We start from the raw sequence: 115,343 nt of genomic DNA on the forward strand, positions 1-115,343 counted from the left end.
CATAAACCCCACGCTCCAGCATAGCCTCGGCAAAATGACCGGCTATAGCGGCATCGTGCAGCATCACTGGCACAAAAGGTGGGACTCATTTTTTTAAAGACACTGGCTTACGCTTAACCCCTGTGTCTGCCAATTTCACCACTCTGACACAACATTCATTTTCTCGCCTGCCGGCTGTCCTTTTTCTATACACCCTTCAATTCCTTATGTAGGGCTACTGCAATTTAGCCTAATTTTAGCCTTGGATAAAAAATCGCTGGTAAATTTTGAATATGATGACTGGCAGTTGATTGAAGGAAGTTCCCCGGCACTATACAACTGGTTGAGCTTCTGGGTTGAAAGAGAATTTCTCAATTGTAGTGCAACCAAAGTGCTACCAGTATAAATTGGGTTCTTGTAAGCTATTGAAAATAATTCAAAAGTGAATGCCTTGATCCTATCCATCATGGGGGCAATACTAAAGCGGCGGTTTAAAGGAGTCATAAAATTAATCTAATGGATTGCCAATACAAAGGCCAAATATGGTTTAAGTGGTGTGTAATCGCAGGTTACAGCAGCAATATTGGCTTTCACCCATTGTTCGTGGTTAACAGGCTCCCAGAATATTTCGAAGCCCGCATTAATAATATGTTCAAAAAGAATTCGTTGGGTACGGCCATTGCCCTCGCGAAAAGGGTGGATCATATTTAAGTCGCCGTAAAATTCCGCAACTAGGGGGATAAGACTTTCACGTTTTAAACCTTCAAAATAGTGTTGCTCTGAAAACTTGACAAATAATTTTTCAGATTCACGATTTATAAAGTTAACGTTGCAAAAGTGTGTGGATCCCCTACTGATATCTAGCTGACGAAGCTGTCCGGCCCACGGATAGATATCCTGAAAAATTTGTTTATGTATTGTACATAAATAATCAAGGTTATAAGGCGGTGTTTGAAATTCTAATTCGGCGACACAAGCCTCAGTAATATCGCGCTCTGCACTTTCAAGCGTTTTGTTATCTGTAATATTAAGGAGATTGATTAAGGTTGAAGTGCCAGGATAGCAGTCAGGGTCTTCCTCTGTTCCATACTTATCTACCATTGGCGGTTTCGGCTTTATTAGCGGGTCTGATACTTAGCAATAACCTTTGCTTTTGCAAGAGGTTTGTTGGCAGTGTGTGAAGGGGGCTCGATACCTTCTAATTTAAGGCTGGCAAGATAGTTAGATAGCCGGTTTTTGGCTATAAAGGCTTGTTTAGTGGCTAATGAGGTTTGTTGGTTAGCTTTTATCAGATACAGTCTTTCGTTCATTCAATTAACCAAAATTATATCATAACCCGTCGAGTATTCAGAGTGCCTTATTGGTTGGTACTGATTTTTGGCGGCGTTGTGCGGGGCATCTTTACCCCGGCTTGTTCTTTTGTGATGGGGTATAGGCCTCAACGGTGGTTTAAAGTATCCATAAATCAATAACCTATAAGAAAGGGGAGCAATTCTACAGATAAAAGGCCGTGATTTGCCGGGGACGGCTAAGCAGCTTTCGGCTAGCTAAATATTGAGTTAGAGGTGGGGATTTTGCTCTCTTAAGTGTCTTAATACATAAGAGACGACGTTTTATGGTTTTCAGGTCGAGAGGTTCTCCCCATGTTACAGCCGTGTTTTATTGGTCATATCCAACCCTCTTTTCTGAGGGCAATGGCTAATAAGAAATTCTATCAGGGATACACGACTATCGAGCTAATGGCGCAGGCTACATCTGAGCGCGAATGCTTGATGGTAGCTGCTGTGTCGTTGTTTGAGGTGAAGCATGGGGAGCTTTTTACCGGGATGAATGAGCAAGAGGCTGGCTTTGTTAAACGCTGCCATGCGGTGGTGCGGCAGTTTCTTGATGATTCGGATAGTTCACTAGTGTCTTAGCCCGATTTATCAAAACAACGCTCCTACTTCCATCGTCTTTTGGCTGGACGCATTTTAAGGGGGGGTGATAGGATGCGCGAGCAGTTAATGGCCGCGGCCAGTCAACAATAATAATAAGCGAGATCTTTTATGTTTAACCATCGTGTTGGTGATTATGGCTTAACGGCATTAATACTAACGCTGTTGCTTATTATGCTAACAGCCGGTTTTAGTTTGCTTTACTCGTTAGTATGGACTCTAGTGGTGGCTGCGCGTTTACCTTCATGGGTTGATAAAGCTGAGGCCTATGTGGTGCCCGGTAAACAGTTAATCAATGATTTGCCGGACCAGGAATTTATGCGGCGCCTGGAGAAGGTGAAACAGTTATGGCATCAATGCCCTGTTGCTATTTATGCCCTGGGTGGGCGTACTTATAATAATACTCGTACTGAAGCTGCCGTCGCTGGCGAGATTTTACTAGAGAGCGGTGTTGATAAAGAGGCTGTATTCCTGGAGCAGGTTTCCCGGCATACTCTGGAAAATCTACAGTGCATTCAACCGATGGTTGAGCATTGTAGTGAACTAACCCTGATATCCAATCGCTATCATCTGCCCAGATTAATCGCGATGGCCAATGCTATTCCATTGTCGGTTGTGGCAGTGGCAGCAGAAGAGCATTTAGCTCTTTCTCCAGATAGTTTAACCCGCTGGATTAAAGAAGCCTTCTATAACCACTGGTATGGGGTGGCGCGTGTTTTGGCTAAAGTTCTGGGCTAGCATCGCAACTATATTGTATTAATGGCGGGTTATTGTGCCGTTAATTAACATTTTTCTGTTAAAATGCGGCCAATTATTATCTGTTTGTATTTGAGGTTTATTTTCCATGGCAGAAGCCGTTATGTCTCACGATGCCGCTGACCAGCAGCTCGTGCGTGATCATCTGGAACATTTGCACCAACCAAAGCCCCTGAGCGGTGACCAGCAACAGCAGCTTAAGCAGCGCATTAAAGATTTACTGGTACGGGAAAACGCCGTACTGGTCGCTCATTATTATACTGATCCCGTGATTCAGGAGCTGGCTGAGGAGACCGGTGGCTGTGTTTCTGACTCTCTGGAAATGGCCCGTTTTGGCCGTGACAATCCAGCATCAACACTGGTGGTTGCCGGTGTTAAGTTTATGGGCGAAACAGCCAAAATTCTCTCACCTGAAAAACGCGTGTTAATGCCCACCTTAGAGGCAACTTGTTCTCTGGATATTGGCTGTCCTGCCGATGAGTTCTCCGCTTTTTGTGATCAACACCCTGACCGTACGGTGGTGGTTTATGCCAATACCTCCGCAGCTGTAAAAGCCAGGGCTGATTGGGTGGTGACGTCCAGCATTGCCTTAAAGGTGGTTGAGCATTTAGATGCCCAGGGCGAAAAAATCCTGTGGGCTCCCGATAAGCATTTAGGCAGTTATGTACAGCGTGAAACCGGTGCCGATGTCTTAATGTGGGATGGCGCCTGTATTGTGCATGAAGAATTTAAAGCCAAAGGCCTGCAAGACCTAAAAGCAATTTATCCGGATGCTGCCATTTTGGTGCATCCTGAATCCCCAGAGCCTGTGGTGAAGATGGCGGACTATGTGGGTTCAACCTCGCAGATTATCCATGCCGCTGAAACTATGCCCAATAAGCAGTTTATTGTGGCAACGGATCAAGGGATTTTTTATAAGTTACAGCAACAAATTCCCCATAAGGAATTTATTGTTGCCCCTACTGCAGGTAGCGGTGCTACTTGCCGTAGCTGTGCCAGTTGCCCGTGGATGGCGATGAATGCCCTGGATAATATGGCGGATGTGTTAGAGACCGGTGCTAGTGAAGTGTTTGTTGACCAGGGTTTGGGTGAGCAGGCGATGAGGCCGCTAACGCGGATGCTGAATTTTTCTGCGGGTAAATAAGGGGGTAGTTGTTCTGTCATTCCCGCGAAGGCGGGAATCTACAGTGCTGGGTTCCCGCCTGCGCGGGAATGACGTTTGGGGGAATGACATTGCTTAAAGATTACTCATCTGCACTTCCAGCTGTTTTATCTGCACAATCCTTTGTTTGATTTTAGCGCTGGTTAAATGGTCGTTTTTGACCAGTGGTAAAGCATAGCTGAGCTGCTTTGCGGCTCTATCCAAAACACCATTCAAGACAAAATATTCAGCCCTTGCCCGGTGTACGCCAATAATATTTCCCGCCAACCCATGAGTTTCTGCCAGCAAATACCAAACCGAAGGGTCGTTGGGTTTTACTGTGGTATGTTGTTCCAGCAGGGCTTCGGCGCGATGAGGTTGGTTGGCTAACAGATAAGTTCTGGCCAGCATCATACTGATAGGGTGGCTGTTGGGTGTAAAGGAGAGGGCGCCCTCTAATAGATTGATGGCTTCCAGTAATTGGCCGGAGGCCATTTGTAGCTCAGCCAGGGCTAGCATATAACTGATTTCATTAGGCTCGGCGGCCATCAAGGTGTTTAGGCGCTGCTGTGCTTCTTCAAACTCGCTGTTGGCTGTCAGGGCCAGTATCAGCCCGTATTGGTCGGCATCCGGGTAGCGGCTGGGTTTTTCCAGTTTGGCGCGAAAATGTTTTACGGCGTCTTTGCTGCTATCAATAAAGCTGATTTCCACCCGTGCTCGCATCAATTGGAAGTTGGGGTTATCGGTATACATTTTTCGAGGGTACTGCCGCGAGCGGTTGCGGGCATCGCTGATCCGGCTTTCGGTCACTGGGTGAGTCAATAAAAACTCTGGCGGGCGGTTGCCATAATAGCGCGAAGCCTGTTGCATCACTTCAAACATCCCCGCGGCAGCGCTGGGATCCATATCTGCCCTTACCATGGTTTCCATTCCGGTGCGGTCTGCTTCCTGTTCATGCAGGCGGCTATAGCGCAGTTGGTTTTGCAAACTGGCGGCCTGGGTAGCTGCTATCGCGACCATACCGGCATTGCCTCCTTCAGTTGCGGCAAGAATAATACCGGCCAGCAAACCGGCCATATTGGGAATAGCGTTGCGCTTTTGGGCTTCTACACTGCGGGCAAAGTGGCGCTGGCTAAGGTGGGCTAATTCGTGGGACATAACAGAGGCAAACTGTGCCTCGGTTTCTGCTTGCAATAGCAGGCCATTGTGGATGCCCAGTACGCCGCCGGGGACGGCAAAGGCATTGATCGCCTGATTGTTCACAATAATAATATCGAGCCGGCGGTCTTTGAGTTCACTGTGGGTGGCGAGTTTGTACGTTAACTCTTCAACATAGCCTTGCAGCAGGGGGTCAGAGACAATTTCAACTCTACTGCGAAACACTCGCAACCAGGCGCGGCCCAGTTGATATTCTTTGTCTAGCGAGAATAGGGCAGAGGAGGCATCACCGAGTTCGGGGAGTTCAATCTCTTGTTTTACCTGTGCGGTGGCTGGGTTTATCAGCAAAGCCGCTAGAAGTGTCCATAAAGTGAGTAGAAGGTTTTTCACTATTGTTGGTGATCCTTGTAAGTCTGGTTCTAATAGTCGCACTTTAGCGGTTTATGGGCAATGGCGCTAACACCACCGTCATTCCCAAAAAAACTCTCGTCATTCCCAAAAAACTCTCGTCATTCCCAAAAAAACTCTCGTCATTCCCGCGAAGGCGGGAATCCAGCCTGCATGGTTATGCTGTTATTCCCGCCTTCGCGGGAATGACGGTGGTTGGATGTGATTGTGGGCATAAAATTCCATTCTGTCTTTAAAGAGCTAATCACTTGGGTCTATACATTCATCCAGCTATACTAGTGCCTTTTTATAACTGTTAGTTGCGCTTTCCCGTATGAACGAATTGGATACCTGTGGTTTGCCATGCCCATTGCCGCTGTTGAAAGCCAAGCAGGCCTTAAACGCTATGGCTAGCGGCGAGCAGCTAAAGGTCACAGCAACCGACCAGGGTTCATGGCGTGACTTTCAAGTGTTTGCCGACCACAGTGGCCACCACTTGCTGCGGCGGCAGGAAATTGATGGCATCTATCATTACCTACTGGAAAAAAAATAAGCGTACAGCGCTTTCGGAAACTCTATGATAAAAATATTCAGACGTTGGCTTGATCAAATCTTTGTAGAAGAAGAATCGATTATCCTATTACTGCTGATTGCCTGCAGTATGGTGGTGTTGATCACCATGGGTAATATGTTAGCGCCTGCCATCACTAGCCTGATTCTTGCCTTTATGATGCAGGGTTTGATTGGCCAGCTTACTGCTCGCAATGTGCCCCAGTGGGCATCGGTAAGTATCGCCTTTATTATCTTTGTGGGTACCTTTTTAACCGCCTTGCTGGTTATTCTTCCGCTGGCCTGGAACCAGATGGCCAATCTGTTTAATGAATTACCGGGGATGATGTCGCAATGGCAGCAACTGATGTTGGTGTTGCCAGAAAAATACCCTTCGATTTTTACCGAGCAGCAAATTCAAGAGTGGATTGTGCTAGCTCGTTCTGAAACCGCCAAAATGGGGCAGTCAGTACTGTCATTTTCAATTTCAAAAATTCCCAATGTGGTTGGTATTCTGATCTTTGTCGTATTGGTACCTATCCTGGTGTTCTTTTTTCTAAAAGACCGCCAGGTGCTGCTGAATTGGATGGGCGGTTTTTTGCCAGAACAGCGTCCGATGCTCGAAAAAATTTGGCATGAAATGAATGACCAGGTGGCTAATTATGTGCGTGGCAAGGCCGTTGAAATAGTGATTGTTGGCCTGGTGAGTTATTTAGTGTTTACCCTGTTTGGCTTAAATTATGCCGCCTTACTGGGTGTGTTAGTTGGCCTGTCAGTGGTGATTCCCTTTATTGGCGCTGCGGTAGTAACCTTGCCTATTGCGATGATTGCTTTTTTCCAATGGGGTTGGAGCTCTGAATTTCTTACCCTGATTGCTATCTATGCCGTTATCCAGGCGTTAGATGGCAATGTACTAGTGCCTTTATTGTTTTCTGAAGCCGTTAATTTACATCCCGTAGCCATTATTTTGGCTGTGTTGGTCTTCGGAGGATTTTGGGGTTTATGGGGTGTGTTCTTTGCCATCCCGTTGGCGACTTTGATTAAGGCTGTTATTAATGCATGGCCGGTTGCCAAGTCTGGGAACGCCGCTGCAGAATAAGTGCGATTAACAGGAAACACTCATTAATGATCAGCTTTATTGCTCGACTTTTTAAGCCCTTTTGCTTTGCTATTCTAGCCGCTGCGTTAATAGTATTAACGTCTTGTAGTGGGGTACTGCCCGGCGACAATACCGAGGCGGTGATTAAAAGTGAAAATGATCATCGTGACTATCGCTATATTACGCTGCCAAACCAACTGAAAGTTCTATTGGTATCTGATCAAAAAACAGAGCGCGCTGCTGCTTCCCTGGATGTGAATGTGGGTAGTCGACAAGATCCACAAGACTATCAGGGCCTGGCTCACTTTTTAGAGCATATGCTGTTTTTGGGGACTGAAAAATACCCTGAGGCCGGCGAGTATCAAGCATTTATTAGTAGTCATGGCGGCAGCCATAATGCTTATACGTCTTTTGAGCATACTAATTATTTCTTTGATATTGATCCCAATAGTTTTGAGCCAGCCCTGGATCGGTTTTCGCAGTTTTTTGTTGCGCCTTTATTTACTGAAGATTATGTAGAGCGCGAAAAAAATGCCGTGCATTCGGAATACACGGCCAAGATTAAAGATGAGCGCCGCAAAGGTGCCGATATTTTTAAAGCAGTAATTAACCCCGAGCATCCCTTTGCCACATTAAGTGTGGGTAATCTTGAAACACTATCCACGGCCGGAGAAAAGGCCATCAATGGTAGCTTAAGGGACCAGTTACTTGAGTTTTATGATCAACACTATTCCGCCAGTATTATGACGTTGGTGTTGGTAGGGCGCGAGTCTTTGGATGATCTTGAAGCGATGGCCAGAAGTAAATTCTCGGTGGTGCGCAATAATCAGCGGCAGATTGAGGATATCCCAGAGTCTTTAATGGCAGAGGGAAGCTTGCCTATGACGCTGGAGATAAAACCTGGGCAATCTGTCCGTATGCTATCAATAGCCTTTCCTACCCCGGAAGTGGTGCAGCACTACCAGCAAAAACCGACCAGCTTTCTGGGCAATATTTTGGGCCACGAAGGTAAAGGCAGTTTGCTGTCTTATTTAAAAGCGCAGGGTTGGGCCGAAGGTTTAGGGGCTGGCCTGGGTTTAAGTTATAGCGGCGGCGCTACCTTTAATATTACCATCCAATTAACTGAAGCCGGTGTTGCTGCCTCTGATGATATTGTTGTGGCAGTTTTTCAGGCAATTAACCGAATAAAAGTGTCAGATGATAAAGCCTGGTTGTTCGCCGAGCAAAAAGCGATTGCCGAGCAGCAATTTCGCTTCCAGCAAAAATCACCCGCCATTCGCTATGCCAGTGGCTTGTCGTCAGAGATGCATTATTACCCCGCCCGGGATGTGTTGCGAGCGGGTTCATTAATGACTCACTATGATGCTGAGTTGGTCGAGGATTATCTGGCTTATTTAACCCCTCAAAATAGTATTGTGACATTAACGGCTCCTTCCGTTAAAACGGATAAGCAAAGCTATTTCTATCAGGCGGATTACACCGTTACTAAAACGTCTACCGAGCAATTAAATGCATTGGCGGCTGCAGGTGTTAATGAGCAAATCACCTTGCCAGAAAGGAATGTATTTGTTGCTGAAGATTTGTCGATTGTTGAGCCTGCATCCAGCACGGATGTGCCCGCTTTATTAAGTGATAAGGATGGACTGCGTTTATGGTTTAAGTCCGCGGACAGGTTTGCTTCACCCCGGGGCAGTTTGCAGTTTAGTGTGCGTTCGCCGGTGGCTAATGATTCTGCTGAACATCGAGTGCAATTGCAGTTGCTGACAGCGTTGCTGGCGGACGAGCTTAATGAGATGTCTTATTCAGCCACACTGGCTGGCTTAAATTATTCCTTAAATGCCCATGTGCGTGGCTTCTCGGTAAAAATTAAAGGCTTTAGCGATAAGCAAGCGCTGTTGTTAGAGAAGATTTTAGCGACCTTATCATCCCCGGTTTTTAACCCCAAGCGCTTTGAAGATATTAAGCTTGAGCATATCCGTCGTCTTGAAAACAGGGATAAGCAACAGCCTTACCATTTAATCACGGGTGAACTGCCCGACCTGTTGTATAAAAATAGCTGGCCCTATGAGCAGCAGTTAGCTATTTACAAAGCGGTTACCCTGCAACAAGTAAAAGCCTACCGGGAAAGGCTATTGTCTGCGGTACAAATCGATATGCTGGTTTATGGTAACTATTTGCAGCGAGACGCCGAGCGTTATGCTGCCAGTGTTAGTCGTACTTTGTTAGGGAAAGCCGCTTCACCGGTGGCGATAGAGGTTATTCAATTATCCGACAAGCCCTTCTCCCGCGAGGTAAAAAGCCAATATAGCGATGCGTCCCTGATGCTTTATATCCAGGCTATAGACACCGATAAAGTTAGACGAGCAGCAATGGGGGTGACAGCACAAATCCTGCGCTCTGATTTTTACACTAGCCTGCGAACTGAAAAACAGCTGGGCTATGTTGTGACCTCAGGTGCTTACCCATTGATGGATGTAGCGGGTTTATATTTTCTGGTGCAGTCACCGGTGGCCGGCCCGGAAACATTGGAGCAGGAAATTAACCAGTTTATTCAACAGCGTTTTTTATCGATAGCGGATATTAGTGAGCAGGATTTCGACCGGCAGCGCAAGGCTGTGTTATCAAAACTGTCTGAACAGCCGCAAAATCTTGCACAACAGGCGCAGCGTTATTGGGCGGATATTAGCCAGAATTATTATCAGTTTGATTTTCGTGAGCAGTTAATTGCGGCTATGGAGTCCCTGACTTATCAACAATGGCAACAATTCTTTGCCGAGGATGTGATTGAAAATAAGCGGCGTATTACTGTTTATACCGTGGGCCAGTTTGCCGACCAGGCAACCGTTCAGGGTGAGCCGATAAAAGTGCCTGCAGATTTTAAAGCACCGCTACCGGTTTATACTTTTCAGTAACTAGATATTTAAGCGATTCAGGCTATCTTTGTTAGTAGCTTTTTTACTATTGAGGATGCCCTGGACGTGCGTCTAGTTTTAATTGTTGATGACTCAAAAACCGCCAGACTATTGCTGCGGAAAATGCTCGCTAAATATGATGTTGACGTTGCGATGGCGGAGTCTGGTGAAGAGGCGCTGGAGTACCTGCAGGGTAATAAGCCCGATGTAATTTTTATGGATCATATGATGCCGGGTATGGATGGCTTTGCCGCAGTTAAGGCGATTAAAGCTGACCCGGATATTGCTTCTATCCCTATTGTTATGCACACCACCAAACAGGGTGATATCTATCTTGGTCAGGCCAGGGCTTTGGGGGCGGTTGATATCTTAACCAAGCCGGCGAGTGCCAGTGATTTGTCCCGTATTTTGGAGCAGGTCAATAACCGTGATACCAGGATAGAAACCGAGATTGAGCCGGTTGTTGTCCCCGATACTGTTGTCGTAACTCCACCCTTTTATGGCTCAGCTCGGCAATCGTTATTTGTATTAATTTGGGTGGTTTCCATCGTTTGGTTAATTAGCCTTTATGTCGATGAGCAGGTAGAGATTAAGCTGTTACAGCAACAACAAGCTAAAACCTTTGGTGTTATTGAGGCTTTGATGAATCGCCAGCAAACCTACGATTATGGCGAGGTGCCTATGGGGGGCAACCGCCTGGCTTTGCTGGAAACGATACTGCCTTTACTGGAACAGGCCGGTTTTCGTGGGGCGATTCGTATCGAGGGGCATGTCGGTGACTTTTGCTTGTCTCAAATATCCTTGGCGGATGGCTCTGAGGTAATGATGTTGCCGTCGCCAGAGCTGCCCTTAACCGCCTGTGATGTTATTGGAGTTTCCGGCGCTATGGCGATGCGTCAATCGATAGCGCAAAGCTCAGGATTCGCCGCTCTGCGCAAGCAATCCCAGAGGGCAGGGGCAGCTATACGTATTGAGCTGGCCGCCTATGGTGCGACAACCCCTCAATATAGCTATCCCGTTGACATTGAGAGCGTATCTACCGGGGATTGGAATGCGGTGGCGCTGGATAATAACCGGGTCAAATATCTGCTGATTGCGGATTGAATATTCAGTATGTAGTTTTTTTACATAAAGGGTAGGCATTCTTTAGGAGGGCACAAAAGCCTCCACGCCGTCATTCCCGCGCAGGCGGGAATCCAGTGCTGTCAATTTCCGCTTTGCGGAAATAACAGCATGAGCATGCAGGCTGGATTCCCGCCTGCGCGGGAATGACGGGTTATTTGGGAGCTGTTTCGCCAAAGCTATTGAAAATTATATTTAGTCCTGTAAAATTTTTACATATCTGGCGCTGTAGCTGTTACAGATGCCGTGTTTGCAGGTTTTCTGCAGGACTCACCCAAGCTTCTATACTCACCAATGAATGAAGATATATTTAACCAAGGTATTGCTATGCAGGATAATGACCCAACGGAAACGGCCGAATGGCTTGAAGCATTAAACGATGTTTTAGGGCAGGAGGGCGGCCCTGAGCGGGCAACTTACCTTTTAAAGACCCTGGCTGAAAAAGTGGCTCAGTCAGGCAGCCAGGTTCCCTCGGCTATTACCACACCCTTTAGAAATACCATCAAGCCCGTTGATGAACGCCGCATGCCGGGCGATTTATTTATGGAGCGCAGAATTCGCTCGCTGATTCGTTGGAATGCCCTGGCCATGGTTATGCGGGCCAATGATAATGATGAAGGTCTGGGGGGGCATATCTCTACCTTTTCTTCTGCGGCCACACTGTACGATATTGGTTTTAACTATTTCTTTAAAGGTAATGATAATGGCCCCGGTGACCTTATTTATTATCAGGGCCACAGTGCGCCAGGTATGTATGCTCGCTCATTTCTTGAGGAGCGTCTAACAGAAGAGCAGTTAGATAATTTCCGTCGTGAAGTGGGGGGCAATGGTTTGTCCTCTTACCCCCACCCCTGGTTAATGCCTGACTATTGGCAGTTCCCAACGGTATCTATGGGCCTCGGCCCGATTCAGGCTATCTATCAAGCCCATGTTATGAAATATCAGCAGAGCCGTGAATTGGTTCAGCACAGTGATCGCAAAGTCTGGGCCTTTTTGGGAGATGGCGAGTGTGATGAGCCTGAATCTTTAGGCGCTATTGCCAAAGCCGGTCGCGAGCATTTGGATAACCTGATTTTTGTGGTGAACTGTAATCTGCAGCGCCTTGATGGACCTGTTCGTGGTAACGGTAAAATTATCCAGGAGCTTGAAGGTGTATTTCGCGGTGCTGGCTGGAATGTGATTAAAGTGATCTGGGGGCGCCACTGGGATGCCCTGTTAGAAAAAGATAAAACCGGGCTGCTGAAAAAACGCATGAATGAAGTCTGTGATGGCGAGCTGCAAAACTATAAAGCCAACGGCGGTGCCTACACCCGTGAGCACTTCTTTGGTAAATACCCTGAGTTATTGGAGTTGGTTTCTGACTTGTCCGATGACGATATTATGTATTTAAACCGTGGCGGTCATGACCCTTACAAGGTTTACGCCGCCTACGATCAAGCCGTTAACCAAAATAACGGCCAACCCACCGTAGTGTTAGCCATGACCGTAAAAGGTTACGGTATGGGTGACTCCGGTGAAGCGCAGAATGAAACCCATTCACTGAAAAAACTTGATCTGGAAAGCCTGAAAAAATTCCGCGATCGCTTTGCGCTTCCAATCAGTGATGAAGAATTAAAAGATGTGCCTTATTACCGCCCGGCCCAGGATAGCCCGGAAATGGTTTATATGCGCAAGCGCCGTGCAGAGCTGGGTGGGTATATTCCTTCCCGTAATCCTGATTTTAATGCCCTGGAAGTACCGCAACTGGACGATTTAAAAAGCCAGTTAAAGAGCAGTGGCAAGCGTGAAATTTCTACCACTATGTCCTTTGTAAGAACACTGTCTACGCTGACCAAAGATAAGAAGATTGGTGAGCGTGTAGTGCCTATCGTCCCCGATGAGGCCCGCACCTTTGGTATGGAAGGTATGTTCCGTCAGCTGGGTATTTATTCATCACAGGGTCAGCGTTACATGCCCCATGATGCCGACCAGATTATGTATTACAAAGAAGATGAAAAAGGCCAGATTCTGGAAGAGGGTATTAATGAGGCCGGTGCATTTTCTGCCTGGCTGGCGGCGGCCACCTCATACAGCAACCATGGTTATCCCATGGTGCCTTTTTATGTGTTCTATTCCATGTTTGGCTTCCAGCGCATTATGGATTTGGCCTGGGCTGCTGGTGATACCCAGGCGCGGGGTTTCCTGATGGGTGCTACCGCAGGTCGCACTACCTTAAACGGTGAGGGTTTGCAGCACCAGGATGGTCATAGTCTACTGATGGCTAATATGATCCCGAATTGCGTTGCCTACGATCCTACTTACGCTTATGAGCTAACCGTGATTATTCAAAACGGTTTGAAACGTATGTATGAAGACAAAGAAAACTGCTTCTATTACATCACCATTGAAAATGAAAACTATCACCACCCTGAGATGCCTGTAGATTGTGAAGAGGGCATTATCAAAGGGATGTATTTGCTGCAAAAAGCCGAGAATAATAACATCCATACCGTTCAACTAATGGGTAGCGGTTCTATTCTTCGTGAGGTTGAAGAGGCGGCAACTATTTTGCGCAAAGATTTTGATGTGGATGCCGATATCTGGAGTATGACCAGCATCAATGAACTGCGTCGTGATGGTATGGAGTGTGACCGCTGGAATGTGATGAACCCTGACCAGGCACCGAAAAGGTCTTACGTTGCCGATCAGTTGGAAGGGCATGAAGGCCCGGTGATTTGTGCCACAGATTATATGAAGTCCTATGGCGAACAGATTGCGCCGTTTATTCGTCGTCAGTTCCGCGTGTTGGGTACTGATGGTTTTGGTCGCTCCGATACCCGCACAAAATTACGTTATCACTTTGAAGTAGACCGTTACTTTATTGTCCTGGCTGCCCTTAAGTCTTTGGTTGATGAAGGCAAGCTGGATGTTTCGGTGGTGGTTAAAGCGGCTCAAGACTTTGGGATCAGCGGTGATAAGCGCGACCCCATGAACTGTTAATCTTTTTTAAAACTTAATTCAGGTAGTCAGTGTGAGTAAAGAAATTATTAAAGTGCCGGATATCGGTGGAGCAGAAGGCGTAGAGGTTGTAGAGATCTGCGTGGCTGTTGGCGATACCGTTGAGAAGGAAGAATCTTTGGTGGTACTTGAGTCAGATAAGGCTTCAATGGAAGTGCCTTCGCCTATGGCGGGTAAAGTCATTGCTATCACTATTAGTGATGGTGATTCGTTGTCTGAAGGCGATGTGATTCTTGAATTGGAAACAGCGGCTGAAGCTGCTCCTGAGCCTGTTGCCGAAGAGCCCGTTGAGGAGACGGTTGAAGAGCCTGTTGCTGCGCCTGAGCCAGAACCTGTTACTGCTGCGGCTCCTGCTAAGGTAGAAACTCCTAAGGCTGTTGAAGCGCCTACCCCAGTTATCGCTGAACCTGCAAAAGTTACCCCCACAGAAAAACCGTCATCCGGCGGCCATATCTATGCCGGTCCTGCTGTTCGTCGTTTGGCCCGTGAAATGGGTGTTGAGCTAGATCAGGTGAAGGGCAGTGGCCCCAAAAACAGAATTTCCAAAGATGATTTAAAGGCTTATGTAAAAACGGCACTGACAGAGAAGCCCGCATCGGGCAGTGCAGGTATTCCTGCCATCCCTGAGGTTGATTTTAGTAAGTTTGGTGAAATCACGGTTGAGCCGTTAACGAAAATTCATAAGATGACTGCCCATAATATGCAGCGCAACTGGTTGAATATTCCCCATGTTACCCAGTTTGATGATGCAGATATTACTAACCTTGAAGATTTCCGTCAGTCGCTAAAAGCGGAAGCGGAAAAGCGTGGTGTGAAGATTACACCGCTGCCGTTTTTATTGAAGGCTTGTGCGGCAGCCTTGCGTGATAATCCCAAGTTTAATGCCTCCCTCTCTGCCGATGGTGAGAGCATGGTATATAAGCACTTTATTAATATCGGTGTGGCGGTGGATACGCCGGCCGGTTTGGTTGTGCCAGTTATTAAAGATGTGGATAGAAAATCCATTTGGGATTTGGCCGCTGAAACGGTTGAGCTGGCTACCAGGGCGAAAGACCGTCAGTTAAAACCTGTGGAGATGCAGGGTGGTTGTTTTACCATTTCCAGCCTGGGTGGTATTGGTGGCCAGGGCTTTACGCCTATTGTTAATGCCCCTGAAGTGGCGATACTGGGTGTTTCCAAATTGGCGACCAAGCCGGTTTGGGATGGTAATGAGTTTATGCCCAGAAAAATGCTGCCTTTATCTTTGTCTTATGATCATCGTGCTATCAATGGCGGTGATGCTGGTCGGTTCTTTACCTATCTAACCGCAGTACTTGGCGACATCCGTCGTTTGGCTCTTTAACGCTCTCACTCCTTTTCATCAAAGCAACGTCATTCCCGCGAAGGCGGGAACCCAGTACTGTAGATTTCCGCTTTAGCGGAAATAACAGCATAAGCATGCAGGCTGGATTCCCGCCTTCGCGGGAATGACAGAGAATGGGAAATGCTATTGGCAGATTGAATTCGCAATAGGCGGGCGGCTGGTATAAATTATCACTGTTCAATGATGGATGGCCTAAGGGTAAGGTGTAATGATAGAGACAATAATTGATGACGTAGATTTTGGCCCTTTGGCATTATTACCCGGTACTTGGAGGGGTGAGAAGGGTATGGATATAGCCCCTGAGGAAGACGGCTCCAAAAAGGAAAATCCCTTTAGCGAAGAGATTGTCTTTGAGATTGTAGGGGATGTTACCAATGCCGGTAAACAGACGCTGGGTGTTGTGCGCTACCACCAAAAGGTTTATCACAAGAAAGATGGCCAACAGTTTCATGACCAGCTGGGTTATTGGGTTTGGGATCCTGCGGCTGGCACGGTAATGTTTACCTTGACCATTCCCAGAGCTGTTAGTTTAGTTGCCGGTGGTGATTTCGATATAGGGTCTATGGATGATGACGCGGTATCTATTACTGTTGAATCGGAAGAGGGGGGTGACTGGGGTGTAGCCCAATCCCCTTTTATGCGGGATAACGCCAAAACCACCGGTTTTAAAATCAATCTGGAGGTGGATGGCGATAAGATGTCCTACTCTCAGACCACCTTTTTAGATATCTATGGCCGTAAATTCGACCATACCGATAACAGCACTCTAGTAAAAGTTTGACCCCAACGTCGTTCCCGCGCAGGCGGGAACCCAGCACTGTAGGTTCCCGCCTGCGCGGGAACGGCAGCTTACTGCGATTTACCTACCCCTGCACTTACTGTAAAATGCCGCGCTTTCCCAAACAAGCTAAGGCAGCCCCATAGCCATGATAGAAGTAGGCGCGATCAAGCAGAGTATCAAAGACCTGACCGAGAGGACTGAAGTCCTTAGGGGGTACCTTTGACTATGATGCCAAGAAAGAGCAATTGGCTGAGGTTGAGCTCGAGCTAGGCGAACCTGCGGTTTGGGAGCAGCCTGAACGGGCACAGGAATTGGGGCGTGAACGCTCATCCTTAGAAGCCGTGGTTAAAACCATCGATACCATGACCACTGGCTTAAGTGACTTAACTGAACTGTTAGAGATGGCAGTTGAAGAAGAGGACGAAGATACCTTTGCCGAAGTGGAGTCGGAAATTGACGGCCTGAGTGAGCATTTGGCCAAGCTGGAATTTCGTCGGATGTTCTCCGGTGAGATGGATGCCAATAATGCCTTCCTTGAAATTCAGTCCGGCTCCGGTGGTACCGAGGCCCAGGACTGGGCAGAAATGGTCTGCCGGATGTATTTGCGCTGGGGTGAGTCAAAAGGCTTTAAGACCGAATTAATGGAGGCTTCTGATGGCGATGTGGCAGGGATTAAATCAGCCACTATTCAGTTTTCTGGTGAATATGCCTTCGGCTGGTTGCGCACCGAAACCGGTGTTCATCGGCTGGTTAGAAAATCCCCTTTTGATTCCGGTAGTCGCCGCCATACCTCTTTTTGTTCGGTGTTTGTCTCCCCTGAAGTTGACGATAATATCGATATTGAAATTAACCCTGCAGATTTGCGCACCGATACCTATCGAGCCAGTGGTGCGGGTGGGCAGCACGTTAACAAAACCGATTCGGCGGTGCGAATTACCCACGAGCCCAGCGGTATTGTGGTGCAGTGCCAAAGCCAGCGTTCGCAGCATAAAAACCGTGATGCAGCCATGAAGCAGTTAAAAGCTAAACTGTATGAAATGGAAATGCTAAAGCGTAATGAAGCGTCCCAGGCACTGGAAGATACTAAGGCTGATATCGGCTGGGGTAGCCAGATTCGTTCTTATGTATTGGATGACCAGCGCATCAAAGATTTGCGCACCAATGTCCAGACCAGCAACTGCAACAATGTACTGGATGGCGACTTAGATCAATTTATGGAAGCCTCCCTAAAAATGGGCTTGTAAACACACACCGTCATTCCCGCGAAGGCGGGAATCCAGACTGCATGCTTATGCTGTTATTTCCGCTAAAGCGGAAATTGCCAGAGCTGGGTTCCCGCCTTCGCGGGAATGACGTAAACAATTAATTAATCGAGTTAACAACATGTCACAAGACAACGTTACAGACGAAAATAAACTGATTGCAGAGCGCCGCGCCAAATTAAGTGCTATTCGCGAGCAGCGTAATGCTTTTCCTAATAGCTTTCGTCGCGATGCTTATGCGCAGGACTTACAGGAAGAGTTAGGTGATAAGGATAAAGAAACTCTGGAGCAGTTAGATCGTCGTGCTTCTGTAGCGGGCCGGATTATGGCCAAGCGTGGCCCGTTTTTAGTGTTGCAGGATATGAGTGGTCGAATTCAGGCCTATGTCGATAAAAAGAAATTGCCCGAAGAGCAGCTACCAGAAATTAAAACCTGGGATATTGGCGATATTATTGGTTGTGAAGGGCCGGTGCATAAATCAGGCAAGGGCGACCTCTATGTCTACATGGAAAAGGTTGAGTTATTAACCAAGTCCCTGCGTCCATTGCCGGATAAATTTCACGGTTTGCAAGATCAGGAAATTCGTTATCGCCAGCGTTATATCGACTTAATGGTTAGCGAAGAATCGCGCAATATTTTCCAGATTCGCTCGAAGATGGTTAGCTTTATGCGTAACTATTTGGACAGCGCTAATTTTATGGAAGTTGAAACGCCGATGATGCAAGTGATTCCCGGCGGTGCAACGGCGCGTCCGTTTGTAACTCATCATAACTCCCTGGATATGGATATGTATTTGCGTATCGCACCGGAGCTTTATTTGAAGCGCCTGGTTGTGGGTGGTTTTGAACGGGTTTATGAAATTAACCGTAACTTCCGTAACGAAGGTTTATCCACACGTCATAATCCGGAATTTACCATGCTGGAATTCTATCAGTCCTATGCCGATTACAATGACCTGATGGATCTGACTGAGGATATGCTACGCAAAATGGCGCAAAGCGTTTTGGGTACCACCACCCTGACCAACACCACGAAAGACGAAAACGGTGAAGTCGTTGAAACCAAAGAATATGATTTATCCAAGCCGTTCCAGCGTATTTCAGTGTTTGATTCGATTCTGCACTTTAATCCTGAGCTAAAGCCGGAAGATATCAATACGCTGGAAAGCGCACGTAAAGTTGCCGAAGACTTGCATATCCCCATGAAGGATATTTATGGCTTGGGCAAAGTGCAGATTGAAATCTTTGAAAAGACCGTAGAAGACCGTTTGGATCAGCCGACCTTTATCACGGAATATCCTACGGAGGTGTCGCCTTTGGCCCGTCGCAGTGATAACAATCCTTTTGTCACCGATCGTTTTGAGTTCTTTGTGGGTGGTCGTGAAATTGCTAACGGTTTCTCTGAGCTTAATGATGCGGAAGACCAGGCCGAGCGTTTCCAGGCGCAGGTGGCGGAGAAAGATGCCGGTGATGATGAGGCGATGCACTATGATGCTGACTATGTGGCGGCGTTAGAGTATGGATTGCCACCAACAGCCGGTGAAGGTATTGGTATTGACCGTTTGGTGATGTTGTTTACGGATTCACCTTCGATACGCGACGTATTGTTATTCCCGCATATGCGTCCGCAAGTTTAACCACTTGCCACCTATCGTCATTCCCGCCTTCGCGGCAATGATGATAGGTTACGGTTGCTCATTCAGCGCAGGCTCGTTGCTGGCCGGGTTATCCACAAACTCGATGGTAAACTTAGTACCGGTCTTAATCGAGCTAATTACATTAATCGTTGCCCCCATTAAATCGCAGTACTGCTTGCATAAGGCCAGGCCCAGACCGGTGCCGCCAAACCTGCGGGTGGTGGATGAGTCGGCTTGGGTAAAGGCATCAAATACGATTTTGGCCTGGTCTTTAGTCATGCCGATGCCATTGTCGGAAACGCAAAAGCGCACAACAGCCGGTTGGCAGGTCGTGTCATATTCAGCGCTCAGGCTGATATGGCCATCCTGGGTAAATTTGCAGGAATTACTCAGCAGGTTAAAAAATATTTGGCGGAATTTGGTGACGTCATTATGGAGTAAGGGCAGCTTGCTATTACTATCAAAGGAGATGTTATTGTTGCCTTTTTGGGCCAGTGGTGAAATGGTCGAAATCACTTCATTTAAAACCGTCGCACTATCAAAGTCTTCGTTGTAGATCGTCATTTTTCCGGTTTCAATTTTTGAGAAATCCAGCACATCATTGATTTGATTTAACAAGTGTCGGCCAGCGGAAAGGACTTTTTTCAGATCCTCGCTTTGGTCTTCAATACTGATATCTTCCAACTCAATATCTTCCAGCATCATTTCACTATAACCAATAATAGCGTTGAGCGGTGTGCGCAGTTCGTGGCTCATATTAGCTAAAAAACTACTTTTTGCGCGGTTGGCCTGGTCTGCATTTTCTTTTGCCTGGTGAACTTCTGCTATGGCATTTTGCAGTTTTGCCGACATGGCGTTAAAGGCCTCTGCCACTTCGCCCACTTCGTCGCGGTTTTTTATTGGTATACGATAGTCGAGGTTGCCACCGCCAATAATAATGGTGCCCTTTTTAAGTTGCTTAAAGGCGTTGCCGGTATAGCGAATGAGGAAAAATCCCAGACCAATAGTGAGAATAATCGAGGCAAAGAAAACGGTGAAAGTGATATTGTTGGTTAGCGATTCTATCTTTTCAATTTCAACGGCTTGTCGATCGGCGACTTGAATCTGTTTTTTCTCGAGATATTCAAGGTCGTTTATAACTTGTTTAAAAACCAGTTCAAGGTAGTCGCTATCTTCATAGTGGTTGTAATTATCATCGTTATAGTTTTGGTAAAAGTTTTTCCATAGCGGGGCCAGTTCAAGAAAGCTGCCATTGAGTACTTTATAGGGGCTTGAGGTGCGGTCTTGGGTAGTAAGCCCAAGTTGTTGCATTTCAGTCTGTAGTGCAGCAATCTCGTTAAGGGCCTGGGCGGTTTCTTGCGGGGTTAGTTTTTCGTTGAGGGTGGTGCGCAATGAGCTTAATAATAAAATCGCTTTATGCAGGTCATCGAGGTTTTGCTTGACGGCGGAGGCCTGTAGTTGTCCGGTTACTGCTTGGCGCAATTGAATTAGGCTGGCGTTACGGGTGCTATTACTCCATGAGTCGGTGCCTACATTGATAGAGAATAAAATCAATATAATGATAATGGAGATTGTTAGTCGTTCGCGTAAGCTCATGGATATTTACTTTTTTAATTCGTTTCTTCCGCTAACGCGGAAGTCTGGATTCCCGCCTTCGCGGGAATGACGGTTAGTTAAGTAAGGTATTTTTCAATAATGGTGATTAGGCCCGGGAAGTCGATAGGTTTGGTGGCGTAATCATCGCAGCCTGCTGCCATGGCTTTTTCTTTATCGCCGGAGAGCGCATGGGCGGTGAGGGCGATAATGGGGGTGTTCTGCTGTTGTTTGATTTCCCGGCTGGCGGTCCAACCGTCTTTTACTGGTAGTTCCATATCCATCAGAATCAGGTCGGGCTGTTCTTTGATGGCTTTCTCAACCGCAGAGCCACCATTGTCGGCAGTCAGTACAGTGTAATCTCTGCGCTTGAGTCGGCGCGATAACATATCGCGGTTCATCTCATTGTCTTCAACTAATAAAATCGTGGCCATAGCTATTCCTTCACTACTTCTTTATTAGACTCTGTGGTGCCATTGGCTTGCGGTGCAATGCCTTTCAATTCAAAGACATTAATTTCTTTTAGAATGCCCTTGGCTTGTATGGAGCGGCTTTCGCCAATGGACAGCACTGCCTCGCAATCATCCACGGTGGCCTCAGACAGTAATATACAACCGGCTTCACAGCGCTCTTCAATGCGAGCTGTTTGATTAACGGTGTGGCCAACGACGCCATATTTTGCGCGTTTCTCTGAGCCGATATTACCGGCAACCACTGGGCCGGTATTGATGCTAATGCCCATGGAAATTTCCGGCAGATCTTCACGTTTGTTGCGTTCATTAATTTCGTCCATGGCGGCCTGCATTTCCAGGGCGCAGCGAATGGCCCGGTCGCTATCATCTTCGCGGGTAATTGGTGCACCGAAGATGGCGAGAATGGCATCACCAATAAATTCATCAACGGTGCCGTTGTACTTCATGATAATTTCACTCATGGTGCCCAGGTAATTATTTAACAGGCGCACAACGCGCTGTGGAGGCAGTTGTTCTGAGATGGTGGTAAAGCCTCGTATATCTGCCATCAGCACGCTAACTTTACGCTGCACGCCGCCGAGGTCAAGGCCATCCGGGTCTTCCAGCAGGGTAGAGACGATCTCTTCCGACAGGTAGCGACCAAACACGCTACGAATAAAACGTTGGTTGCGTTCCAGTTCATCCCGGTAGAGTTGTTCTTTATTGTGCAAGCGCTTGCGATCTACACCGGCGCTGATTCTGGCCTGCAATAGAACATGGTTAAACGGTTTAAACAGATAGTCTTCAGCGCCAGCTTCTATACATAAAATAACCCGCTCTCTGTCTTTGTTACCGGATACCACAATCACCGGAATGGCCCGTAGGTGCACATCCAGCTTGAGTTGTTGTAAAAGTTCGTCGCCATGCATTTCCGGGAGTATTAAATCCAGCAGGATCAGGTCAACATCATTGCTGGCTAAAATTTCAAACATTTGTTGGCCGCCATTGGCCTCCAGCACATTGTGTTGCCCCTGTTCCAGGTAGCGGCGCAAAATTTCACGGCTTTCGGCCTGGTCGTCAACAATCAGGATGGTACCGGTGACTTTGTTAGTTGGCAGGTATTCGGCGGTGCTGATATCGGCGATATCTTCATCTTTGTCTAGCAGTTGTTGGCAGAGTTCATGCAGTTGGGCCAGTGATTGGTGGAGGGGGAGGCGATTGGCTTCCAGCTCTTCTTCCATCAATTCGCAATACCCCATAATGGTGCCAACCAGATTTCTAAGGTCGTGCCAGATTGTACTATAACTCACTATTTCACCGGCCAGCACGGCCTGGGTGAACTCATCCAGTTTATGGCTAACGGCTTGTAATTTCCCAACATCGCTGGCCAGGTCTGGTCGTTGGTCGCTGCAGAGTTTTTCCAGGCCATGAATCTCTGTTACCAGCTGACGTGACAGCGGTATCCAACTATGAGCCTTGAGAATGGTGGTTATATTTTCCATTGCAGTACTTTGTTATTTGTGTGGCCTAAGTATATATCAGGCATAGGGAAATTGTTGGCTTGTCAACTGGAATATTACCATTCCTGTGCTATATTCCATGACTAATTGCTGAGGTAGACCCATCTTACCCGCAGTGAGTCTTTTACCGCCGACTGGATACCAGGCTGGCCGAAAGGGCGTTAATGATAATGATGGTGCTATAACTTTGATGTCTGACAATAATTACCTATAGATGGCAAAACTATGATACTCGATAAAGTAGAAATCTTTGATGGGCTTTCCCTGCAGGAATTGGAAGCACTTTCAGCAAGCAGTGTGGCGCGTAGCTACCCTAAAAACACGGTCATTATCAATGAAAATGATCATGCTGATTCGCTGTATATTATTGAGTCAGGGCGGGTAAAAGTTTACTGCAGCGATAAAAACGGCAAGGAATTTATTATGAATACCTTGACCGCTGAAGATTATTTTGGCGAACTGGCCTTGTTGGATGACGATAAACGTTCAGCCTCTGTGCGTACTATGGAGAAGTCCAGCTTTTGTATTATCTATAAAGAAGACTTTAACCAGGTGTTAGAGCAACAGCCGAATATTGCCAAGACGTTAATTCGTAACTTGACTCGCCGCGTTCGTAAGTTAACCAAAGATGTTAAAGCGTTGGCCCTGCAGGATGTTTACGGTCGCGTGACCAATGTGTTGACCACTTTATCCACTGAGCGTGAAGATGGTTCGGCGATTATCCCTGAGAAGCTAACCCAGCAGGATATTGCCGATAGGGTAGGTGCTTCCCGTGAGATGGTAGCTCGTATTCTTAAGGACTTGACCATAGGTGAGTATATTAGTTTTGAAGGTCGGAATATTATTCTGAATGGTAAGTTGCCTGAGAATTATTAATCCCTTTATTGGCTAAAGGTCTTTAAAGGGATAAAGCGGCACATCCATAATGTGGCGCTAATTAACGCGGCTTTTTATCGACCCTTTGGCAAATCGAGTATTGATAGTTTGCCCGCTTGATAGCTCTTCAGCGTCGGTAATGACCTGCCCCTCATCATCACTAACAATCGCATAACCTCTGTCCAGCGTGGCCAAAGGACTAACCGCATCCAATAACTGCATCGCATTTTTAAGGCGCAGTTGCTGCTGTTCCAATAAACGCTGTACTTGTTTTTCCAGGCGTTGATACAAACCAGCGGAAGACAACTTAAGTTGTTTGATTTTATGGTCAGGGGTTTGCTGTTGCAGTCGAGAAGCTAACACCTGCAAGCCTAATTGCTGTTTTTGCGATTGATTTTTCCAGCCATTCATTAGCCGCATTTCCAGCTCATCAAGTCTCTGGCTATGTTCCTGCAAACGACTGCCGGGGTGACGCAGACGAGATTGTAAGAAACTTAGCTGTTGCTTATTGGTTTCTAAAGTCAGCAGCATCTGGCGGGTAAGCAATTGTTCAAAACCCATAAAGCTGGCCATCATTTCCTGACCATCGGGGCTGATCAGTTCAGCGGCGGCTGATGGGGTAGGGGCACGAAGGTCAGCCACAAAATCTGCAATGGTGAAATCCACTTCATGTCCAACCGCGCTAATGACGGGTAAATCACTCTGGTAAATCGCTCGTGCAACTATCTCTTCATTAAAGGCCCAGAGGTCTTCCATCGAGCCGCCACCGCGACCGGCCAATATCACGTCGAACTCACGCTTGCCTGATTTGTGGAGGGCATTGGCGGTATTAATAGCGCGAGCAATCTCAGGAGCCGCATTTTGACCCTGCACGGCAGTGGGGAAGATAGAGACTTTAATGCTGGGGAAACGCCTGGCCAGAACGGTAAGAATATCCCTGATAGCAGCCCCGGTGGCGGATGTCACCACAGCGATACTCTTGGGGTGATCTGGGATAGCTTGCTTGATGTCGCTATCGAATAGACCTTCAGCCTGAAGCTTGTTTTTTAGCTCCTCAAAAGCTCTGGCCAAAGCACCATCACCGGCAGGCTCCATATGCTCAACAATCAGTTGATAATCGCCTCGAGCCTCATAAAGACTCAGCTTGGCTCTGGCCATTACCTGCTGTCCGGCTTCAGCCTGGAAGCGGAGCCTGGCATTGCTGCTACGGAACATCGCACAGCGAACCTGGGCGCTATTATCTTTCAGTGAGAAGTACCAATGGCCGGAGGAGGGGCGAGAGAGGTTGGAAATCTCACCTTCAACCCATACCGAGGGGAAATTACCCTCAAGCAGGCGCTTGGCCTGACGGTTGAGTTGGCTGACGGATAAAGTCTCGCGTTTTTTTGGGGTTGGGCTGCTCGGCATGAGCGCTAGTGTAGGGCAAAGTGGCTCTAGATAGAATAAATTCCTCCCCATCCCCCACTGTCATTCCCGCGAAGGCGGGAATCCAGCACTGTAGATTCCCGCCTTCGCGGGAATGACAGAATAAGTCAGTTAATTGCAGTTATTGATTTACGGAATAAAAACAATAGCTTAAAATGCGCGGTTTTAAGTCTTGCAGGGTTTTACCGTCACTTTTGTTTATGGTGAATGGTCTTGTAAGGCTTGGGTCCCACTGGCTACACAATCATCCCTTCTTCTGATGATTGTTTTACACAGGAAAAACTTATGCTGCGAATTGCCGAAGAAGCCCTTACATTTGACGATGTACTCCTATTGCCCGGTTATTCTGAAATAACCGCCAAGGATGCCGATCTCAAAACCCAACTCACCCGAGGTATTCAGCTCAATATCCCGCTGGTGTCTGCCGCTATGGATACCGTGACCGAGTCTCGCCTGGCAATAGCGATTGCCCAGGAAGGCGGTATCGGAATTATCCACAAAAGCATGACCATCGAGCAGCAAGCCTATCAGGTTCGCGCCGTTAAAAAGCATGAAAGCGGTGTGGTTAAAGACCCGATCACCATTCAGGCTTCGGAGCCTATCCTGCGTTTGTTTGAAATACGCGAAGAGTACAATATCTCTGGCCTGCCCGTGTTAGATGGCGACGACCTGGTCGGTATTGTTACCAGTCGTGATGTGCGCTTTGAAACCCATATGGATGACCCGGTTTCCAACATAATGACCCGTAAAGAAGACCTGGTCACTGTGAAAGAGGGCGCAGATCTTGTGTCCGTCAAAGAGCTATTGCATAAAAACCGCATCGAAAAAGTATTGGTGGTTAATGATGATTTCGATCTTTGCGGCATGATTACCGTAAAAGATATCAACAAAGCCCAGACCTACCCCAATGCCTGTAAAGATTCTTCCGGCCAGTTATTAGTCGGTGCCTCTGTTGGTACCAGTGCCGATACCGACGACCGCGTTGCTGCTTTGATTGATGCCGGGGTAGATGTGTTAGTGGTTGATACCGCCCACGGCCACTCAAAAAATGTGATTGAGCGTGTCCGTTTGATTAAGCAAGCTTATCCGGATATTCAGGTCATTGGTGGCAATATCGCCACTGCCGAAGCTGCTCTGGCTTTAGTTGAAGCCGGTGCGGATGCCGTTAAGGTGGGTATTGGCCCAGGTTCTATTTGTACTACCCGTATTGTTACCGGTATTGGTGTGCCGCAAATTTCTGCCATTGGCAACGTAGCAGCCGCTTTAAAAGGTACCGATGTCCCTGTGATTGCCGATGGCGGTATTCGCTTTTCGGGCGATATTTCCAAGGCTGTAGTGGCAGGTGCCAGTGCCATTATGATGGGCAGCATGTTTGCCGGTACTGAAGAAGCCCCCGGTGAAGTCGAGCTTTATCAAGGTCGTACCTATAAGTCTTATCGCGGTATGGGTTCTTTAGGGGCCATGGCCCAAACCCAGGGTTCCAGTGACCGATACTTCCAAAGTGCGGATGCCGGTGTTGAGAAACTGGTACCTGAAGGTATTGAAGGCCGCGTTCCTTACAAAGGGCCACTGGCTGCCATTATTCACCAAATGTTGGGCGGCTTGCGCTCTGCTATGGGGTATACCGGTAGTATCGATATGGCCACCATGCGTACCCAACCACAGTTTGTGAAGGTGACTTCAGCGGGGATGAATGAAAGCCATGTCCACGATGTCAGTATCACTAAAGAAGCGCCCAACTACCCACGTGCTTAATCGCTCTACAATTTGAGAACTCTTTATGTCGGTTGATATTCACGCTCAACGAATTCTAATTTTAGATTTCGGTTCCCAGTACACTCAGCTAATTGCTCGTAGAGTGCGTGAGGTTGGCGTCTTTTCAGAAATTCGTGCCTTTGATATGGATGCCGAAGAAATCAAAGCCTTTAACCCCCAAGGTATTATTCTTGCCGGTGGCCCTGAGTCTGTGACTGAGGGTGAGTCTCCCCGTGCGCCGCAGATTGTCTTTGAGCTGGGTATTCCAGTACTGGGTATTTGCTACGGTATGCAAACCATGGCGGAGCAGTTAGGAGGTAAAGTAGAAACCTCTAACTTGCGAGAGTTTGGCTATGCACAAATAACCGCCCACGGCGATTCGGCTTTGTTTCACGATATTAAAGATCATGTGGCCGACGACGGTTCCAGTCTATTAGATGTTTGGATGAGCCACGGCGATAAAGTCAGTGAAATGCCTGAAGGTTTTCAATTGATGGCCTCTACACCTTCATGTCCTATTGCCGGTATGTACCAACCAGAGAAAAACTTTTACGGTATCCAGTTTCACCCGGAAGTGACTCATACCTTGCAGGGGCAGAGAATATTTGAGCACTTTATATTAGAGCTTTGTGCTTGTGATGCCTTGTGGACGCCTGCGCATATTGTTGAAGATGCGATTGCCACTGTTAAGAAAACGGTAGGTACTGATAAAGTCCTGTTGGGGTTGTCGGGCGGTGTGGATTCTTCAGTAGTAGCGGCATTATTGCACCGCGCTATCGGTGACCAACTTACCTGTGTGTTTGTCGATAACGGTTTACTCCGTAAAAACGAAGGCGATCAGGTGATGGATATGTTCGCCAAAAATATGGGTGTAAAAGTCATCCGCGCCGATGCCGAGGCTGAATTTTTGGGCAAACTGGCTGGTGAATCTGACCCTGAGAAAAAACGCAAAATTATTGGTAATACCTTTATTGATATTTTTGATACAGAAGCTTCAAAAATCCAAAACGTAAAATGGTTGGCGCAGGGTACGATTTATCCTGATGTTATTGAGTCTGCCGCGTCAAAAACCGGTAAGGCCCATGTGATTACATCCCACCATAATGTAGGTGGTTTACCGGAAGATATGCAATTTGAATTAGTCGAGCCACTGCGCGAACTATTCAAAGATGAAGTGCGTAAAATCGGTCTGGAACTAGGTCTGCCATACGATATGGTTTACCGCCATCCTTTCCCCGGCCCAGGTTTGGGCGTCCGTATTCTTGGTGAAGTGAAAAAACAATACGCCGAAATCTTACGTGAAGCCGATGCCATCTTTTTAGAAGAACTACATAATGCCGATTGGTACCATAAAACCAGTCAATCCTTTGCTGTGTTCTTACCGGTTAAGTCAGTAGGTGTAGTAGGAGATGCTCGCCGCTATGAATATGTTATTGCTCTTCGCGCAGTAGAAACTATCGACTTTATGACCGCTCGCTGGGCGCACTTGCCCTATGAGTTATTAGAGAAAGTGTCTAATAGAATTATTAATGAAATCTCCGGTGTTTCACGGGTGACTTATGATGTTTCCAGCAAGCCGCCGGCCACTATAGAGTGGGAATAGTTAAAAAACACTAACTTATTGATTTTATTGATATTATTGGTTGTAAGCACAGGAGGCCAACAGTTGATGCTGTTGGCTTTTTTTTGATAGGTAGCTTGAATATGAATAAATTGTCCCATCCAAGATTATATTATTTTGAAAACTTTAGAGCCTTAGCAATTTTATTAATTGTTTTTGCGCATTGTTACTATGGCTGGGACAGAAACTTGTCTTATGAAAAATTAATAAGTAATGCTATAGATGGCGGAACTATATTGTTTGTATTTATATCCGGCTTTTTTTTACATCGAGTTTTTTATAGAAGAGGTATCGTCTATAAAGATTTTATTAGGAAGAAGTTTGTTGCTGTCGGCGTGCCCTTCATTGTTATGTCCTTTTTATATATGTTTCTGTTTTGGGTAGTTACTGGGAATGTGCCTACACATCATACATTTGAAGAATATTCGATGTCCGAAGTGGTTCTGCTTAATTTTCTCACTGGAAGACACCTCGCTGCTTATTGGTACATCCCTTTTATACTTATCATTTTTTTATTAACTCCGATTTTTTATTCATTTATAAAGCTTAAGCCGTCTTATCAAATATGGATAACAAGTATTTTGCTTGTGTGCGCATCATTTTTTTGGCGTCCTATATATGGCATTAATCCAATCCATTCAGTTTTATACTTCGCTCCGTTTTACTTTCTCGGAATAATTTACTCTCTTAATGAAACCAAATTTATTTATTTCTTAACTAAGTACAAAGTTGTTCTGTTTTTTTTATGGCTGCTTTCTCTTTTGCTAATGTTAAATTTTGGGCAGATTGGAAACGCTAATAAAATAAATCCATTTAGTTATGAGGGGGTTGATTTAATGGTTCTTCAAAAGTCTATTATGATATTCTTAATCATTGCTCTCATGTATAACTATGCAAATCAAAGAATTAGTTTTCTAAGCCTTATTGCAGATTATAGTTTTCCAGTTTTCTTTATACATGGCTGGGTTATATTGTTATCTAATTCTTTGTTTGATATTGAGTCTCATAACTTTATCGAGGTATCACTCAATTTTGGGTGTGTCTTCTTCGTATCACTGCTTTTAGGTGTAGTTGCCAGAAGGGTACTGGGCAGAAATTCGCGTTACTTTGTTGGTGCTTAGCTTGATAAGTGTAATAGGAAATAATCAACGTTGCTACTGAGTAGGAATAGGTGATAGCTTAGCAATATGCCCACAGACCAAGACCATATGCAAAAAGCCCTGGCGCTTGCCGCCGTTGCCGCTGAACACGGTGAGGTACCTGTGGGTGCGGTGGTCGTTGTTAATGACCAGGTTGTTGGCGAAGGTTGGAACCAGCCCATACTGAGCAACGACCCCACTGCCCATGCCGAAATCGTTGCCCTGCGTAATGCGGCCGCCAACCTTGCTAATTATCGCCTGACTGATGCCACTCTCTATGTCACTATCGAGCCTTGTACTATGTGTGCCGGGGCCTTAAACCACTCTCGTATTAGTCGCTTGGTCTATGGGGCTACAGAGCCTAAGTCCGGTGTGGTTGAGAGTAATGGCTGTTTGCTTAATACGACTTACCTCAATCATCGTCTAGAGACCGTAGGCGGCGTACTCGCTGAGGAGTGTTCGGCGCTTATGTCTGAGTTTTTCCAGCGACGCCGGCAGCAGCAAAAAGCAGAGAAAAAGAATAGTTAGTTTACGGGGAATCTATAACTGTTTTTACTAATTTAAGTCTGGCTTGGCAGATCAGGGGCGCCAGGTTAATGGGGTATAACAATAAATGAAGATTTGGGGAAGCCAACTTACCGTAGCCGCCAAGCTTAACCAGCTGATTTTACTGACCACGGGCATTGCCGTTATCGTTGTGACGGCAACGGAGATGGTGACTGATTTCCAGGAAAGCCGCAGCAAAGCGGTGTCTTTAATGGATAGCCATGCCAGCGTTATCGGCAGTAACAATACTGCAGCCATCGTCTTTGATGAACCATTGAGTGCTCGCCAATCCTTAAAATCACTGGAAGTCGTCTCGGGTATTATGGCTGCAGCCATTTACACTGGCACCGGTAGCTTGTTTGCCAGCTATGTGGGTTCCGAGGATCTGGCTATCCCTGCTGTAGCCGAAGAAGGCTATACTTTTAATGCTGGTTATGTGGATCTATACCAGGCCATCATTCTGGATGGCGACAATATTGGCACCATCTTTCTACGCTACGATATGTCTGAAGCCTATGAAGCGCTTTTGCAAGAGCTGTTTATGGATTTGGGGGTGGGGCTTTTAGCGATGCTATTGGCAGTATTCCTGGCTCACCGGGTGCAGCGCAGTATTACCGAGCCGATTCAGGCGCTATCAAGCACCGCCCAGCATGTTTCCGATTACGGTGATTATAGCGTCCGGGCACCAGTGATCAGCAATGATGATATTGGCCAGTTGACCACTGCAGTGAATACGATGCTGCAGCAGGTGCAAGACCGCGATAGAGAATTGGCAAACACCAGGGATCTGCTGGAGCAGCGCGTTATTGAGCGCACCGCTGAGCTCACCATTGCCAAAGACCAGGCGGAAGCCGCCGTCCGTTCCAAGTCCCAGTTTCTGGCAGCCATGAGCCATGAAATAAGAACGCCCTTAAATGGGGTGATTGGTATGGCATCCCTGGTGGCTGGCAGTGACCTTGATGAAGAACAGCAAGACAGTATCGATTCGATTCAAAGCTCAGCCGATGCGTTGCTGGGCATTATTAACGATATCCTCGACTTCTCAAAAATTGAGGCAGGTAAGATGGGCCTTGAGTACATTCCTTTTAACCTGAGAACCGCCTTTGAAGATCTGGCCGAGGTGATGAGGTTAAAAGCTGCGGAAAAGAATATTTACCTGCAACTGCGTCTCGCCAAAGATCTTCACGAAAACGTCAAGGGCGACCCCGGTAGAATTCGCCAGGTGATTATGAATTTTATCAGTAATGCCGTTAAGTTTACTGCGGTAGGTGGGGTGATGATTGATGTGTCTGCAACGCCTTTGGCCAATGGCAATCAGTTGTTTCGCTTTGCGGTTGAAGATACCGGCATTGGTATTTCCTCTACTAACCTGGAGCATCTGTTTGAGGAGTTTTCCCAGGCTGATAGTTCAACCACCCGTAAATATGGTGGCACCGGGCTTGGCTTAAGTATCAGTATGCTGTTGGCAAAATTGATGAATGGTAAGGTCGAGGTTGTTAGCCGGGAGGGAGAAGGGTCGGTATTTACCTTGCTGCTGGAATTGGAGACGGTGCCCGAGCCCGCTATCGAAACAGCGGCACTGGAGCATACCGCTGGCCAGAATATCCTGATTGTGGGTGATATCACCGGGCGCCATCAATTAACCGCCGAATGGTGCCAGCGCTGGGGTATGCACACCCAAGTGGTTGAAGGTGCCGAGCAGGCGATGGAGGCTCTGCAACAAGCTCATAGCAGTGGCAAGCCTTTTAATACCGTGATTGCCGATGAGGTAATGGAGTTGCTCAATAGCCTGAATATGGCCCGGAAAATTCGCGAACACGAATCATTCAAGCAGACGTCTCTGCTGTTAATTGCCATCGGCCCGCTTGGCGGCAAGGGGCGTATTGTAGAAGAGGCTGGTTTTAATGGCTATTTATCCAGGCCGGTAAAAGAAAGTCATTTACGCAGGGCGCTAATGCAGGTCAATCAGCAATCTACCTCAGGGGCTGAAGAATTTATTACCCCCTTTACCTTTACCTACGCCGGCCACAAAGAGAACAAAATTACCGTCACTGATGAACGGGTTCGCATCCTGTTGGCTGAAGATAATATTGTTAACCAGAAAGTAGCGGTGCGCATGTTGGAAAAGCTGGGTTGCGATGTTGATATCGCCGAAAATGGTAGCGAAGCTGTCCGCATGTGGGGTCAACAGCGCTATGATATGATTTTTATGGACTGCCATATGCCAGTGCTTGATGGTTATCAGGCAACAGAGGAAATTCGCCGTATTGAGAATGGTGAGAGACATACCCCCATTGTCGCCCTAACAGCCAATGCCCTTGAAGGCGAGGCCCGGGTCTGCGCCGATGTCGGCATGGATGGTTTTATTACCAAGCCGGTTAGAGTGGGGGACCTGGAACCAGTAATTATCCACTTCACCCAGAATGAGAAACAATGACTTTACAGCGTTTGTCACAAACCATCGGGTTCTCAAGATGGCGTTCAGTATTACTGGTGCTGGTGGCAACCTTTTTCTTATCCTCGTGTACCGCGAAAATATCTTACCACTTTCTCGACTGGGTGATTGCCTGGTCGGTGGACGACTATGTCGACTGGGATCGAAATCAGCAAGTTGAGTTTGACCAGCGCCTTGAAGCTATTTTGCTATGGCATCAACAAACTCAACTACCAGACTATAGCCGTTTAATCAGGCAAACCCAGGCTGATTTACAGCAACCTCTAAGCGAAGCCATACTGCGCCAACACCTTGAAGAGATGACGGCACTTTGGACTGATTTGCAGCGGCGGCTGGAGCCTGATGTTATTGCCTTGATGTCAACCTTAAGTGACAGGCAGGTTCGAGGTATAGAAAAGGAATTAAGCAAGGTTACTGAAAAAATAGAAAAGAAGTATTTGCCCATTAATCGGAAGACGATAAGCAAAGACCGCATCGAGGGTGTTGAGAAGTTTATGCGCGGTCTTATCGGCCGTTTAAATGAGCAGCAGGAGCAGGCTATTCAAAACTGGAATGATAATTTAGCGAATTCCACCGCTGCCTGGATTGAAAGCCGAAAACGCTGGGCCAATCAGTTTGTCGCGGCCCTGGATGCCAGGGATAAGCCAGATTTTCCTGACCGAATTAACCGTTTATTTGTCGACCCGCAGAAATTATGGGATGAGGAATATGTCCGTTTAACGGAAGCGAATATGACTAATGGCGTTAATCTGGTATTGGCTTTGCAGCCTACATTAACTGAAAAACAATGGGCCAGGCTCAATAAGGAAATGGATCAGTGGGCACAGGTTTTTGATGAATTGGCTGCCGAGGTTAATCAGCAGCCGGGCTATAACCCATACGAAGCGGAAAACAAGGACAATGACGAGTAATAATTCACCCAATATTAAGATGGGCTCCTCATGGCTAAAGGTGATGGGGGATGAGTTCGAGCGGCCCTATATGCAGGCCCTGAAAAGTTTTCTAAAGGCAGAAAAACAAGCGGGTAAGGTGATCTACCCGGCTTGTAAGGATTGGTTTAATGCGTTCAACACCACGCCCTTCGATAAGGTAAAGGTAGTGGTGTTGGGCCAGGACCCTTATCACGGCCCGGGGCAGGCCCATGGCTTGTGTTTTTCGGTATTGCCGGGTGTGCGTATCCCGCCTTCTTTGTTAAATATTTATAAAGAGATTAATAGCGATTTGGGACTGCCAATCCCCGCTCATGGTTGTTTACAGTGCTGGGCTGAGCAGGGAGTGCTGTTACTTAATGCGACGCTAACGGTAGAGCAGGCCAGCGCCGGTGCACACCAAAATAAGGGCTGGGAGCAGTTTACGGACCGTGCTATTGCCGAGCTCAATAATCAGCGGGAAGGTTTGGTATTTTTGTTGTGGGGCAGCTATGCCCAGAAAAAGGGGCAGTTAATTGATAGCAATAAGCATTTGGTGCTGAAAGCGCCGCACCCTTCGCCGTTGTCTGCGCACCGAGGCTTTTTGGGGTGTGGTCATTTTTCGCAGGTGAATGCTTATTTAGCTGATGCGGGGCAACAGGGCATTGATTGGTCAATAAACTAACTGTCTCCCGCCCCCGACAAAAGCACTCGAGGGCAGGCTTCGACGAAAATGACTAACGTCATTCCCGCGAAGGCGGGAATCCAGCGCTGTTGATTTCCGCTTTGGCGGAAATAACAGCATAAGCATGCAGTGTGGATTCCCGCCTTCGCGGGAATGACATTTTTTTAGTGGAATGACATTTTTTTAGTGGAATGACGTTTTTTTAGTGGAATGACGTTTTTTTAGCGGAATGACATTTTTTTAGCGGAATGACGGTTAGTTTATTGCAACAGCGCCATAGCCGCTTTCATTTCCTCAGATAAATCCTCAACCTCATGAGAATTCACCTCGTGGGATAAGCCCAACCGGTCAAAGGCGCTGATCGCACTCCAGTCCATATGAGTTAAAGGGTGGTCAGTGCCAATATAACTTTGCAAATTAGCAACCAGCACCACATCGGCATAGTCCACGGTATCTACTTCCCGGTCAAACTGTATATGTTCTTCAGGTACCCGCTTTAACAAATCCGGGAAGTCCCAGGTTTCAAGGATTTTACGGCCAATTTCCGGGTTAGCCATTTCAATTAGCTTATCCAGCATCGGGATATCTTTAAGGAGCTTACGGTTGTCTTCGGCGTAAGTCAGGATAGGCAGTGCGCCTATCTTGTGGACCAGTCCTGCCAGAGTAGCCTGATCGGGCTTCAGCTTGGTGAAGTGGCGGCAAAGTACATGGCTGATGCCTGCCACTTCTGTGCTGCGAGACCAGACATCACGCATTTTTTTATCAATAATATCCGAGGTGGCCTGAAACATTTGCTCCATTGCCAGTCCGGTGGCCAGGTTGGCGGTGTAATCAATACCCAGTCTGCTCACTGCCATTTTTAAATCTTCAATTTCCCGGCTGGCGCGCAACAATGGGCTATTGGCTACTTTGATAATGCGGGCCGACAAGGCGGGATCATTGGTAATAACCCGGGATAATTTTTGAATGTCGATATCCTCATTCACCGCTGCTTCCCTGACTTGCAGCGCCACTTCCGGCAGGGTGGGCAAAACCAATTGGTCGTTTTCAATGGCTTTGATAATGTCATCTTTGATCGGGAGAATAAGTTCGTCCATTCTGGGTCCTTGTAGATTGGGGCAGGGCGCTATCTAATCATTATTAGTTATAGCATAAGGTAGCGAGAGTACCTCAATAGTTGCGCGATCTGTGCCGACCACCACAGTTCCTTGCTCGACTTCTTTGCTGGTGATGACAGCCAGTGCTTCACTATGTGTGTTATCCAGATTGACGCTATTAACGATATTACCAACGCTCTGCTCACCGGTACTGTAAAGATCAGTACCCGGAGTTAAATCCTGTGCTGCTACCTTAATCCGGTACATCGGGCGTTTGAGTTTGCCCTTGTACTGCATACGAGCAACCACTTCCTGGCCGGTATAACAGCCCTTGGTAAAGTTAACCGCGCCGGTGATTTGGTAATTCAGCATTTGCGGGATAAAACGATCGACGGTATTGGCGCTGACTTCAGCAAGGCCCAGGTGGATAAGCTTTAATTCCCAGTGGCGTGAGCTTTGCAGTTCCAGCCCCTGGCTTAACCGCGGCCAAAATACTGCCAGTTCCGAGGTTTTAATCCAGCATTCAAAGAGTTTTCCGTCTTCATCGATTTGCAGTGCCAGGTTACCTTGATGATTAACGACCTGGTGAACGTCACAGGGGCAGGCGGCAAAGGCGTTGCTAACAGCTGCTTTAGCCTGATCGCCACAAAGGCCAATAGCGATATAGTCTTCGCTGGCGTTCTGTTGTTCGGCTTTAGAGAAGACGATATATTTGCCAAATACAGCCTTGGTAGATTCAACAATATCGGCGCGCATTCTTAGCAGGTAAGTTTCGGCATCGCTTTGAGTCAGTTGAAAGCTGCTAATCATTCGACCTTTGGGCGTGGTATAGGCACCGGCACAGCTAAGGGCTGCATCTACCTTGCTAACATCACAAGTGGTCTGGCCCTGCAGGAATTTAGCGGCGTCCGCCCCAGCTATCGCTAAAAAACCGTAGTGACTGAGCGGAGCGATAAAGTTGTTGGCTGCTGATGTCCCGTTGTCATTGATAGGGACACTAAGCGCTGCAAATGCAGGGTGGAGAGGGCTGTTGGGATGGTCGCTCATTGCTGCATTACCGAAGGATTAAAAGTGAGCCGCTATAGTATGTCTTTGTTTTGCAACTGTCAGCTATTGCTATGCAGTTTCGCGTATCGTGAGCGGATTAATCTCGCTATAATGCCTGCCAGCTAAAACCAATCAAGGAAAACCCGCGTTGATGATTTCTGATAGTGACTACAATCGCCTGCTATGGGCAAGCCGTCGAGGCATGTTAGAGCTCGACTTGATAATGGTACCCTTTGTGGAGAACTGCTTTAAATCACTGGATGATGTCAACCAGCAGCGTTTTATCGATTTATTGGAATGTGAAGACAATGACTTGTTTGCCTGGTTTCTGGGGCATGGTGAACCAGAAAATCCAGAGCAGGCTGCGATTGTTGAGCAAATCATTGAGTACTCTCGCTCAAAGTCCAGCAACTGAGAGTCATTCCCGCGAAGGCGGGGATCTAGTAGCCTGCAGTCTGGATCCCCGCCTTCGCGGGAATGACTGAATGGTAGTTGGCAAAGGAATGCCTTATGAAAACACCTGCTTTTACTTTATCTATTACCCCTTCTAAATGGATCGCAAGCTATCTGATAGTCTTGCATCTCCTGTTATTGCTATCGTTGCATTATCTGGCCTTATCAGGTGTATCAATGGTGTTGATCTCTGTCGCTATGGTGGCGCATGGTTTGTATAGTCTTTGGAGATATTGCTCTCAGCGACATCCGGCCTGGATTAATGGCCTTGAATATAGCCATCAGCTTTGGTTGTTACATCGAGTCCGGGGCCCAGAGCGAGCTCAATTAAAGTCGGCAACAGTATGGCGACGAATGGTCGTGTTAAATTTTCGTGGAGAAGGTCGCTGTTGTTCTTTGGTCTTACTAGCCGATAGCACCAGCCCGCAACAACTGCGCCGGTTGCGGGTGATGCTTAAACATCGGCCCGTTTATAATGGCCTTATTCCTTGATCGCCGGATCAAGAATCGTGTCCCTGGCTTCATTAAGGGCTTGTGGGTAATCCAGTGTGTAGTGTAGCCCACGGCTTTCTTTGCGGTCGATGGCACAGCGAATAATTAACTCGGCCACCATCGCCAAATTACGCAGCTCAATTAAATCGTTAGAAACTTTGTAATTACGGTAATACTCATTAATTTCTTTTTGCAGAAGTTTGGCTCTGCGCAGGGCCCGCTGCAGGCGTTTATCGGTACGAACAATACCGACATAGTCCCACATAAAACGGCGGACCTCATCCCAGTTGTGAGAGATCACTACATCTTCATCGGAGTCGGTCACTTGCGATTCATCCCAGGCTGCAGCCGTAGTTGGCTCTGGCGCGGTGGCATGTTGCTCGGCAATATCCGTGGCGGCTGATTGGCCGTAGACCATACACTCCAGTAACGAGTTACTGGCCATACGGTTGGCACCGTGCAAACCGGTAAAAGAGGTTTCACCAATCGCATATAAGTTGGCAACATCAGTACGACCTCGACTATCAACCACAACGCCGCCGCAGGTGTAGTGGGCAGCAGGGACGACAGGAATAGGATCGCGGGTAATGTCGATGCCCAATTCTAAACAGCGGGCCTTAACCGTTGGGAAATGATGCAATAAAAATTCAGGGGATTTATGGCTGATATCCAAATAGACGCAGTCACTGCCCAAGCGCTTCATCTCATGGTCAATCGCGCGGGCAACAATATCCCGCGGGGCTAATTCACCGCGCTTATCAAAGCGTTCCATAAACCGCTCGCCGTTAGGTAATAACAATTTACCACCTTCGCCGCGAATGGCTTCCGTGATTAAAAACGATTTGGCCTGCGAGTGATAAAGGCAAGTCGGGTGGAATTGATTAAATTCCATATTCGCCACACGACAACCTGCACGCCAAGCCATGGCAATACCGTCACCGCTAGCGCCGTCCGGGTTGCTGGTATAGAGATAGGCCTTGCTCGCGCCACCGGTCGCTAGCGCAACAAACTTAGCCTGAAACACATCCACATGATCGCTTTCACGGTTAAGCACATAAGCACCCTGGCAGCGATCCCTATTCATAATCAGATTGATCGCCACGCGCTGGTTATAGATATGAATATTAGGAGCTTCCATAGCGCGCTGGCCAAGGGTTTCTGACACAGCTCTGCCGGTAGCATCGGCGGCATGAATAATACGTCGCTGGCTGTGGCCGCCTTCTTTGGTAAGATGAAAGGATTGTTGCTGATCGGTATTACGGCTGAACTGTACGCCTTGGTCAACCAACCATTTAATCGTATCGCGGCTGTTTTCAACGGTAAATTTCACCGCATCGCTATGGCATAAATTGGCACCAGCGCTCAATGTATCACTGACATGGGAATCTACACTGTCGCGGTTATCCAATACTGCGGCAATACCACCCTGGGCATAGAAGGTAGAGCCTTCATTAAGCTCGCTTTTGCAGATAACAGCCACCTGTAAGTGCTTGGGCAGCTGAAGGGCCAGTGTTAGCCCGGCAGCACCGCTACCGATCACCAGGACATCGTGTTGGAAGTGTTTGTTCATAGTCGACTAAAAATTGGCTTAATATTAAGCGAAGACCCTAAAAAGCGGGTAGTATAAACCTCCAGCGCCAGTTTGTGGCAATCAGATACGTTTTTTTTGAAGGTAATCTGATACTTAGCTGAACTTATTCCTCAACACATACTCATAGATTCCAACAAGACAGAACCAATGAAAGAAAAACCAAAACAAGCGCTGCAGCTGCAATCAGTTCAACTAAAAGCGATGGTCTATCTTATATGGGATTACTTAACAGACAATATGTGCAAAAAACGCCGGTTGCTAACACCAACCCTAAGCCAGAACCCCGCAGGGCATCGGAGGGGGTAATGGCAACTTCACAGCAATCAGACCAACAGTTGGTCGAGCGCGTGCAAAAGGGTGACAACCGGGCCTTTGATTTATTGGTGCTGAAATATCAGCACAAAATCTTTGGTCTTATCTCGCGTTATATTCGCGACCACGATGAGATTAAAGATGTCGCCCAGGAGGCCTTTATCAAAGCCTTTAGAGCGCTGCCCAAGTTTCGTGGTGATAGTGCCTTTTACACTTGGCTCTACCGTATTGCTATCAATACGGCAAAAAATTATCTGGTGGCCAGAAATCGCCGTCCTCCTGCGACCGATGTCGCCGTGGAAGATGCGGAATATTACGAGACGGCTTCATCACTTCGGGATATAGAAAACCCTGAAAACTCACTCTACGGCGAAGAGCTAAAAGCCGTGGTAGAAAAAGCGATGAAAGCCCTGCCAGAAGACTTGCGAGCTGCGGTAACTTTACGCGAATTCGATGGTCTGAGCTATGAAGATATTGCCGATGTGATGGAGTGCCCTGTAGGCACGGTGCGGTCAAGAATATTTCGCGCCCGTGAAGCGATTGATAAACAGGTACAGAGCCAGCTTTTTGGTAATGATGAGGCCGGTGAGCATTTATCACTGGTCAAAAGTTAAATATTTAGCACTGATTAAAACCGTTAGAAAGATTGAGGAAAGACAATGAGTGAGCATCTACGAGAATCAGTTTCCGCATTAATGGATGGGGAAGCTGATGACCTGGAACTTCGCCGGCTACTAGCTGCTGAGAATACAGGCAAGGTGAGTGGCAGTTGGTCCCGCTATCATCTGGTTCGCGATACTTTGCAAAACCCTGGGCAAGACGCTGAATTTCGTCATCTGGATATCTCACAACAGATCTCAATAGCGATTGCTGAAGAAACTGAAACAACGACAGCCATGCCTGAACAATCAGAAAACTCAAACCCCTGGTGGAAACCCGCAGCGGGTTTTGCCGTAGCCGCTTCCGTCGCAATGGTTGTTGTATTCGGCGTACAAACCGTTGATCAATCTAACCCCACTCTTAATAGTAACTCTATTGCAGTAGGTTCCCAGCCCGTCACCTCAAGTCGTGTTTACCCAGTGCAGGCAGCTAGTATGCAGGCTTCCTCTAATGGTGCTGTTAGCTTATCCTCTAGTGAGCTTCCCGGTGATGCAGCAGCCAGCAAAGCAGCGGCGGATCTCGAAGCGCAAAAACGATTGGATAAATATATTCTGCGTCACACTGAGCGTGCAGCGTTGAATAATGGTCAGGGCGTGATTTCATTTGCCCGTGTTGCCAGTTTTGAAGAACAGTAGCTATATTAATTTTTTAATGTTTATTTTCAAATAGGATTAACCGCTTGTCATTCTTCTCTCGGCTTTCATTATTGCTGTTGCTACTAACACCGGCTTTAAGTCTGGCCGCCGAGTCTAACCCGCGTTTATTACTGGATAAAATGTCCCATAGTTTTAGGGAACTTAACTATCAAGGTACTTTTAGTTTCCAGCGTGCGAATTCCATTGAATCACTGCGAATTGCCCATACTGTTATCGATGGCGAAGAATATGAGCGCCTTGAATATATGGATGGTGACAAGCGCGAAATTATTCGTCGCGGCCATAACCTTGACTGCGTTCACCCGGGTCATCAGTTAGTTCGTTTTTATCAACACCAGCAAAACCTCAAAAGCACCGCAGATGACCCCAACAGTTTGGGTGACTACTACCGCTTTACCGTAGATGGTATGGATAGGGTGGCAGGGCGCTCAGCCATTAATCTCACCATTAGTCCCAAAGATACTCACCGTTTTGGCTACCGTTTATCTCTCGATAAAGCCTCCGGTTTATTACTGCGCTCAGAATTAATCGGCCCCAAAGGTAAAGTGTTAGAGCGGTTTCAGTTTGTAGAAATTAGCTTCAGCCCTGACCTTTCTAAAGAACATTTTGCTGGCGCAGAAGAAAGCTATCATCCCTCCCATGACGCTCCCGCTGTTGCTATGCGATCGGTTGCGGCGAAGGGCAAAAACTGGAAGGGCCAGAGTTGGAAGGTGCAATGGCTGCCAGGGGGCTTTACCTCTACCGTCGCCAATCAGGAGGCGGTTGCCGAAGATGATATGGCTACCTTTACTGATGGCATGGCCGTTTTTTCAGTCTTTCTTGAGCGGGATAGCGGTAAGGTCAAGTTGTCACAAGCCATTGAAGGCCGTGCCCAAAAGGGCGCTACCACGGCTTATTCCAGAATTTTGGCACTTTCCGGTCAGCCTCATCGAGTCACCGTTGTGGGTGAAATCCCCGCCAAAACCGCCCAGCAAATAGCCCGCTCCATTGTTTTAGTGAGTCGCTAGCTAATAATCCTGCCCTTAATCGGGTAAGATTAGACCTACACACATCGTATTTTCACATTGTTTATGATTAAAGAGACTGGCCGAGTCGTTGCCATTGAAGCTGACTGTTTATGGGTTGAAACCATAAGGCAGAGCACCTGCAATAGTTGCTCGGCGCAGAAAGGCTGTGGTCACGGTATGCTGAATAAGGTGGCTCCGGGGCGTCTTAATCATATGCGGGTATTATTGCGCGATCAGCCTGCCAGCAACTTCGCCATTGATGATGAGGTTGAAGTCAGCATCCCTGAACAGGTATTAGTGACCGGCGCGATGCTGGTTTACTTGCTACCGCTAATTACCCTGTTGCTGGGCACACTGCTAGCCTCACAGCTATGGCAGGGTGATCTTGCAGCGTTTTTGGGGGCCGTAGGCGGTTTTATAGTGGGTTTGGGGGTGGTGAAATACCATGCTGCCATCAACCATAACAATATGGATTTACAGCCTGTGGTATTGCCGAAAAGAGACAATGGAGGTATTGCCTCGGTAAACTGGGTAGAACCCGCCTAATTTCAACCTTTAGCTTGCTTATTGACACCCTATTTCCCTTACTCTACATAGCACCGAAAGATAGCACCGAAAGTGGCTTTGCTGTAAAATCGCGCGCTTGCCTATTCTTGTCCCAGCGGTGTATTAGTTAGTGAGTGATTTAGATTTAATTCGTAATTTTTCCATTATTGCCCATATTGACCATGGTAAATCGACCCTTGCCGATCGGTTTATTCAAATCTGTGGCGGTTTGAGCGCCCGTGAAATGGATGAGCAGGTACTCGATTCCATGGATATCGAGCGGGAGCGGGGCATAACCATCAAAGCCCAAAGCGTGACGCTGAACTATAACGCCCAGGATGGTAAAACCTATCAGTTCAACTTTATCGACACCCCGGGGCATGTGGATTTCTCCTATGAAGTTTCCCGCTCGCTAGCGGCCTGTGAAGGTGCTTTGCTAGTGGTTGATGCTGCCCAGGGTGTAGAGGCGCAATCAGTGGCTAATTGCTATACCGCGATAGAGCAGGGTTTGGAAGTATTACCGGTTCTGAACAAAATGGATTTGCCTCAGGCCGAGCCCGAGAATGTTAAAAAAGAGATTGAAGAAATTATCGGTCTGGATGCAACCGATGCAATCCCGGTCAGTGCCAAATCCGGTATGGGTCTGGAAGAATTACTGGAACAGTTGGTTGAACTCATTCCGCCGCCAGAGGGTAATGTGGATGGTGACCTTCAGGCACTGATTATCGATTCCTGGTTTGATAACTACTTAGGGGTTGTCTCTCTGGTAAGGGTCAAACACGGTGAGCTCAATAAGGGCGATAAAATCATTATGAAATCCCAGGGCAAACAACATATTGTTGATAGCGTGGGTATCTTTACGCCAAAACGTAAAGAGACCGGTTGCCTAAAAGCCGGTGAAGTAGGTTTTGTTGTTGCCGGTATTAAAGATATTCACGGTGCACCCGTGGGTGACACCATCACTCATGCTAAAACCCCCGAAGTTGAACAGTTGCCTGGTTTCCAAACCATTAAACCGCAGGTCTACGCGGGCATGTTTACGGTATCTTCTGACGACTATGAAGATTTTCGTGATGCGCTGGCAAAGCTAACCTTGAATGATGCCTCTTTATTTTACGAGCCAGAAAGCTCAGACGCATTGGGCTTTGGTTTCCGCATTGGCTTCCTTGGCATGCTGCATATGGAGATTATTCAGGAGCGTTTGGAGCGCGAATATAATCTCGACCTGATTACCACCGCGCCAACGGTGATTTACGAAGTAGAAAAAAATAACGGCGATATCGTGATGGTTGATAACCCTTCCGCGCTGCCCGATATTGGCGTGATCAACGAAATCCGCGAGCCAATCGCCGATGTAAACATTCTAGTACCACAGGATTATCTGGGTAATGTGATCTCACTCTGTGTTGAAAAGCGCGGTGTACAAAAAGATATGCAATTCCTCGGTCATCAGGTGTCACTGAGCTATGAAATTCCCATGAACGAAGTAGTGATGGATTTCTTTGATAGACTAAAATCAGTGAGTCGTGGTTATGCGTCGTTGGATTACAGTTTTGACCGTTTCCAGGTGGCCAATCTGGTGCGACTGGATGTATTGATCAATGGTGATAGAGTGGACGCCCTTGCCATGATCGTACACCGCGATCATGCCCAATCTAAAGGTCGTGGCCTGACTGAAAAAATGAAAGAATTAATCCACCGTCAAATGTTTGATGTGGCCATACAGGCTGCTATTGGTGGCCAGGTTGTAGCAAGGCAGACGGTAAAAGCTTTACGTAAAAATGTAACCGCTAAATGTTATGGTGGCGATGTTTCCCGTAAGCGTAAGCTGCTGGAAAAGCAAAAAGCGGGTAAAAAGCGCATGAAGCAGGTGGGTAGTGTTGAAATACCACAGAGTGCTTTTTTAGCCGTATTAAAAATGGATAGCTAAATTAAATATAATTTAACGGAACTCTTAAATGGTCGATACAATTTTAATTACTATTTCCCTTCTCTCACTGGTGATCTGGTTTGTGCAGGAAAAAATGGCCCGCCCCCAGCAACAGCAAAAACTGAATGAGTTAATCGTTTCAGGCCAGCAGATTCCTGCTGAGCAATTGCAGGCGGATACCAACCCCGGTTGGAATGAGACGCTATTTAAATTTACTGCGGCTATTTGGATTGCGTGGGCAGCCTCCGTGGTATTAATTAAAGATGGCGACTTTGCTTTTGTGTTAGTGATGCTGACCTTTTTGTCGGGTGTGATTGTCGGTTTGGATAAACTGATTTTTGCCGGCGCCAGAAAAGCCTATGTAGAATCCAAAGCGGTTGCTGACTATCTGGCAAAATATACTCAGGAGCAGCGCGAGTCATTGTCACTGTATTTTGGCGAAGATATGGTAGTGGGTGAATATGCTAAATCATTTTTCCCTGTATTAGCTTTTGTACTGGTGTTACGTTCCTTTGTGGTTGAGCCTTTTCAAATTCCATCGGGCTCAATGGTTCCTACCTTGCTGGTAGGTGATTATATTTTAGTGAACAAATATACCTACGGATTGCGTTTACCTGTTGTGGGTACCAAGGTTGTTGAAGTGGGCGAGCCTGAGCGTGGCGACTCCATGGTGTTTTTCCCGCCCCATAAAGATATTTATTTTATTAAGCGTGTAATCGGTCTACCGGGAGACCAAATTACCTATAAAAATAAAGTGCTGTCGATTAATGGCAAGGTTATGGAGCAAACCTTGTTGGCAGAATTGCCGCCTCTTAATCCCCAAGTACGTATGTTTAGCGAAAACCTGACTGGCGTGGAACATTTGGCCCATAGCTCGCTACGCAGCAATACCATTACCCCGATTACCAATCAGCAGGGCGATTTTTCAATTACGGTAAAGCCCGGCCACTATTGGATGATGGGCGATAATCGCGATAACAGTGCCGACAGTCGTTCCTGGGGACAGGTACCTGAAGAACGTATTGTGGGTAAAGCCTTTGCCATTTGGCTGCACTGGCCCACCTTTGGTGATATTCCTACGTTTAGCCGTATGGGGGCAATTCAGTAAATTGTCGACTTATACCGAGCAAAAATAGCAAAAAGCGCTAGACTAAAGTGACAATTGGACGAACGGGGAATACCAGACATGAACACTAGAAATCATCAGGGCGGCTGGACCGCGATGGGACTTCTTGGATTTGTGATCGTAGGCGCTTTTGTTTTTACCTGCGCGATAAAATTAATACCGGTTTATATGGAGCATCAATCCATTGCCAAGACGATAGAGCAAGCTATTGAAGAGGGCGATTTTGACGGCAAGTCTACCGGTGAAATCAGAAGAAAGCTTGGCAAGTCTTTTGACATGAATATGGTTGATGACACCAATGCCAAAGCCGTTTCGATTAAACGTAATAAGGGCAAAACCATTATCAATGCCAATTATGAGAAACGCTTGCCATTTATATCTAACATTGATGTTGTGGTGCGATTTGATGATTTGGTTTATGACTTTAAAACCGACTATGCTAACAACAACTAAGCTAACAACAACGACCTTGAGTACATTCCTTTAAGTGGCTGATAATTCCCCCAATATTGATATCCTGATTCGCCGTTTAGGCCACCCGTTTACCGACACGTCTTTGGTTGAGCTCGCCCTGAGTCACCGCAGTGTCGGCGCAAAAAATAATGAGCGTTTGGAGTTTTTAGGTGACTCTATTGTTAATTACCTCATGGCTGAAGCGCTGTATAAACAGTTCCCTGATTGCCGTGAAGGCGACCTTAGCCGTATGCGAGCACAACTGGTCAAGGGTAAAACCCTGGCTGAAATTGCCCTGGAATTTGAACTGGGGGATTTTCTACGTTTAGGTCCCGGGGAGATGAAGAGTGGCGGTCATCGCCGTGAGTCGATCCTGGCTGATACGGTGGAAGCCTTAATTGGCGCCATGTTCCTTGATGCAGGAATGGATGTCTGTCGTGAGCATGTGGTGCGCTGGTATCAATCACGGCTAGAGTCGATGACTATTCAAGGTACGGTTAAAGACGCCAAGACCAGCCTGCAGGAATTATTGCAGTCCAGAAAGCAATCACTGCCTCATTATAAACTGCTTACCATCACCGGTAGTGATCACCAGCAGCAATTTACAGTAGAATGCCAAATCGAACACCTGAAACAGGGCTTTCAAGGTGTGGCCAGTACTCGCCGTGAGGCGGAACAAATAGCGGCCCAGGCTGCACTCGAGCTATTGCAGCAACATAGCCGACAACATAGCCAATAGATAGCAAATAGCCGTACCCTTAACTTATACAGAATGCTTATGACAGAACAAACACGCTGTGGATATGTAGCCATTGTCGGCCGGCCTAATGTCGGTAAATCGACCTTGCTTAATCATATCCTTGGGCAAAAAATCAGTATTACTTCCCGTAAGCCGCAAACAACACGGCACCGTTTGTTAGGCATAAAAACGGAGGGTGATACCCAAGCTATTTATGTTGATACACCGGGTATCCATAAGGGCAGCGAGTCCGATAAAGCGATTAACCGTTATATGAACCGTGCAGCCAGTTCTACCATTAGCGATGTGGATGTCGTGGTCTTTGTGGTGGAGCGTGGTTTATGGACTGAAGAAGACGAGTGGGTCTTAGAGCAGGTTAAGCGCGCAGATTGCCCGGTGATTCTGGCCATCAATAAAGTCGACCAGATAAAAGATAAATCCAAACTATTACCCTTTCTTGACGAGTGTAATGAAAAAATGGACTTTGCCGAGATTGTCCCATTATCAGCATTAAATGGCACTAATCTCGATAGCCTTGAAACGGGCATCAACCAGCGCTTGCCCCAGGAAATTCATTTTTATCCTGAAGACCAGGTCACTGACCGCAGCTCTCGCTTTATGGCGGCAGAAATGGTCAGGGAAAAAATTATGCGTCAGCTGGGTGAAGAAATTCCTTATGCGATGACCGTTGAGATTGAAGACTTTAAAGACAGTGGTAAAAGCCTGCATATCCACGCTTTGATTTTGGTAGAGCGGGAAGGGCAAAAGCGTATTGTGATTGGCAATAAAGGTAGCCGCCTGAAATTAATCGGTCAGGAAGCCCGCATCGATATGGAAAAAATGTTTGACCGTAAAGTGATGCTGAAACTTTGGGTCAAAGTAAAATCCGGTTGGTCTGACGATGAGCGTGCATTACAGAGTCTTGGCTATAACGATTTTGATTAGCCTCCTCAATTAATAGACTTTATGCGTATTGAATCCCAGCCAGCGTATATCCTTCATACCCGCAACTATCGCGATAGCAGTTTAATTGTCGACTTCCTAACCCCTGATTACGGCAGGGTAAGTGGTGTTGTTAAAGGCGTGCGCTCTAATAGCAAAAGCGCCAAGCAACGCCGCAGCCTCCTCCAGCCTTTCGTCTCACTATTCATTAGCTGGAGTGGCAAAAGCGAATTAAAAACCATCACCCAATTTGAAAGCCGAGGCATGCCTATAGCCTTGCAAGGCAAACGATTATTTAGCGGCCTATATGTGAACGAATTACTAAGCCGCTTATTACAGGCCGACGAGCAACACAGCGAAATTTACACCCTGTATGAATGGGTCACCAACAGTTTATTAGATAGCGACGCTATCGATGTGGTACTCAGGCATTTTGAGTTAAACCTGCTATCTGAATTAGGTTACGGTTTTGATTTATCAGCAGATATAGAAAGCGGCGAAGCCTTAAAGCCCGAACAACACTATCGCTTTTACCCTGACCGCGGTTTTGTCCAGCTTGAGCAGGGTGCACCTATGGCACCAAACCTATTCAAAGGTGAGGATATTTTGGCTATAGCCAGTGGTGAATTTACTGAGCAGTCTCGCCGTGCTGCAAAATTACTTTGCCGCCAGGCGTTGCAGTCTCATCTGGGTAACAAACCGTTACGAAGTCGTGAGTTGTTTGGTTTTACACCGGAGTGAGTGAGGTAATTTGAGGGCCAAAACTAAACGAGGCCGTAAACCCCAAAAAAGAACCGTCATTCCCGCGCAGGCGGGAATCCAGACTGCATGCTTATGCTGTTATCTCCGCTAAAGCGGAAATCTACAGCGCTGGATTCCCGCCTGCGCGGGAATGACGTATAGGAAAGAAAGCGTAAACGTGACGTAAGTAGAGGGTTCTGGGACCGTCAAAATGCAGGGAGGCCTACCCACCACAGCTCGTTCCTACCCCATCTACTAGCCCAAATCACCTTCCTTAGCCCCACATATCCAACTAGTCCCTGGCCCAACGTCAGTGTATGATCACCCCTCAATTTCGGGGTTGTAAAATACGCCCAAAGCAGTTCGTTTTTTGATCAGGTTTTAGTGAGTTATGGCTTTTCCGACCATTGAAGATTATGTAGGGTCAACACCTTTGGTGCGCTTGCAGCGGTTAGCGGGCGATACCAGTAATACCATTCTATTAAAGCTGGAAGGCAATAATCCTGCGGGTTCTGTGAAGGATCGGCCAGCATTAAGCATGATTAGTCGGGCAGAGGCCCGCGGTGATATCAAGCCGGGCGACACCCTGATTGAAGCCACCAGTGGCAACACCGGTATTGCGCTGGCGATGGCGGCGGCTATTAAAGGCTATAAAATGACCCTGATTATGCCCAGCCATATGAGCATGGAGCGTAAATTGGCGATGGCGGCCTATGGTGCTGAGTTGATAGAGGTCTCCCAGCAATCTGGTATGGAAGGGGCCCGTGATCTGGCATTAGATATGCAACGTAAAGGCAAAGGCATTGTATTGGACCAATTTGCCAATAGTGATAACCCTATTGCCCATTATGAGGGCACTGGCCCGGAAATTTGGCGCCAAAGTGAGCAGAAAATTACCCACTTTGTCAGTTCAATGGGTACCACCGGTACCATCATGGGGGTTTCTCGTTATTTAAAGGAACAAAATCCTGATATCGAGATCGTAGGCCTACAGCCTCAAGACGGTTCCAGTATTCCCGGTATTCGTCGCTGGCCGGAAGAATATTTGCCGAGTATTTTTGATAGCGCCAGAGTTGATACCGTATTGGATATTGACCAACAACTGGCAGAACAAACAATGAAGAGATTGGCTGCGGAAGAGGGTATCTTTTGTGGCGTCTCCTCCGGTGGTGCTGTGGTAGGGGCTTTACAAATCTCAGCTCAAGTTGAAAATGCCGTTATTGTGGCGATTATTTGCGACCGTGGCGACCGCTACTTATCAACTGGAGTGTTTGATTCAGCACTTAACTAACTAACCCGTCGATAGTGTTATTAACCGCCGTTTGAGATGACATTGCTCAACTGCGTCAGGCTTGACCGGTAGAAGGATAGTAAAAGCAGTGGTTACAGTTCGTAAACAACAGCCTGAAAAGGCGGACGGTTCAGTCGATATCGAGCAGTGGCTCGAGCGGCTGCCTGTTGATGCAGGCTTTGACACCCAGCTATTAAAAACCGCCAGTGAAGTCAGCTACCAAGCCGAGCAACAGGCCATTGCTGTTTCCGATAAGGCCTGGGATGAAACCACCAGCAGTTTCCGTATTGGCCTGGAGATGGCCGAAATCCTTGCTGACCTGCGCCTTGATCAACCCACCCTGATTGCGGCGATTTTATATCGCGCTGTGCGTGAAGAAAAACTTTCCCTCGAGGCTGTCGAAAAACAATTCGGCGAAGATATCGTTCGCATGATCAAAGGGGTTATGCGGATGGCAGCTATGAGCCGTGTAGTCTCCAGCGATAGCCCTGTGCTCGGCCAAGCCGAAGCACAAAAAGACAATATACGTAAAATGTTAGTGGCGCTGGTGGATGATGTGCGGGTGGCACTGATCAAACTATCAGAGCGTACCTGTGCAATTCGTATCGTCAAAAACAATCCCGCCAAGCGCTATCGGGTGGCCAGGGAAGTGCATGATGTCTATGCACCGCTGGCTCACCGTTTGGGTATCGGTCATATTAAATGGGAGCTGGAAGACTTATCTTTCCGCTACCTGCAACCCGTGGCCTACAAAAAAATTGCCAAACTGCTGGATGAAAAAAGACTCTACCGGCAGAGCTATATCGAAGAAGTGATCAGCTCTTTAAATGAAGTGCTAAAAGGCCAGAATATTGAGGGAGAATTAACTGGCAGGGCAAAACATATCTACAGCATCTGGCGCAAAATGCAGCGCAAGGGCATTGGTTTTTCGCAGGTCTATGATATTCGCGCGGTGCGTATCCTGGTGCCTGAAATCAAAGATTGCTATGCCGTACTGGGTTTAGTGCACGGCCTTTGGCGTAATATCCCCAACGAGTTTGATGACTATATCGCCAACCCCAAAGACAATGGCTATCGCTCCTTACACACCGCAGTTATCGGCCCCGAAGGTAAAGTGTTAGAAATACAAATCCGTACCTTCAACATGCATGAAGAAGCGGAGTTCGGGGTATGTGCCCATTGGCGCTATAAAGGCAGTGATAACCAGGGCGGCAATAGCTACGAAGATAAAATTGCCTGGCTAAGGCAGGTGCTGGATTGGCAGGAAGAAACCGACAGCGGCGTTACCGAAGTGATGGAACATTTTTCGCGGGCGCAAGATAGAGTCTATGTTTTTACCCCCGAAGGTCATGTGGTGAATTTAGCCCAGGGTTCCACACCGCTGGACTTTGCCTACCATATTCACACCGAAGTGGGTCACCGTTGCCGCGGTGCCAAAGTCAATGGCCGTATTGTGCAATTGACTTACCAATTACGGACCGGCGAGCAGGTAGAAATTTTAACGGGCAAAGAAAATGCTCCCCGCAGGGACTGGTTACAGACCAGCCTGGGTTATTTAAAATCCACCCGAGCCAGAGCCAAGGTTCAGCACTGGTTTAAACAGCAGGCGCGAGAAGACAATGTTGCCGCGGGCCGCGCTTTCATTGAGAAAATATTTAAGCGCTTGGCGGTCAGCAGTCTCGATTATAAAAGCATTTCAACCTACTTTGGCTATCAGGCGGTTGATGATATGTATGCCTCAGTAGGGGCTGGAGATATAACAGCAGCCCAAATCGTCAGCGTCACCCAGCAGTTGTTTGATGATACTCCTGAGCAGGAACCAGAACTGGTACCTGTTAAAGGCAAACCCGCTAAACCAAACCATGACGATATTAACGTGCGCGGTGTGGGTAATATGCTGACGCAATTTGCCAACTGCTGTAAGCCATTACCCGGTGATGTCATCATAGGTTACGTGACTTTGGGCCGCGGCGTCAGTGTCCATCGCCAGGATTGTGCCAATGTTCTACAGCTGCAACATACGGAACCCGATAGAATTATTGAAGTCAGCTGGGGGGATGCCCCCCAGGATACTTACCCGGTTGAGATCGCAATCAAAGCCTATGACCGCAGTGGTTTGTTGCGTGATATCACCACCATGTTAGCCAATGCACGGATTGATGTGGTTGCGGTTAATACCTTGTCGGATAAGCAAACCCATACCGCCACCATGCGGCTAACAGTAGAGATTACCGGCTTAGAAGCATTAGGTAACCTGCTGGCAAAAATCACCCGCTTACCCAATGTGTTATCGGCTGAACGGGTTAGAGAGGGCAGCTAGGTGGCAGATTACACCCTGGATGATTTGCTCTATCTGATGAGCCGCTTGCGTGACCCAAAAGATGGCTGTCCCTGGGACCGTGTGCAGGACTTTAGCACCATCGTGCCCCATACCATTGAAGAAAGTTATGAGCTGGCCGACGCGATTGAACAAGGTGATATGCAACATATCCATGAAGAACTGGGCGATGTGTTATTTCAAGTGGTGTTTTATTCCCAGCTAGGCAAGGAGCAAGGCAGCTTTGATTTTGCTTCGGTTATCTCTAACTTGGTTGCCAAGCTGGTTCGCCGTCATCCCCATGTGTTTCCCGACGGTACCCTGCAAAGCCGGGTTGGCGAACAAACCAAAGATACTGAAGCAATCAAACAGACCTGGGAAACCATTAAGACTGCGGAGCGAGAAGGCAAACAGCAGCAAAGCGTGCTCGATGATGTACCCAGTGCTTTCCCCGCATTAATCCGTGCCACCAAATTACAAAAGCGAGCGGCCCAAACCGGTTTTGATTGGGATAATATCGACGGAGTGTTAGCCAAGCTTAAAGAAGAAGTCGATGAGTTAATTGAAGCCCGTGAACAACAATCACAGCAGCAGATCGAAGCCGAAATGGGTGATGTTTTATTTTCTGTGGTTAATCTGTCTCGTCATTTAAAGGTCGACGCCGAATCATCGCTGCGAGCGACCAATAAGAAATTTGAAAATCGCTTTCAATATATTGAGAGTGTGTTGCAGAGTAGGGGAACCACAGCAGAGCAGAGCTCCCTAGCGGAAATGGATACGCTGTGGGATGAAGCCAAGGCAAAAGGGTTGTAATCAATCCGTCATTCCCGCGAAGGCGGGAATCCAGCACTGTAGATTCCCGCCTTCGCGGGAATGACAGAAAATTAGTGCGACTCTTTTTGCGCTAATAAATAATCGTTTAAATGCTTCTTAGTGAGCGATAAGTACTTCGGCGTGGGCCCAACATCCTCAAACAAAGGGTCACCTTCCTCATCCCTGGCCACCACTCTCTTACCACTGACATAGGGCATGCTGGATTCAACATCATCCAACGCCACTGATAAAAGATCCGTGATAATCTCGGTGACCGAGCGCCGAGGATACATTTCAGCCAGGGCTTGTAACTTTGCTGCGTCCTCAACCGGCAAGCGAATACTCTGCTGTTCACAGGTCAATTGGCCGCTGGCGGTTGTTTCCCACAATTGAAGTAATTCTTTAACCTTCATACTACTCATAATGGTTTTTCCATGCTGATTGTCGTACCTATTAATCTAATAATAGAAGCATTGCATCAAGGCTGCTGAATAAATCATGTTACTTTTGCGGCTTATCACAATCAGTCTGTGAATAGGTATCAATGAGGTAGCGGACTCGCTGCTCAAAAGCTGGTGTCTGCTGACTTGGAATCTAGGTAAGTTATTGATATTAAAGGATTAAGTTTTAAACCCAAGCGCCATTTATACCTTCAATAACCAATATGACCGCCTATAGCTTGAGCTTAGCCAGCGACCTGTGTATTGTGTTCCGCCACTTAAGGGTGTGTGGCTCGTTTATGCGAACATAAACCAGCATCCAAAATTCGTTTTTGTTAGGAGCATGCTATATGCGCATTATTTTGTTAGGTCCTCCAGGTGCCGGCAAAGGTACACAGGCACAATTTATTTGCGAGAAGTACGGTATTCCGCAGATTTCTACTGGAGATATGCTGCGTGCAGCGGTAAAAGCCGAAACAGAAATGGGACTTCAGGTAAAAGCGGTCATGGATTCAGGTGGCCTGGTTTCAGATGAGATCATTATAGGTATTGTCAAAGAACGTATCGCCGAAGCGGACTGTGCCAATGGCTTCCTGTTTGATGGTTTCCCAAGAACCATACCCCAGGCTGAAGCCCTTCAAGCCGCTGGTGTACCCATTGATACCGTATTAGAAATTTCTGTTGATGACGAAGAAATTGTCACCCGTATGAGTGGTCGTCGTGTACACGAAGCCTCAGGCCGTGTTTACCATGTTGTATTCAATCCACCCAGGCAGGAAGGTATTGATGACGAAACCGGTGATACCTTATTGCAACGGGAAGATGATAAAGAAGAAACCGTTCGTCACCGTTTAAATGTTTACCATGATCAAACCAAGCCTCTGGTTGGTTTTTACCAGACATTGGCCAATACTGACGGTCCTAACTACCGTGCGGTAGAAGGTACTGGCTCAGTGGATGATATTCGCGGTAAAGTCTATGCCGCACTAGATGCCTAAAGACTGTTAACACCTGTTTTCTGACAAAGGCCTCCCAGTGAGGCTTTTATTTTGCCCGCAGGAAAGAGGCGCGACTAACCTGTTGGCGCTAAATCGATTATAATTTTCCAATCCATTAAAGCCTGAATGGCGTAAAAGTACCTGGCTTTATTAAAACCTCTAAAGAGATGAACAAAAGCATGAAATCAGCCGTAGTGATAATGAACCTGGGAACGCCCACGGAACCGACTAAAAAAGCAGTCAGGGCTTTTTTAAAAGAATTCCTGAGTGATCGTCGTGTTGTTGAGGTCCCCAGAGTGATATGGATGGTTATTCTTTACCTGATTATTCTTACCTTTCGTGTGCCCAGTGTCACCAAAGCCTACCAAAATATTTGGGCAGGCGATGAATCACCGTTACGCAAAATTACCCGAGGGCAAGCCAGTAAACTGCAACAGCTATTTAATCAACATTATGCCAATGCCGAAACTGTGCCAGAAGCTCACTATGCCATGACGTACTCGGGGCCATCTTTAGCGGACAAAGTGCAAGAGTTAGAGCAGGGCGGTTTTGAACATATTTTAGTGCTGCCACTCTATCCCCAGTTTTCTGCCACGACTACCGGTAGTATCTATGACCAAATCAGCCAGATTAACCAACGCCGTCGCAATATTCCGCAGATACATGTGATTAAACAGTATTTTGATCATCCTCTCTATATAGCCGCTTTAGCTAGCACGATTCGCCAGCAATGGCAGGCCACCGGCAAGCCCGATAAATTATTAATGTCTTTCCACAGTATTCCACAAAGCTACAGTGATGCCGGCGACCCTTACCACCAACAGTGTTTGGCGACCGCGAATTTATTAGCGGAGGCCCTTGAGCTGCAAAAAGAGGAGTGGAGTATCAGTTTTCAATCCCGTTTGGGTTTTTCCAAATGGCTGTCTCCCTACACCAGCGAGACCTTAAAAGCCTGGGGCAAAGAAAAAATAAAGCATGTTGATGTAGTTTGCCCCGCATTTGCCGCCGATTGCCTGGAGACACTGGAGGAAATTGAAGACGAAAACCGAGAATATTTTATGGAATGCGGCGGTGAAGTTTTTAATTTGATTCCCTGCTTAAATGAAAACGACCAGCATATTGCCATGATGGCAGCCCTTGCAGATAAATACTTACCCAAATGATTCCCTGAAATGAAAATCGAGGGTAAAAAACTAAAATTACTATCGATTTTCATTTTTTCTTCCACTCTTCACACAAACTTCACACAAAAATATCCTTTCTATAGTTTTTTGCGAAAAATTTTAAAATAGTGCCGTTTTTCTCAAAAATGTCCGTTTTTTTTAAAAAATGATACAAAAATCTCAAAAAAATCACTTAAAGTCGCAAAAAACCTTTTTTATTTCTGGTTTTTGGTCTAAAAATTAAATGATTTTTTAATAATCAGTGTTAGTTTTCTTATTTGTAGCAGTGCAGTCACTGTAAAGTAGTCTCTACATAAGGAACCGCGGTAGCACTACCTGGCCACTTTGAGGAGAACCCTAATGGCGAAAGCAAAAGCTAAAAAGAAAGCACCAGCTAAAAAGAAGGTGGCCAAGAAGGCACCGACTAAGAAGGCTGTTACAGCACCGGCGGTAGCAAAAGCTGAAGCGGCACTAGCCAAACTTCAGAAATCCATTGCTGCTGAAAAGAAATCACAAGCAGGTCTTAAGAAAAAGGCTGCGGCTGCTAAGAAAAAGTCTGCCAAGTCTAAGAAAGCTGCTGACAAGAACGCTACCAAGCGCGCTAGCGCAGCGGCTTCCAAATCAGGTGCTAAAGTAGCAGCCCTACGTGGCAAGCTAACAGCGGCTAACTTACGTGTATCTAAAGCTTCTGCTGCAGCCAAGGCCAAAGCGGCTCAGGCAGCGGTAAAAGATAAGGTTGCGGCCCGTGCTGCAGCTCAAGCTGTTGCCGATGAAGCAGCTCTGGCTAAAGCAACTGCTGCATTTGCTGCTAAGTGGAGTGCCAAGCGCGCCGCTGCCAATGCCAAGAAGTTAAAGGCTGCAGAAAAGAAAATGATGGCTAAAGCTAAAGCTGACGCCAAGAAAGCTGCTGCTAAAGTAGCTGCTGCTGAGAAGAAGGCCGCTGCTGCTGTTAAGAAAGCTGCCGCCAAAGCTGCTGCCAAGGCTAAAGCTGCAGAGAAGAAGGCTGCCGCCAAAGCGAAAGCCGCTGCTAAAAAAGCCGCTGCCAAAGCTAAAAAAGCCAGCAAAAAGAAAGCCGCTCCTAAGAAAAAGGCCGCTAAGAAAAAGCCAGCAGCCAAAAAGGCTAAAAAGAAGGTAGCTAAGAAAAAAGCAGCACCTAAGAAGAAAAAGGCAGTAGCTAAGAAAAAGGCCGCTCCCAAGAAGAAAAAGGCAGCACCTAAGAAAAAAGCAGCCAAGAAAAAGCCAGCTAAGCGTAAAGCGAAGAAGAAGTAATCGCTGTATCGTCTAGTTCGACTTTCTCGAACTAAAAAACCGCCAATGGTTAGCCGTTGGCGGTTTTTTTATGCCTAAAACCTCAGCTCAGCAGGTCTTCACGGTTATTAAAGTTACTGAACACCTCAGGAGAGGTTGAAAACGGCACAGCAATACAGTTTTCATGACGATACCAGCCTTTCATACTACGCTGTTCGCCGGCAAGGTATTGGTTAATGGAAGGTAATAGGCTGGCTTTTAGTAATACTGGCAAATAATGTTGGCGTCCATCACATACCGGATAGGCAATATCCGCATCTTGATCAAGCAATACTGTTAGTAACCGCTCCACCAGATTGTTTGGCAGTAAAGGGGTGTCGCAGGGGCTAACCAGAACCCATTCATACTCGGCCAGGGGCAGGGCGGCTTGAATACCCGCCAGCGGGCCTTGAAAACCATCCTGTTGGTCGCTACAGATTTCATAGCCAAAACCTCGATAGGCATCGAGGTTTTGATTGCTGTTAATAATCAGCTGGTCTGTTTGTGGCTCTAAACGGGAAATCACATGCTGGACCAGCGCCATGCCTTGCCATTCAAGCAAGCCCTTGTCATCATAATCAAACCGGCAGCTTTGGCCACCGGCTAAAATTACCGCGCTAACTCTGTTTTTCACGCCGCTTATTTTTCCTTAAGGATTATGGATAGAATTGGCAGTGATTATACTCACAGCTTTGAGCTAAGGTGGTGGAAAATCCGTAAAAAAAGTGAAGAAAAACAATAATGCCCCCGAGTTCCACATCCAGCGCCGACTTGCTCGCTACCGACGGTTTATTCGCGCAGTTCTGGCCAGCGTTCAGTCCAAGATCGGGTCAATTGCAGATGGCTGGGCTGGTTGAAGCGGCGATTGCAGCAAAAGAGTCCGTCGTTATTGAAGCGGCTTCAGGTTCAGGTAAGACCATTGCTTACCTCACACCGGTTATTGCCAAAGGGCAGAAGGCGATTATTTCTACCGCTAGTCGTTATTTGCAGCAGCAACTCTATCGCCAGGATATTCCCCGAATTCAGCAAATTTTAGGTAGTGACATTCGCATTGCCTGCTTGCAGGGGCGCAATCATTATTTGTGTCCTTATTATCTGGAAAAAAACCTGCAAGCCGATACCGCTTTAGGGCAAAAGCAGCATCAGGCTTTGTCGCATTTAGCACAGCGTTTTCGTCAGACCGGCAACGGGGAGCTGGATAGCCTGGCTCCGGAACTTCCCGTTGCGCTGCGTCGTTATGTGACCAGCAGCCGTGATGATTGCCTCGGCAAAGAGTGTCCGCAATATTCTCGCTGCCCACTGATGAAGGCCCGGCAAAAAGCCCAGGATGCGGATATTGTGGTGGTTAATCACAGTGTTTTATTTACCGATGCAGTAATGCGACGAGAACAACTGGGTGACCTGTTACCTGAAGCAGACGTCGTGGTTATTGATGAAGCCCACCGCGTTGCGGATTTTGCTCAAAATATTGTCGGGCGCCGTTTATCCAGCCGGCAGCTTAAACAGTTTTTAAGCGATACCGCCTCAGCGCTGCGCCTTTATGCACCAGAGCAACGCCAGCTGCTGGCTTTTATCCAGCAGATTGAGCATGGGCTGGAGAATTTATCCAACCACCTACCTTCGATGGATCCCTATATACGGGAGCAGCATTGCCAGATTATTGATCAGTTGGCCGCAGCCCTGCAGCGCTTGCACAAAAATCTGCGGCCGTTTAAACAGCGACATCAAGATTTAGCAGATATGTTAGTTAAATCCCAGCTAATGCATACCAGTTTACAAGCAATCACTGAGGCTGAAGGTTTGTGTTGTTTACAGGGTAGCAAACACAGCTTTATGCTCCAGAGTATCCCCAGGGATTTAGCGCCAGCGGTAAAAAGCCTGTTTGCCGAGGCCTCGGGGAGTTGGATCTTTACTTCGGCAACATTATCAGTGGCTGGCAGTGCCCAGCGTTTTTTACAATCCCTTGGTCTTGAGCGTTGTGCATTCCACCAGCTTGAAAGCGCCATCAATTATCAACAGCAGGCGGTGCTATTTATGCCGGAATTAACCGTCTTGCCAGATCACCCGGATTATAGTGTGCAATTACTGGAGCAATTAATCCCCTTGCTGGCAGCGGTAAAGGGCCGGGTGTTATGCCTGTTTACCAGCTACCAAAGCCTTAATGCCGTGGGGCAGGGCTTATTAAAGGCTAAAATAGATTGCCCGCTGTTTATGCAGCAAAGCAATGTCGATATGCCATCAGGAGGAGCAGATAATTACCGATTAATTAAGCGCTTTAAGGAGGCTCCCACAGGTGTACTGTTAGGCACTGGCAGTTTCTGGGAGGGGTTGGATTTATCCGGTATTCCTTTGGCTGCCGTTGTTATTGATAAGTTACCTTTTGTGCCACCCACAGACGCTTTGCTGCAGTTGCGCAGTGCTGAATTGGAACACCACGGTATTAACAGTTTTGAACAAACCACATTACCGGATGCGGTGATTCGCCTGCGGCAGGGTTGTGGCAGACTATTGCGGCGCATTTCTGATCGGGGGGTTATAATGCTCGCCGACCCCCGATTACGTAGCAAAGCCTATGGCGAGGTATTTATTAATAGCTTGCCAGCGATGGCGCAGGTCAGCACTCTGGAGTCACTGCAACCTTTTTTAAACCCACACGATATCACCACAGGTGAGACTGAATGAAATTGTTAGCCCTGGATTGTTCTACTGAAGCCTGCTCAGTTGCCTTGCTGGATGATGGCGGCGATATTATTCGGGTCACTGAAAAAAACGAGGCTGCGCCCCGTCAGCATACCCAGCGTTTGTTGCCCCTGGTAGACCAATTATTGGTGGACACTGGCACAAGCTTGCAGCAACTCGATGCCATTGCCTTCGGTCGCGGCCCGGGTTCTTTTACCGGTTTGAGAATTTGCCTTGGCGCGGTGCAGGGTTTGGCCTTTGGCGCTGACTTACCGGTAGTACCAATCTCAACTCTGGCCGCACTGGCGCAAACCGCTGTGAATGCTGGTCACGGTGGCTCTACGATTGTCAGTACTCTGGATGCCCGTATGGATGAGATTTACTGGGCCGTTTATAACAGCACGGGGCAGGGTATAGAGCTAATTGACCAGGAACGCCTAACTGCACCAGAGCAACTGTTAGATGGTCATAGTGTTGATAGGGCGAATACCACAGCGGTTGGTAGCGGTCACCACTACCATGACAGAATTACCCCTACAGGCGTTTTTAAAGCCTGGTATGCAGAGATGTTACCCAGCGCTAAGGCCATTGCCCAGTTGGCACGGCTGGATTATCAGCAAGGTAAGACCTGCACGGCTGATGAGGCCTTACCGACTTACCTGCGGGACGAGGTCGCCTGGCAAAAGCAACCGCTTTAACCCCCCCCTCAAAGCAACGTCATTCCCGCCTTCGCGGGAATGACGGTTCTTCTCATAATGGAGTTTTATTAGAGCCCCAAATTGGCTATTCACTAAGCGGCCTGGTCTGCTTATAATGGGCCAGCATTTTACAGAGTGAATACAGAGCCTATTGCGTGCAAATATCCAGTCTTCCCATTATTACGCAGCCTCCTGCCCAGACGCAGCGCCCTGATATTACAGAGCGTGTGCAGAAAGACGTTCAACGCGACCCTGCCCGAAATAATGATGATAATAGCTCCTTAGAAGAACTGAGGGCTCGCAGTGAAGAACTTCTGCAACAGCGTGTCGAGTCCAGCAATGCCAATAGTGGTGTACAGGCCCGCCAGCGAGCTCAAGAAGATGGCTTGCCTCTCAATACCCAGCGAGCCTTACAGACCTTTGCTGAAAACAGTCCTTCTCCAGAGCAACAACTGGGCATCGAATTGGTCGGTGTCGATACCTTCGCCTGATCACAGCCCTTGTCACCAAACCTTTAAAATACCCTGATAGGAATTAGCCCGATGGACTTGCAGCATTTTAATCACGACCTGTTAAGTTTCTTACAGGCATCACCCACACCTTTTCATGCTGTTGAAACCATGGCCAAACGTTTACAAGCGGCTGGCTATAGCCCGTTACAGGAGGGCGAGGACTGGCCAGAGCCCCAGGCACCATACAAGCATTATATTATTCGCAATGGCTCATCCATTGTGGCCATTAATGGCGGCAGCCAATCCCCTGTTAGTAGCGGTTTTCGAATGGTAGGTGCCCATACCGATAGCCCTTGTTTAAAAGTAAAACCCCAGCCAGAGCTGAACAATCAGGGTTACTTCCAACTGGGTGTCGAAGTCTATGGTGGCGTGCTATTAAACCCCTGGTTTGACCGTGACCTGTCTTTGGCCGGGAGAGTGACTTATCAAAATAAAGCGGGGCAAGTCTGCAGCACATTAATTAATTTCGAGCAGGCTATTGCCTCCATTCCCAGCCTGGCGATTCACTTGGACCGGGAAGCCAATAGCAAACGAGCGGTAAATGCGCAAAAGGATATACCGCCAATTTTGATGCAGACAGAAGACAAGTCAACCGATTTCAGGGCTTTGCTACTAGTTCAACTTAAGCAGCAACAGCCAACCCTTGAGGCAGAGAAAATCCTTGATTATGAATTAAGTTTTTATGATGCCCAGCCGCCAGCGCTTATCGGCTTAAACAACGATTTTATAGCCAGTGCCAGGTTAGATAACTTGTTGTCCTGCTATATCGGTTTGCAGGCACTGCTTACCGCCGGTGAACAAAACTGTGTGCTGGTATGTAATGACCACGAAGAAGTGGGCAGCCAATCAGCAGCAGGGGCGCAGGGGCCGATGCTGAAATCCGTATTGCGACGCTTGCTGGGTTCAGAAACTGACTTTGTTAGAGCGATGGACAGCTCGATGATGATTTCTGTCGATAATGCCCATGGGATACATCCCAACTTTGCCGACAAGCACGATGGCAATCATGGTCCGCTGCTCAACAAAGGGGCGGTGATTAAAATTAATGCCAATCAGCGTTATGCCAGCAACAGTGAAACTTCATCTCTGTTTCGCCGCTGGTGTGAACAAGCTGGGCAGCCAGTGCAGGCTTTTGTAGTCAGAACGGATATGGGTTGCGGCAGTACGATTGGACCGATTACAGCGGGTGAGCTGGGCGTAAAAACGGTGGATATTGGTGTGCCGACTTTTGCTATGCACTCGATCAGGGAGTTGGCTGGCAGCCAGGATGCTTATAGTTTGTTTCGGGTATTAGAAGTCTTTAACCAGGCGGGGGATGTGGCGGTTAATTAATACAGTGTCGCCCCCGCGAAGGCGGGGGCCCAGCCTGCATGCTTATGCTGTTATTTCCGCCCCCCGACTAAAGCACTCGAGGGCAGGCTGCGGGAATTTACAGCGCTGGATTCCCGCCTTCGCGGGAATGACGGTGGTTTACAAAGTATCTACATCCTCAGCCTGCGGCCCTTTATCCCCTTCGGTTACGGTAAATTCCACCGCTTGTCCTTCACGTAATACTCGACGACCCTCACCTTGAATAGAGCGGAAGTGAACAAAAATATCTTCCCCTGTTTTGCGGGTTACAAAACCGTAGCCTTTACTGACGTTAAACCACTTCACTTCCCCTTGTTCGCGTCCTTTATTAGATGGTTTAGACCTTTTGGTTTTTTTGGTGGGCTTGCTTGCCGATGTTGCTGTACTGGTATTAATAACTGGGCTCACTAGAGCAACGATAATACAGCCGGTAAAGATAATAACAAAAGTTGTTGCATCAATAGCAAGGCCGCTGTCAGCTGAGTTGGTAACAGTATTCAGGATTACCGCGATGCCTGCGGCGATGATAGCACTTAAAATAATTCGATAGAGTAGGTTCATTGTTTCCTTCTTTTTATAGTTGGCCTTCTTTTTAGTTGAAAGGCCTGGTTAAAAAATATGGTTAAGAAATATGGTTAAAAACATAAAGAATCAGGTCAGAACAATAACTAACTAACCGCTCGCAAGTTTAGCACTAATCACACAGAGAAGTGGTGATAATTAGGCACTGTTGCTAAACTGCTGGGATAGCAGTGCCTACCTTTGGGGCTAGTAACCTAACATTTTACCTGTGGTTGCTTTAAATATTTTAACTAAACTGCCGATAGTGGACTTAAGAAGTAACTTACCAGGGATTATCAATGAACTTATTTAACATATCCATTAAGCGTCGGCTGTTGCTACTTGCCATTATTGCGGTTGTAGGGTTGCTGTTTGTTGGTGTTATTGTGGCTAATGGCATGGCCAATTTGCAGCATTTGCAACGCAGTGATACACAGTTGAGTGACATCAAGGCTGATATGCTGATGCTGCGGCGGCACGAGAAGGACTTTCTTGCCCGCAGGGATGACAAATATGTGAAGCGGTTTAATCGCACGCTTAAGCAAACCCTGATTGAAGTGAATAGCTTATCGGCGAAGCTGAAAACAGCCAACATTGATACCAGTGCATTGACTGAGATGGGAGCCAGCTTAAAAGACTATGGCAGCCGCTTTAATAGGGTTGTCGAGCATCAGCGTACCATTGGTTATGATTCTAAATCGGGCCTTTATGGAGCTTTGAGAGCCAAAATTCATTCCGTAGAAGAAAAACTGTCAGATGCTCCTGAGCTGAGGGCTTCTATGTTGATGCTGCGTCGTCATGAAAAGGATTTTATGTTGCGCCGCAACCTGAAGTATTTGGGTAAATTTGATCAGGAAGTTGAAAAATTCACCTCACTGACCCCGGTCTATATGAGCGCTGCTGAGAGCGAAGCTATCAATGGTTCGGTTGGGAATTATGCCAATCAGTTTAAATCTTTAGTTGATGCAGAAAAGACGATCGGTTTGGACCCGGATTCTGGTGCCTTGGGTGAGTTAAGGGCAACGGTTCATATTGCGGAGAAATTATTCAAAGGTTTAAAGGCGACCTTGAATACTATGATTGCTGAAGCGACCGCCAATAACTCTCAGTTTTTAATTGCCTCTATCGCACTGATCGGTTTGGTTATTGGTTTTTCTGCCCTGGGTGTTGCCTTTTCTATTTTTAAACCGCTGGAAAATTTTGTCAAAGAGATTACCGATGTGATTAAGCATAAAGACCTGTCGGTACGTTTAAGTGTTCATGGGCAGGGTGAAATCGGGAAAGTAGCCCTCGCTTTTAATAGCTTACTGGAAGCCTTGCATGAAATGATTGGAAGGATTAATGATGCCTCTATGACGGTAGCCAGCTCGGCGGAAGAAATGTCGATGGTGACGCAGGAAGTTAAACACTCGTCCGATACACAAACCAGTGAAGTGCAGCACGCCGCGGTTGCCGTTAATGAGATGAGCGCCACCGCCCATGAAATTGCCCGCAACGCTTCTTCTGCAGCGGATAGCGTTAGCGAAGTGGATATGCAGTTAAAAGAGGGCGTTGAGGTTTCCCAGGAAGCCCGCCAGGAGATTGAAGCCCTGACACACGAAGTACAGGATGCAGCGAATGCTATCAAAGAGCTTGAGCGCAATAGTGAAAACATAGGGCAGGTGTTAGATGCGATTCAAAATGTTGCCGAACAGACCAACCTGCTAGCGTTGAATGCGGCGATTGAAGCAGCAAGGGCTGGCGAGCAAGGTCGAGGTTTTGCGGTGGTGGCTGATGAGGTAAGAACCCTGGCGCAGCGTACGCAAGAGTCAACAGAGACGATTCGTAAAACCATTACTGAATTTCAGCAGGGTACCAATCAAGTGGTTGCCACGGTAAGTAACTCAAACCAGCGTGCCGAGTCCGGTATTGCCAAGGTAACAAGGTCTTCAGAGATTTTAACGGATATCTCAACCATGGTTAGCCAAATTAACGATATGAATATCCAGATAGCGGCTGCCGCAGAAGAGCAAAGTGCAACTGCAGAAGAAATTAGTAGTAATGTAACCCGCGTGTCTGATCTGTCAAAGGCGACCAAGGCGCAAACGGAACAAACCTCAGAGGCCAGCGGGGAGTTGGCTCAATTGGGTACATCTCTAAGAGATATGGTGAGTACTTTTAAACTTTGATTGCGGAAGTTTTTCCGGGATAGACAACAAAAAAGGCCAACAGATGTTGGCCTTTTTTGTTTTTGTGTGACGTAAATTATACCTTGCAAACCTCTTCAGCCTGAAACCCTTTAGGCCCTTCAGATAAGGTAAACTCAACTTGTTGGCCCTCATCTAACGTTTTGTAACCATCCCCTGCAATAGAGCGAAAATGAACAAAGACATCGTCTCCCTGTTCCTGAGTGATAAACCCAAAGCCTTTTGCGTTGTTAAACCATTTTACCGTTCCGGTTACACGATCTGACATTAAATTAATCCTCTTTATTATATTGATTATTATTGTGAGTAACTAATTCAGTGCTACTGTTGTTCTTTGACAATATTACATAACACTGGCTGGGCTGATCTTCGCAAGCGAATGATAAGTCCCGAGGGAAAGCAGGAAGCGATTAAACTACCCTAAATAAATAAACAAACTCATTCAATTATTGTTATTAGTCTTTTGATAAAAGGCAAAAACTTGAGCCAGATAGTACCGTCTGGCAAATAGACTTGTCTACTCATTTAAATAAAAATTTATCCGTAAGCAGCATTTACGGATAAAGCTTGGGCAGACAGTTACAGGGCATTAATTTGTTCCAGTTGCTGTTGCAGCTTGTCGAGAGATTGCTGCTGGGCTAATTGTTTTTCCTTTTCTTTATTGACGACGGCTTCTGGTGCTTTATCAACAAATTTAGGATTGCTTAGCTTGCCGCTAATACGGTCCAAATCTTTCTGCAGTTTTTCAATCTCTTTCGCCAGGCGCGCGGTTTCGGCTGCTTTATCGATCAGGCCTGCCATCGGCACCAGGATTTCCATTTGTCCAACCAATGAGGTGGCTGACATGGGCGCTTTATCACCTTCGGCCAGCCAGGTAACTGTTTCCAGCTTGGCCAGTGTCATCAGGAACTGACGGTTTTCTTCCAGCCTTCTCTGATCTTCGCTATCCCCATTTTTTATCAGGATAGGAATGGCTTTGGCAGGGGAGATATTCATTTCACCGCGAATATTACGCACACCTTCAATCACGCCTTTTACCCATTCAATGTCCGTCTCGGCCTGGGCATCAATATAATCTTGATTTAATTCAGGGTAGGGTTGCAACATAACGGTGGCTTCACCACCTTCAGTGACTTTGCCGGTCAGTGGTGCAACGCGCTGCCAAATTTCTTCAGTGATAAAGGGCATAAACGGGTGAAGCAAACGCAATGTGGTTTCCAATACGCGAATCAAAGTACGACGGGTACCTTTTTTCAGGGCAGGGGAGGCGTTGTCGTCCCATAGCACGGGTTTTGAAAGCTCGAGGTACCAATCACAGTATTCGTTCCAGATAAACTCGTAGAGCGCCTGTGAGGCCAAATCAAAGCGATATTGCGCAATGGCTTCAGCCACTTCCTGTTCGGTGCGTTGTAAACGGGAAATAATCCAGCGGTCGGCCAGGGTTAATTCGTAGTCGCTGCTGCCGTCTTGTCCGCAGTCCTGGTCTTCGGTATTCATCAGCACATAGCGGGCTGCATTCCAGATTTTATTACAGAAGTTGCGGTAGCCTTCGATACGGCCCATATCAAATTTAATATCGCGGCCGGTAGAGGCCAGCGAGTAATAAGTAAAACGCAGCGCATCGGTACCATAGGCGGCAATGCCTTCGGGGAATTGCTTGCGTGTTGCCTTTTCAACTTTTTTGGCTAACTGTGGCTGCATCATACCGCTGGTGCGTTTGCCCACCAGTTCTTCCAGTTCAATGCCATCAATCAAGTCGATAGGGTCTAACACATTGCCTTTGGACTTGGACATTTTCTGCCCTTCGGCATCCCTTACCAAGCCGTGAACATAGACCTGCTTAAAGGGCACTTCCTGTTTAAAGTGCAGGGTCATCATAATCATTCTGGCTACCCAGAAGAAAATAATATCGAAGCCGGTGACTAATACATTGGTTGGGTGGAAGGTGGCGAGTTCTTTGGTGTCTTCTGGCCAACCCAGGGTTGAGAAGGTCCATAGCGCTGAGGAGAACCAGGTATCCAGTACGTCGTCGTCCTGACGTAAGGTTTGATCCCCTAAACTATGTTTGGCGCGCACCTCTTCTTCATTGCGGCCCACGTAGACCTTACCTTCTTCGTCATACCATGCAGGGATACGGTGGCCCCACCATAGCTGTCTGGAGATACACCAGTCCTGGATATCACGCATCCATGAGAAATAGATATTTTCATATTGTTTGGGTACAAATTCGATATCGCCATTTTCAACGGCGGCAATAGCTGGTTTCGCCAGGGTCTTGGCATCGACATACCACTGATCGGTTAGATAAGGCTCGATAACCACACCGGAGCGATCACCGCGGGGAACCTTTAACTTATGGTCATCAATTTTATCCAGCAGCCCCTGTGCGTCTAAATCGGCAACGACTTGCTTACGGCAATCAAAACGATCCATACCTTGATAGGCTTGCGGGACGTTTTTATTCATTGTGGCATTGTCGGTAAGCACATTGATCATCGCCAGGTTATGGCGCTTACCCATTTCATAATCGTTAAAGTCATGGGCGGGGGTGATTTTTACGCAACCGGTACCGAATTCCATATCGACATATTCGTCGGCGATAATGGGAATTTCTCGATCAGTTAATGGCAGTTTGATCATTTTACCGATCAGGCTCTGATAGCGTTCATCGTTGGGGTTAACAGCAACAGCGGTGTCACCCAACATGGTTTCGGGGCGAGTAGTGGCAACGGTTAGTTGACCAGAACCATCAGCTAGCGGGTAGTGGAAGTGCCACAAAAAACCGTTTTCTTCTTCAGAAATAACTTCAAGGTCGGATACGGCGGTATGCAGTACGGGGTCCCAGTTAACCAGGCGGGTGCCGCGGTAAATCAGGTCTTCTTCATATAAGCGTACAAAGACTTCCTGTACAGCGTTAGACAAGCCTTCATCCATGGTAAAGCGTTCACGTGACCAATCCGCAGAGGCGGCCATACGGCGAAGCTGTTGGGTAATGTTGCCGCCGCTTTCTTCTTTCCACTCCCAGACCTTCTCAATAAACTTGTCCCGGCCCAGTTCTTTGCGTTTGATACCCTGAGCTTCCAGTTGGCGTTCCACCACCATTTGGGTGGCAATACCGGCGTGGTCAGTTCCCACCTGCCAGAGGGTGTTATTACCTTTCATCCGGTTATAGCGGATCAACACATCCATAATGGTTTCCTGGAAACCATGGCCCATATGCAGGCTGCCGGTGACATTCGGCGGCGGGATCATAATGCAGTAGGGCTCACCTTCACCGCTGGGAGCAAAATAGCCTTTCTTTTCCCAGTTTTGGTACCACTTGGTTTCGATGTCGGCGGGTTGGAATGTTTTATCCATTAGTGTTGGGCTTCTTCGTGTAAAAAGGGGTCAGTAGTATAAAGAGTTATGGCTTGGCAGAAAACAGGTACAGGGGGAATAAAGCGTGAAATAGGCGGGTAGGAGTGAGTGAGGGCTGTAATTCAAAGGTATGAACTAAACGAGGCCGTAACCCCAAAAAGCCGTCATTCCCGCCTTCGCGGGAATGACGGTAGTCATTTTCGTTGAAGCCAGTCCTCAATCACACAAGTGTTTCTCCGCCAACTGTTTAATCACTGCAGGGGAGCACTGGGATAACCGCTGGCGCAGTTGGTCTTCAATGGTCGGAATAAACTCATCAATGATTTCCTGAATCAGTAGATCCATATTCACTTCTTCTTCGGCTGCTGGGCTCGAGGTAGCGTGAGGGGCCATTTCAAATTCGGTGAACATCTCTTCCTGCTCTTCCTCATAGCCTGGGTCTTCAGGGTTTAGGGGTGGGTTTAGGGGTGGGTTTAGTGACTCGGGTTCGCTATTAACCACATCATCCAGAATAGGAATATCGATATTAAGATCATCATCCAGTAAACCTTTGATGGATTTGAGTTCATCCAGTAAATCGTTTTTTGAGGTTTTTTCCTGGGGCAATTGTTCGTTATTACTACTCATGGGGATGTCCAGCCTGGGTGCTCTTTTAGATTTTTGGATAAAGCATAGCAGTGATCATTTATTTGCGCAGATCGTGGTTTTCCAGCGGGTAACCGCGGTCTCGATAGAAGCGATAATTGCTGCGGGTGGACTCAATGACGGTGGCGGATTGCACAACAATTTCTGACACCCGCTCAAAGCGGCTAAAGAACTCGGGTACCGTCGGCGAGAGGTTAATCAATAAACCGTTAACAGCGGTTGAAGATCCTTGACCTCGATTAAAACCGATATTTAATAAGCCCTGTGCGTTACTGTCAGTCTCTTTGGTTTCAAGCTGGTGCGGAACAAAACTGCTATTGCGCCACGACCATAATAATTGATCCAGTGCGTTGGCTTGAGCCTGGTCCTCGCTGTGGATATAAATCGAATGGCCCAGCTTAAAGGCTTTCTCTGCCAGTCGGCAGGCGAACAGCTGGCGCTGTTCGCTGCTTTCGGCACCCAGGATATAAAAGTCGACCTTGGTCATTGGCCTTATTTACCGCTTTTGTTGATCAGGTATTGCGTGAGCAAACCAACAGGGCGGCCTGTGGCGCCTTTATTGCCACCTGAATTCCAGGCGGTGCCCGCAATATCCATATGGGCCCAGCGCATATTTTTAGCAAAGCGTGACAGGAAGCAAGCCGCTGTAATACTGCCGCCACCCGGGCCACCAATATTGGCAATATCCGCAAAGTTGCTGTTTAGCTGGGACTGGTATTCGTCCCACAGCGGCATATGCCAGGCTTTGTCGCCAATCTGTTTACCGGCGTCCAGCAATTCTTCGGCAAAATCGTCTTCATTACTGTAAAGGCCGGAGGCGTGTTTACCCAGCGCCACCACGCAGGCACCGGTTAAGGTGGCGATGTCAATCACGGACTGGGGTTTGAATTTTTCTACATAGGTCAGGGCGTCACAGAGTACCAGCCGACCTTCAGCATCGGTGTTCAGCACTTCAATGGTCTGGCCAGACATACTGGTAACCACATCACCGGGTTTGGTGGCATTGCCGGCGGGAAGGTTTTCTGCAGCGGCAATAACAGCCACCACATTGATCGGCAGCTTAAGCTCAGTGATTGCTGTCATGGTGCCCATTACACTGGCTGCACCACACATATCATATTTCATTTCATCCATAGCGGCGCCGGGCTTAAGGCTGATACCGCCACTGTCAAAGGTAATCCCTTTGCCAACCAGGGCATGGGGCTTTTGGCTTTTGGCAGCTCCTTTGTATTCCATCACGATTAATTTAGCGGGCTGGTCCGTACCGGCGGTGACCGATAGCAATGAGCCCATACCCAATTCGCGCATTTTCTTTTCTTCAAGCACAGAAACAGACAGGCTTTTGTGCTTTCTGCCCAAGGCTTTTGCCTGTTTGGCTAAATAGCTTGGGGTACAAATATTGCCCGGCAGGTTGCCCAGTTCTTTGGCCACGTTCATACCGGTGGCAATGGCTTTACCCTGGTTGGCCGAAGCCTTGGTCTGTTTGTCAGCTTTGCTGGTAACAGTCACTCGCTTCAGGGTTGCCGCAGGCTTGGGTTTGCTAACGGTTTCGCTATAGCGGTAGTTGGCGCTGCCGCCGGCAATGGCCACCTGGCCCGCTGCCCATGCGTTGTCACGGCCCTGCACAGAAAGCTCATCAATTAATAGGCAGGCGTCTTTTAGCTTGCTGTCGCTGGCGACTTTTAAGCCTGCAGTCAGTAGTTTGCGAAAATCCGCTTCCGCCAGTTTCTTACCTTCGCCGCAGCCCAATAGCAGAATACGTTCAGCTTTAACGCCGCTGATAGCCGGCAGCAGCAGGGTATCGGCTACCTTACCTGAGATATCACCGCGTTTAACCATGGCTTGAATAACACCGCCGCTGGCTTTATTTAAGCGCCTGGCCACTTTGGACAATTTTCCATCGGTAAAAACAGGGGTAATTAAGCACTGGCTGCGAAGTGATTCCGGTTCGGTAATAGCTTTAACGATGACATCCATAGGGCTTCCTTTGATACTGTATTGGCTTAAATAAAAAGATTGATAGATAATGCTTGCGCATTCCTAATGGCGCCATAGTGTACTGGCTAGCCGTTAAGGTTAAAAGGCTCTATAAAATAATTCTGGGACATATTTATCCATGATTCTTTTCCGCTATTTGGCGAGGGAAATCTTTATCACCATGTTGGCGGTCAGCGCTACTTTGCTGGTGATAGTGATGAGTGGGCGCTTTGTGAAATATCTCGCCCAGGCTGCTTCCGGTGATTTAGCCCCGGATGTGGTTTTCAGTATTATGGCTTACCGTCTGCCCAGCTTTCTGGAGCTGGTGTTACCGCTGGGTTTATTTATAGCCATCCTGTTGGCCTATGGCCGTCTCTATGTAGAAAGTGAAATGACCGTGATGGCGGCCTGTGGTTTGTCGACTCGCCGGTTGGCGTTGTTTACTTTGGCGCCCGCAGTTGCAGTAGCGCTTTTAGTCTCCTGGTTAAGTTTGTATGCCAGCCCCATGGGTATTGCCAAGGTGCAGGAAATTTTTCAGGATGCTAAAAACTCCAGCGGTCTGGAATTGCTGGTGGCGGGGCGCTTTCGTATAGATGAAAAGTCAGGGCGGGTTACCTATATAGAGCGCCTCGATGATGGCAGGCAAGTGATGGAGGAGGTGTTTTCCGCTGAGCAGTCCAAGGCCAGGCAGGGGGGCAAAAAGCTTTCGGTGATATTGGCCGAGCGGGGCACGATACAAAATATTGAGCAACACAATGGGCGCTATCTGGTGTTGGAAAATGGCTATCAATATATTGGCAAGCCCGGCAGCCAGGAATTCAGGGTGACGGCCTTTGATCAGTTTGGGCAGTTAATTAAAGAGCCGGAAATACAGCGCAATAGCTATAAAAAAACCGATGCCCGTAGTACCGAACAACTGCTAGCCTCCACTAAACTGGAAGATAAAGCTACGCTGCAGTGGCGTATTTCCCTGGGCATTTTAGTGCCAATCATTGCCCTGATTGCCCAGGCATTAAGTGAAACCAATCACCGTCGTGGGCGCTTTGTAAAAATGCTGCCGGCCTTTTTGATTTATATTGTTTATATCGTGCTATTAAATGCCGCAAGGGATGGTATAGAAAAAGAAAAAATTCCTTTGGAATTGGGGTTGTGGTGGGTACATGGGGTGTTTTTGTTAATTGCTTTGCTGCTGTTATTTGGTGCTGATGGTTGGCGTCGGTTGCGGTCTAAATCAGCCCCGGGTCTTGATACTCGTGGGGCGGGGCAATAAGCGATGAAAAAGTTGAGTCGTTATATCTCCAGCGTTATTTTTGCCAGTATTTCACTGGTGCTTATTGTGTTGTTGGGCTTTGATGCCATCGCGGCCATTATCGATGAGATGGATAATCTGCAGCAACACTATGATTTTGTAGCGGCACTATGGTTTGTGTTGTATTCCATTCCGGCGAATGTCTTTGATTTATTACCCTTTGCTGCCTTGGTGGGCTGTTTGGCTGGATTGGGTGCTTTGGCCAATAATAGTGAGTTAGTGGTGATACGCAGTGCGGGTGTGTCAACCAATCGAGTGGTGTGGATGGTTATGCGTCCCGCTATTATGATTATGGTCGCCGGGATGTTGATCAGTGAATATGTTGCGCCTTACAGCGAAAGTATTGCCCAAAGTGAGCGCGCTATTGCCCTGCGTCAATCAGAAAATGTGGTGAGCCGTGAGGGCCTGTGGCATCGGGAAGGTAATCAGTTTATGCACTTTAGTGTAGTGCAACCGAACGGTGTTTTATACGGTGTGACGATTTATAGCTTTGATGAAAAACGCCGCCTGTTAAATACTCTCTATGCCGAGCGGGCTATTTACCAGCGCGATCATTGGTTGCTGGAAGATGTGCTTGAGAGTCGCCCGAAGGATGACCAGATAGAAAGCGAAACGGTATCATCCAAGCAGTGGTGGACGGATGTATCGCCTAAATTGCTGAACTTGCTGGTGTTGGACCCAGTCAATTTATCGATTTCCGGCCTGTGGCAGTATTCCAATTATCTGGAGGGGCAGGGTTTAAATAACGGACCTTATCGTCTGGCGTTTTGGAAGAAGGTGTTGCAACCTTTGTCCACCGTCACTCTGGTGTTGATTGCCATTTCTTTTGTGTTTGGTCCATTGCGGGAAGTGACTATGGGCTATCGTATTTTTATTGGCGTATTAGTGGGTATTATTTTTAGAACCGCACAGGATATGTTGGCCCCCGCTAGTATGGTGTATGGCTTTCAGCCGATTTATGCGTCTTTGATTCCGATCATCATTTGTTTAATCATCGGGGTCTTGCTGTTGCGTAAGGCTCGTTAAACTATTGCTTTTTTGGGTGAATGACTATGCGCGTGTCCGACCAGCGATCGTGCCAGGTCAAATTGTCCTTATCAATCCACACCCACCAATAACCCATTCCCAGACAAGCGGCTGATACAAAGGCTCCGGCAATGCGTTGCAGGCATTGCTTGAGGGAAATTGTTTGCCCTTGCTTATCTACCACATACAAACGCCAGGCTTGCATCCCCAGAGTTTGGCCATTCTTTCTCCAGAACCAGCAAAAGAAACTGATATACACCAGTAGCAAGTAGCTTTGAAAAGGCCAGCCCTCGACCAGTGTGGGTAATTCATGAACCACTTGTTCATTGGCCTTATCCAGCTTCTGCCCGGTTTGAAAAAATAAGGTTGGAATGGTGGCGGTAAATAACAGGCCGAAGATTAATAGCGAGTCATAGGTCATGGCAGCCAGTCGTTTGATCACTCCGGCGCTGGGGTATTGTGTTTGCGAGTCAGTCATAGCAATGGGGGCTGGGAAATTTGGCATCATTCTAGCAGAACCGATGGTTAGCACAATCCGCACTTCCGTCATAGCCGCGAAGGCGGGAATGACGTATAGAATAGAAAGCGTAAACGAGATGCAAGAGCTGGGGGGGTAGAGGGGGTTAACAATACAGGCTAAAACTCGTATTCGACACCGAACTTAACTTTGTCACCCGACAGCCGCAGGCGATAATCAACTTCGAACAGACTGCTATTAAAATCGGATTCGCTGGTGGTATTGATACCACTATTACCGGAATAATTTTTATATAAAGATTTAATGCTCATTCGCAGCAATTTTCCGGCCGCAGAGCCGCCTTCTCTGCGTGAGTAACCTTCCTGATGTTGTTGCAGCCATAGGTAGTTAAAAGCCAGGTCGTCGGCTTGTTCATCAGAGGCGACTAAAGGCTCGAGAAAAACCCGGTTGGGCATAACCTGCTCCAGTAGGGTTTTATTACTATTGCCTGTTTCGCTGGCGGTATTGGGACGAAGCTGTTGGTAAAAAGAAGGGGGCGGTATTTGGTCTGCTGACAGGGTGATTTTGTCGGCATATAAAACAGGGCTAAAGCTGGCGATAACCAGTAAAAGTGTTAGAGCTAAGACTGCAGACAGGTTTATTACGGGTTGAGCGCTTGTATTGGCTGTGCACGCCAAAGTGCGATAGGGCTGGCTTATAACTTTGTACTGCTTAAATGGCTGCATCTATTCTCCATAAAAAACCAATCATGACCATTAATTTAGCCAGTTTTGTCGGTCATTCATAGTTATTTATTTATTCTTATTAGCTATATTATTGCCAAAATAGTGAGGTTTTAAGATTTACATGTCAGGGAGCCTTGAGGGCTCTAGAGTAGATGGTAAGCCTATACTGACCTGCGATAGTTATTGTAGGGGGCTGCTAATAAAAGGATTTAAGCTAACTATTTATTGCTAACCACTGAAATATGATCAGTATTTGGAACTGCTGGAGGGGCTTTTTTGACCTGGCCTTCCAGAATATCAGCGCCGATATTCGCCATGCTGATACTACTGGTATCCGGGTCTAGTGGTGGTAAGTCTTCAGTGAGCTGCTCTAAGTCTGAGCCCACTGGTGCCAGTGTTATATCGTCCAGATTCAGGAGTGGTGAAGGTGGGGTTTCCGGCCTCTCGGTAAGCAGGTCTTCTCCTGCAGCGGCCACAGAAAGATGGCCTGTATCCGGTGCCGGCGGCATGGGTTTGATCTCAGGCTCAGGTTCCATAAAGGCTGAAACCATCTTGATATTACTGATATCAACCTCGACCCCTGGTGTTTGCTGCCGCTCGTTGGCTTTGAGTAAATCGCTGCCGGTGGGGGCTAAAGACCAGACGTCGTTTTGTGCTGTGTCATTGGTTTGCTGGTGAGCCCTAAAGGAAACCAGTAGACCTGCCCTATGCAAGGCGGCCTTGTATTTAAGGGCCTGGGGTTTATCGACACCCCGCTTTAGAGGTTGCGGTTTGCCACTAAATATTTTCTCAACATTGCCCGGCGTTGTTTTGAATAGAGTCGCCAGATTAGTTTTGGCGGTCTGGGTATCAACACCGTCCACCAGCTGTCCAGTAAATATAATGTCGTAAAGTGGTTGATCCATGATTCAGTTCTTCTCACTATTTAAAACCCAGCTCTTTACAGTATAGCCTAGCCATACGCTTAAAACAGACCGCGCTTTTATTAGCCAACAGCTCGACTTAAAACTATCATCTTCGGCTGTTCGAATTTATACTCTCGGCCATTGTTAAGGTATTGCTGGAACACAATTGAAATAGGCAGGGTGGAAGTGATTGATGAGTGTTCAATCGAATATTGAAAGTAAATTGTTGGTTGAGTTAGTGGTTGACCATCTTGAAGTGGTCAATGAAAGTCATAGCCATAATGTGCCTGCGAATTCAGAAACGCATTTTAAAGTAACAGCAGTATCTGCTGATTTTGACGGCAAGCGCAGTGTGGCCAGGCATCAAATGATTTATAAGCTGCTTGCTGAAGAACTGGCTGGCCCTGTTCATGCTTTAGCTCTGCACACATATACTCCAGATGAATGGCAGCAGCGCGAGGCGGTTTCTCCCGAGTCCCCTGACTGCCTGGGTGGCAGCAAGGCGGATCGTTAAAGCTAGAGTGGCTTAATATTTCTTCTTAATGATTCCGGTATATATTGCTCCACTTGCTGTGGCGGCGGTGTACGGTTTTTTGCCACGTCTGTCCAATTCAATAAATTATAAAAGTGACGAATATTCTGTACATAGGTAACCGGTTCGTTGCCCCGTGCATAGCCATGTTTTGTACCTTTATACCAGCGGCGCTTGCTAAGTAGCGGCAGGTTATCTTTCACATCTGCCCACTTGCTAGGGTTACCGCCACGGCGTTCAGTGATTTTCCTGGCATCTTCCAGGTGCCCCATACCCACATTATAAGCGGCCAGGGCAAACCAGGTGCGGTCGGGTTCTTTTACCCGGTCAGGCAGGCGGCGTAAAATCTTATTAAAATACCTGGCACCACCACGGAGACTTTGCTCGGCATCCAGCCGGTTTTTAATACCCATTTCTTTGGCGGTAGGTAGAGTAAGCATCATCATACCCCGTACCCCCGTGGGTGATCTTGCCCTGGGATTCCAGTGGGATTCCTGGTAGCTGATAGCCGCCAGCAGTCGCCAGTCAATGCCGTACTCGATGGCTATCGCCTCTATCATATTCTTGTATTTGGGTAGCCTTTGTTCAACGGCCTGGTTAAACGTTAAAGAGCCAATACGGTTGACCTGTTCACTATGGCTGTAAAATCGCTCTTCAAGTTGCCGCAGGGTGCCGTTATCTTTGATTTTTTTAAAGAAGGTTGCCAATTCGTCAATCAGCCCGGGTGTGGTAATGGTGCCGGGCAGGGCCCAGGCCAGCTGCCCGGGTTGGCCAATTTCAAAAGCAATATTAAGGCGGGGATAAAAACCGCGATTGGCCAGGTATTCATTGGAATCCAAAATGGTGTAATCAATTTCACTGCTGCTAAGCATGTCCAGCAGGTCCACAGTTTCAACATCGGTTGCTGTGCGCCAGTTTAACTCGGGGTAGTCCGGTTTAAGCCGGTTGAGTATCTCGTTGTGGCTGCTTTTTGCCATTACTGTGATTTTGCTGCCAACCAGATGCTCCGGTGACCTCGGTCGTTTGGTGCCAGCGCGGTAAAGTACATATTGTTTGATTTCCATATAGGCTGGGGAGAAGTTGAGTTGTTTTTGCCGTTCTTCGGTAATTGTTAAGCCGGCTGCGGCCAGGTGTACATTGTTATCCTCCAGTGATTGAAAAATTTCTTCCAGGCTATGTAGTACCGTAACCTCCAAATCCACATCCAGATGCTCGGCAAACAGCCGTGCCAGTTCATACTCAAAACCGGTGGCGCCTGTGCGGTCTTCAAAATAGGTGCTGGGGCCATTTCTGGAGACAATACGCAAAGTACCTTGCTCTTTAATCGTCCTGGGCTGGTCTTTTTCTGTACAACCCGATACCAGGCAAAGTGAGCCCAATAGCAGTAGGGTGCTTAACAAACAGGGATTTTTTAGTCGTCTTTTCCAAAGCATGCCTTAAGTGTATAGGCAGATAGTGGCTTCGTCTTGGCAATAGTTAGTATAAAGGGTGAAATTATCCCTCAGCTGGGCTTAAGTCTGCCGCCAACTTCCAGTAGAATAGCGGCCTTTCACCATTCCATCACTTGCTGACAAAGGCCTTCACGTAAAATGTTGATTAATCGTGGCGCACCCGCTCTATCCGGTTTTCGTATTCAAAAACTCCTGGATACCCTGAAGTCTTCTGTTCCCGGTTTAAATAGCCTGAGTGCAGAGTTTGTGCACTTTACTGATGCCAGCTCTTCCCTGAATGATGAACAACAAAATGTGTTAGCCCAATTACTGCATTATGGCCCAAAGGCCGAGGCTGTCAGTACCGATGGTCAAATGTTGCTGGTGGTTCCTCGCCCCGGAACGATTTCCCCCTGGTCCAGCAAGGCTACCGATATTGCCCATAATGCCGGGCTGGAACAAATTACCCGGATTGAGCGTGGTGTTGCTTATTACATCAAAGCAGAGCCAGCCTTGTCTGATGAGCAATTGCAAACCGTCTCGGCCCAGGTTCATGACCGTATGGTCGAGGTGGTGATGCACAGCCTTGATGATGTTGAGGTGCTGTTTACCCACGATGACCCTACGCCTATGACATCGGTTGATGTGATTGCCGGTGGCACCGAGGCGCTGGCTGAGGCCAATATCAATTTAGGTTTGGCGTTGGCGGATGATGAAATTGATTATTTAGTCGACAGCTTTACCGAGTTGGGCCGAAACCCAACCGATGTCGAGTTGATGATGTTTGCCCAGGCCAACTCAGAGCATTGCAGGCATAAAATCTTTAATGCCAGCTGGACCATCGACGGTGAAGAGCAGGACCACTCGCTGTTTAAAATGATCAGAAACACCAATGAGTTGGGTGGCGAGAATGTACTCTCGGCTTATTCCGATAACGCCGCCGTTGTTGCAGGCAGCCATGCGGGCCGTTTTTATCCTGACCCGGGCTCCCATACCTATAGCTACCACCAGGAAGATATTCACCTGTTGATGAAGGTAGAAACGCATAATCACCCCACAGCCATTGCACCGTTTCCCGGCGCAGGCACCGGCTCCGGTGGTGAGATTCGTGATGAGGGTGCAGTAGGTCGTGGTTCCAAACCCAAAGTAGGTTTAACCGGCTTCTCGGTTTCTAACCTCCAGATTGATGGTTACCAACAGCCCTGGGAATTAAATTACGGCAAGCCTGACCGCATTGTGACCGCGCTGGATATTATGTTGGAAGGCCCCATTGGCGGCGCCGCATTTAATAATGAGTTTGGTCGCCCCAACCTCAATGGCTACTTCCGTACCTATGAAGAAACTGTCAATGGCCCAGCGGGCATTGAGCGCCGTGGTTACCACAAACCCATTATGATTGCCGGTGGTTACGGCAATATCAAAGCTGAGCATGTGGATAAGCCTGAATTTGATGCGGGCTGTAAACTGATTGCCCTCGGTGGCCCTGCCATGTTGATTGGTCTGGGGGGCGGTGCTGCTTCCAGTATGGCCTCTGGTAGCTCCAGCGAAGATCTGGACTTTGCCTCCGTACAACGCCAAAACCCTGAAATTGAGCGCCGCTGCCAGGAAGTCATAGACCGCTGTTGGGCTATGGCCGATAACAACCCCATCGCCTTTATTCACGATGTGGGTGCCGGTGGTTTATCTAACGCTTTTCCCGAGTTGGTAAAAGATGGTAACCGTGGCGGTACTTTTGAATTACGTAATGTGCCTAATGATGAGCAGAGCATGTCACCCTTGGCTATCTGGTGTAACGAATCCCAGGAGCGCTATGTGATGGCGGTTAAGCCAGAAGATTTGGCCGTGTTTGAAGCTATCTGTGAGCGTGAGCGCTGCCCTTATGCCGTAGTCGGTGAAGCCACTGATGAACATCACCTAAGAGTGGGTGACAGTTATTTTGACAACAATCCCGTTGATTTACCGATGTCTATTTTGTTTGGCAAGCCGCCAAAGATGCATCGCGAGATTGAGCGCAGCCGTTATGACAAGCCCGGCTTTAGCACTGCAAGAATTGATGTGAATGATGCCGCCGAGCGTATCTTGCAATTGCCCACTGTCGCCAGCAAAAACTTTTTAATTACTATTGGTGACCGTTCGATTACCGGTATGGTTGCCCGCGATCAAATGGTTGGCCCCTGGCAGGTGCCCGTTGCAGATTGTGCAGTAACCACCGTGGCTTTTGATAGTAATGCCGGCGAAGCGATGGCGATGGGTGAGCGTACCCCAATGGCATTGATCAATAGTCCTGCTTCGGGTCGAATGGCTATTGGTGAGGCGATTACCAATATTGCGGCTACACGTATTGGCTCCTTATCCGATATTAAATTATCAGCAAACTGGATGTGTGCCGCAGGTCACCCCGGTGAAGATGAAGCCCTTTATGACACGGTTAAAGCCGTTGGTATGGAGTTGTGTCCAGAACTCGGTATGACCATCCCGGTGGGTAAAGACTCTATGTCTATGCGCACAGCCTGGGAAGATAAAGGCAAAGAGAAGTCGGTGACTTCTCCTATGTCGCTGATTATTACCGCGTTCTCTCCCGTATTAGATGTCCGTAAAACAGTAACGCCGCAGTTGCATACCGACCAGGGTGATACTGATATTCTGTTGATCGATCTCGGGCTTGGTAAAAATCGTTTAGGCGCCAGCTGCCTGGCGCAGGTTTATAACCAGATTGGTAATGAAGCAGCGGATGTTGATAGTGCGGAACAGTTAAAGGGTTTCTTTAATGCTATACAGCAATTGTTAGAAGCCGATTTATTGTTGGCCTACCACGACCGCTCCGATGGCGGTTTACTGGCAACACTGGCAGAAATGGCTTTTGCGGGGCATTGCGGTATCGATATTGATATTACCGCCTTGGGTGATGATCCAGTCGCCGCTTTATTTAACGAAGAATTAGGCGCAGCCTTGCAAATTAAAACGGCGGATAAAGATGCCGTGCTTAACGTGTTTGCCGATGCGGGTTTGACTGAAGCTGTACATGCCATTGGCTCAACGAATGGTGATGACAAAATCCGTATTAGTACTGGCGACAACCTATTGATCGACAATGATCGCAGCTACTATCAGCGCCTATGGAGTGAAACTAGTTTTCGCATTCAATCGCTTCGGGATAACCCAGATTGTGCCCAGCAAGAGTTTGATGGTTTGTTAGCGGACAACCCCGGTTTATCCACCCATTTAAGCTTTGATCAAAATGAAGATATAGCGGCGCCTTTTATTGCCAAAGGTTCGCGCCCTAAAGCAGCAATACTCAGGGAGCAGGGTGTTAATGGCCAGCTGGAAATGGCGGCTGCTTTTGATCGTGCCGGTTTTGAAGCTGTCGATGTTCATATGAGTGATATTCTCACAGGCCGGGTTGAGCTGGATCAGTTTAAAGGTTTGGCTGCCTGTGGTGGTTTCTCCTACGGTGATGTCCTGGGTGCCGGCGAAGGTTGGTCCAAGACTATTTTGTTTAATAACCGCGCTAAAGATCAGTTCCAGCAGTTTTTCCATCGACAAGATACCTTTAGTCTCGGTGTCTGTAATGGTTGCCAGATGATGTCTAACTTGAAATCACTGATCCCGGGTGCTGACCATTGGCCACGTTTTGTGCGCAATTTATCCGAGCAGTTTGAGGCCCGTGTGGCTTTGGTTAAAATTGAACAGACCCCGTCTATCTTATTACAGGGCATGGCGGGTTCGCATATGCCGGTTGCTGTGGCTCATGGTGAGGGGCGTGCGGAATTTGCCGATGCCGCTCATCAGCAGGCGCTGGTGGATAGTGGTGCCATAGCCATGCGTTATGTGGATAATCATCTGGCGGTGACTGAACAATATCCGGCCAACCCTAACGGTTCGCCAATGGGGGTGAGTGCTGTTAGCAGCGATGATGGCCGTGTGACCATTATGATGCCGCACCCGGAGCGCGTATTCCGTGCGGTGCAGAACTCATGGCAGCCCGGTGAATGGGAAGAAGATGGTGCCTGGATGCGTCTGTTCCGTAATGGACGGGTGTGGGTAGATTAGAATCAGTGCTTGTTTTGAATACTACAAGTGAACAATAACAAAAGAACATTGAGCAAGATGTAACGGCGACAGATCGCCCTATTTATGGAACCCCTATGCTAAATCAATATCCTCTGTGGAAATACCTACTTATCCTGCTGATAGTCGGCTTTGGTTTTTTCTATGCCGCCCCGAATTTGTATGCTCCTGACCCCGCTGTGCAAATCTCCGGTGAGAGCAGTGCTATGGTGATTGATGAGAAGGCTTTAAAGATTGCTTCCAAGGCGTTAACGGAGGCGAATATTGAATTCTTTGGCGGCGAAGTTAACGCAAAAGGTAGCAATGCCTTAATCCGTTTAAAAGACCGCGAGCTGCAACTGCCTGCCCAGAAAGTCATCCAGCGAGCGATGGGTGACGGTTATATCGTAGCCTTGAATCTGGCCTCAACCACGCCAGACTGGTTGGCTGATTGGGGTGCCCAGCCAATGAAACTGGGTCTTGATTTGAGTGGCGGGGTACACTTTCTGTTAGAGGTCGACACCGCTGCTGCTATTAATAAACGTATGGTTAACTATACCAATGGTATTAAGCGCGTACTCCGTGAAGATAAAATTCGCGGTTTTATTCGCCTGCAAGACGATGGCCGTATTCGCGGCAAATTTAAGACCGAAGATTTGCGTGACCAGGCCAGTAGCAAAATCCGTAGCGAGTATAGCGAGTTGCAGCGCCAGGCTGAAGATAATGAAGGCAGTTTCTTTCTTTATCTGGATATCTCTCCCGCCAAGGTTAAAGAGATCGAAGATTACGCCGTGGACCAGAACTTAATTACCCTGCGTAATCGTGTTAACGAGTTAGGAGTTTCTGAACCTTTGGTACAGCGACAGGGCCGCAACCGTATTGTGGTTGAGTTGCCTGGTATCCAGGACACTGCTGAAGCAAAACGTATTCTTGGCAAGACAGCGAATATGGAATTTCGTCTTGAGGCCAAGTTTGATGCAGCCAGTTCTGCCAAGGAAGAATTTGAATTTCGTGATCAAAACCGAATAGGCAGCGCCTTTCTTGAGCGTGATGTGGTAATCACCGGTGAGCGAGTTGCCAGTGCCTCAGCCGGTTTTGATGCCCAAAGCAGTCAGCCGCAGGTTAATATTACCCTGGATAGTGAGGGCGGTGCCATGATGCACCGCGTGACCCGGCATAATATCCAGCGTCGTTTGGGCGTATTATTTATTGAGCGCAAGAGTCGCACCCGTTATGAAATAAATGATGCGGGAGAAGAGATTGCGATCAAAGTCCCGTTTGATGAAAAGAAAATTATTAGCCTGGCGACTATTCAGGATGCCCTGGGTGTGCAGTTCAGGATTACCGGTCTTGATAACCCTGCAGAAGCGGCAGAACTTGCCTTGCTATTGCGTGCGGGTGCCCTGGCTGCGCCTATCGATTTTGTTGAAGAGCGTACAGTGGGTCCTTCTTTGGGGGCGGAAAATATTCAGCTAGGTGTTATCTCGGTGCAGATTGGTTTGGCACTGGTGGCTGTCTTTATGATGATTTACTACCGTCTGTTTGGCGTGGTGGCGGTTGCCGGTTTGAGCTTTAACCTGGTGTTATTGATTGCCTTAATGTCGATCTTGTCAGCGACATTAACTCTGCCGGGTATTGCCGGTATTGTATTGACCGTTGGCATGGCAGTGGATGCCAATGTATTGATTTTTGCGCGTATTCGCGAGGAATTGAAAAACCGCATATCGCCGCAGCAGGCAATTAGTGCAGGTTATGATCGAGCCTTTGTCACCATTATGGATGCCAATATTACTACGCTGTTAGTTGCCGTTATTTTATATGCGGTAGGTGCAGGTCCTGTGCGTGGTTTTGCAGTGACATTATCCCTGGGGATTATCACCTCAATGTTTACTGCAATTGTGGTTTCAAGAGCGATGATCAACCTGGTGTATGGCGGTCGTAAAGTTAAAAAATTATCTATCTAATTATTTAAAACGTATTAATAGTCGCTGAGGCGAAAAGTTTTATGTCAGAACAACAAGAAACAGTAACGCAGAAAATTATTCCTTTTATGGGGCAGCGGAAATTGGCGATGGTTTTTTCGCTGGTGCTGTTGCTTGTATCGCTGGGCTCATTGGCCACTAAGGGGTTAAATTTTGGTTTGGATTTTACCGGTGGTACTTTAGTTGAAGTAGGCTATAGCAAAGTTGAGCCACTGACTAATATCCGTAATACCATTGCTGAAGCGGGTTATAACAATGCGGTAGTGGTTCACTTTGGTTCCGAGACCGATATCCTGGTGCGTTTGCCAGAAGGCTATAGTGACAAGTTAGGGGCAGAATTGGTGGCTGTACTGCAGCAGGATTTTGACGGCACTATTGATTTGCGTCGTATTGAATTTGTGGGCCCGCAAGTGGGTGACGAATTAAAAGAGCAGGGCGGTCTGGCGATGTTAATGGCGCTGGGTATGGTAATGGTTTATATCGCCTTCCGCTTCCAGTTTAAGTTTTCGGTAGGTGCGGTGTCGGCTTTGGCGCACGATGTAATTATTGTGCTGGGGATTTTTTCCATACTGCAGTTGGACTTTGACTTAACGGTATTGGCGGCGGTATTGGCTGTAATTGGTTATTCGCTTAACGATACTATTGTGGTATCGGATCGTATTAGAGAGAACTTCCGTAAAATTCGTAAAGCTGACGCAGAGAAGGTGATTGATACATCGCTAACAGAAACCCTTGCTCGTACCCTGGTAACATCTGTAACAACTTTGTTAGTACTGATCGCCCTGTTTAGCTACGGTGGTGAGTTGATTCACGGCTTTGCCATCGCATTAATTATTGGTGTGTTGGTGGGAACCTACTCATCGATTTATGTGGCGGCCAATATTCTTTTGGTTATGGGGATTTCCAAGGAAGATTTGGTGATACCTGTTAAGGAAGGGGCAGAAATCGACGATATGCCCTAACCTCCACCCCCATCGTCATTCCCGCCTTCGTGGGAATGACGTGTTTTAATTTTACTCGTCACCCTCATCAACCGCCGCTTCACCTTTTACTGACCTAACCGTAGTAGCAATGTTTTCCTTGATCTCAAGAATCTCAAAATAGTAATTCTCAATTGCCACACAGGCCGAACCATCAGGAAATGATTCCAATTGCTCCAGCAATAAACCATTTAAAGTTTTGGGACCATCGGCGGGCAGTTCCCAGTCCAGGCCTTTGTTGATATCGCGGATCGTGGCTGTGCCGTGGATAATAAAAGAGCCATCTTGTTGGGCGTGAATATCCCTGATCTGGTCGGTCATATTAGAAGTAAACTCGCCGACAATTTCTTCCAAAATATCTTCCAGCGCCACTACACCCTGAACAACACCATATTCGTCTACCACGATACCCAGGCGACGTTGGGCCTGCTGAAAGTTTACCAGCTGTGTATGCAACGGCGTTGCTTCAGGGGTGAAATAAGGTTCGCGAATTTGATTCATTAAACTGCTGCGGTCGATATTACCTTGCTCATCAATCACACGGCTGACATTGCGTTGGTGGAAAATACCAATCACATTATTGATATTGTCTTCAAACACCGGGATACGCGTAAACTCAATAGAGCGTAACTGTTCCAGCAGGGTTTCGTCATTATCATCAAGATCAATCCCGACGACTTCGTTGCGGGGGATCATAATATCTTCAACCGTGGCTTGTTCAAGGTCGAGAATATTAAGCAACATACCCTGGTGACGCTGAGGAATATGTGGACCGGCATCACCTACAATAGTACGTAGCTCATCCTGGCTAATGTTGTCTTCGTTTTGCTTTCTGGTATCAATGCCAGCAAGTTTTAGCAGGTTGTTGGTGATGTTGTTAATAAACCAAACCAGCGGATACAGAATTTTTAATAACGGAACCAATACAGCGCTGGCGGGGAAGGCAATTTTTTCAGGATAAAAAGCTGCGATAGTTTTGGGGGTGATCTCGGCAAAGATTAAAAACACCAGAGTTAAAATAATAGGACCAATGACCACGGAAGCGGCTTCACCCCAAAGGCGAATCACAATCACCGTAAACAAAGAGGCGGCAATAAAGTTAACCAGGTTGTTACCAATTAAAATCAGACTAATTAAACGGTCGGGGCGTTTTAATAAACGGGAGGCGCGGCGAGCACCTTTATGGCCTTTCTTGCGTAGGTGTTTCAGCCGGTAACGGTTGAGTGACATCATGCCAGTTTCGGTGCTGGAGAAGAAGGCAGAAAGTAGTAGTAGTACCGCCAGGATGGCGAAGAGTACTTCCAGGGATAACTCGTTCAACGAGTGGTGTTCCTTATATTATTCAGGGCCGCTTATCTTGAAGAAAAACAGAAATAGAAGCAACCGCTAGGGAAGAATCAGTTCCAGCACAAATTTGCTGCCATAGTAAGCCAGCATCAACGCTGCAAAGCCACCAAAGGTCCAGCGTGCCGCTGTCTGGCTGCGCCAGCCTAACTGGTGCCTTCCCCATAGCAAGATAGCAAAAATCACCCAGGCCAAAATACTGAAAAAGGTTTTATGGGCCAGGTGCTGGGCGAACAGGTCGTCGATAAAGATAAAGCCGGTTATCAGTGACAGTGTTAGTAGCCCCATGCCTATCCAAATCAGCTCGAACAGGATTTGCTCCATCGTTTGCAGTGGCGGCAATGCTTTTAAAATGCCCCCCATATGATGACCTTTAAGGTGGCGTTCCTGCAGGGCCAGTGCAATCGCCTGAATGGTGGCAATCGTCATTAGGCTATAGGCCAAAATAGAAATCAGGATATGGCTAAGCAAGCCAGGTGAGGCCACTGAAATACCGCGCATCGGTGAAGACAGGCTTGAAACAACAATAGAAAGGGCGGCCAATGGAAATAGTGCCACCAATAAGTTACTGGTTGGGCGACGCAAAATACTGATCAGGTTAATAGCGGCAATACAGCAAAATATTAGCGAGGATACCCGGAAAAACCCCAGGTCTATTTGTTGGTCATAGTAAATGATATCAACCGCACTATAGGAATGGGCCAGCACTGCAACAATACCAATTCCCAGTAATACGGAGGTCTTTGGTTGTTTGGTTTTGTTTAATAGGTAAGCAGCCTGTAGCCCTGCTGCAAGCAGATAAAGGCAAATAGCTATGATGTTGGCGGCAGTAATCATCGTTATCGTTTCGGGTCTTATCCGTAGGGCATATTCTGTTGAACATTTCAGTTGAGCATGTTGGTTCGAGCTACCAGCTCGGTTATACTTTGCCAGTTTACACTAATTCAATACAAGTCGTCGCCAGAGAATCACCGCATTATGTTCGAGAACCTAACAGATCGTCTATCTCATTCCCTGAAAAGTATTACTGGTCAGGCGCGTCTGACGGAAGACAATATTAAAGACACTCTGCGTGAAGTGCGAATGGCTTTGCTGGAAGCGGATGTTGCCCTGCCGGTAGTTAAAGATTTTATCGAGGCCATCAAGGTGCGTGCAGTAGGGCAGGAAGTTAGCAAAAGCCTGAGCCCCGGCCAGATGTTCGTCAAGATTGTTAACGACGAACTGGAAGCCTTAATGGGCAAAGCTAATGAGAGCCTCAATCTCTCAACCCAGCCACCAGCGGTGGTATTGATGGCTGGCCTGCAAGGTGCCGGTAAAACCACTTCGGTAGCCAAGCTGGCCCGCTTCCTGAAGGAAAAAGAAAAGAAAAAGGTGATGGTCGTCAGTGCCGACGTCTACCGCCCGGCGGCAATTAAACAGCTGGAAACACTGGCTGAAGAAGTTGAAGCTATTTTCTACCCATCGACTATCGAACAAAAACCCATTGATATCGTCAACGGTGCTATCGCTGAGGCCAAACTACAGTTTGCCGATGTGCTTATTGTGGATACCGCCGGTCGTTTAGCCATTGACGAAGAAATGATGACCGAGATTAAGCAGCTACACGCTGCTATTACGCCAGCTGAAACCCTGTTTGTGGTGGATGCCATGACCGGTCAGGATGCGGCCAACACCGCCAAAGCCTTTAACGATGCCTTGCCATTAACCGGTGTGGTGCTAACCAAGGCGGATGCAGATAGCCGCGGTGGTGCCGCCTTATCGGTACGTCATATTACCGGCAAGCCGATTAAATTTATGGGTATGGGTGAAAAAACCGATGCCCTTGACCCTTTCCACCCCGATCGTGTCGCCTCCCGTATTTTGGGTATGGGCGATATGCTGTCGCTGATTGAAGAAGCCGAGCAAAAGCTGGATCGCAAAAAAGCCGAGAAGCTGGCTAAGAAGATTAAAAAGGGTAAGAAGTTTGACCTTGAAGATCTCCGTGACCAACTGCAGCAAATGCAAAATATGGGTGGCATTGGCGATATGCTGGATAAACTTCCGGGCATGGGCAATATGGCCCAGATGGCTCAATCCCAGATCGATAATAAAGCCTTTACCCGCATGGAAGCTTTGATTAATTCAATGACTCCAAGGGAGCGTCGCAACCCTGATGTGCTGAATGGCTCTCGCAAACGTCGCATTACCCAGGGCTCCGGTACTGAAATCCAGGATCTTAACCGCCTGCTAAAGCAGCATAAGCAGATGGCCAAAATGATGAAGAAAATGAAGTCTAAGGGCGGTATGGCCAATATGATGCGTGGCCTGCAAGGTATGATGCCCCCCGGTGGCGGTGGCTTTCCGGGCCAGTAATCCGTAGCTGTTGTGGTATTTGGGTGCGCATTACTGCTAAAACACCAGATACTGTGGCTAAGTACCTGAAACAGGGTTAAAAAACTTCCTTAAATGGTTCCAAATCGAAGGGCTATGTCGTAGAATACCGCGCCTTTCCGGGGGACCTATTGTCCCTCGGTCTCCTGTTGTGCACTAAGACAGTACGAAGATCTGAGTGCAACGGGTATAAATTTTTCAAGCTCTGGCCAGCAGGCAGAGCCTAATTGTTAGGAAATATAGTGTAATGGTAACTATTCGTTTATCTCGTGGTGGCTCTAAGAAGCGCCCATTTTATCACTTGAATGTTAGTGACAGCCGCACATCGCGCGATGGTCGTTTTATTGAGCGTGTGGGTATCTTTAACCCAATCGCCAGCGGTTCTGAAGAGCGTCTGCGTGTTGATCAAGAGCGTATCGATTACTGGGTAAGCAAAGGTGCTCAGTTGTCTGAGCGTGTTGCTAACCTGGTTGCTCAATCTAAAGCAGCAGCTTAATAGCGTTAGCTATTGAGCCAGGGTGATGACTGAGGCCTGCGAGCTTGTCGTAATCGGTAAGATTACGTCGGTTTACGGTATTAAAGGCTGGGTCAAAATTCACTCCTATACCCAGCCCATGGAAAATTTGATGGGCTATAAGTCTTGCTACCTCGATAAGGGTGACCAGTGGGAACCCATAGATTTTGAGGCGGCAAAACGCCACGGCAAAGGTCTGGTGGCCTTAATCGAAGGCGTTAATGATCGTGAGGTGGCTCGCGGTTATTGTCAGCGAGACATTGCTATCCCGGTGTCTGAGATGCCGGTATTAGCCAAAGGTGATTTTTACTGGCACCAGCTTAACGGCCTAAAAGTGTTTACCACCAATGAACAGGGTGGTGAACAACTGCTAGGGGAAGTTAAGCAAATGATGGAAACCGGCGCTAATGATGTGTTGGTGGTTAGAAAGTGCCAGGGCAGTATCGATAAGCGCGAGCGCTTGATTCCCTGGATACCGGATCAGGTGATTCAAACCGTTGATATAGAGGCGGGGTTGATTCGGATTGACTGGGATGCTGAATTTTAACGCTGCTGTCATTCCCGCGAAGGCGGGAATCTACAGTGCTGGGTTCCCGCCTTTGCGGGAATGACGTTGTTAGTAGAGGGAGCAGGCTGGTGCAAATTGGTGTTATCACTCTGTTTCCTGAGATGTTTGCAGCCATTACCGACCATGGCATTAGTGGTCGAGCTGTTAAACAGGATTTAGTCACAGTACAGCATTGGAACCCTCGCGACTTTACCGAGGACAAGCATCGTACTGTTGATGATCGTCCCTACGGCGGTGGCCCGGGGATGGTAATGAAGGTTGAGCCTTTGCGGGGCGCGATAAAAGCCGCAAAGGAAAAACTTGGGTCAGAGACCACAGTGATTTATCTGTCTCCCCAAGGTCGCCAACTGGACCAGGCCGGTGTTGAAGAGCTAGCCAGCCGGGAGCATTTGATTTTAGTCGCTGGTCGCTACGAAGGTATCGACCAGCGTTTAGTCGAAACGGAAATCGACGAAGAATGGTCTATTGGTGACTATGTACTGAGTGGCGGCGAATTAGCAGCCATGGTCTTGATCGATACGGTGGTCAGGCAAATACCCGGTGCATTAGGCCATGATCAATCGGCGCAGGAAGATTCATTTGCCGAAGGTTTATTGGATTGTCCGCATTACACCAGGCCTGAAGACTTTGAAGGCCGGCCAGTACCCGAGGTACTAATGAGCGGAGATCACGAAAAAATTCGTCGCTGGCGCTTAAAACAAGCGTTAGGGCGAACTTGGCAAAGACGCCGCGAGTTAATTGATAACCGCGAGCTCAATGCCGAAGAAAAAGCATTATTGGCAGAGTTTATTGCTGAGTTAGATAAGCAGTAGATGGCCGCTGATAACATTTAATCATCTGGACCAATGTAGGTTGATCAAAGCCTATAAGTACAGAGTACATACTGGCTGTGAGGCCAGGCAGAACGACTTTAGGAGTCAACCATGAGCAAGAACAAAATTATCGCTGAGTTAGAAGCGGAACAGATGACCAAAGAAGTACCAGAATTTGGTCCTGGTGATACCTTAGTAGTACAGGTAAAAGTAAAAGAAGGTAACCGCGAGCGTCTTCAGGCGTTTGAAGGTGTGGTTATCGCTGTTCGCAATCGCGCCCTTAACTCTGCATTTACCGTGCGTAAAATTTCTCATGGTGTTGGTGTTGAGCGTACTTTCCAGACTTACAGCCCACTGGTTGATAGTATCGAAGTGAAGCGTCGTGGTGATGTGCGCCAGGCTAAGCTTTACTACTTGCGTGAGCTTAGCGGCCGTGCAGCACGCATCAAAGAGAAGCTGGCTAAGTAATTTTTTAGCAATACTTCAAAAAGGCAGCCATTGGCTGCCTTTTTTGTGTCTGCCTACTCGTCATTGCCAAGAAGCAACGTCATTCCCGCGAAGGCGGGAATCCAGCACTGTAGATTCCCGCCTTCGCGGGAATGACAGAATACTTGGGAATGACAGAATACTTGGGAATGACAGAATACCTGAGAATAATTTGATAGGGGTTGTTATTGTTATCTAACACCGGCAATCTAGTTCAATAATGACAAACGCTAAAAACGACAATCCGGTTATCGACCTCTATCTGGATGCCCTGTTTATGGAAAAGGGCCTAAGCCAGAACACCCTGGCCTCCTATCGGCGTGATTTAGTGCATTTTGATCGCTGGCTAGTAACCCAGTCGGTTGCGCTGCTTAAAGTTCAAAAAACCGATATCCATTCCTACCTTTCCTTTCGTTTGCAAAAGAAGCAATCGGCCCGTTCAACGGCGAGGCTGCTTTCTTGCCTACGTGGATTTTATCAATACCAGTTGCGGGAATCGCAAATTTCACTCGACCCCACGCTTGATATAGAAAGTCCCCAACTCCCTAAAACGCTACCAAAGTCCCTGAGCGAAGAAGATGTGGAAGGCTTGTTGGCGGCCCCCGATATTAATGAGCCGTTAGAATTAAGAGACAGGGCAATGCTTGAATTACTTTATGCCTCCGGTTTACGGGTAACCGAGTTAGTCTCTTTACAGGTAGGCCAGCTAAGCATGACCCAGGGAGTGGTCAGGGTGATGGGTAAGGGCAGCAAAGAACGCCTGGTGCCCACTGGAGAAGAAGCTCTACTTTGGCTGCAGCGCTATATGCAGCAGGCCAGGCCACTGCTATTAGGGGCAAAGATGAGCGATGTGATGTTCCCCTCAAAACGGGGCACAATGATGACTCGCCAAACGTTCTGGCACCGTATTAAAATCTACGCCCAGCGGGCCGGCATAACTCGCCCCTTATCGCCCCATACCCTGCGCCATGCTTTTGCCACCCATTTGATTAACCACGGTGCTGACCTGCGAGTTGTACAATTACTCCTTGGGCACAGTGACCTGAGCACTACACAAATATATACTCATGTCGCCAGAGAGCGAATGAAAGATTTACATGCCGAACATCACCCTAGAGGGTAAAGCCTAAAAACGTCATTCCCGCGAAAGCGGGAATCCAGAATGACCCATAAAGTTAAATAGAGAGAATTACATGAAATTGTTTGCGAGTTTACCGGTCTTAACGGCAGCTTTACTAATGCTGGCTGTATCCAGTCTAAGTGTTGCGCAGGCGCAGGCTGTCCCGGCTATAGCACCTGCAGAAGTGCAAAGTGCGATTAAGGCCAGCTTTAAAGCCAGCCGTCCGGGTCTTAACCTTCAGTCAATCAACGCCAGTGAGATTTCAGGCCTTTATGCGGTACAAGTGGCCAACGGCCCAGTGCTCTATACCACTGCAGATGGCAAATATTTTGTATTGGGTGACCTTTATCAAGCGGCCCCCGGTGGTTTTATCAATTTAGCGGAGAGGGCACGCGAGGGCGGCCGTGCCGAATTGATGGCAACACTAAAGCCTGAAGATATGATTATATTCGCCCCCGCAGACCAGCCCGCTAAAGCCGCTATTATGGTATTTACCGATGTTGACTGCTTTTACTGCCAGAAACTACATCAGGAAGTGCCTGATCTAAACCGTCTGGGTATTGAAGTCCGCTATCTGGCTTACCCGCGTGCAGGTATAGGTTCTAACTCCTATAAGAAAATCGCCAGCGCATGGTGTGCCGATGACAAGCAAGCCGCTATGACCAAACTTAAAAACCGGCAGCGTATCCCCACCAATGTGTGCCCGGGTAACCCTGTGGAAGCACACTTTAAATTAGGCCAACGAGTTGGCGTTAGTGGTACACCGGCTATGGTAACGACTGAAGGTCGTTTAATGCCCGGTTATATGCCTGCCTTGCAACTGGCTAGTGCACTGGGTATAGCTGTAGATCCCGAGTTGGCGGCTGAATTGCAGAAAAAACAGGCGGCGGCTAAGAAGTAAGTTTTTTTGGGAAAGTAGATGGTGTGGGACCCACCTCAGCTCTTGCATCACGTTTACGATTCTTTTCCTATTACGTCATTCCCGCCCCCGACAAATACACTCGGGGGCAGGCTTCGGCGAAAATGTCTAACGTCATTCCCGCGAAGGCGGGAATCCAGTGCTGTTATTTCCGCTTAAGCGGAAATAACAGCATAAGCATGCAGGCTGGATTCCCGCCTTCGCGGGAATGACGGTTCTTTCCTTCCCCCCAATAACACCACAATTTCCCCCATTCAAGATGGCTTTGCAGCCCCAGCTGAAATACAATGCGCCTTCGAATTTTATCGCTAATTTCACCAATAAGCAGGAGAGGGTAGTTTGAGCCCCGTCAATATAGGTATTTGTGGTCTTGGAACCGTTGGTAAAGGCACTTTTGATGTCTTGAATCGTAACTGTGCGGATATTGCAGCACGGGCTGGCTGTGCTATCGAAATTTGCCATATTGGTGCTCGTCGTGGTGCTGATATTGAAGGTATTACCGTGAGTACCGATATCTTTGCCGTGGCTGAAGACCCAAATGTTCATATCCTGGTTGAGCTTATTGGTGGCACGACTGTCGCCAAAGAATTGGTGCTAAAGGCTATTGCCAATGGCAAACATGTGGTTACCGCCAACAAAGCCCTTATCGCCGAGCATGGTAACGAACTTTTTGCCGCCGCCGCCGAGCAGGGCGTCAGTGTTGCCTTTGAAGCGGCCGTGGCTGGTGGCATACCCATTATTAAAGCAATCCGTGAAGGATTGGCCGGCAACCGAATTGAGTGGTTGGCGGGTATTATCAACGGTACCGGTAACTTTATCCTGACTGAAATGCGCGATAAAGGCCGTGATTTTGACGATGTCCTTAAAGAAGCACAGGACCTGGGCTACGCTGAAGCAGACCCTACCTTTGATGTTGAAGGTATTGATGCTGCCCATAAACTGGTTATCCTTGCGTCGCTCGCCTTTGGTATCCCCCTGCAGTTTGATAAAGTCTATACCGAAGGTATCACTAACATCTCCCGGGATGATGTGGAGTATGCTGAGCAGCTAGGCTATCGCATCAAACACTTGGGAGTAGCGCGTCAAACCGACAATGGTGTTGAGTTGCGTGTTCACCCAACCATGATTCCCGAGAAGCGTTTAATTGCCAATGTAGACGGCGTAATGAATGCAGTACTGGTACAGGGTGATGCGGTTGGCCCAACCTTGTACTACGGAGCTGGTGCCGGTGCAGAACCTACAGCCTCAGCAGTGGTAGCCGATATTGTTGATGTTGCCCGTACCTTGAGTGCAGAGCCCAAACACCGCGTACCCTATCTGGCCTTCCAGCCAGGCGCATTAAACGATACCCCGATTGTTGATATCAACCATATAGAAACGGCTTACTACTTACGTATGTCTGCGCAAGATAAGCCGGGTGTATTATCCAGTGTTGCACAAATTCTTTCCGAGGCAGGCATCAGTGTTGAAGCCATTATCCAAAAAGAACCGGCAGAAGGTCAGCATCATGTGCCCCTGATTATCCTGACCAGTCGCTCAGTTGAAAATAAACTGGACTCTGCCATTACCGGGATTGAAGCGCTGGATTCTATTGCTGGCCAGGTTACTCGTATTCGAGTTGAGTCATTAGGTTAATTTTTACAGATTATTATTGGTTTAAAACATGAAATATATCAGTACCCGCGGACAGGCTCCGGCATTAAATTTTGAAGAGGTTTTGCTAACGGGTTTAGCACCTGATGGTGGCTTATATGTGCCAGAAACCCTGCCCACTTTTTCTCAGGAAGAAATCGCTTCCTGGTCTGGTCTTAGCTATACCGACCTGGCATTTAAAATTGTTCAGCCCTTTATTGGTGACTGTATCCCCGCCGATGACCTAAAGGTGATTATTGATGATACCTATGTCGATTTTCGTCACCCCTCCATTGCACCGTTAGTGCAGTTGGATAAAAACGAGTGGGTGCTGGAATTATTCCAGGGGCCAACGTTAGCCTTTAAAGATTTTGCCCTGCAATTGTTGGGGCGCTTATTGGATTACGTGCTTGAGCGTCGCCATCAAAAAGTGGTGATTATGGGGGCAACTTCTGGTGATACCGGTTCTGCCGCTATTCAGGGTTGCAAGCGTTGCAGCAATATCGATATCTTCATTCTGCACCCGTATCAGCGTGTCTCGGATGTACAGCGTCGCCAGATGACGACAGTGCTGGCTGACAATATTCATAATATTGCCGTTAAAGGTAATTTTGATGACTGCCAATCCATGGTCAAAGCCAGCTTTAACGATAAAAGCTTTTTGCCGGAAGATCGCCAGCTAGTGGCAGTCAACTCGATTAACTGGGCGAGAATTATGGCCCAGATTGTCTATTATTTTTATGCCTCTTTATCGTTGGGTGGCCCACTGCGTCCGGTTGCCTTCTCAGTGCCTACTGGTAACTTTGGTGATATTTATGCCGGTTACCTAGCCTCTAAAATGGGCTTGCCGATTGATCAGTTGGTTGTTGCCACCAATACCAATGATATTTTGCACCGTTGCATTAGTGATAATGATTTTGCCAAGCACGACTTAGTGCATACCTTATCACCCAGTATGGATATTGTTATTTCCAGTAACTTTGAGCGTTTGCTATTTGATTGTTACGGTCGTGATGGCGCGGCAATTAAGGATTTAATGACCCGTTTCCAGACCGAAGATGTTACGTTAACGGATGCTGCTTTTGCCAATGTGCGCAGTTTGTTTGATAGCTGTAAAGTTGATGATGAGAAAACCGTTAAAACTATTGCCGATGTTTACAATACACAAGAATATTTACTGGACCCCCACTCGGCGATAGGTGTGGAAGCTGCGCGCAAGGTGCGCCGCCGTAAAGATATCCCGATGATTACTTTGGCGACTGCACATCCAGCTAAATTTCCGGAAGCGGTGATGAAGGCGGGTTATCCCCATGAGCCTGAGTTGCCCCATCATATGGCGAGTCTGTTTGATGATGAAGAGCGCTGTACTGTTTTAGATAATGATTTGTCTGCCGTGCAGGAGTTTGTTGTTGGGAATATCACTGCCTAAACCTCGAACGTCATTTCGCGAACAACCGTCATTCCCGAGAACAACCGTCATTCCCGCGAACAACTGTCATTCCCGCGAAGGCGGGAATCCAGACTGCATGCTTATGCTGTTATTTTCGCCCCCGACTAAAGCACTCGAGTGCAGGCTGCGGAAATCTACAGCACTGGGTTCCCGCCTTCGCGGGAATGACGATAAGATGAGAGTGTGGCACTAGCTTATGCAGAAAATAATAAAGCGTCGACAAGCCACCTCCATAGAGCATACCTTTTCCGATTCGTTACCCCCACTGCTACAAAAAATCTATGCCACCAGAGGTATTACCTCGGACCATGACATACAGACTGATCTCGCTGGTTTATTAAAACCGGAGTCCTTAAAAGGCTTACCTGAAGCCACTGATCTTCTGTTAGCTGCCTTAGAGCAACAACAGCGCATACTGGTAGTGGGCGATTTCGATGCTGATGGTGCAACCAGTAGCGCTTTAGCTGTGCTGGCTTTAACCGCTATGGGTGCAGACTCAGTTAATTTCTTAGTCCCCAACCGTTTTGAATACGGCTATGGCTTAACCCCGGAAATTGTTGAGGTCGCTAAACAGTTTTCCCCTGATTTAATTATCACCGTGGATAACGGCATCTCCAGCATTGATGGTGTTAATGCCGCCAACGAGGCAGGTATCCAGGTTTTGGTCACCGACCACCATTTGCCCGGCAAAACTTTACCCGCCGCCGCGGCAATCGTTAACCCCAATCAACCCGGTTGTGAATTTGAAAGTAAAAACCTGGCTGGTGTGGGTGTTATTTTTTACCTGATGTCAGTATTGCGTTCAGCACTGCGAGATCGCCAATGGTTTCAGCAGCACAATATTGCTGAGCCAGCGATGGCTGATTATCTGGATTTAGTGGCACTGGGAACCGTAGCGGATGTTGTACCGCTGGATAAAAATAATCGTATTCTGGTAGCGCAGGGTCTTCGCCGTATTCGCGCTGGAAGAAGCCGCCCGGGAATAAAAGCCTTATTAGCCGTTGGTAATCGCAATGCTAACCGTTTAGTCAGCACAGATTTAGGCTTTGTTGTAGGTCCACGGTTAAATGCGGCGGGGCGCTTGGATGATATGACCTTGGGTATTCAATGTTTGCTAACAGACGATGATTATCTAGCGGGTGAAATTGCCCGACAAATGGATGAGCTCAATCAGGATCGAAAATCTATTGAAGGCAGTATGCAGCGCGAGGCCCTTGAAACCTTAAAAACGCTGAAGATAAAAGAGGGCAATATGCCCTACGGTCTATGTCTTTACGATGCCAACTGGCATCAGGGTGTGATTGGTATTTTGGCTTCCAGAATTAAAGACCGCTATCACCGTCCTGTGATTGTTTTTGCCGATGCGGATGAAGAGGGTGTGATTAAAGGGTCTGCCCGCTCTATTAGCGGGCTACATATTCGTGATGCCTTGGATGCAATAGCTTCACAGCATCCGGGTTTATTAAGTAAATTTGGCGGCCATTCGATGGCGGCGGGTATGAGTCTGCAAAAAGAGCAGTACCCCTTATTTGTAGAAGCTTTTGATCAGGAAGTCAGACGGCAATTGACCGAAGAGAATTTACAAGCGGTATTGTCTAGTGATGGTGAATTAGCCGCTGATGATTTTAATTTGCAGTTGGCGCAAACACTGCGTGATGCCGGTCCCTGGGGGCAGCATTTTCCTGAGCCTTTATTTGATGGTGAGTTTTTACTCGTTCAGCAACGTATTCTAAAAGAAAAACATTTAAAACTAGTGTTAGCCGTTGAAGACAATCCACAGTCGGCCATTGATGCTATCGCCTTTAATGTTGATATTTCGCAATGGACGGGGCTGGCTATTGAAAAGGTCAGGGTGGCTTATAAACTGGATGTTAATGAGTTTAGAGGCCGGCAAACGGTGCAAATGATGGTGGAATATATTGAGCCGATTTAAGGGTAATTTTTCCCATAAAAAAACCCGCTAAAAAGCGGGTTTTTTTATGCTTCAAAAGAGAAGCTTAAGGGAGCAGGTGTGCAACCGCATCACGCTCTTCTGTTAATTCAGTTTCAGTGGCTTTCATTCTGCCCTGGCTGAATTCGCTAACTGACAAGCCTTGAACAACTGTCCACTCGCCATTCTCACAAGTACATGGGAAAGAGTAGATCAAACCTTCTTGAATGCCGTAAGAGCCGTCTGAGTAAACACCCATAGAAACATAGTCGCCGTCAGTAGTACCTAACGCCCAGCTACGAACGTGGTCGATAGCAGCGTTAGCAGCAGAAGCGGCAGAAGATGCGCCACGTGCTTTGATGATGGCTGCACCACGTTGTGCAACGGTTGGGATATAGTCGTTTTCGTACCAGTCTTGCTCAACCAAATCCAAAGCAGGAGTACCCGCAACAGTAGTGATGGAAAGATCGGGGTACTGAGTCGCTGAGTGGTTGCCCCAAACGATCATGTTTTTAACGTCGGTAACAGCCTTGCCCGTCTTAGTCGCTAATTGTGACTTGGCGCGGTTGTGATCCAAACGCATCATGGCAGTGAAGTTTTCTTTAGGAATGCTTGGCGCATTGCGCTGGGTGATCAAAGCGTTAGTGTTAGCAGGGTTACCTACAACCAATACCTTGATGTTCTTGCTGGCATTCTCGTCAATCGCTTTACCCTGAACAGAGAAGATAGCAGCGTTAGCTTCCAGAAGATCCTTACGCTCCATACCCGGGCCACGAGGACGCGCGCCAACCAGCAGGGCATAGTCGCTGTCTTTAAAGCCAACATTGGGGTCGTCAGTGCAAACAACACCGGCTAACAGAGGAAAGGCACAATCGTCCAATTCCATCTTAACGCCTTCAAGGGCATCCATCGCTGGAGTGATATCCAACAACTGAAGGATAACGGGCTGGTCTTCGCCTAACATGGCGCCAGAGGCAATGCGGAAAAGGAGTGCATAGCCAATTTGGCCAGCTGCACCAGTAACGGTAACGCGTACGGGTTGTTTCATTGTAGTTTCCTGATAGTTGGTAACTGATTAGGGGCTCAAAATTTAGGGCGCCCATTCTAGAGATTTAGCGGGTAAATTTCCACCAAAACCTCGCTAATGTGGCCATGAATCGCTTCAGATGGGGATATTTAGTGCTACAATCGCCGCCCGCGATTCCCCAACAAAGGCCAAATCAGTGACATCCGGTGCAAACACCCCAAGCCAGCCAGAAACTCGAAAATCCAGGCTGGAAGCTAATAAGCTGCACAAGCGTCTGCGCCGCTATGTGGGTCGTGCTATTGAAGACTACAACATGATCGAAGAGGGTGATCGGGTGATGGTTTGCCTGTCTGGTGGCAAAGACTCCTATGGCATGCTGGATATCCTGCTCAAACTGCAACACAGTGCGCCGCTCAATTTTGAGTTGGTGGCTGTGAATATGGACCAGAAACAACCAGGGTTTCCTGAAGATATTTTGCCTGGCTACCTCGATAAGTTGGGCATTGAGTACTATATCGTAGAAAAGGATACCTATTCCGTGGTCAAAGCTAAGGTGCCAGAGGGTAAAACTACCTGTGGTCTTTGTTCTCGGTTACGTCGCGGCACTTTATACGCTTTTGCAGAAGAAATTAACTGCACCAAAATTGCCTTGGGCCATCATCGCGACGATATTGTTGAAACGATGTTTCTAAATATGTTTTATGGCTCGAAGCTGTCGGCGATGCCGCCTAAGTTATTGTCTGATGATAAGCGCAATGTAGTTATCAGGCCGATGGCTTATTGTAAGGAAACAGACCTTGAGGAATATGCCAGGATAAAACAATTCCCGATTATCCCGTGTAATCTTTGTGGCTCCCAGGAAAATCTGCAGCGGCAAAATATAAAGACGATGTTACAAGAGTGGGAAAAGGCTCAGCCAGGGCGCGTGCAAAGTATTTTTGGCGCGCTGCAAAATGTAAAACCTTCCCAGTTAGCCGATAAGTCTTTGTTTGATTTTAATAAGCTGCCTTTAGATAGAAAAGGGGATCGAGAAGCCTACGAATTCCAGAGTGCCAGTGTGAGTTCGTCTAATATAGCGGCGGGCATTCAGTTTATTGATGCGCTGTCGGTGGATTAATCTTATACATCGTCGCCTGTGGCCTGTTATCGAAATACTTAACACTCTTTTCAGTTTTAGCTTTAGTGATGTTTTACTACGGATAAGGTGATGGCACATAAAATACCTCAACTAGTGGCAATCTAATGGTTGGAGCATTAATTACTTGTAAAAATTTTCAGGCCAAAGTCTAAATATCATCTATATTGAATGTAGTTTGTTGCAATAATATATAAAAAATCTGGATTCATTATGCCGTTCAGCCAAGACCCTCGCCTTTTAAGGGGGCAGTTACAAACGGTTTTCAAGTTCTACACCATTGCGATTACCAGTAGCTTTGTACTGGTGTTGCTTAATGCCTTTGCGTTATGGAGTGTTATTGATAAAACCACCGTGATTAGCTGGTTACTGGTGGCTACAGTTATTTCCTTTGTGCGCTATTACCTGAGCTCCATTTTTCGTCGGGATGAAGAAGCCTTTAGCCATTCAACCTGGATGTCGCTACATACCCTGCTGATATTTTTTTCTGTCACTATCTGGAGTTATGCCCTGTCATTTATGATGCCTGAGGACTCTTTGGCGCATCAGTTTCTGCTTATTATTTCTATCGCGGGCTTATGTTCAGGAGCCTCCAGCACACTGGCATTATCTCCGGTTGCCTACTTATTATTTCTGGCTGGCTGTCTGGTTCCGATGTCAATCCGACTTTATATGATGGAGTCCAATCACAGTGAGCTGCTGTTTGGTCTCTGTTATATTTACATGTACTTTATGTGGCTAACCTGCCGCCGAAATTGCGAAACTGAGTTACAGAATTTAGAAAAGTCCCTTATTCTGGGCGAGAAGGAGCTAGCTTTAAACGAAGCTCACCAGCGGGTAGACCTGCATATTGATCGTAGCCCCCTGGGTATTATTGAGTGGGATGCTGATTTAAAGATAAGTCGCTGGAACCCCGCCGCAGCAACGATTTTTGGTTATTCATCTGAAGAAATACTGGGCGAGTCATTTCATAAATTACTGGCCGGCGATGATGCCAGCTATTTTTTGCAGATTGATCATGCCATTAATTCTCGATCTAATACCCTAAAAAACCTTACCCATAGTGGCGATAGAATATACTGCGAGTGGACCAGTGCTGCCATTCGTCTACCCGATGGCCAGCTATTGGGCTATAGCTCTTTTGTACGGGATATCACCAAGCGACTGGAGCGGGATGAATTAACTACCCATCAAGCCTACTACGATCCCGTCACTGATTTACCCAGCCGTTATTACTTTCATGATCGCTTAAAACAGGAAATTAGCAGAACCAGTCGCAACAGAACCTATAGCGCTGTTTTCTTTTTGGATTTTGATCATTTTAAAACTATTAATGATTCCATGGGTCATTCTATGGGTGATTTGCTATTGCGCCAGTTTGCCGAACGTTTGCAAAACCGTTTGCGTCAATACGATACGGTAGCGCGCTTTGGTGGTGATGAGTTTGTGGTGCTACTCGAAGAGCTGGATGTTGACTATGAAAAGGCACAGTTACAAGCAGCACAGGTTGCCCGGTCTTTACAGCTGCTGTTAAAAACACCTTTTATGCTTGATGAAACCGAATATATGCTGACTTGCAGTATTGGTATTACCCTGTTTAATGACAATACCGCCAGCGAAGACGAATTATTAAAACAGGCAGATTTAGCCCTGTATCAAAGTAAGCAAACAGGCCGGAATATTTATACCTTCTTTGAGCAGGAAATGAGTAACCAGGCCTTCCGTCACCTGCAATTGCTAAATAGCCTGCGCAATGCGGTAAGCAATAACGAGATGTCTTTGGTGTATCAGCCTAAGGTAGATGTGCACAGCAATAAGATTATGGGAGCAGAGGCACTACTACGCTGGAATAACAACGAGTTTGGCTTTGTTTCACCTGCAGAATTTATTCCTGTGCTAGAGGGCTCTTCACTGATTACCCTGGTAGGGCAGTGGGTGTTGGACAATACCTTCGCACAATTAAAACAGTGGTACAGCCAGGGTAAATGGCGCGAAGATATGGGGCTGGCTATTAATATCAGCCCTAAACAGTTGCTGGACAAAAGCTTTGTTGAGCAGGTGGAAGTGCTATTGGCCAAGCATGATATTGCAGCCTCGTTGATCGAGTTTGAAATTACTGAAAATGTATTGGTAGAAAACACCGATCGAATTGCCACCATCCTTACCCAACTGACCAACCTCGGTATCAGTTTTTCGATTGATGATTTCGGTACCGGCTATTCTTCATTAGCCTACCTGAAAAAACTACCCATAGAAGTACTGAAGATTGATAAGTCCTTTATCGACCACTGCACCACGGAAGGCAATGACCAGGCTATTGTACGAAGTATTCTCAGTATCTGTACCGAGCTGGGTTTAACTTCAGTAGCGGAAGGGGTGGAGTATCAGGAGCAACAACAGCAGCTTCAAGCAATGGGCTGCGACCTGTTACAAGGTTATTTGTTTAGCCGTCCAGTGCTGGCTGAAGAGTTTACTGATTTATTGGGTTCTGAGGTTGGGCTGGTAGGATAGATGGGGTGGAAATAACAGCATGAGCATGCAGGCTGGATTCCCGCCTTCGCGGGAATGACGGTTCTTTGGGGTTACGGCCTCGTTTAATTCTTACCTTTAAATTACCGCGTGAACTTGTAGCGTCCCCTGAAACCCAAACCTTCACTCACTCCTTCTACCAATCTTCCATGCCCCCCACAAGTTGGCCCGAATTATGCAATTTCCTCCCCCATAGCGCCTCAGGCCAAGCATATGTCAATTCTTCGTCGACATTGCCCGCCGTTAAAGGTCTGACTCAAGATGTCTTGAGTGGGCTGTGTCATTAGTTTGACTGGGGGCAAATAAAGTTATTACCAGTATAAGAAGGCGTGAGGGATTTATGGTCACCAATCGAACCGATATCAACAACTTGCTAACACAGATGCGAGATATGAAGGCACAGGCCTCCGGCGGCAATGAGATACAACCGCGCTCGGATGTTGAGGCGGCATTGCGTGTTGGCAGCGATAACAAAGCCAATGGTGCCACTACCCCTGACTTTACTGAGATGTTCTCCAATGCGGTGAACGCCGTGAACGAAACCCAGCAAACCTCCAGCGCGCTTTCCACCGCCTACCAACAAGGTGACCCAGGAGTGAGCTTATCGCAGGTGATGGTAGCTTCACAGAAGGCTAGTGTTTCTTTTCAGGCACTGACACAGGTGCGTAACAAATTAGTTGAAGCCTATCAGGACGTTATGAATATGCCGATCTAATCGGCTATCTGTCTTTAGTATTGAGGGGAAACAATGGCAGCATTACCGGCTGAAAGTGGAGGTGATACAGCACCTTCGCGTCAAAATGATTTTATGGATGGTATGGGCAATCTGGGGGTTTTCCGTCAGTTGCTACTGATGGTTGGCCTGGCAGTGAGTATCGCTATCGGTTTTTGGGTGGTGATGTGGTCAATCGGTGAAGATTACGCACCGCTGTATACCAACCTCGACAAAATGAATCCGGAAGATGTTTTAAACGTACTGCAAAGCAACCAGATTGAATATAAAGTCGATGAAACCACCGGTGCCTTACTGGTGGTCTCCAATCAAATCCATAATGCCCGACTAAAACTGGCGGGTGCGGGTATCTCCGCCGATGGTAGTTTTGGTTTCGAATTATTAGATAAAGAACAGCCCCTTGGCACCAGCCAATTTATGGAAAACGCCCGTTTTAAACGCGGCCTTGAAGGGGAGCTGGCCAGAACTATTTCCAGTATTCGAGCTGTTCGCGCCGCCCGAGTACATTTAGCCATTCCCAAATCCTCAGCCTTTATTCGCGACCCTCGCAAACCCACCGCCTCAGTATTTCTCGATTTATATAGCGGCAACGGTATTAACACCGAGCAGGTAAGAGCTATCGCCAATATGGTGGCCTTTAGTATTCCACAACTTACGGTGCAAAATGTCACCGTCGTTGACCAGCGCGGCAATCTGTTATCCAACTTCGATGCCGATCAGGAAATGGCCATGGCCAATAAGCAGTTGGACTATGTTAGCCAAATGGAGGCGAATTACGTTAAGCGTATTAGCTCTATTCTGGAGCCGGTACTGGGGGAAGAAAACTTTCGGGCTGAGGTATCAGCCAATGTAGATTTTACCCAAATTGAGCAAACCGATGAGCTGTTTAAGCCTGACCTGACAGCCATTCGCAGTGAGCAAACGGTAGAGGAGGCCAGGGTCGGTGGCAGCGTTGGCGGTGTCCCCGGTGCCCTTAGCAACCAGCCCCCCCGGGATGCCGAAGCGCCAGATGTAGCTTTACAGACTGAAGATGAAGGCGCGGGTGCAGGTGGAGGCACCAGTCGCCGCCAATCGGTACGAAACTATGAATTAGATCGGACTATCAGTCATACCCGTCACCAGGTGGGCAAGTTGCAACGTCTGTCAGTGGCTGTGCTGGTGGACAATGTCACTAAAACCGATCCTGAAAGCGGAGAGGTCAGCTCGGTACCCATGGAGCAGGCAGAGTTGGACCGCCTGTCCATACTGGTCAGGGATGCGGTAGGTTTTGATTCGGATCGGGGTGATAGCGTTAATATTATTAACTCCGAATTTTTACCGAAACAAGAAATAGAGCCAATTCCACCGGAAGAGCTGCCTCTATGGGAGCAGCCAGCCATAGCCCGCTATGTAAAATATCTGGGTGCTTTTATTGTCGTAATGCTATTATTTTTTGGTGTCTTGCGTCCGGTAATGCGAGGGCTGACCGACAGCGCCAAAGACCTGCGTGAAGTAGAAGCACAGCGCGCCTTAGGTGAATTGTCAGGTGACCTGGGGGCAGACTTAGTAGACGAAACCGTTACCTTGTCCGGGGGTGATAGCTTATTATTAGCTGGCCCCAATGAAAATTATGAGCAACAAATGAATACCGTTAAAGGTTTGATCGCGGAAGACCCCGGTCGAGTGGCGCAGGTGGTAAAGAAGTGGGTAGTTGCCAGTGAGTGAGAAAATTCGTCTTAGCACCCTGGATCAGGCTGCAATCCTGATGATGTCCATGGGTGAAAAAGAAGCGGCGGAAGTGCTTAAGCACTTAGGCCCGAAAGATGTACAGCGTATTGGCACAGCCATGACCGCGCTGGAAAATGTTCCCCAGGAACATGTCGAACATGTGATGACCAACTTTTTGGAAGAAGCGCGTTCCATTACCGGCTTAGGTATGGGCTCCGATGGCTATATTCGTAATATGCTGGTTGAAGCTTTGGGTGAAGACAAGGCCGGCTCTTTGGTTGATCGTATTTTACTAGGTGGCAACACCAGTGGCCTTGATACCTTAAAATGGATGGACGCTCGTTCCGTTGCCGATATTATTCGCAACGAGCACCCGCAAATTCAAGCGATTGTTATGGCTCACCTTGATGGCGACCAATCTGCAGAAGTACTAACCCACTTACCCGATAAAGTGCGTCTCGATATTGTTATGCGGGTGGCGTCTTTAGATGCAGTACAGCCTTCGGCCCTGCAAGAACTTAATACCATCTTAGAAAAACAATTCTCCGGTAATGCTGGCTCGCAAGCTAAAGCTATGGGCGGTACCAAAGTCGCCGCAGAAATTATGAATAACCTGGAAACCAGTGTTGAAGCTGAGTTGATGGAGTTAATCAAAGAAGTGGACGAAGACCTGGGTACCACTATCGAAGACCTGATGTTTGTATTCGACAACTTAAAAGCTGTGGATGATCGCGGCATTCAGGCGCTGCTTAGGGAAGTGTCTTCCGAAGTTCTTATCCTGGCCCTCAAAGGAGCCGACGAAGAACTCAAAGAGAAAATCTTTGGCAATATGTCCAAGCGTGCGGCTGAATTGCTGCGTGATGATTTGGAAGTCAAAGGCCCAGTCAAACTGAGCGAAGTAGAAGGGGCGCAAAAAGAAATTCTTACTATTGCTCGTCGTATGGCCGATGCTGGCGAGATTATTCTCGGCGGCAGTGGCGAAGAAATGGTGTAAAAGGAATAAGCTGTGACCCGAATTCCCGCCGATGAAACCACCACCTTTGTCTCCTGGGATATGCCAGAAGTCAAAGAGGGGCAAATCGTAAAAGTTGAAACGCTAAAACAGCGCGGCCCCCGCGGTGAGCTGGTCAATGTCGACAAAAACGAAATTATCTATAGCGCTTTAACTGCGGAACAGTTAGAAGAAATATCTAACCAGGCCTATGAAGATGTGCGCCAGCAAGCTTACCAGGATGGACTTAAGCAGGGCCACCAGGAAGGTTTCCAAGCCGGCGTCGACGAAGGTAAAAAAACTATCCAGCAACAGGCCCAGCAACTCAATGGGGCCGTAGCTAGTATCTTTAGTTATTTGCAAGGGCAAGATGATGAAGTCGAACAGGCTTTGGTGAATGTCGCCACCTGTATCGCCAGCAGTGTGTTACGCCGTGAATTGACTGTTGACAGCTCACATATTTTGGCGGTGGTTAAAGATGCCGTTGCCTTGCTGCCCATGAGCGCAGCTAATCTAACGATTTATCTTAGCGAGCAGGATCACCAGTTACTAAGTCAGGAAACTGAAATTCTCGAGCACTGGAATCTGCAAATAGACCGTACCCTAAAACCGGGCGGCTGCCGTGTCAGTAGCGAACACAGCGTGGTGGACTACACCCTTGAACAACAGTTTCAACAAACTGTTAACGCCCTGGTTGAAAAACGTTTTGCTACACTATCTCCCCATGCCGAGGCCATTGACGTAGATCACACTCCTGCAGAACCACCATCATCGCCGGATGATATTAGCTAATGGCCCCCTCACGGCAATCCTTTGGTGAACGCTTTTCCCATTACTCCGGTGAGGGTGGCTTATCGACAAAGCCTTCCATTTCAGGAAAATTACTCCGCGTAGTCGGCATGAGTTTAGAGGTCGTTGGCCTTGAACTGTCTATCGGTTGCCGCTGCCTGGTGATTGGTGATGAAGGGCGCAGTATTGAAGCCGAAGTAGTGGGTTTTACCGAGCACAAATTATTCTTAATGCCGATCGAACCCGTCACCGGTTTAAAGCCTGGCATGCAAGTGGTGCCTGTGGCCTATGAAGATAAAGTGCCAGTGGGTATGCAGTTATTGGGGCGAGTGATCGATGGTGCCGGCCGACCTTTGGATGGCAAGGGACCCTTGGGCTGCGAAGACACTATCGATATGCAAGCAAGCTTAATCAACCCACTGGAACGCCAACCGATTTCCAAAGTATTGGATGTCGGTATACGGGCAATTAATTCCGTATTAACTGTGGGACGTGGCCAGCGCTTGGGTTTATTCGCGGGTAGTGGCGTAGGTAAAAGTGTCTTGCTGGGTATGATGACCCGTTTTACTGAAGCCGATGTGGTGGTAGTAGGGCTTGTCGGTGAACGGGGCAGGGAAGTTAAAGAGTTTATCGAACAAGTGTTGGATAAAGAGGGACTGGAACGCTCTGTGGTTGTGGCGTCCCCGGCGGATGATGCACCACTGATGCGGATGCGCGCAGCGATGTTAGCTACCCGTTTGGCGGAGAGCTTTCGTGACCAGGGCAAACATGTTCTGCTATTAATGGATTCATTAACCCGTTATGCCCAGGCGCAGCGTGAAATTGCTTTGTCGATTGGTGAGCCACCAGCGACTAAAGGCTACCCGCCCTCAGTCTTTGCCAAAATTCCTCAATTGGTTGAACGGGCTGGTAATGATGTCGATGGTAGCGGTTCTGTTACCGCATTTTATACAGTGCTAACAGAAGGAGATGACATGCAGGACCCGGTAGCCGATGCAGCAAGGGCCATCCTGGATGGCCATGTTGTGTTATCAAGAGCTTTGGCGGACGAAGGTCACTATCCGGCGATTGATATTGAAGGCTCTATTAGCCGAGCGATGCCCAATATTATCAGTCAGCAACATTTAAACTCGGCACAACGCCTGCGTTACTTATACTCACGCTATCAACAAAGTCGCGACCTGATTAGTGTGGGCGCCTACGTCGCGGGCAGTGACCCGGAAACCGATATGGCTATTGAACGCTTGCCCGCCATCAGGCAGTTTTTACAACAGGGCTTAACAGAGTCATACAACATGAATACCAGCGTGGCGCAATTAGAGACAGTAATAGCCCCCCAGCATGAATCTGCAACCAATAGCCCTGCCGCAAACAAGCAAGGTAGAGAATTAACCATGGGTCGTTGATGATGAAACAAAAACCTTCCCAGCGTTTACAAACCGTTTTAAAGCTAGCCCAAATCAAAGAGCAGCAGGCCGCAGGGCAGCTGGCCGATAGTATTCGCAACCTGTCTGCACAGCAGCAGCAAGAGCAACAGTTTACTATCTATAAACGGGAATATAGCGAGCAGTTTAAACATGTCGGTAGTGAATCTGGCAGTGAGCGAATCAGTGCTTCACAATTGGCTAACTACCAGCGTTTTTACGGCAGCCTCGAAGCGGCAGGCAACACCCAGCATGAGCAGGTAGAGCTGGCTTCACAACAGCAGGAGCAGGCCAGGACTCAATGGCAGCAGCAGCACTCCAGACAAAAAAACATGGGCAAACTGGTAGACCAAAAGCGCCAGCAAGAAGAAAGCGAGATAGAAAAAAAACTCCAGCGCGAACAGGATGACCGCGCCACTTATGTCTGGGGTGATCAATTGGAATCGCGAAAATAAAAATCATACGAGGTCGATTATGTCAGATGCTCATCAGCATTTGGATTTGGATGCACTAAAGGAATTGCAGCTTGTTATGGGGGAAGAGTTTTCTTTACTCGCAAAGACCTTTATCAGCGATAGCAGTCTACGCCTTGAGGGTATCAGGGAAGCAATAGCTGCCCAGAACCCTGAAGCTATTCGTCGCGCCGCCCACGGTTTTAAAGGCAGCAGCAGTAATATGGCTGCACCCAAGCTGACTCATTTATGCCGCAGTCTGGAAGAGCTTGGTTATAACGGCTGCACTGAGGGTAGTGAGCAGCTTGAGCAGGACATTATTGCTGAGTATGAACAAGTCAAGCAGGCTTTGGAGGCCTTCTTGTAGTCCCTTTATCGAGCTATCTCAATGTTGGCAACTAAATTGCAATTACCCCGTTAAATCGCACTGTGCCTTTAACTATTTTGGGATTTGCTATGAACTCCACTGGCCAAAACTTAGGTGTTAACCCACTGATGGGAACAACAGAGACTGCTATAAACAGTGATGTTGCGAAATCGGTCTCCGCATTGCCTGCTGATGATAAGCCACTAAAAAACAAAGGCTTTTCTGATTATATGGAAGGTCAGAAAGAGGCTGAAGGGCCTGTTGTCACAAGCTCAGCAGAGGAGTCGATTGAAGAAGTTGCCGTTGTTGAAGGTGCCACTACTGGCTCAGTTATCAATACCGCGCCGCCGACACCAGAGACAATGTTTGCCGCCAATGGGGGCAGTGCATTGCCCATGGAAGGCAGTAGCTTGCCGTTGGGTCAGGCCGGAGGCAATGCCACAAACCCACCAGTGACCTCGGTGACTACCACCCAGATTACAGCGACATCCGAAGGCGATAAGATCGAGGCAGCCAATACGGAGTCTACGAATAAAGCTCAAAGCAAAGTCCCGCTGGAGCCAGCGCTGAATGCGAGAACGGATGCGACCAGTCCTGTAGCAGCAGCGCCACTAACAGCGGCTAATAAAAACGGTACCAAAGACAACACCACCCCTGTGATTAATTCAGCCAAAGGTGGTAATCGCCCTTTAGCAACTACCCCTACCAGCCAATCCCCAGTTACACCTACAACCCCAGTTACAACCCCAGTTACAACCCCAGTGACTGCCGCAGCCACTGAGGTTGCTGTGGCAGAGAGTACTACCGCTAGTAAGCCAGCAGCTACATTGTTCTCATTACAGGAGTCCCCACTGGGTCTTCGCGTCAAACCCCAGATGGCCAATAACCCATCGGGTATCGCCACCATCGAAAATCCGTTTGTAGAACCCAAAGAAGCCTCAGCACTAACAGCAGCCACGCCATTAACGGCAACAGAGGCACCGCAGGCTTATCGCAGCTATAGCGAAACCGGTTTACAAACAGCTATCTCGGTACCCGTGGGCAAACCAGGCTGGAGCGAAACCGTCATGCAGCGCGTTATGTGGATGAGTTCGCAAAATATCAGCAAAGCCGAGATAGCCCTGGACCCACCCGAGCTTGGCCCGATGAATGTAAAAATCAGCAGCTCAGGGGACCAAACCAGCGTGGTGTTTACCAGTAGCCACGGCGCCGTACGCGATGCCCTTGATCAAGGCTTACACCGCTTGCGTGAAATGATGGAAAGCCAGGGCGTCAACCTGTCCGATGTAGATGTCTCTGACCAAAGCGCCTCGCAGGAGCGCCAACAGGCCGAAGCTGGCAGTGGCGCTGAGGGTGAGTTGGCGGATGAGGGTGTTGAGCAGGAGGGAGTGGTGGTTAGTAAGCCTTTGTCGTTGGTTGATCAGTATGTGTAGCTTGGGGGGTGTTAAATAGCCCCACCCAATACCTTGGCGTCGCTAACCACAAAAACCACCAACATTACACAAGAAGGATTACCCCAGACAGCAATACGCGAAGGCGGGAATGACGCATAGGAAAGAAAGCGTAAACGAGATGCAAGACCTACCCACCTCAGCTAGTTCCCACACCATCTACTAACCAATCAAACAACAATCCGCGAAGGCGGAATGACGGACTCAACTTTTCCAATCCACAATTCATAAGCTAAACTCCCCCCAAGGCGACAGAACATTGTCACCCGATCAAAACTAATCCAAGTGATTGTTTTTAAACATTTAAATTTAATTAAGCGTACTGGCACAGCTTTTGCTGCCAGTGTTTTAGTACGCAAAAAAGCGACGGAAGTTTGGCATGGCTGAAGAGAGCGAAGATCAGGGAGCGGTAGCAGAAGCCCCCAAAGAAAAAAAGCCCATGAGTGGCACGACCAAAGTGATCATTTTGATCATTGTTGCGGTGTTGGTGTTAACCGCATCGATTGGAGGAACATTATTCGCATTAGGCTTCTTTGATAGTGCGGAAGTTGAGATAGAAGAAGTTGAGGGTGAAGCGGCGGAGCAGGTGATTGTTAACAAGCCCAGGCCCGCGATGTACTTCCCGATTAAACCGGCCTTTGTGGTGAACTTCTCTTCGCGGGGACGCCAGCGTTACTTGCAGGCGGAAGTCACCGTATTAACCCGCGAGATGGAAGTGTTCAATGCCATGCAAACGCATATGCCGTTGATCAAAAACCGCTTAGTAATGTTATTTGGTGGCGAGATTTATGATGAGCTGCAAACCGATGAAGGTAAAGAGCTACTGCGTCAAAAAACCCTGGAAGCCTTACAGCAAGTGATGCAAGACGAAATCGGTAAGCCCGGTATAGAAGAAGTGTTATTTACAAGTTTTGTGATGCAGTAAAGCGTTGTTAGTCATAGTAAAACATAGTAATCATTGAAGAGGTTAATCACTTAACGTGCAAGATCTGTTATCTCAAGACGAAATCGACGCCTTATTACATGGTGTTGACGAAGGCGATGTCGATACCGAATCCGATGTCGAAGATGGCAGTGCGCAATCTTACGACCTTACCAGCCAGGACCGTATTGTCCGTGGTCGCATGCCGACCCTGGAAATGGTCAATGAGCGTTTTGCCCGTTATACCCGTATTAGCCTGTTTAATTTATTGCGCCGCACTGCCGATGTCGCCGTGGGTGGTATTCAAATTCAAAAGTTTGGTGAATACGTTCATACCCTCTATGTTCCCACCAGTTTAAATATGATTAAACTGCGCCCATTGCGCGGCACAGGTTTGATTATTCTTGATGCCAAATTGGTTTTTAAGTTGGTAGATAACTTTTTCGGTGGCGATGGCCGTCACGCAAAAATCGAAGGTCGTGAATTTACCCCTACCGAATTGCGCGTTGTTGAAATGGTATTGCAGGACGCTTTTGTCGACCTGAGGGAAGCCTGGAAAGCGATACTGCCCATCGATTTCGAATTTGTAAATGCCGAAGTTAATCCATCGATGGCGAATATTGTCAGCCCCAGCGAAGTGGTAATTGTCAGTACTTTCCATGTCGAACTGGATGGCGGTGGTGGGGATATGCATATCACCTTGCCGTACTCCATGATCGAACCGATTCGCGAAACCCTGGATGCCGGTTTACAAACCGATGTGGATGATGTGGATGAGCGCTGGCTGACCTCTTTACGTGAAGAAATTATGAGTGCAACCGTTAATCTGGATTGCACGCTGGTAGAAAAAGAAATTACCTTGCGCGATATTCTTGAGTTGCAGGAAGGCGATGTGATTCCGGTTGATATGCCAGAAAAGTTTATGGTATCAGCCAATGGTGTACCGATGTTAGATGCCAGGTTAGGGCAGTCAAAGGGTAATTTGGCCTTACAGGTTGTTGATAAAATTGATCGTAGCAATACATAAAGTATCCGTTGTTAAATAGTGAGTTGTAGTGAGTAGGGGCGAAACATGAGTGAAGATAGCGAAAATACAGATCAGGACGCAATGGCGGATGACTGGGCTGCAGCAATGTCAGAGCAGGGCGATGAAGGCGGCAAGGATGATGTAGATGCCGATGTGCAACCTGCACCTATGGATGAGTTTGCTGCAACACCGGCAGCTGCTGCAGAAGGTGCGCCTGACCTGGATGTGATTATGGATATCCCGGTCAGTATTTCCATGGAAGTGGGCAATACCGAAATCAGCATTCGCAATCTATTACAGCTTAATCAAGGCTCAGTCATTGAGCTGGATCGCCTTGCCGGTGAGCCGCTGGATGTACTGGTCAACGGCACATTAATCGCCCACGGAGAAGTGGTCGTGGTTAATGAAAAGTTTGGTATTCGAATGACGGACGTTATCAGTCCTTCAGAACGTATTAAAAAACTGCGGTAACTATTATGTGGTGCAGCCAGGGATGCCGCCAGCTATGGGCGGCAATGTTTTTCCTACTAGCTTTTATTATTCATCCTGTGTCGGCGGAAGATAATACCCAGTCCGTCGAAAAAACTGCCCCCGCCTATCCTGAAGTGTTCACCCAACAAGCTGTTAAAGACGGCGCATCTTCCGACAACACTAAGCAGCCTGCTATAGGTTCCGGGGTTGTCAATGCTGACCCGGTAACCGCTATTGCCGGTCTGGTACTGATTGTCTTCCTGATCATTACTATCGGCTGGTTAATTCGCCGTGTTGGCGGTGTGCCGATGATGGGCGGGCAGGCGATGAAAGTTAGCGCGGTGTTATCCCTGGGTGGCAGGGAAAAAGTGGTATTGGTGGATGTTGGTGATAAGCAAGTGTTACTGGGTGTTGCCCCCGGGCGTGTTTCACATCTGCAGAGTTTTGATGAGCCTGTTATTAAACGCACGGGTACCCAGGCAGGCGAAGGGGATTTTTCCTCGACGATTAAAAACCTATTACAAAATAATAAATCGGGAGGGTCGGCTTAATGTTATCGCTAAAAAGACTTTCCCTGCTGTTGTTACTTTTGTTGCCTATGTCATTCGCCTGGGGGCAGGCCGATGGCTCTATTACAGCTACGGCAGAATCCATTACCAATGTCGCTGCTAAAGTTGCCCCTGGTATTCCAGCCATGACCGTAACCAACAATGCCAGCGGCGGCCAGGATTACACGGTAACCATCCAGATCCTTGCCATTATGACCGTACTGACGCTGTTGCCGTCAGTCTTGATGATGATGACAGCTTTTACTCGGGTAATTATTGTTTTCGCTATTTTACGCCAGGCTATAGGTTTGCAGAGCACACCATCAAACCAGATTATTATCGGGCTTTCCATTTTTCTCACTATTTTTATTATGTTGCCGGTATTGGAAGAGGCTAACGAAACCGCTGTGCAGCCTTATATGAATGAGCAGATAGGTTCACTGGAAGCGATAGAGGCCGCATCCAGGCCGTTCCATAAATTTATGTTGTCACAAACCCGTGAAACTGATTTGGAATTGTTTATGCGCATATCCAACACCGAGGATGTTGCAACGCCAAAAGACACACCGTTTTTTGTATTGGCTCCGGCGTTTCTTACCAGTGAATTGAAAACCGCTTTCCAAATGGGGTTCGTGTTATTTATTCCTTTTATGGTGATCGATTTGGTAGTGGCCAGTGTGTTGATGGCCATGGGGATGATGATGTTGTCGCCTATCATTATTTCACTGCCTTTCAAAATAATGATGTTCGTACTGGTTGATGGTTGGGCTATGATCATTGGTACGCTCGCTGCAAGCTATGGTTATTGACGAGGTAATGTGCGATGACGCCAGATACCGTTGTTGATTTATTTCGCGAAGCGATGTTGCTGGTTATTCTTATTGTTTGCCTGATGGTGGTACCCAGTTTATTAGTGGGTCTTGTTATTAGTATTTTCCAGGCAGCGACTCAAATTAATGAGCAGACCTTAAGTTTTTTACCTCGCCTGTTGACGACTATTTTTATGCTGATTATTTTTGGACCCTTTATTCTTAATGAAATGATGGAGTTTACTAACAGGCTGGTAACCAGTTTACCGTTGCTGATTGGTTAATGGTGATACTATGTTCGCCATAGATAGCGCGTTAATCAGTGGTTGGATCAGCTCTGTTCTGTGGCCGTTTTTTCGTATCGGTGGTTTTTTTTTAGCGGCTCCCATTTTTGGTACCCAACTAGTCCCAGCCAGAGTCCGGATCGTCTTAGCCTTTCTGGTCACTATGATCCTGGTGCCTAATCTGCCGGCGATGCCAGAGATGGATGCATTGTCGATTCCTTCCTTTATCGCAGTAGCCCAGCAATTATTAATTGGTATCGCAATGGGCTTTTCCATGCAATTACTGCTGCAGTTATTTGTCGTAGCAGGACAGATTATTGCAATGCATATGGCGCTGGGTTTTGCTTCTATGGTTGACCCCAGTAATGGCGTAACGGTAACTGTATTATCCCAATTTCATTTAATGTTAGTGACCTTGCTGTTTGTTTTGATGAATGGCCATTTGGCCATGATAGAAATTTTAGTAGAAAGTTTTTATGCGCTACCGGTGGGTGGGCTGTTTATTAGTGACAATATGTTACTGGAACTGGCGGGCAGGGCGACCTGGATGTTTAGCAGTGCCTTGTTGCTGGCCTTACCCGCCATAGCTTCCCTGATGGTTATTAACTATTCACTGGGTATTGTTACCCGTGCGGCCCCCCAGCTAAATATTTTCGCCCTGGGTTTCCCCTCTATGCTGATTATTGGCCTGATTATTATTTATATTATTTTGCAGGGCTATGTCCCTTTATTTGATCGCTTTACCCGAGAGGCGCTCGATTTAATGGCATTTTTAGTCACCCCATAATACCAGGCAAAAAATGTGTTTACAGTTGCGTCTCCAGGGGCAGTGCCGTTGTGTTCTTGATTTCCGTTACAGCAACATGGGAATGCACTTCGCCGATATGATTTAAATTGACCAGGTACTCCCGTACAAACGTTTCATAGTGGCGAATATCCCTGGCGACAATTTTTAACATAAAATCCCACATCCCGGTCATGGTGTAGCACTCCGTGACTTCCGGCAATAACTTCACCTCTTCTTCAAAATCCTGCAGATTTTTTCTACCCTGGGTTGAGAGACTAACGGTGGCAAACACTACAATATCCATACCCAGCTTTTCCCGGTCCAGCACCGCGACTTTACGGTTGATTAAGCCCTGTTCCTCTAGCCGGCTGATACGCCGCCAGCAGGGGGATTGAGACATATTGATGCGGTCGGCAATTTCCTGGGTGGTCAGGCTGGCGTCCTGCTGCAATAGGTTGAGAATGCGGATGTCCTGAGGGCTAAGTTCGGTGCTCATAACGGAATACTCTTAAAAATATCATAAGTCTATTGTAGACGCTATATGAGTTACAAGCAGAAGAATTATTCAATTAAATATAAAAAGTAGGATAGTTATTTCACAATATCACTATTAACAGGTTTTATTAGAATAAAAATTCTCCCCCCAAATAGCTATGATTCCCCCCATAAACACACCTTAATTTATCAGTTAGATGCACAAGTTAGACACGCATTGTGAGGGGAAGGAATGTCGGTAAAGATATCGCTGGACGATAAGTACACCTTGAGGTCAAAGCGCGCCTATATGACAGGTATAGAAGCGCTGGTGCTACTGCCGATATTGCAGCACCAGCGGGATGTTGATCGCGGCCTGAATACTGCCGCTTTTATCTCCGGTTATCGCGGTTCGCCTTTGGGTACGGTTGATCAGGCGATGTGGAAGGCACAGAAATTTCTCGACAAGCACAATATTACCTTTCAGGCAGGGATTAACGAAGACTTAGCCGCCACCGCTGTTTGGGGAAGCCAACAAGTTAATATTTTTGAGGGCGCCAAATACGATGGCGTTTTTGGTATGTGGTATGGCAAAGGGCCCGGCCTTGATCGCAGTATGGATGTGATCAAACATGCCAACGCCGCCGGTACGTCAAAATTTGGTGGCGTATTGGCCATTGCCGGTGATGACCACGCCAGTAAATCTTCAACCCTTCCACACCAATCCGAACATATGTTTA

The 115,343-nt window shown here is 47.6% G+C and carries 102 protein-coding genes and 1 pseudogene (1 of these 103 running past the window's edge); 77 read left to right on the top strand and 26 right to left on the bottom strand.

The features are described from left to right. Window positions 1-492: 492 nt before the first annotated feature. Entirely contained in the window at window positions 493-1,080 is a 588-nt protein-coding gene (locus P8H32_RS00250; protein WP_301088160.1) for a Fic family protein, read from the bottom strand. Window positions 1,081-1,097: 17 nt separating this feature from the next. Beyond that, a complete protein-coding gene (locus P8H32_RS00255; RefSeq protein ID WP_301088161.1) occupies window positions 1,098-1,289 on the bottom strand; it encodes a YhfG family protein in 192 nt (63 codons plus the stop codon). Window positions 1,290-1,673: 384 nt separating this feature from the next. On the opposite strand from P8H32_RS00255, the gene P8H32_RS00260 reads away from it, so the two are divergent. The 3 genes from P8H32_RS00260 to nadA all read left to right on the top strand — a co-directional run bounded on the left by P8H32_RS00260 (window position 1,674) and on the right by nadA (window position 3,813). Then, the gene (locus tag P8H32_RS00260; protein WP_297290834.1) at window positions 1,674-1,895 is read left to right on the top strand and encodes a hypothetical protein; all 222 of its coding nucleotides are present in this window, start codon (window positions 1,674-1,676) and stop codon (window positions 1,893-1,895) included. Between the two features lie 129 nt (window positions 1,896-2,024). Next, complete coding sequence (locus P8H32_RS00265; RefSeq protein WP_301088162.1) at window positions 2,025-2,651, top strand: YdcF family protein; 627 nt, start codon at window positions 2,025-2,027, stop codon at window positions 2,649-2,651. Window positions 2,652-2,757: 106 nt separating this feature from the next. Further along, a complete protein-coding gene (nadA, locus tag P8H32_RS00270) occupies window positions 2,758-3,813 on the top strand; it encodes a quinolinate synthase NadA (RefSeq protein WP_297290832.1) in 1,056 nt (351 codons plus the stop codon). Window positions 3,814-3,906: 93 nt separating this feature from the next. On the opposite strand, the gene P8H32_RS00275 is transcribed toward nadA, so the two are convergent. Further along, the gene (locus P8H32_RS00275) at window positions 3,907-5,358 is read right to left on the bottom strand and encodes a M48 family metalloprotease (RefSeq protein WP_297290831.1); all 1,452 of its coding nucleotides are present in this window, start codon (window positions 5,356-5,358) and stop codon (window positions 3,907-3,909) included. Between the two features lie 310 nt (window positions 5,359-5,668). On the opposite strand from P8H32_RS00275, the gene P8H32_RS00280 reads away from it, so the two are divergent. From P8H32_RS00280 to lysS, 9 genes are all read left to right on the top strand, one after another. Further along, complete coding sequence (locus P8H32_RS00280) at window positions 5,669-5,908, top strand: sulfurtransferase TusA family protein (protein WP_301088276.1); 240 nt, start codon at window positions 5,669-5,671, stop codon at window positions 5,906-5,908. A 24-nt stretch (window positions 5,909-5,932) separates the two neighbouring features. Continuing rightward, complete coding sequence (locus P8H32_RS00285; RefSeq protein WP_297292181.1) at window positions 5,933-7,003, top strand: AI-2E family transporter; 1,071 nt, start codon at window positions 5,933-5,935, stop codon at window positions 7,001-7,003. 26 nt (window positions 7,004-7,029) lie between these two features. Further along, window positions 7,030-9,915, top strand: a complete 2,886-nt coding sequence (locus P8H32_RS00290) for an insulinase family protein (protein WP_301088163.1) — start codon at window positions 7,030-7,032, stop codon at window positions 9,913-9,915. Window positions 9,916-9,981: 66 nt separating this feature from the next. Further along, on the top strand, window positions 9,982-11,019 hold the full coding sequence (locus P8H32_RS00295) for a response regulator (RefSeq protein WP_301088164.1): 1,038 nt from the start codon (window positions 9,982-9,984) through the stop codon (window positions 11,017-11,019). 312 nt (window positions 11,020-11,331) lie between these two features. Continuing rightward, a complete protein-coding gene (aceE, locus tag P8H32_RS00300) occupies window positions 11,332-14,016 on the top strand; it encodes a pyruvate dehydrogenase (acetyl-transferring), homodimeric type (protein ID WP_301088165.1) in 2,685 nt (894 codons plus the stop codon). A gap of 31 nt (window positions 14,017-14,047) precedes the next feature. Continuing rightward, window positions 14,048-15,376 carry a dihydrolipoyllysine-residue acetyltransferase gene (gene aceF / locus P8H32_RS00305; protein WP_297293101.1) on the top strand — a complete coding sequence of 443 codons (1,329 nt, stop codon included), beginning with the start codon at window positions 14,048-14,050 and terminating at the stop codon, window positions 15,374-15,376. 229 nt (window positions 15,377-15,605) lie between these two features. After that, entirely contained in the window at window positions 15,606-16,178 is a 573-nt protein-coding gene (locus tag P8H32_RS00310) for a heme-binding beta-barrel domain-containing protein (protein WP_297293100.1), read from the top strand. A 145-nt stretch (window positions 16,179-16,323) separates the two neighbouring features. Then, a protein-coding gene (prfB, locus tag P8H32_RS00315) for a peptide chain release factor 2 (RefSeq protein ID WP_297293099.1) occupies window positions 16,324-17,422 on the top strand; the annotation gives its coding sequence in 2 pieces (ribosomal slippage) (window positions 16,324-16,398 and window positions 16,400-17,422; 1,098 coding nt in all). A gap of 139 nt (window positions 17,423-17,561) precedes the next feature. Continuing rightward, entirely contained in the window at window positions 17,562-19,076 is a 1,515-nt protein-coding gene (gene lysS, locus P8H32_RS00320; RefSeq protein ID WP_297293098.1) for a lysine--tRNA ligase, read from the top strand. Window positions 19,077-19,124: 48 nt separating this feature from the next. Here the strand turns inward: lysS and P8H32_RS00325 are convergent, their stop codons facing one another. From P8H32_RS00325 to P8H32_RS00335, 3 genes are all read right to left on the bottom strand, one after another. Then, complete coding sequence (locus P8H32_RS00325; protein WP_297293097.1) at window positions 19,125-20,672, bottom strand: HAMP domain-containing sensor histidine kinase; 1,548 nt, start codon at window positions 20,670-20,672, stop codon at window positions 19,125-19,127. A 77-nt stretch (window positions 20,673-20,749) separates the two neighbouring features. Further along, the gene (locus P8H32_RS00330; protein ID WP_297293096.1) at window positions 20,750-21,103 is read right to left on the bottom strand and encodes a response regulator; all 354 of its coding nucleotides are present in this window, start codon (window positions 21,101-21,103) and stop codon (window positions 20,750-20,752) included. Window positions 21,104-21,105: 2 nt separating this feature from the next. After that, window positions 21,106-22,623, bottom strand: a complete 1,518-nt coding sequence (locus P8H32_RS00335) for an adenylate/guanylate cyclase domain-containing response regulator (protein ID WP_301088166.1) — start codon at window positions 22,621-22,623, stop codon at window positions 21,106-21,108. A gap of 246 nt (window positions 22,624-22,869) precedes the next feature. Between P8H32_RS00335 and P8H32_RS00340 the strand changes: the two genes are divergently transcribed. Continuing rightward, on the top strand, window positions 22,870-23,517 hold the full coding sequence (locus tag P8H32_RS00340; RefSeq protein ID WP_297293102.1) for a Crp/Fnr family transcriptional regulator: 648 nt from the start codon (window positions 22,870-22,872) through the stop codon (window positions 23,515-23,517). A 57-nt stretch (window positions 23,518-23,574) separates the two neighbouring features. Here P8H32_RS00340 and xseA read toward each other — a convergent pair whose 3' ends face one another. Further along, window positions 23,575-24,924, bottom strand: a complete 1,350-nt coding sequence (gene xseA / locus P8H32_RS00345; RefSeq protein WP_301088167.1) for an exodeoxyribonuclease VII large subunit — start codon at window positions 24,922-24,924, stop codon at window positions 23,575-23,577. Between the two features lie 303 nt (window positions 24,925-25,227). Here xseA and guaB point away from each other — a divergent pair, with 303 nt between their 5' ends. From guaB to ung, 7 genes are all read left to right on the top strand, one after another. Beyond that, a complete protein-coding gene (guaB, locus tag P8H32_RS00350) occupies window positions 25,228-26,697 on the top strand; it encodes an IMP dehydrogenase (protein WP_297293093.1) in 1,470 nt (489 codons plus the stop codon). A gap of 25 nt (window positions 26,698-26,722) precedes the next feature. Next, on the top strand, window positions 26,723-28,300 hold the full coding sequence (gene guaA / locus P8H32_RS00355) for a glutamine-hydrolyzing GMP synthase (RefSeq protein ID WP_301088168.1): 1,578 nt from the start codon (window positions 26,723-26,725) through the stop codon (window positions 28,298-28,300). A gap of 101 nt (window positions 28,301-28,401) precedes the next feature. After that, complete coding sequence (locus P8H32_RS00360) at window positions 28,402-29,439, top strand: acyltransferase (protein ID WP_301088169.1); 1,038 nt, start codon at window positions 28,402-28,404, stop codon at window positions 29,437-29,439. Between the two features lie 66 nt (window positions 29,440-29,505). After that, the gene (gene tadA / locus P8H32_RS00365) at window positions 29,506-29,985 is read left to right on the top strand and encodes a tRNA adenosine(34) deaminase TadA (protein ID WP_297293370.1); all 480 of its coding nucleotides are present in this window, start codon (window positions 29,506-29,508) and stop codon (window positions 29,983-29,985) included. Between the two features lie 85 nt (window positions 29,986-30,070). Beyond that, the gene (locus tag P8H32_RS00370; RefSeq protein ID WP_301088170.1) at window positions 30,071-32,440 is read left to right on the top strand and encodes a response regulator; all 2,370 of its coding nucleotides are present in this window, start codon (window positions 30,071-30,073) and stop codon (window positions 32,438-32,440) included. Continuing rightward, window positions 32,437-33,369, top strand: a complete 933-nt coding sequence (locus P8H32_RS00375; RefSeq protein WP_297293368.1) for a DUF6279 family lipoprotein — start codon at window positions 32,437-32,439, stop codon at window positions 33,367-33,369. Before P8H32_RS00370 ends, P8H32_RS00375 begins: the two co-directional genes overlap by 4 nt. After that, window positions 33,359-34,051 (top strand): uracil-DNA glycosylase, encoded by a 693-nt coding sequence (ung, locus tag P8H32_RS00380; protein ID WP_301088171.1) that lies wholly within the window; start codon window positions 33,359-33,361, stop codon window positions 34,049-34,051. Before P8H32_RS00375 ends, ung begins: the two co-directional genes overlap by 11 nt. A 260-nt stretch (window positions 34,052-34,311) precedes the next feature. Here the strand turns inward: ung and P8H32_RS00385 are convergent, their stop codons facing one another. Both P8H32_RS00385 and P8H32_RS00390 read right to left on the bottom strand, forming a co-directional pair. Continuing rightward, window positions 34,312-35,148 carry an HDOD domain-containing protein gene (locus P8H32_RS00385; RefSeq protein WP_301088172.1) on the bottom strand — a complete coding sequence of 279 codons (837 nt, stop codon included), beginning with the start codon at window positions 35,146-35,148 and terminating at the stop codon, window positions 34,312-34,314. Between the two features lie 33 nt (window positions 35,149-35,181). Continuing rightward, complete coding sequence (locus P8H32_RS00390) at window positions 35,182-36,195, bottom strand: folate-binding protein YgfZ (RefSeq protein WP_297291255.1); 1,014 nt, start codon at window positions 36,193-36,195, stop codon at window positions 35,182-35,184. 151 nt (window positions 36,196-36,346) lie between these two features. Here P8H32_RS00390 and P8H32_RS00395 point away from each other — a divergent pair, with 151 nt between their 5' ends. Beyond that, window positions 36,347-36,610 carry a succinate dehydrogenase assembly factor 2 gene (locus P8H32_RS00395; protein ID WP_297291254.1) on the top strand — a complete coding sequence of 88 codons (264 nt, stop codon included), beginning with the start codon at window positions 36,347-36,349 and terminating at the stop codon, window positions 36,608-36,610. A 95-nt stretch (window positions 36,611-36,705) separates the two neighbouring features. Beyond that, window positions 36,706-37,140: a protein YgfX gene (locus P8H32_RS00400; RefSeq protein WP_297291253.1), complete on the top strand. Its 435-nt coding sequence runs from the start codon at window positions 36,706-36,708 to the stop codon at window positions 37,138-37,140. Here P8H32_RS00400 and nadB read toward each other — a convergent pair. Then, a complete protein-coding gene (gene nadB, locus P8H32_RS00405; protein WP_301088173.1) occupies window positions 37,130-38,710 on the bottom strand; it encodes an L-aspartate oxidase in 1,581 nt (526 codons plus the stop codon). The genes P8H32_RS00400 and nadB overlap by 11 nt on opposite strands. 326 nt (window positions 38,711-39,036) lie before the next feature. Here nadB and rpoE point away from each other — a divergent pair, with 326 nt between their 5' ends. The 13 genes from rpoE to mazG all read left to right on the top strand — a co-directional run bounded on the left by rpoE (window position 39,037) and on the right by mazG (window position 52,264). Further along, window positions 39,037-39,657: an RNA polymerase sigma factor RpoE gene (gene rpoE / locus P8H32_RS00410; protein WP_301088174.1), complete on the top strand. Its 621-nt coding sequence runs from the start codon at window positions 39,037-39,039 to the stop codon at window positions 39,655-39,657. Window positions 39,658-39,702: 45 nt separating this feature from the next. After that, window positions 39,703-40,338 (top strand): sigma-E factor negative regulatory protein, encoded by a 636-nt coding sequence (locus P8H32_RS00415; protein ID WP_297291250.1) that lies wholly within the window; start codon window positions 39,703-39,705, stop codon window positions 40,336-40,338. Window positions 40,339-40,382: 44 nt separating this feature from the next. After that, on the top strand, window positions 40,383-41,366 hold the full coding sequence (locus P8H32_RS00420; RefSeq protein ID WP_301088175.1) for a MucB/RseB C-terminal domain-containing protein: 984 nt from the start codon (window positions 40,383-40,385) through the stop codon (window positions 41,364-41,366). A 63-nt stretch (window positions 41,367-41,429) separates the two neighbouring features. Further along, window positions 41,430-41,912, top strand: a complete 483-nt coding sequence (locus P8H32_RS00425; protein ID WP_297291248.1) for a SoxR reducing system RseC family protein — start codon at window positions 41,430-41,432, stop codon at window positions 41,910-41,912. Window positions 41,913-42,042: 130 nt separating this feature from the next. Next, the gene (lepA, locus tag P8H32_RS00430; protein WP_301088176.1) at window positions 42,043-43,842 is read left to right on the top strand and encodes a translation elongation factor 4; all 1,800 of its coding nucleotides are present in this window, start codon (window positions 42,043-42,045) and stop codon (window positions 43,840-43,842) included. 28 nt (window positions 43,843-43,870) lie between these two features. Continuing rightward, a complete protein-coding gene (gene lepB, locus P8H32_RS00435) occupies window positions 43,871-44,950 on the top strand; it encodes a signal peptidase I (RefSeq protein WP_367279127.1) in 1,080 nt (359 codons plus the stop codon). Between the two features lie 78 nt (window positions 44,951-45,028). After that, the gene (locus P8H32_RS00440) at window positions 45,029-45,421 is read left to right on the top strand and encodes a DUF4845 domain-containing protein (protein ID WP_297291246.1); all 393 of its coding nucleotides are present in this window, start codon (window positions 45,029-45,031) and stop codon (window positions 45,419-45,421) included. A gap of 34 nt (window positions 45,422-45,455) precedes the next feature. Then, complete coding sequence (gene rnc, locus P8H32_RS00445) at window positions 45,456-46,160, top strand: ribonuclease III (RefSeq protein ID WP_301088177.1); 705 nt, start codon at window positions 45,456-45,458, stop codon at window positions 46,158-46,160. Window positions 46,161-46,199: 39 nt separating this feature from the next. Further along, window positions 46,200-47,105: a GTPase Era gene (era, locus tag P8H32_RS00450; protein ID WP_297291244.1), complete on the top strand. Its 906-nt coding sequence runs from the start codon at window positions 46,200-46,202 to the stop codon at window positions 47,103-47,105. A gap of 21 nt (window positions 47,106-47,126) precedes the next feature. Continuing rightward, the gene (gene recO / locus P8H32_RS00455; RefSeq protein ID WP_301088178.1) at window positions 47,127-47,843 is read left to right on the top strand and encodes a DNA repair protein RecO; all 717 of its coding nucleotides are present in this window, start codon (window positions 47,127-47,129) and stop codon (window positions 47,841-47,843) included. Between the two features lie 391 nt (window positions 47,844-48,234). Next, a complete protein-coding gene (cysM, locus tag P8H32_RS00460) occupies window positions 48,235-49,134 on the top strand; it encodes a cysteine synthase CysM (RefSeq protein WP_297291242.1) in 900 nt (299 codons plus the stop codon). 88 nt (window positions 49,135-49,222) lie between these two features. Continuing rightward, window positions 49,223-51,454, top strand: a complete 2,232-nt coding sequence (gene relA, locus P8H32_RS00465) for a GTP diphosphokinase (protein ID WP_297291241.1) — start codon at window positions 49,223-49,225, stop codon at window positions 51,452-51,454. Continuing rightward, window positions 51,455-52,264, top strand: a complete 810-nt coding sequence (gene mazG, locus P8H32_RS00470) for a nucleoside triphosphate pyrophosphohydrolase (protein WP_301088179.1) — start codon at window positions 51,455-51,457, stop codon at window positions 52,262-52,264. It begins immediately after the preceding gene. Between the two features lie 71 nt (window positions 52,265-52,335). On the opposite strand, the gene P8H32_RS00475 is transcribed toward mazG, so the two are convergent. Beyond that, window positions 52,336-52,686, bottom strand: a complete 351-nt coding sequence (locus P8H32_RS00475) for a type 1 pili tip component (RefSeq protein WP_367279128.1) — start codon at window positions 52,684-52,686, stop codon at window positions 52,336-52,338. Window positions 52,687-53,054: 368 nt separating this feature from the next. On the opposite strand from P8H32_RS00475, the gene adk reads away from it, so the two are divergent. From adk to P8H32_RS00490, 3 genes and pseudogenes are all read left to right on the top strand, one after another. After that, window positions 53,055-53,702: an adenylate kinase gene (gene adk, locus P8H32_RS00480; RefSeq protein ID WP_297291327.1), complete on the top strand. Its 648-nt coding sequence runs from the start codon at window positions 53,055-53,057 to the stop codon at window positions 53,700-53,702. Between the two features lie 179 nt (window positions 53,703-53,881). Beyond that, complete coding sequence (gene hemH / locus P8H32_RS00485; RefSeq protein WP_301088180.1) at window positions 53,882-54,865, top strand: ferrochelatase; 984 nt, start codon at window positions 53,882-53,884, stop codon at window positions 54,863-54,865. A gap of 1,059 nt (window positions 54,866-55,924) precedes the next feature. Beyond that, window positions 55,925-56,011, top strand: a pseudogene (locus tag P8H32_RS00490) (integration host factor); the annotation flags it as partial. A 205-nt stretch (window positions 56,012-56,216) separates the two neighbouring features. Here the strand turns inward: P8H32_RS00490 and mobA are convergent. After that, entirely contained in the window at window positions 56,217-56,786 is a 570-nt protein-coding gene (gene mobA / locus P8H32_RS00495) for a molybdenum cofactor guanylyltransferase MobA (protein WP_297291324.1), read from the bottom strand. Window positions 56,787-56,893: 107 nt separating this feature from the next. Between mobA and P8H32_RS00500 the strand changes: the two genes are divergently transcribed. The 4 genes from P8H32_RS00500 to P8H32_RS00515 all read left to right on the top strand — a co-directional run bounded on the left by P8H32_RS00500 (window position 56,894) and on the right by P8H32_RS00515 (window position 61,373). Further along, the gene (locus tag P8H32_RS00500) at window positions 56,894-58,834 is read left to right on the top strand and encodes an ATP-dependent DNA helicase (RefSeq protein WP_301088181.1); all 1,941 of its coding nucleotides are present in this window, start codon (window positions 56,894-56,896) and stop codon (window positions 58,832-58,834) included. Then, window positions 58,831-59,529: a tRNA (adenosine(37)-N6)-threonylcarbamoyltransferase complex dimerization subunit type 1 TsaB gene (gene tsaB / locus P8H32_RS00505; protein ID WP_301088182.1), complete on the top strand. Its 699-nt coding sequence runs from the start codon at window positions 58,831-58,833 to the stop codon at window positions 59,527-59,529. Before P8H32_RS00500 ends, tsaB begins: the two co-directional genes overlap by 4 nt. A gap of 155 nt (window positions 59,530-59,684) precedes the next feature. Then, window positions 59,685-60,020, top strand: coding sequence for a hypothetical protein (locus P8H32_RS00510; RefSeq protein ID WP_297291321.1), 336 nt, complete (start codon window positions 59,685-59,687; stop codon window positions 60,018-60,020). 51 nt (window positions 60,021-60,071) lie between these two features. Further along, window positions 60,072-61,373, top strand: coding sequence for a M18 family aminopeptidase (locus P8H32_RS00515; RefSeq protein ID WP_297291320.1), 1,302 nt, complete (start codon window positions 60,072-60,074; stop codon window positions 61,371-61,373). A gap of 138 nt (window positions 61,374-61,511) precedes the next feature. On the opposite strand, the gene P8H32_RS00520 is transcribed toward P8H32_RS00515, so the two are convergent. Beyond that, window positions 61,512-61,697 (bottom strand): cold-shock protein, encoded by a 186-nt coding sequence (locus P8H32_RS00520; protein WP_301088278.1) that lies wholly within the window; start codon window positions 61,695-61,697, stop codon window positions 61,512-61,514. Between the two features lie 554 nt (window positions 61,698-62,251). Here P8H32_RS00520 and P8H32_RS00525 point away from each other — a divergent pair. Next, entirely contained in the window at window positions 62,252-64,120 is a 1,869-nt protein-coding gene (locus tag P8H32_RS00525) for a methyl-accepting chemotaxis protein (protein ID WP_301088183.1), read from the top strand. 76 nt (window positions 64,121-64,196) lie between these two features. Here P8H32_RS00525 and P8H32_RS00530 read toward each other — a convergent pair whose 3' ends face one another. The 5 genes from P8H32_RS00530 to P8H32_RS00550 form a co-directional block, all read right to left on the bottom strand. After that, window positions 64,197-64,406 carry a cold-shock protein gene (locus P8H32_RS00530; RefSeq protein WP_297291657.1) on the bottom strand — a complete coding sequence of 70 codons (210 nt, stop codon included), beginning with the start codon at window positions 64,404-64,406 and terminating at the stop codon, window positions 64,197-64,199. A 311-nt stretch (window positions 64,407-64,717) separates the two neighbouring features. After that, window positions 64,718-67,495, bottom strand: a complete 2,778-nt coding sequence (locus tag P8H32_RS00535; protein ID WP_301088184.1) for a valine--tRNA ligase — start codon at window positions 67,493-67,495, stop codon at window positions 64,718-64,720. A gap of 216 nt (window positions 67,496-67,711) precedes the next feature. Further along, window positions 67,712-68,122, bottom strand: coding sequence for a hypothetical protein (locus tag P8H32_RS00540; RefSeq protein ID WP_301088185.1), 411 nt, complete (start codon window positions 68,120-68,122; stop codon window positions 67,712-67,714). A gap of 58 nt (window positions 68,123-68,180) precedes the next feature. After that, window positions 68,181-68,627, bottom strand: a complete 447-nt coding sequence (locus tag P8H32_RS00545; protein WP_297291660.1) for a DNA polymerase III subunit chi — start codon at window positions 68,625-68,627, stop codon at window positions 68,181-68,183. A 5-nt stretch (window positions 68,628-68,632) separates the two neighbouring features. Next, on the bottom strand, window positions 68,633-70,117 hold the full coding sequence (locus tag P8H32_RS00550) for a leucyl aminopeptidase (protein WP_301088186.1): 1,485 nt from the start codon (window positions 70,115-70,117) through the stop codon (window positions 68,633-68,635). A gap of 139 nt (window positions 70,118-70,256) precedes the next feature. Between P8H32_RS00550 and lptF the strand changes: the two genes are divergently transcribed. Continuing rightward, window positions 70,257-71,387 carry an LPS export ABC transporter permease LptF gene (gene lptF, locus P8H32_RS00555; protein WP_301088187.1) on the top strand — a complete coding sequence of 377 codons (1,131 nt, stop codon included), beginning with the start codon at window positions 70,257-70,259 and terminating at the stop codon, window positions 71,385-71,387. Between the two features lie 3 nt (window positions 71,388-71,390). Next, window positions 71,391-72,452, top strand: coding sequence for an LPS export ABC transporter permease LptG (gene lptG / locus P8H32_RS00560; protein ID WP_301088188.1), 1,062 nt, complete (start codon window positions 71,391-71,393; stop codon window positions 72,450-72,452). 1 nt (window position 72,453) lies between these two features. On the opposite strand, the gene P8H32_RS00565 is transcribed toward lptG, so the two are convergent. The 3 genes from P8H32_RS00565 to P8H32_RS00575 form a co-directional block, all read right to left on the bottom strand. Then, window positions 72,454-72,930 (bottom strand): RDD family protein, encoded by a 477-nt coding sequence (locus P8H32_RS00565; protein ID WP_301088189.1) that lies wholly within the window; start codon window positions 72,928-72,930, stop codon window positions 72,454-72,456. A 158-nt stretch (window positions 72,931-73,088) separates the two neighbouring features. Next, complete coding sequence (locus P8H32_RS00570; protein WP_301088190.1) at window positions 73,089-73,655, bottom strand: hypothetical protein; 567 nt, start codon at window positions 73,653-73,655, stop codon at window positions 73,089-73,091. A 218-nt stretch (window positions 73,656-73,873) separates the two neighbouring features. Beyond that, complete coding sequence (locus P8H32_RS00575) at window positions 73,874-74,560, bottom strand: hypothetical protein (protein WP_301088191.1); 687 nt, start codon at window positions 74,558-74,560, stop codon at window positions 73,874-73,876. A gap of 193 nt (window positions 74,561-74,753) precedes the next feature. Here P8H32_RS00575 and P8H32_RS00580 point away from each other — a divergent pair, with 193 nt between their 5' ends. Further along, entirely contained in the window at window positions 74,754-75,074 is a 321-nt protein-coding gene (locus P8H32_RS00580; protein WP_297292867.1) for a BolA/IbaG family iron-sulfur metabolism protein, read from the top strand. Between the two features lie 2 nt (window positions 75,075-75,076). Here P8H32_RS00580 and mltF read toward each other — a convergent pair whose 3' ends face one another. Next, a complete protein-coding gene (gene mltF, locus P8H32_RS00585; RefSeq protein ID WP_297292866.1) occupies window positions 75,077-76,492 on the bottom strand; it encodes a membrane-bound lytic murein transglycosylase MltF in 1,416 nt (471 codons plus the stop codon). Between the two features lie 189 nt (window positions 76,493-76,681). On the opposite strand from mltF, the gene purL reads away from it, so the two are divergent. From purL to secF, 3 genes are all read left to right on the top strand, one after another. After that, complete coding sequence (purL, locus tag P8H32_RS00590) at window positions 76,682-80,572, top strand: phosphoribosylformylglycinamidine synthase (RefSeq protein ID WP_301088192.1); 3,891 nt, start codon at window positions 76,682-76,684, stop codon at window positions 80,570-80,572. A 95-nt stretch (window positions 80,573-80,667) separates the two neighbouring features. Further along, entirely contained in the window at window positions 80,668-82,533 is a 1,866-nt protein-coding gene (gene secD, locus P8H32_RS00595; RefSeq protein ID WP_297292864.1) for a protein translocase subunit SecD, read from the top strand. Window positions 82,534-82,574: 41 nt separating this feature from the next. Then, window positions 82,575-83,513: a protein translocase subunit SecF gene (gene secF, locus P8H32_RS00600; protein ID WP_297292863.1), complete on the top strand. Its 939-nt coding sequence runs from the start codon at window positions 82,575-82,577 to the stop codon at window positions 83,511-83,513. 51 nt (window positions 83,514-83,564) lie between these two features. On the opposite strand, the gene P8H32_RS00605 is transcribed toward secF, so the two are convergent. After that, window positions 83,565-84,851, bottom strand: a complete 1,287-nt coding sequence (locus P8H32_RS00605) for an HlyC/CorC family transporter (RefSeq protein ID WP_301088193.1) — start codon at window positions 84,849-84,851, stop codon at window positions 83,565-83,567. Between the two features lie 66 nt (window positions 84,852-84,917). Then, window positions 84,918-85,712, bottom strand: a complete 795-nt coding sequence (locus tag P8H32_RS00610) for an inner membrane protein YpjD (protein ID WP_297292861.1) — start codon at window positions 85,710-85,712, stop codon at window positions 84,918-84,920. A gap of 141 nt (window positions 85,713-85,853) precedes the next feature. On the opposite strand from P8H32_RS00610, the gene ffh reads away from it, so the two are divergent. The 10 genes from ffh to recJ all read left to right on the top strand — a co-directional run bounded on the left by ffh (window position 85,854) and on the right by recJ (window position 96,679). Then, the gene (ffh, locus tag P8H32_RS00615) at window positions 85,854-87,227 is read left to right on the top strand and encodes a signal recognition particle protein (RefSeq protein WP_301088194.1); all 1,374 of its coding nucleotides are present in this window, start codon (window positions 85,854-85,856) and stop codon (window positions 87,225-87,227) included. A gap of 265 nt (window positions 87,228-87,492) precedes the next feature. Then, entirely contained in the window at window positions 87,493-87,741 is a 249-nt protein-coding gene (gene rpsP, locus P8H32_RS00620) for a 30S ribosomal protein S16 (RefSeq protein ID WP_297292859.1), read from the top strand. A 25-nt stretch (window positions 87,742-87,766) separates the two neighbouring features. Then, window positions 87,767-88,306: a ribosome maturation factor RimM gene (rimM, locus tag P8H32_RS00625; RefSeq protein WP_297292858.1), complete on the top strand. Its 540-nt coding sequence runs from the start codon at window positions 87,767-87,769 to the stop codon at window positions 88,304-88,306. An 89-nt stretch (window positions 88,307-88,395) separates the two neighbouring features. Continuing rightward, entirely contained in the window at window positions 88,396-89,139 is a 744-nt protein-coding gene (gene trmD, locus P8H32_RS00630) for a tRNA (guanosine(37)-N1)-methyltransferase TrmD (RefSeq protein ID WP_297292857.1), read from the top strand. Window positions 89,140-89,250: 111 nt separating this feature from the next. Next, window positions 89,251-89,607 carry a 50S ribosomal protein L19 gene (gene rplS, locus P8H32_RS00635; RefSeq protein ID WP_297292856.1) on the top strand — a complete coding sequence of 119 codons (357 nt, stop codon included), beginning with the start codon at window positions 89,251-89,253 and terminating at the stop codon, window positions 89,605-89,607. Between the two features lie 238 nt (window positions 89,608-89,845). Beyond that, window positions 89,846-90,748 carry a site-specific tyrosine recombinase XerD gene (xerD, locus tag P8H32_RS00640; protein ID WP_297292855.1) on the top strand — a complete coding sequence of 301 codons (903 nt, stop codon included), beginning with the start codon at window positions 89,846-89,848 and terminating at the stop codon, window positions 90,746-90,748. A gap of 70 nt (window positions 90,749-90,818) precedes the next feature. After that, window positions 90,819-91,646: a DsbC family protein gene (locus P8H32_RS00645; RefSeq protein WP_297292854.1), complete on the top strand. Its 828-nt coding sequence runs from the start codon at window positions 90,819-90,821 to the stop codon at window positions 91,644-91,646. Window positions 91,647-92,003: 357 nt separating this feature from the next. After that, a complete protein-coding gene (locus P8H32_RS00650) occupies window positions 92,004-93,299 on the top strand; it encodes a homoserine dehydrogenase (protein WP_301088195.1) in 1,296 nt (431 codons plus the stop codon). A 28-nt stretch (window positions 93,300-93,327) separates the two neighbouring features. Next, window positions 93,328-94,725 (top strand): threonine synthase, encoded by a 1,398-nt coding sequence (gene thrC, locus P8H32_RS00655; protein ID WP_301088196.1) that lies wholly within the window; start codon window positions 93,328-93,330, stop codon window positions 94,723-94,725. Window positions 94,726-94,942: 217 nt separating this feature from the next. Beyond that, a complete protein-coding gene (gene recJ, locus P8H32_RS00660; RefSeq protein WP_301088197.1) occupies window positions 94,943-96,679 on the top strand; it encodes a single-stranded-DNA-specific exonuclease RecJ in 1,737 nt (578 codons plus the stop codon). A 64-nt stretch (window positions 96,680-96,743) separates the two neighbouring features. Here the strand turns inward: recJ and P8H32_RS00665 are convergent, their stop codons facing one another. Then, a complete protein-coding gene (locus P8H32_RS00665; protein WP_297293531.1) occupies window positions 96,744-97,724 on the bottom strand; it encodes a malate dehydrogenase in 981 nt (326 codons plus the stop codon). Window positions 97,725-97,899: 175 nt separating this feature from the next. On the opposite strand from P8H32_RS00665, the gene ttcA reads away from it, so the two are divergent. From ttcA to fliR, 17 genes are all read left to right on the top strand, one after another. Next, the gene (ttcA, locus tag P8H32_RS00670; RefSeq protein WP_297293533.1) at window positions 97,900-98,820 is read left to right on the top strand and encodes a tRNA 2-thiocytidine(32) synthetase TtcA; all 921 of its coding nucleotides are present in this window, start codon (window positions 97,900-97,902) and stop codon (window positions 98,818-98,820) included. A gap of 231 nt (window positions 98,821-99,051) precedes the next feature. Beyond that, window positions 99,052-101,349: an EAL domain-containing protein gene (locus tag P8H32_RS00675; RefSeq protein ID WP_297293535.1), complete on the top strand. Its 2,298-nt coding sequence runs from the start codon at window positions 99,052-99,054 to the stop codon at window positions 101,347-101,349. 358 nt (window positions 101,350-101,707) lie between these two features. Beyond that, window positions 101,708-102,082 (top strand): flagellar hook-basal body complex protein FliE, encoded by a 375-nt coding sequence (gene fliE / locus P8H32_RS00680; protein ID WP_297292373.1) that lies wholly within the window; start codon window positions 101,708-101,710, stop codon window positions 102,080-102,082. A 33-nt stretch (window positions 102,083-102,115) separates the two neighbouring features. Continuing rightward, window positions 102,116-103,804: a flagellar basal-body MS-ring/collar protein FliF gene (gene fliF / locus P8H32_RS00685; protein WP_297292374.1), complete on the top strand. Its 1,689-nt coding sequence runs from the start codon at window positions 102,116-102,118 to the stop codon at window positions 103,802-103,804. Further along, window positions 103,797-104,801, top strand: coding sequence for a flagellar motor switch protein FliG (fliG, locus tag P8H32_RS00690; protein ID WP_301088198.1), 1,005 nt, complete (start codon window positions 103,797-103,799; stop codon window positions 104,799-104,801). The genes fliF and fliG overlap by 8 nt, the downstream gene beginning before the upstream one ends. A gap of 12 nt (window positions 104,802-104,813) precedes the next feature. Continuing rightward, complete coding sequence (locus tag P8H32_RS00695) at window positions 104,814-105,590, top strand: flagellar assembly protein FliH (protein ID WP_301088199.1); 777 nt, start codon at window positions 104,814-104,816, stop codon at window positions 105,588-105,590. Further along, on the top strand, window positions 105,590-106,993 hold the full coding sequence (gene fliI, locus P8H32_RS00700; RefSeq protein WP_297292377.1) for a flagellar protein export ATPase FliI: 1,404 nt from the start codon (window positions 105,590-105,592) through the stop codon (window positions 106,991-106,993). The genes P8H32_RS00695 and fliI overlap by 1 nt, the downstream gene beginning before the upstream one ends. Next, on the top strand, window positions 106,993-107,466 hold the full coding sequence (gene fliJ / locus P8H32_RS00705; RefSeq protein ID WP_301088200.1) for a flagellar export protein FliJ: 474 nt from the start codon (window positions 106,993-106,995) through the stop codon (window positions 107,464-107,466). Before fliI ends, fliJ begins: the two co-directional genes overlap by 1 nt. Before the next feature lie 19 nt (window positions 107,467-107,485). Then, a complete protein-coding gene (locus tag P8H32_RS00710; protein ID WP_297292379.1) occupies window positions 107,486-107,830 on the top strand; it encodes an Hpt domain-containing protein in 345 nt (114 codons plus the stop codon). An 89-nt stretch (window positions 107,831-107,919) separates the two neighbouring features. Then, on the top strand, window positions 107,920-109,263 hold the full coding sequence (locus P8H32_RS00715; protein WP_301088201.1) for a flagellar hook-length control protein FliK: 1,344 nt from the start codon (window positions 107,920-107,922) through the stop codon (window positions 109,261-109,263). A gap of 397 nt (window positions 109,264-109,660) precedes the next feature. Further along, the gene (locus tag P8H32_RS00720) at window positions 109,661-110,206 is read left to right on the top strand and encodes a flagellar basal body-associated FliL family protein (RefSeq protein WP_301088202.1); all 546 of its coding nucleotides are present in this window, start codon (window positions 109,661-109,663) and stop codon (window positions 110,204-110,206) included. 55 nt (window positions 110,207-110,261) lie between these two features. Next, entirely contained in the window at window positions 110,262-111,230 is a 969-nt protein-coding gene (gene fliM / locus P8H32_RS00725) for a flagellar motor switch protein FliM (protein WP_297292382.1), read from the top strand. 45 nt (window positions 111,231-111,275) lie between these two features. After that, window positions 111,276-111,701, top strand: a complete 426-nt coding sequence (gene fliN, locus P8H32_RS00730; RefSeq protein ID WP_297292383.1) for a flagellar motor switch protein FliN — start codon at window positions 111,276-111,278, stop codon at window positions 111,699-111,701. A 5-nt stretch (window positions 111,702-111,706) separates the two neighbouring features. Further along, window positions 111,707-112,252: a flagellar biosynthetic protein FliO gene (fliO, locus tag P8H32_RS00735; RefSeq protein ID WP_301088203.1), complete on the top strand. Its 546-nt coding sequence runs from the start codon at window positions 111,707-111,709 to the stop codon at window positions 112,250-112,252. Next, on the top strand, window positions 112,252-113,058 hold the full coding sequence (gene fliP / locus P8H32_RS00740) for a flagellar type III secretion system pore protein FliP (RefSeq protein WP_297292385.1): 807 nt from the start codon (window positions 112,252-112,254) through the stop codon (window positions 113,056-113,058). The genes fliO and fliP overlap by 1 nt, the downstream gene beginning before the upstream one ends. Before the next feature lie 14 nt (window positions 113,059-113,072). Beyond that, a complete protein-coding gene (gene fliQ / locus P8H32_RS00745; protein ID WP_297292386.1) occupies window positions 113,073-113,342 on the top strand; it encodes a flagellar biosynthesis protein FliQ in 270 nt (89 codons plus the stop codon). Window positions 113,343-113,352: 10 nt separating this feature from the next. Then, window positions 113,353-114,129, top strand: a complete 777-nt coding sequence (gene fliR / locus P8H32_RS00750) for a flagellar biosynthetic protein FliR (RefSeq protein ID WP_297292387.1) — start codon at window positions 113,353-113,355, stop codon at window positions 114,127-114,129. Window positions 114,130-114,148: 19 nt separating this feature from the next. Here fliR and P8H32_RS00755 read toward each other — a convergent pair whose 3' ends face one another. Beyond that, window positions 114,149-114,625, bottom strand: a complete 477-nt coding sequence (locus P8H32_RS00755; protein ID WP_297292388.1) for an Lrp/AsnC family transcriptional regulator — start codon at window positions 114,623-114,625, stop codon at window positions 114,149-114,151. Between the two features lie 231 nt (window positions 114,626-114,856). Between P8H32_RS00755 and P8H32_RS00760 the strand changes: the two genes are divergently transcribed. Further along, window positions 114,857-115,343 carry the 5' portion of an indolepyruvate ferredoxin oxidoreductase family protein gene (locus tag P8H32_RS00760; RefSeq protein ID WP_301088204.1) on the top strand. It continues 2,984 nt past the right edge of the window, so only the first 487 of its 3,471 coding nucleotides appear in the window; the start codon lies at window positions 114,857-114,859; its stop codon lies off the right edge, out of view.

Origin of the sequence: Oceanicoccus sp., from assembly GCF_029238675.1 — a bacterium.
GTDB lineage: Bacteria > Pseudomonadota > Gammaproteobacteria > Pseudomonadales > Dasaniaceae > Oceanicoccus.

What these genes read in the sequence shown, in the direction of transcription:
- P8H32_RS00250 (WP_301088160.1), bottom strand. Translation starts at nt 1,080, where the DNA reads ATGGTAGATAAGTATGGAACAGAGGAAGACCCTGACTGCTATCCTGGC.
- P8H32_RS00255 (WP_301088161.1), bottom strand. Translation starts at nt 1,289, where the DNA reads ATGAACGAAAGACTGTATCTGATAAAAGCTAACCAACAAACCTCATTA.
- P8H32_RS00260 (WP_297290834.1), top strand. Translation starts at nt 1,674, where the DNA reads ATGGCTAATAAGAAATTCTATCAGGGATACACGACTATCGAGCTAATG.
- P8H32_RS00265 (WP_301088162.1), top strand. Translation starts at nt 2,025, where the DNA reads ATGTTTAACCATCGTGTTGGTGATTATGGCTTAACGGCATTAATACTA.
- nadA (WP_297290832.1), top strand. Translation starts at nt 2,758, where the DNA reads ATGGCAGAAGCCGTTATGTCTCACGATGCCGCTGACCAGCAGCTCGTG.
- P8H32_RS00285 (WP_297292181.1), top strand. Translation starts at nt 5,933, where the DNA reads ATGATAAAAATATTCAGACGTTGGCTTGATCAAATCTTTGTAGAAGAA.
- P8H32_RS00290 (WP_301088163.1), top strand. Translation starts at nt 7,030, where the DNA reads ATGATCAGCTTTATTGCTCGACTTTTTAAGCCCTTTTGCTTTGCTATT.
- aceE (WP_301088165.1), top strand. Translation starts at nt 11,332, where the DNA reads ATGAATGAAGATATATTTAACCAAGGTATTGCTATGCAGGATAATGAC.
- P8H32_RS00310 (WP_297293100.1), top strand. Translation starts at nt 15,606, where the DNA reads ATGATAGAGACAATAATTGATGACGTAGATTTTGGCCCTTTGGCATTA.
- lysS (WP_297293098.1), top strand. Translation starts at nt 17,562, where the DNA reads ATGTCACAAGACAACGTTACAGACGAAAATAAACTGATTGCAGAGCGC.
- P8H32_RS00325 (WP_297293097.1), bottom strand. Translation starts at nt 20,672, where the DNA reads ATGAGCTTACGCGAACGACTAACAATCTCCATTATCATTATATTGATT.
- P8H32_RS00330 (WP_297293096.1), bottom strand. Translation starts at nt 21,103, where the DNA reads ATGGCCACGATTTTATTAGTTGAAGACAATGAGATGAACCGCGATATG.
- P8H32_RS00335 (WP_301088166.1), bottom strand. Translation starts at nt 22,623, where the DNA reads ATGGAAAATATAACCACCATTCTCAAGGCTCATAGTTGGATACCGCTG.
- xseA (WP_301088167.1), bottom strand. Translation starts at nt 24,924, where the DNA reads ATGCCGAGCAGCCCAACCCCAAAAAAACGCGAGACTTTATCCGTCAGC.
- guaB (WP_297293093.1), top strand. Translation starts at nt 25,228, where the DNA reads ATGCTGCGAATTGCCGAAGAAGCCCTTACATTTGACGATGTACTCCTA.
- guaA (WP_301088168.1), top strand. Translation starts at nt 26,723, where the DNA reads ATGTCGGTTGATATTCACGCTCAACGAATTCTAATTTTAGATTTCGGT.
- P8H32_RS00360 (WP_301088169.1), top strand. Translation starts at nt 28,402, where the DNA reads ATGAATAAATTGTCCCATCCAAGATTATATTATTTTGAAAACTTTAGA.
- tadA (WP_297293370.1), top strand. Translation starts at nt 29,506, where the DNA reads ATGCCCACAGACCAAGACCATATGCAAAAAGCCCTGGCGCTTGCCGCC.
- P8H32_RS00370 (WP_301088170.1), top strand. Translation starts at nt 30,071, where the DNA reads ATGAAGATTTGGGGAAGCCAACTTACCGTAGCCGCCAAGCTTAACCAG.
- P8H32_RS00375 (WP_297293368.1), top strand. Translation starts at nt 32,437, where the DNA reads ATGACTTTACAGCGTTTGTCACAAACCATCGGGTTCTCAAGATGGCGT.
- ung (WP_301088171.1), top strand. Translation starts at nt 33,359, where the DNA reads ATGACGAGTAATAATTCACCCAATATTAAGATGGGCTCCTCATGGCTA.
- P8H32_RS00385 (WP_301088172.1), bottom strand. Translation starts at nt 35,148, where the DNA reads ATGGACGAACTTATTCTCCCGATCAAAGATGACATTATCAAAGCCATT.
- P8H32_RS00390 (WP_297291255.1), bottom strand. Translation starts at nt 36,195, where the DNA reads ATGAGCGACCATCCCAACAGCCCTCTCCACCCTGCATTTGCAGCGCTT.
- P8H32_RS00395 (WP_297291254.1), top strand. Translation starts at nt 36,347, where the DNA reads ATGATTTCTGATAGTGACTACAATCGCCTGCTATGGGCAAGCCGTCGA.
- P8H32_RS00400 (WP_297291253.1), top strand. Translation starts at nt 36,706, where the DNA reads ATGAAAACACCTGCTTTTACTTTATCTATTACCCCTTCTAAATGGATC.
- nadB (WP_301088173.1), bottom strand. Translation starts at nt 38,710, where the DNA reads ATGAACAAACACTTCCAACACGATGTCCTGGTGATCGGTAGCGGTGCT.
- rpoE (WP_301088174.1), top strand. Translation starts at nt 39,037, where the DNA reads ATGGCAACTTCACAGCAATCAGACCAACAGTTGGTCGAGCGCGTGCAA.
- P8H32_RS00415 (WP_297291250.1), top strand. Translation starts at nt 39,703, where the DNA reads ATGAGTGAGCATCTACGAGAATCAGTTTCCGCATTAATGGATGGGGAA.
- P8H32_RS00425 (WP_297291248.1), top strand. Translation starts at nt 41,430, where the DNA reads ATGATTAAAGAGACTGGCCGAGTCGTTGCCATTGAAGCTGACTGTTTA.
- lepB (WP_367279127.1), top strand. Translation starts at nt 43,871, where the DNA reads ATGGTCGATACAATTTTAATTACTATTTCCCTTCTCTCACTGGTGATC.
- P8H32_RS00440 (WP_297291246.1), top strand. Translation starts at nt 45,029, where the DNA reads ATGAACACTAGAAATCATCAGGGCGGCTGGACCGCGATGGGACTTCTT.
- era (WP_297291244.1), top strand. Translation starts at nt 46,200, where the DNA reads ATGACAGAACAAACACGCTGTGGATATGTAGCCATTGTCGGCCGGCCT.
- recO (WP_301088178.1), top strand. Translation starts at nt 47,127, where the DNA reads ATGCGTATTGAATCCCAGCCAGCGTATATCCTTCATACCCGCAACTAT.
- cysM (WP_297291242.1), top strand. Translation starts at nt 48,235, where the DNA reads ATGGCTTTTCCGACCATTGAAGATTATGTAGGGTCAACACCTTTGGTG.
- P8H32_RS00475 (WP_367279128.1), bottom strand. Translation starts at nt 52,686, where the DNA reads ATGAGTAGTATGAAGGTTAAAGAATTACTTCAATTGTGGGAAACAACC.
- adk (WP_297291327.1), top strand. Translation starts at nt 53,055, where the DNA reads ATGCGCATTATTTTGTTAGGTCCTCCAGGTGCCGGCAAAGGTACACAG.
- hemH (WP_301088180.1), top strand. Translation starts at nt 53,882, where the DNA reads ATGAAATCAGCCGTAGTGATAATGAACCTGGGAACGCCCACGGAACCG.
- P8H32_RS00500 (WP_301088181.1), top strand. Translation starts at nt 56,894, where the DNA reads ATGCCCCCGAGTTCCACATCCAGCGCCGACTTGCTCGCTACCGACGGT.
- tsaB (WP_301088182.1), top strand. Translation starts at nt 58,831, where the DNA reads ATGAAATTGTTAGCCCTGGATTGTTCTACTGAAGCCTGCTCAGTTGCC.
- P8H32_RS00515 (WP_297291320.1), top strand. Translation starts at nt 60,072, where the DNA reads ATGGACTTGCAGCATTTTAATCACGACCTGTTAAGTTTCTTACAGGCA.
- P8H32_RS00525 (WP_301088183.1), top strand. Translation starts at nt 62,252, where the DNA reads ATGAACTTATTTAACATATCCATTAAGCGTCGGCTGTTGCTACTTGCC.
- P8H32_RS00530 (WP_297291657.1), bottom strand. Translation starts at nt 64,406, where the DNA reads ATGTCAGATCGTGTAACCGGAACGGTAAAATGGTTTAACAACGCAAAA.
- P8H32_RS00535 (WP_301088184.1), bottom strand. Translation starts at nt 67,495, where the DNA reads ATGGATAAAACATTCCAACCCGCCGACATCGAAACCAAGTGGTACCAA.
- P8H32_RS00540 (WP_301088185.1), bottom strand. Translation starts at nt 68,122, where the DNA reads ATGAGTAGTAATAACGAACAATTGCCCCAGGAAAAAACCTCAAAAAAC.
- P8H32_RS00545 (WP_297291660.1), bottom strand. Translation starts at nt 68,627, where the DNA reads ATGACCAAGGTCGACTTTTATATCCTGGGTGCCGAAAGCAGCGAACAG.
- P8H32_RS00550 (WP_301088186.1), bottom strand. Translation starts at nt 70,117, where the DNA reads ATGGATGTCATCGTTAAAGCTATTACCGAACCGGAATCACTTCGCAGC.
- lptF (WP_301088187.1), top strand. Translation starts at nt 70,257, where the DNA reads ATGATTCTTTTCCGCTATTTGGCGAGGGAAATCTTTATCACCATGTTG.
- lptG (WP_301088188.1), top strand. Translation starts at nt 71,391, where the DNA reads ATGAAAAAGTTGAGTCGTTATATCTCCAGCGTTATTTTTGCCAGTATT.
- P8H32_RS00565 (WP_301088189.1), bottom strand. Translation starts at nt 72,930, where the DNA reads ATGACTGACTCGCAAACACAATACCCCAGCGCCGGAGTGATCAAACGA.
- P8H32_RS00570 (WP_301088190.1), bottom strand. Translation starts at nt 73,655, where the DNA reads ATGCAGCCATTTAAGCAGTACAAAGTTATAAGCCAGCCCTATCGCACT.
- P8H32_RS00575 (WP_301088191.1), bottom strand. Translation starts at nt 74,560, where the DNA reads ATGGATCAACCACTTTACGACATTATATTTACTGGACAGCTGGTGGAC.
- P8H32_RS00580 (WP_297292867.1), top strand. Translation starts at nt 74,754, where the DNA reads ATGAGTGTTCAATCGAATATTGAAAGTAAATTGTTGGTTGAGTTAGTG.
- purL (WP_301088192.1), top strand. Translation starts at nt 76,682, where the DNA reads ATGTTGATTAATCGTGGCGCACCCGCTCTATCCGGTTTTCGTATTCAA.
- secD (WP_297292864.1), top strand. Translation starts at nt 80,668, where the DNA reads ATGCTAAATCAATATCCTCTGTGGAAATACCTACTTATCCTGCTGATA.
- secF (WP_297292863.1), top strand. Translation starts at nt 82,575, where the DNA reads ATGTCAGAACAACAAGAAACAGTAACGCAGAAAATTATTCCTTTTATG.
- P8H32_RS00610 (WP_297292861.1), bottom strand. Translation starts at nt 85,712, where the DNA reads ATGATTACTGCCGCCAACATCATAGCTATTTGCCTTTATCTGCTTGCA.
- ffh (WP_301088194.1), top strand. Translation starts at nt 85,854, where the DNA reads ATGTTCGAGAACCTAACAGATCGTCTATCTCATTCCCTGAAAAGTATT.
- rpsP (WP_297292859.1), top strand. Translation starts at nt 87,493, where the DNA reads ATGGTAACTATTCGTTTATCTCGTGGTGGCTCTAAGAAGCGCCCATTT.
- rimM (WP_297292858.1), top strand. Translation starts at nt 87,767, where the DNA reads ATGACTGAGGCCTGCGAGCTTGTCGTAATCGGTAAGATTACGTCGGTT.
- rplS (WP_297292856.1), top strand. Translation starts at nt 89,251, where the DNA reads ATGAGCAAGAACAAAATTATCGCTGAGTTAGAAGCGGAACAGATGACC.
- xerD (WP_297292855.1), top strand. Translation starts at nt 89,846, where the DNA reads ATGACAAACGCTAAAAACGACAATCCGGTTATCGACCTCTATCTGGAT.
- P8H32_RS00645 (WP_297292854.1), top strand. Translation starts at nt 90,819, where the DNA reads ATGAAATTGTTTGCGAGTTTACCGGTCTTAACGGCAGCTTTACTAATG.
- thrC (WP_301088196.1), top strand. Translation starts at nt 93,328, where the DNA reads ATGAAATATATCAGTACCCGCGGACAGGCTCCGGCATTAAATTTTGAA.
- recJ (WP_301088197.1), top strand. Translation starts at nt 94,943, where the DNA reads ATGCAGAAAATAATAAAGCGTCGACAAGCCACCTCCATAGAGCATACC.
- P8H32_RS00665 (WP_297293531.1), bottom strand. Translation starts at nt 97,724, where the DNA reads ATGAAACAACCCGTACGCGTTACCGTTACTGGTGCAGCTGGCCAAATT.
- P8H32_RS00675 (WP_297293535.1), top strand. Translation starts at nt 99,052, where the DNA reads ATGCCGTTCAGCCAAGACCCTCGCCTTTTAAGGGGGCAGTTACAAACG.
- fliE (WP_297292373.1), top strand. Translation starts at nt 101,708, where the DNA reads ATGGTCACCAATCGAACCGATATCAACAACTTGCTAACACAGATGCGA.
- fliF (WP_297292374.1), top strand. Translation starts at nt 102,116, where the DNA reads ATGGCAGCATTACCGGCTGAAAGTGGAGGTGATACAGCACCTTCGCGT.
- fliI (WP_297292377.1), top strand. Translation starts at nt 105,590, where the DNA reads ATGGCCCCCTCACGGCAATCCTTTGGTGAACGCTTTTCCCATTACTCC.
- fliJ (WP_301088200.1), top strand. Translation starts at nt 106,993, where the DNA reads ATGATGAAACAAAAACCTTCCCAGCGTTTACAAACCGTTTTAAAGCTA.
- P8H32_RS00710 (WP_297292379.1), top strand. Translation starts at nt 107,486, where the DNA reads ATGTCAGATGCTCATCAGCATTTGGATTTGGATGCACTAAAGGAATTG.
- P8H32_RS00715 (WP_301088201.1), top strand. Translation starts at nt 107,920, where the DNA reads ATGAACTCCACTGGCCAAAACTTAGGTGTTAACCCACTGATGGGAACA.
- P8H32_RS00720 (WP_301088202.1), top strand. Translation starts at nt 109,661, where the DNA reads ATGGCTGAAGAGAGCGAAGATCAGGGAGCGGTAGCAGAAGCCCCCAAA.
- fliN (WP_297292383.1), top strand. Translation starts at nt 111,276, where the DNA reads ATGAGTGAAGATAGCGAAAATACAGATCAGGACGCAATGGCGGATGAC.
- fliO (WP_301088203.1), top strand. Translation starts at nt 111,707, where the DNA reads ATGTGGTGCAGCCAGGGATGCCGCCAGCTATGGGCGGCAATGTTTTTC.
- fliP (WP_297292385.1), top strand. Translation starts at nt 112,252, where the DNA reads ATGTTATCGCTAAAAAGACTTTCCCTGCTGTTGTTACTTTTGTTGCCT.
- fliQ (WP_297292386.1), top strand. Translation starts at nt 113,073, where the DNA reads ATGACGCCAGATACCGTTGTTGATTTATTTCGCGAAGCGATGTTGCTG.
- fliR (WP_297292387.1), top strand. Translation starts at nt 113,353, where the DNA reads ATGTTCGCCATAGATAGCGCGTTAATCAGTGGTTGGATCAGCTCTGTT.
- P8H32_RS00755 (WP_297292388.1), bottom strand. Translation starts at nt 114,625, where the DNA reads ATGAGCACCGAACTTAGCCCTCAGGACATCCGCATTCTCAACCTATTG.